Origin of the sequence: Luteimonas endophytica (genome assembly GCF_029887875.1) — a bacterium.
Classification (GTDB): Bacteria; Pseudomonadota; Gammaproteobacteria; order Xanthomonadales; family Xanthomonadaceae; genus Luteimonas; species Luteimonas endophytica.
Map to the genome: position 1 here is coordinate 1 of NZ_JARXRM010000044.1, position 109,874 is coordinate 109,874.

The following is a 109,874-nucleotide window of genomic DNA, read 5'->3' on the forward strand; positions in this document are numbered from 1 at the left end:
GAGGCTCCCCGGCGGAGTCGGGCCATCCATGGCCCGATCCGCCGCCGCAGGCCGTCCATGGCCTGCTGTCCGCCTCCCCCGGCCCGGGCGCCGCGTCGGTGATTCACTTTCGAATGCTTGGTAGCCGGTTCCTCCGAAGCCCATCAACGCGAGAGCGGGAGACGTGCCGGGGGTGTTGCGCAGAGCAGGCCATGGATGGCCTGCGGCCCTGACTCCGGCCATGGATGGCCGGACGGAAGGGCGGAGCAATGCGCCCGGCGCGGCTCACGCCCCGCACTGCAGGCCGAAGGCGCTCTTGAAGAACCCACCCCAGGAGCGGCTATTCGTCGTCGCTGCCCCGGGGCGACGGTGCGAATTCCCCGCCACGGATGGAGCGCCAATCGGCGGCTGGCATCGGCGCGTCCGCCTGTTGGCGATCAACGCGCGAACTTGGTCGACAGCACCAGCGAGGACGTGGTGCGCTCGACGCCGTCGAGCGCGCCGATCCGGTCGGTCAGCACGTCCATCTCGCCGATGGTGGGTACCGCGGCCGCGGCCACCAGGTCCCACGGGCCGCTCACCGACTGCACGCTGCGCACCCCCGACATTCCGTGCAGCGCCTCCACCACCGAGGGCATCCGCTTGGGAAACACCGTGATCATGATCAGCGCGCGGACCCGCTCGCGCTCGTAGTCCTCGTTGAGCCGCACCGTGTAGCCCGCGATGACTCCCTGCCGCTCCAGCCGCTCCAGCCGGCTCTGCACCGTGGTCCGCGACAGCTGCAGCCGGCGCGCCAGCTCGGCGGTGGGCGCGCGGGCGTGCTCGCGCAGCAGCGACAGCAGGGCCTCGTCGGCATCGGTGAGCTTCATTGCGACCTCGTTTCGTCGATCTGCCGATTTCTACATGAATTTCGAGCAGATCGCACCTGTTAATCGACGAAAGCATCGCGATAATAGGGTTTGCCTGCCGCAAACGTGGCGCCGGCCCCATTCCGCAACCGGAGGACCGCATGTCCGTGATCGACACCCTCGCCCCGCTCCGCGCCCGCAAGGGCGAGCGCCGCACCAGCGGCCTGGACGACGCCACCATCGCCAGGTTCGCCGCCGCGCACCCCGAGCTGGTCGCCGCGATCGACGCCGCCGCCGCGGAGTTCTCGCGCCTCGGGGACGATTTCGCCGGGCTGCTCGACCTCGACGAGGCGGCCCAGGTCCAGGCCGCGCAGGCCGACTTCGTCAACTTCTACCCGCAGGACGGGGTGAACCCGTACGTCGCCCTGGCCGCACGCGGCCCCTGGATCGTCACCCTCAAGGGCGCGGTGCTCTACGACACCGGCGGCTACGGCATGCTCGGCTTCGGTCACGCCCCCGAGACGGTGCTCGAAGCGATGGCCAGGCCGCAGGCGATGGCCAACATCATGACTCCCAGCCTGTCGCAGCTGCGGCTGGCGCGCGCGCTGCGCGCCGAGATCGGCCACTCGCGCCCGGGCGGCGACTGTCCCTTCGCCGCCTTCATGTGCCTCAACTCCGGCTCCGAGGCGGTCGGCCTGGCCGCGCGCATCGCCGACACCAACGCCCGGGCGATGACCGACGAGGGCGGCCGGCACGCCGGCCGGGCGATCAAGCGCCTGGTGGTCAAGGGCAGCTTCCACGGCCGCACCGACCGTCCCGCGCTCTATTCCGATTCCACCCGCAAGACCTACATGCAGTACCTCGCCAGCTACCGCGGCGAGGACAGCGTGATCGCCATCGAGCCCTACGACATCGACGCGCTGAAGCAGGCCTTCGCCGACGCCGAGGCCAACGGCTGGTTCATCGAGGCGATGTTCCTCGAGCCGGTGATGGGCGAAGGCGATCCCGGCCGCCGCGTGCCGGTGGCGTTCTACGCCGCCGCGCGGGAACTTACCGCCGCGCACGGCGCGCTGCTGCTGGTCGACTCGATCCAGGCCGGCCTGCGCGCCACCGGCGCGCTGTCGATCGTCGACTATCCCGGCTTCGAAGCACAGGACGCACCCGACCTGGAGACCTACTCCAAGGCGCTCAACGCCGGCCAGTACCCGCTGTCGGTACTGGCGCTCGGCGAGCGCGCCGCCGCCATATACCGACGCGGCACCTACGGCAACACCATGACCGCCAATCCGCGCGCGGCCGACGTCGCCTGCGCGGTGCTCGGCGCGATCACCCCGGCGCTGCGCGCCAACGTGCGCGAGCGCGGCCGCCAGGCGCTGGAGAAGCTGGAGGCGTTGAAGGCCGAGCTGGGCGGGCTGATCACCAAGGTCCAGGGCACCGGCCTGCTGTTCTCCTGCGAGCTGGCGAAGGACTTCAAGGGGTACGGCGCCGGTTCGAGCGAGGAGTGGCTGCGCGAACACGGCCTGGGCGTGATCCACGGCGGCGAGAACTCGCTGCGCTTCACCCCGCGCTTCGACATGCGCGAGGACGAACTGGACCTGCTGGTGGCGATGGTGCGGCGGGTGCTGCTGGAAGGCCCGCGTCAGCGGCAGGCCGAAGCCGCCTGAGGATCGCCGGCCCGGGCGATCGCATCGCGCAGCACGCGCTGCGCGGCGCGGGTGTCGCCCCAGCCGTGCAGCGCCACGGGCTCGCCGCTTTCCGGCAGGTCCTTGTAGACCCGGAAGAAGGCTTCGATCCGCCGGCGCTCCATCGCCGGCAGTTCGTCGAGCGCACGGACATCGGTCCAGGCCGGGTCGATGCCGTCCAGCGGCACGCCGACCAGCTTCTCGTCGGTCTCGCCACCGTCGACCATGCGCAGCACGCCCAGCGGGCGGAAGCGGAGCAGCACCCCGGGATGCAGCGGCGCGCGGGTCAGCACCAGCGCGTCGAGCGGATCGCAGTCCCCGGCCAGGGTGCCGGGTAGCGATCCGTAATTGGCCGGATAGGCCACCGGCATCGACAGGAACCGGTCCACGAACACAAGCCCGTCGGCACCGATCTCGTACTTGATCGCGCCGCCGGCGGGGATCTCGACCACCAGCAGCGCCTCGGCCGGAGCCTGCGCCGGCTGCGCGAGCGCGTAGGGGTGGCGGATGCCGGCCCCTGCGTCGACGGGGCCGCTACCGGCGAGCGTCTGCCCTGCCGCCGCAACTGCCGCGAGCGCCAGCGTGGCCAGGCGGCGCGCCGGCGGGCGGTGTCCGGGGGACGTCATTCCCAGCACCGGTCGGTGCGGCCCTTCAGGGTCGCCGCGCGCGGGCAGTCGCGCTGGCCGATCCGGTCCCCCGTGTGTTCCTCGATCCGGCGCGCGCCGCCGGCCGCGCGGTGCAGCGAGAACGCGTCGTACAGGCGCCCGGTGGCGGTACGCGCTTCGTAGTGCAGCGCGTCGCCGTCGATGCGCAGCACCTGGAACAGCTGGGTGTCCTCGGCCACCGGCGCCATGGTGTCGCGCGCCGCGTCCGACAGCCGGTACTGCTTGGCGCCGGCCACGCTGACCACGTACTGCGGGGTGGCCTGCCCTGCGCGCAGGCCGCCGCGCCGGCCGTAGACATGGTCGTGCCCCTGCAGCACCAGGTCGACGCGGCGCCGCTCCAGCACCGGCAGCAGGTGCTCGCGCAGCAGCGCGTTGTCCCGATCCTGGCGCGGCGAGAACATCGGCTGGTGGATCAGCGCGATGGTCCAGCGCGACGCGGCGCCGGCCAGCACCCCGTCCAACCACGCCGCCTGCGCCCGCGCCGTGCCCATGTCCAGCGCCGAGGTGCCGTCCAGCACCACCACCCGGACATCCTGGAAGTCGAACCACCAGGTGGTCTGCTCCGCCCCGGGCGCGCCGTTGCCCGGCAGCGCGAACGTCGCCGGCCAGTGCGCGCCCAGCACGCGGCGCTCGCGCGGAGTGTCCTCGAACTGCTCGAAATGCTCGTGGTTGCCGGCGGCCGGCGCCACCATCAGCAGGGAGCGCAGCGCGGCGGTGGCATCGAACCACTCGCCCCACTCGTCGTCGTCCTCGCCGTCGCCGCCGCTGACCAGGTCGCCGGCGTACAGCGCCAGCCGCGCATCGGGCGCGTGCCGCAGCGCCTCCAGGGACACCCGGGTGGTCAGGCTGGCGTTCTTGTTCTGGGTGTCGCCGAAGTACAGCAGCGTGAGCGGCGCGTCGGCCGCAGCCGCGGTGCGCAGCTGCCGCCACGGGCTCCAGGTGCCGCCGCCCTGCACGCGCCAGGCGTACAGCGTATCGGCCTCCAGTCCGGCGACGTCGGCGCGATGGTGATGCGCGGCGCCGTTCTCGGTCGTGAGCGCCCGCGTGGTCGCGCGGATGCGTCGCGGCGCGCCCATGTCGGGTGAATCGCCGGCCTCGACGATCTCGAGCCATGGCGTGTCGACGGTCGCACCGGTCCGCCAGGCCACCGCGAAGCCGCTGGAGGGATCCTCGGCCGGCGTGGCGACGATGCGGTCGGGAAAGCCGCTCGGCGCATAGCGCACCGCGCCGGCGGGAACCAGCGTGTTCGGCTCCGGCGCGCGCCGAGGCTCGGCCTCCCGCGCCGGTGCCGGGGCCGGGAGCAGCAACGCCACGAGCAGGCCCGCGGCGCAGATCGCGCCGCGGCGCATCGGCCGCACCCGACCGGCTGCGGCGCCGTTCACCTGGCTTCGCATGCGGGCAGCGACAGCGCCGATGCGACGTCGCGCAGGTCGAACGCGGCCACCGCCTGGTCGTCGTCGACGGCGTAGAACACGCCCTGAGGGAAGCGCGCGTCGCCACTCTGGTCCAGCCAGACCCCATCGGTGTTGGCGGTGCGCTCGCCGGCGAAAGCGCCCAGATGCCCGAGCGACACCCGGTCGAACAGGTGGAACACGGTGCGGTCCTTGAACTGGTCGCTGACGATCCAGTAGCCCGTGCCGCCCGCGCACCGCGCCAGCGCCATGCCCTCGGCCTGGGCGCGGAACACCCCGGCGCCGACGTCGCGGCCGCGGTAGCGCCCGTCGAGCCCGTACTCGCGCAGGCGGGTGCCGGAGGCGACGTCCTCCTCGGCCAGCAGCAGGCGGTCGTGCTCCGGGTCGCCGAACAGCGATTCGGCGATCCGGATCGCGCCTGCCGGGTCGGTGGCGCCGAAGGTGCCCAGCAGCCGCGCGTGCCAGTCCGTGCCGCCGCCGGTCACCCGGTAGCGCTTGAAGCGGCGGTCGAGCTCGGCCAGCGGCGGCGGCACGTCCTCGTCCTGCGGCGACATGTAGTTGTCGCTGACCAGCACCTCGTAGCCGTCCTCGAGCGGGCGCACCCAGAGCCCGTACGGCTGCACCAGCTCCTGCTCGCCGAAGGTCGCCAGCGGCGTGAAGTCCGGCAGCCGCAGCAGCTGTACGCGGCGGTTGTCGCGCTCCACCACCCACAGAAGATCGTCGACGACGGCGATGCCGTTGGGGCGATCGAACTGCCCGGGCCCTGCGCCCGGGCCGCCCACGGTACGCAGCAGGCGGCCGTCGTCGCCGGCGTACACCAGCAGGCGATGGGTGTCCTTGGCGGTGGCGATCAACCAGCGGGTGCCGTCAGGCGCGCGCCAGGCCGTTGGCGAGTCGACGTTCTCCCGCGGCAGGGCCCCGGTCACGAATGTCTCGGCCACCACCACGTGAGGCACCCGTGCCTCGCTCAGCAGCGGGTCCTGTTCGAAGACCTCGTCCGGTTCGTGATCGGTGGGCGTTGGCGTGGCGCACCCGCCGAGCGCGAACGCGGCGAGCAGCAATGGGGCAAACGGCTTCATGGATCTTCCCGGGACTGGATTCGGAATGTTGGCTGTTTACGACACCAATGTGTCGGTGTCGTGTCACCGACGCCGCTTTGCGACAGCCATGTTGCGCAATCGCGTAGCGCACGTGTCCCTGCGACAGCTGTCGCGGAACGGTCATTTGTTCGCCATGTGACCGGCGTACAACGTGCCGCCAACGTCCGCTCTCCGGAAATCTGCCTGATGAAACGCCACCCGCGCGCCTCGAGCCTGTCCCGGGCGCTCGCCCTCGCCCTGCTGCCGGCGATCGCGCCGGTGGCGCTGGCCCAGGACGCCGCACCGGACGGCAGCATCGCAGGCGATCCGAAGCAGCTCGACACGATCGTGGTGCAGGGCGAGATCGCCTATCGCAACCGCACCGACGATACCGCACCGGTGCTGTCCTACGACCTCGAGTACTTCCAGCGCTTCGAACCGAACACCGTCGGCGACATGGTCAAGCGCGTGCCGGGCGCCGCCTTCGTCGGCTCCGACATCATGGAATTCGATGGAGTGCAGCTGCGCGGCCTGGGCGGCGGCTACACCCAGGTGCTGATCAACGGCAAGAAGGTGCCGGGCGCGGGCGACGACCGCTCGTTCTGGGTGGATCGCATCCCGGCGGAAATGGTCGATCGCATCGAGGTGCTGCGCAGCAACAGCGCCAACCGCTCTGGCGACGCCGTGGCCGGCGCGATCAACATCGTCCTGCGCGACGCCTACGAGTTCGACGGCAGCTATCTGCGCCTGGGCGTCAACCGCGCGTTCGACGGCGAGGTGAACCCGACCTTCGGCGCCGTGACCAGCACCGAGGCCCTGGGCGGCCGCATCCTTGCGGGCATCAACGTGCAGGACCGCTATCGCGCCAAGAACAAGCGCTCGGACCGCTTCAGCGACCCGTCGATGGAAGAACTGGTGAGCTGGGAAGACCAGGTCGAAGTGAAGGACGGCCGCGACTACTCCGGCAACCTCTCCTACACCGCCGATGTCGGCGAAACCGGCCGCCTCAGCCTCGACGGCTTCTACGTCAAGACCGACCGCGACGTGACCGAAGTCTCCTTCGAGGAAGAGTACGACGACGACGACGTGATCACCGCCGACGTGCCCGGCATGGCCACCGTCGACCAGGCCAACTGGGGCCTGGGCCTGGAATACAGGTTCGACATGGCCGGCGGCACCACCGAACTCGACGTCGACCACGCCCGCTTCACCGACGAGAGCTGGGAAAGCGAGGAAGAGCACGTCTACGAGAACGGCGAATGGGACGGATCCGAGGGCGAAGCCGAATACATCGACGCCAGGGACGCCGAGACCAGCTTCAAGTTGGCGCACCGGCGCGCCGTCGGCGCCACGGCCGAAATGGAGCTCGGCATCGACTACCGCCGGAAGAAGCGCGACTTCGCCTTCACCACCTACGAGTGGGAAGCCGGCGACGAAGGCGACGCCGTGGCCTATGCGCTGGACGGCACCGTCGCCAGCGTGATCGAGGAAAAGCGCCTGGATCCGTACATCCAGTTCAGCGGCGAGGCCGGGGTCCTGGCCTGGGAGGCCGGCCTGCGCTACGAAACCACCAGGTCCGATATCCGCTACGAAGAGGACGGTGACGAACGGGACGGCGCCGCCAGCAAGGACTACGACGAGCTGCTGCCGTCCGCGCACCTGCGCTGGAACCTGACCGATGCCGACCGCATCAGCCTGTCGCTGGCCAGGAGCATCAAGCGACCGAACTTCAACGAGCTGATCCCGGCCCTGCTGGATGGCGAATTCGGCGACAACGACTACATCGGCAACCCGCAGCTGGCCCCGGAAACCGCCAACGGCGTCGACCTGGGCTGGGAGCACCGCCTCGGCCGCAACGGGGTGGTCGGCATCAACTTCTTCTACCGCGACGTCAAGGACCTGATCGAAGTAGTCAATACCGGCGCGCCGAGCCGGGAAATGCTCGATACCTGGGAGGACATGGTCGACGACGGCGAAGCGGCCAGCATCGAGGAGGCGATGATCGCCGAACCGGCGGACAGCTGGGTGTTCACCTCGGCCAACGTCGGCGACGGCAGCGTCTATGGCGTCGAGTTCGACCTGTCGACCCCGCTGAACATGTTCGGCCTGGACGACACCGGCGTGTTCCTGAACTACTCGTGGGTCGAGTCCGAAGTCGACGACTTCCTGGGCGAGCGCCGCTTCAACAACCAGGCCAGGTCGGTCTACAACGTCGGCTTCATCCAGGACCTGCCGGCGCTGGCCGCCAGCTTCGGCATCTCCTACCGCATGCAGGGCGATGCGCACGAACGCATCCTGGGCGAAGAGGTGACCGTCGAGTACGGCGGGGACCTGGAAGCCTTCGTCGAGAAGCGTTTCGGCAAGAGCGTGGCGGTGCGCCTGTCGGCCGCCAACCTGCTGGATGCGTCGAAGGACGAGTTCTTCCACAAGTTCGACACCCTGGGCGACCAGGTCGACCGCGACTACGACGAATACGAGCTGGAGTCCGAAGAGGCGGGCCCGAGCTATCAGCTGGTCATGCGCTGGGCGTTCTGAGCGCGCGCCATCAAGGCATCGGAGAAGCCGGCGCGAGCCGGCTTCTTCTTTGTGGGGCGGCCGGGTTTGATGCAGACTTCCCGCACGCTCCCCGCCCCGGCCCGCCATGAAGATCGTCGAAGTCCGTCATCCGCTGGTCCAGCACAAGCTGGGTCTGATGCGCCGCGCCGACAACAGCACCAAGAGTTTCCGCGAGCTGTCGGCGGAGGTCGCCACCCTGCTGACCTACGAAGCCACCGCCGACCTGGAGACCGAGGACGCCGAGGTCGCCGGCTGGGCCGGCCGGGTCCACGTGCGCCGGATCAAGGGCCGCAAGATCACCCTGGTGCCGATCCTGCGCGCCGGCCTGGGCATGCTGCCGGGCGTGCTGGAACTGATCCCGGCCGCCAAGGTGAGCGTGGTCGGGATCAGGCGCGACGAGACCTCGCTGCGGGCGGTGCCGTACTACGAGAACCTGGTCGGCGACATGCAGGACCGCACCGCGCTGATCCTCGACCCGATGCTCGCCACCGGCGGCACCCTGGTGGCCACCGTGGAGATGCTCAAGGCCGCCGGCGCTTCGCGGATCAAGGGTCTGTTCCTGGTGGCGGCGCCGGAGGGCCTGCGCGCGCTGGAGGCCGCGCATCCCGACATCGAGATCTACACCGCCGCGATCGACCGGCGGCTCGACGAGAAGGGCTACATCCTTCCCGGCCTGGGCGACGCCGGCGACAAGATCTTCGGCACCCGCCAGGACTGAGCGCGCCGCCGCCGGGCGGCCCGGTCGCGCGGNCGGTCATCGGCCACCGCGCCCCAGGCCCGTCGACGCCCGCGGAGCCGGCCCCCGCCGGTGCTAGGCCAGGGGCAGTCCCGCCTCCACGTCGACCGCCCGGGTCTCGCCCGGCCAGACTCCGAACAGGTCCACGTGCCTGACGCCGCTGATCCACTGGCCGCGGGGATTGGCCCAGTGGAAGGTCTTCTCCTCGGTCGAGAACATGCCCTTGAACCCCAGCCGCAGGCGGATGCCGGTGGCGTCCAGCGGGATGTCGGAGATCGACGCGGTCAGCCCGCCCGAGATCGTCGCCGTCCTGCGCACCGCACCGCGCGGCGTGTCGTACTGCAGCTCCGCGCTGACGATGTAGGTGCCGCCGTGGTTGTTGCGCAGGATCAGCTGGTAGGCGCCGATGTGGGTGATCCAGCGCGGCAGCAGCAGGCGGCCGTCGAACGAGGCGAACGTGTAGGCGATCGGCACCGGATCCCCGGCGACCTGTCCCGACTCGCTCGGCCACAGATGGCTGTCGACGCTGCGCGAGGAGCGTGCCGACACGAACGAGCCCTTGCCTTCGGCCTTGCCGAGCATCGCATTGACCCCCGAGACCGAACCGGCGAGCGAGAAGGTGTTGTCCGCCGACAGCGAGGCCACGTTGAGACCGCTGCGGGCGTACTGCACGCCGGTCACAACGCCGAAGCCCTGGGCGATCCGGCTGCCGTCGCCCATCCCGGACTCGCGCGCGCGCGCGGCCAGCCAGTCGAACCCGGCATCGAGGGTCCGGTCGGCGTCGCGCAGCATCACCTGCGACGCCAGCGCGCACTGCGACACCATCTCGCCCTGGGTGGAGAACTTCCATTCGACGTTGACGCCGGCCTCGATCCTGGTGCCGGTCTCGGGATCGACGGCACTGCCGTCCAGGTCGATCTTGGTCTCGGTGCGGCTGACGTTGCTGGTCATCATGCTCCAGTCCGAACTCACCCGGCTGGTCGCCAGGGAGGCATCGGTGAGGCCCTCGAGGCGGTCGGCGACCAGGGTGAATTCCCCGGTCATCGGGTCGACCACGCCGACCGCGCCGGGCGCGATCTCGCCGCTGAGCGCCCAGTTGCCCCAGTAGCTCGGCCGCGTCTTGCGGATCATCTGCGTGAACTGCGTGTTCCAGTGGTTCATGGCGGTCGCCGGTTGCGATGCACGTGCATCGCCGGCAACGCTGATCCCGGCGCGGCGCCGGGGGAATCGCTCCGAATGCGTATGCGGCAGCGGCCTGCGGCGCACGGTTCACGGAACCCGCCGCCGGGCGTTCGACAGGTGATGCGCTCCCCGTCCAGTCCACACGCCGATGCGTCCGCCGGGCCCGGCCCGGTCGCGCCCAGGGCGACGGCCCCGCTCCGCGGGCCGCGCGGAGCAAGGTCGCCGGCGCTGACGCCGCGCGAGCGGCAGATCGTGCGGATGCTCGCGATACGGCCCCGCTGCCGCCAGATCGCCGCGGCGCTGGGCATTTCGGCGGACACGGTGCGCAAGCACCGCGCCAACATCGTCGCCAAGCTGGGCGTGGGCAGCACCGCTCAGCTGATCGCGCTGGCGGTGGGCACCCACGCAGCGGTGCCGGTGCCGACCCGACCGGGCATGCGGCCGCTCAGCGCGCGCCAGGCCGAGGTCGCCCGGGAGCTGCGCCGCGGCCAGACCAGCAAGGAGATCGCGCGCCGGCTGGGGCTCAGCCCCCGCACCATCGACAAGCATCGCCAGAACGCGATGCGCAGGGCACGGCTGTCCGGGATGGCCGAGCTGATGCGGCTCGAGGCCTGCGCCGGCGCCGCCCGGCCGCGAACGCTATCGGGCGCGGCGCGAACGGCGCCGGTGACGGGCGACGAGCACCGCGGCGACGAGTAGCAACAGGCCGCCGATCCACGGCGCGTAGCTGCGCAGGCTGCCCTCGCCATCGGCACCCGGAAGCTGCTCGGTCGCGGCTACCGGCGCCGGCGCGGCGGTATCCACCGCCACCCATACGCCATCGCGCAGCGCCACCCGTCCGGCGAGCGCCGGCAGCACGCGCTCGAACCAGCGCACCCGCAGATCCAGCGGCGCGGGCTCGGCCAGGTCGGCCGCGGTGGTGAGCAGGTCTCCCTGCACCCGGAAGGTGGCGGCGAGGTTCTCCGGCAGCGCGTCGGGGTCGGGAGCGAGCGGCCGCCAGATGCCCAGGGCCTCGAGCGCTTCGGGCGCCAGCGGCCTGCCGTCCTCCATCCGCACTTCCGGCTCCCAGCGCTCGCTGGCGATGGGAAATCGTGCGGGATTGCGGTACCGCGCCGGGAACCCCGCCGAATCCACGGGCTCGGCGCTCCACTCGAGCGCGTAGCCGTCCCCGCTGCGCCGCCACTGCGCCATCTCGACCTCGCGGCGCAGCCCGAACCGCTGCGTGCCGACGCCGAACTGCTCGTCCACCAGTGCCTGGCTCGGACGCGGCGCAGGGACCGCGCCGGGCGCCGGCCGCGCCGGCGCCGGGGACGCGACCGCGAGCAGCAGCAGCGCGGGCAGCAGTGCGCGGATCACGGGTGCAGCTCCCTCGCCTGCAGCCGCGGCACCTCGCGGGCGGTGCCGAAGCGGCCGCGCGCGTCGCGGACCGGCTGTGCCAGCGCGATTTCCGGATCGTGGGTATAGAACAGGTGAACGTTGCGCGCGGCCTTGTCTTCCAGGAACGCCTGCTTCTCGTCGATCAGCTGTTCGGGGGCGCGGTCGTAGCCCATGGTGATCGGTACGTGGGTCCATGGGCGCCCCGGCACCAGGTCGGCGCAGAACGCGACCCCGCCGTGCGGACGGCCGTCGACGCGTTCCGGCCCGTGGATCTCGGCCAGCATCATCCCGGGGGTGTGGCCATGGCTGTAGTGGAAGGTGACGGCATCGCCGAGCAGCGAGGAGCGCGCGCCGTCGACGAGCTGGAGCCGCCCGCTCGCCTCCAGCAGCCCCGGCAGCTCGGCAATGAAGCTGGCGCGGTCGCGCGGGTGCGGGTTGCGCGCGCGCTCCCAGTGTTCGCGCCCGACCAGGAACGTGGCGTTGGGGAACAGCAGTTCCGGCGCGGCGCCCTCGCGCCACCCGGCCAGCAGCCCGCCAGCGTGATCGAAGTGCAGGTGCGAGAGCACCACCACGTCGATGTCCTCGTGCGCGCAGCCCGCCTCGGCCAGCGAATCGAGCAGGACGTGGCGGTCCTCGACCACGCCGAAGCGCTCGCGCAGCCTCGGCTCGAAGAACGCCCCGACGCCGGTCTCGAACAGCACGGTCCTGCCGTTGATCGGCCTGGCCAGCAGCGCCCGGCAGGCGAGCGGAATGCGGTTCAGTTCGTCGGGGCTCGCCCACTTGGTCCACATCGCCCGCGGCGCGTTGCCGAACATCGCGCCGCCGTCGAGCTTCTGGGTGTTGCCTTCGATCGACCAGAGTTTCATGGCCCGAGTGTAACGCCGTCGGGGCGAGGGCCCCGCGACGGCCGCGGACCGGGCGCGGGTCCGGGGCGGCGGACGTCGACCGGCGCCGCCGGCCGCCCGCGGCGAGCGCGACTACCGTTCCGCCGAGCGCAGCTCCACTTCCGCCCTGCCCACCGGATTGCGCGGGTCGCTGCCGCCCTCGAGGGTGTTGTCGCGCAGGTCCCAGGCGACGGTCTGCAGGTTGCCCCAGACGTGGCTGGAAGCGCGCCCGCCGGCCCGGCGCTCCACCTCCGCCTCGTCCGGCGCGTCCACCTCGTGGCCCATCTCGCGCAGCGCGCGCACCGTGTCCGCGGCCAGCGCCCCGCTCTCGGCGGAGATCCGGTCCGGCATCCACTGGTGGTGGAAGCGCGGCAGCGCCGCCACGGCCTGCGCGTCCAGGCCCGCGTCGTAGCCGAGCATCCCCAGCAGCACCATGGTGATGATGCGGGTGCCGCCCGGGGTGCCGAGCACGGCGACCCGGTCGTCCGAAACCATGAAGGTGGGGGTCATCGAGCTCAACATGCGCTTGCCCGGTTCGGGGGCGTTGGCCTCGAAGCCCATCACCCCGAATGCGTTCGGGGTGCCGGGCTTGAGCGCGAAGTCGTCCATCTCGTTGTTGAGCAGCACGCCGGTGCCGGGGGCGACCAGGCCGGAGCCATAGAGCAGGTTGACGGTCTGGGTGGCGGCGACGCGATTGCCCGCGGCGTCGATGATCGAGAAGTGGGTGGTTTCCTCGTCCTCCAGCGGAGTCGGCTCACCGGACAGCAGGTCGCTCGGCGTGGCGCGGTGCGGGTGGATGGTGGCGCGCAGCCCGGCCGCGTAGTCGCGGCTGGTGAGGGTGCGGATCGGGATATCGGTGAAGTCTGGATCGCCGAGGTAGAAGGTGCGGTCGCGGAACGCGCGGCGCATCGCCTCGACGGTGAGGTGGGTGCGTTGCACCTGGTCCAGCGACTCCAGGTCCCAGCCGGCCAGGATCTGCAGCATCTGCGCCAACGCCACCCCGCCCGACGACGGCGGCGGCGCGGTCACCACCTCCCAGTCGCGGTAGCGGAACCGGAGCGGATCGCGTTCGACCACCCGGTAGGCGGCCAGCTCCTCCGCGGTCCACTGCCCGCCCTCGGCGTTCACGCCCTCGACCAGCAAGCGCCCGGTCTCGCCGCGATAGAAGCCCTGGTGCCCCTGCGCGGCCAGTCGCTCCAGGGTGCGCGCCAGGTCGGGCTGGCGGAAGATGTCGCCTTCCCGCAGCGGCCTGCCCTGCGGCGCGTACAGCGCGCGGCTGCCCGGGTAGCGCTCCATCACCTCGCGCCGGCGCTCGTAGCCGCGCGCCATGCGCGCGTACACCGGGAACCCCTCGCGGGCGATGCGGATCGCCGGCGCCAGCGTCGCCGCCAGCGGCAGCCGGCCGTATTTCTCCGCCACGTGCACCAGCGCCGCCGGCAGCCCGGGAATGCCCGCCGCCCAAGGCCCGTTGGTGGCGCGGTCGCTGTCGAAGCCGCCGTCGGCGTCCAGGTAGCGCGCCATCGTCGCCGCCGCCGGCGCGGTCTCGCGCGCATCGACGAACACCTCGCGGCCGCTGTCGGCCTGGTGCAACAGGAAGAAGCCGCCGCCACCGAGGCCGGAGCTGATCGGCTCCACCACCGACAGGGTCGAAGAGACCGCCACTGCGGCGTCGAACGCATTGCCGCCCTCGCGCATCACCTGCAGCCCGGCCTCGGTCGCCAGCGCATGCGCGGACGCCACCGCCATCCCCGGGGGGCGTGCCGCATCGGCGCGGTCCGCCGGGATCGCTGGCGCCGGCGCCGGCGCGGCGACTTCCTGGCACGACGCCAGCGCGGGCGCGCACGCCAGGGCAAGCAGCAGGATCGATCGGGAGAGGAAGTTCATGCGGGCTCCTGTGGCTGGTTCGCGCCTGGCGGCGTCTGCCCGGTCAACCGGCCTGCAGCCGGCGCAGCTTCGCCAGCAGCTGGGCTTCGGATTCCGGACGTTCCGGATCGGGGTCGATGCACTCCACCGGGCACACCACCACGCACTGCGGCTCGTCGTGATGGCCGACGCACTCGGTGCAGCGCGCCGGATCGATCAGGTAGATGGTCTCGCCCTGCGAGATCGCCTGGTTGGGGCAGGCCGGCTCGCAGACGTCGCAGTTGACGCAGAGTTCGTTGATCTTCAGCGCCAACGTCGGGATCCCCGGGGGAGCGAGTGGGGCGCGCGCAGGGCCGGCAGCGCGCCCGGAGCGGGGGTCCGGCCCCGGCGTGCGCCGGGACCGGAGGCCATCGCCAGCCTACTTCTCGACGAAGACGTATTCGACACCGGCGGGCGCAACGGCCTGTTCCACGCGCTGGCTGTCGGCGGCGTCGCCGATGAACAGCACGCGCACGCCGTCCATGCTGCCCTTGGGCACGTTCTCGAACGCCGCGACCACCATGTCCGCGACACGGTTGGAATCGGCACCGGCATAGGCGAGCAGATTGCCGCGGATGATGCCGCGCGCGACGTCCGTCTGCGCCTTCTCGCTCAGGCGCTCGAACTGGGCGTCGAAATCGGCGACGGCATCGTCCGGCACCAGGTAGATGTAGGGCTGGTTCTGGATGCCCTCCATGTGCCGGGGCACCAGGTCCTGGAGGTAGGCGCGCCACTGCGCCGAATCGCCGTTGGCCGGGGCGGTGAGCGGCGCGCGCTCGACCTGCTCCGGGGCGTCGTCCTTCTGGCAGGCGGCCAGCGGCAGCGCGAGACTGGCCGCGAGCAGCACGCGGGTGATGATCTGCATGGTGTTCCTCCCCGGGTTTGGTGTGGTTGTCATGTCGATTCAAGCATCGGTGCGCCGCCATTCGGCCTGCAGCGCTTCGGCCACCGCCGCCGGCACGAATGCGGACACATCGCCGCCGAGGCGGGAGATCTCGCGGACCAGCGAAGAGGATATGAAGCCGTATTGTTCCGCCGGCGTGAGGAACAGCGTCTCGACCTCGGGGATGAGATGCCGGTTCATGCTCGCCAGCTGGAACTCGTATTCGAAGTCCGACACCGCGCGCAACCCGCGCAACAGCACCCCGGCACCGAGGTCGCGCACGAAATGCGCCAGCAGGGAGTCGAATCCGCGCACCTCGACGTTGCCGTAGCCGGCCAGCGCATCGCACGCCAGGCGTACGCGCAGGTCCAGATCCAGGGTGGGCCCCTTGGCCGGGCTTGCGGCCACGCCGACGATGATCTTCTCGAACAGTGGCGCGGCGCGGTCGACCAGGTCGACATGGCCGTTGGTGATCGGATCGAAGGTACCGGGATAGACCGCGATGCGGGTGCGGGCCACGCTCATGGATGGGTCCGTGGTCGGAAGGGCCGGGACAGCGCCGGCAAGTGTATCAGCGTCATGCCTGCGCCCGCGGTGCGCGCCGGTAGAGCGCGTGATGCGCGTCGCGGCTGCGGCCCTCGCGGTGCGGCACCCAGCCTTCGCCGGCGGCAACGCCGGCCGGACCGGGCGACTCCAGGTACAGCCACGCGCCATCGGCCAGCCAGGGCGCCAGTGCGTCGAGTGCCGGCCGCCACAGCTGCGCCGCGAACGGCGGGTCCAGGAGCGCCAGGTCGAAGCGGCCGTGCAGCGGTGCGCGCAGCAGCGCCAGGGCATCGGCGCGGACGACCCGCGCCTGGTCGCCGGCGTGCAGCCGCGCCACGGTCTCCTCGAGCGCCTGCGCCAGGCGCGGGTCGCGCTCGACCAGCAGCGCCTCGCGCGCGCCGCGCGACAGCGCTTCCAGGCCCAGCGCGCCGGTGCCGGCGAACAGGTCCAGCACGCGCGCGCCCGGCAGCATCGGCTGCAGCCAGTTGAACAGGGTCTCGCGGGCGCGGTCGGAGGTCGGGCGCAGCCCGGGCGCATCCGGCACCGGCAGGCGGGTGCCGCGCCAGCGACCGCCGATGATGCGCACGCGGCCCGGCACGGCGCCCATCAACGGTTCCTCGTGAGAGGCCGCGTCGGCGAAGTCGTCATGGGCTGCGGTGCTAACATGCCGCCATTCTCCCCCATCCGCGATTTCCCGACCGCATGGTCAGCTGGTTCCGACGCGACAAACCCGAACCGGCCCGGCCGGACGACAGCAGGCGGCGCCTGAGCATCGAGGAACTCGCCGCTGCGTTTCCTGACAGTCGTGCCCCCGAGCGTGGCGCACCCGGCAGCGGCGCCCCCGCCAGCACGGCGCGCGCGCCGGCAGCGGAGCCCGACCGCCCCGACGGGTCGCCCGCCGGTACCGCCGCCACCGCACCGGAGCGGCCCACTCCGCCTGAGGATCCGCCGGCGCCCGCCGTCGCTCCCACGGCACCCGTACCGGCACCGCCGATCGAGGACCGCGCGGCCGCGATCGCCGCCGCGGCCGCTGCATCGCGCGCCGCCGCGGCGGAAGCGGCGGCCGCGGCGCCGGGGCGCGCCGGCTGGCGCGAGCGCCTGGGCGGCACCGGCTTCGCCCGCAGCCTCGGCGGGCTGTTCGCGCGCAACCCGAAGCTCGACGACGACCTGCTCGACGAGATCGAGACCGCCCTGCTCACCGCCGACGTCGGCGTCGCCGCCACTACCGGACTGGTCGAAGGCATGCGCAGACGCATGAAGGCGCGCCAGTTCGCCGATGCCGCGGCGCTGCTGGCGGCGCTGCGCGACGAACTGGTCGCGCTGCTGCGGCCGGTGGCGAGGCCGCTGGAGATCGACGCCGGCGCCAGGCCCTTCGTGATTCTCACCGTCGGGGTCAACGGGGTCGGCAAGACCACCACCATCGGCAAGCTCGCCAGGCGCTACCGCGACGAGGGCCGCAGCCTGATGCTGGCCGCCGGCGACACCTTTCGCGCCGCCGCGGTGGCGCAACTGCAGGCCTGGGGCGAGCGCAACGACGTGCCGGTGGTCGCGCAGGGCCAGGACGCCGATGCCGCCTCGGTGGCCTTCGATGCGCTGCAGTCGGCGCGGGCGCGCGGCTGCGAGGTGCTGATCGCCGATACCGCCGGGCGGCTGCACACCCAACAGGGCCTGATGGCCGAGCTGGGGAAGATCAAGCGCGTGCTCGGCAAGATCGATCCTGCCGCGCCGCACGAGGTGCTCATGGTGGTGGACGGCACCACCGGCCAGAACGCGGTTTCGCAGCTGCGCCAGTTCCATGCCGCCGCCGGAGTCACCGGACTGGTGGTGACCAAGCTCGACGGCACCGCCAAGGGCGGCGTGGTGTTCGCGCTGGCGCGCGAGTTCGGTATTCCGATCCGCTTCGCCGGCATCGGCGAGCGCCCCGAGGACCTGCGCGTGTTCGACCCCGAGGCCTTCGTCGACGCCCTGCTGCCCGAGTCGCTGGGCGGGTGAAACGCCGCGGCGCGATCGCGCTGCTGACGGCCGCGGCGCTGCTGCTGGTGGCGCTGCTCGCGCTGCGCCTGGCGCTGCGGCCGGAATTCCTCGGTCCGCACATCCTGGCGCTGGCCGGCGAGGCGCTGGACCTGCGGATCGAGGCCGAATCGTTCGACTACCGGCTGCGCGGCACCCCGCAGCTGGTCGCCCGCGATGTGGTCGCGCGCAGCCGCGACGGCACCGACACCCTGCTGACCGCGGACCGCGTGCTGGTGTCCCTGCCCTGGTCGACGCTGCGCTCGCGCGGCGCCGAGCTGGTGATCGAGCGCATCGAGCTGGATGCTCCGGTCGCCGACCTGGCCGCGCTGCAGCGCTGGTGGGCGGCGCGGCCGCCCGGCGACGGCCGTCTTCCGACCTTGAGCAACGGGTTGTCTGTGGCCGGCGGCAGGCTGCTGGGCGACGGCTGGCTGGTGCGCGATCTCGCGCTCGAGCTGCCCTCGTTCGCGCCCGGCCGCCGCGTGCGCGCGCACCTGCGCGGCCGCTACGTCGCGGGCACCCTGCAGGCGCCGTTCGACCTGCACGCCGCGATGACCCGGCCGGCGGAAGATGCCGGAGTGGGTCTTGCCGGCGCCATATCGCCGGCCGCCGAGGGCTGGCGGCTGCCCTCGGCGCTGGTGCTGTCGACGCGCCTGGCGCCGGCGCACGCCGCGGGCGGCATGCGCCTGCAGCGCCTGCGGCTGTCGATGCGCAGCCGCTACCTGTCGGGCGCGGTGGTCGAGCCGTTCGTGCTCGGGCTGGCGGCCGAGGGCGCGGTGGCCGAGGGCGCCTTGTCGCTGCGGCCCGCGGCGCTGGTGCTGCGCGGCGGGGGGCTGGTGCCCCGCCTGCGCGCGCGCGGCGCGATCGGGCTCGGCACGGCGCTGGCGCTCCAGCTGGAAGGCGAACTGGCGCGCTGGCCGGAGGCGTGGCCGGCGCTGCCGCCGCCGGTCGGCGGCTCGGCTTCGCCGCTGCCGTTCACGCTGGCGTACCGCGGCGGCATGTCGCTGGAGGATCCGCTGGCGCTGCGGCTCGAGCGCGACGACACCCGGTTCGACGCCCGGCTGCGCGTGTCCGAGATCGCCTCCTGGGCCGATTCGTTGGAAACGGGCTCGCCGCTGCCGCCGCTCTCCGGACGGCTGACCGCGCCGCGCCTCGAGATCTCCGGCGCGGTGCTGCACGGGGTCGAGGTGGAGTTCGAGGACGACACGATCCCGGTGCCGGACGAGGTGCCATGACGGGGCCCGGCGATCCCGGCTTCGCGGCGCGCCTGCTGGCGTGGTTCGACACCAACGGCCGCCACGACCTGCCCTGGCAGCACCCGCGCACGCCGTACCGGGTGTGGCTGTCGGAGATCATGCTGCAGCAGACCCAGGTGACGGTCGCCGCACCCTACTTCGAGCGCTTCGTCGCCGCGCTGCCGGACCTGCCGGCGCTGGCGGCGGCGCCGCTGGACCGGGTGCTCGCGCTATGGTCGGGACTCGGCTACTACGCCCGCGCGCGCCACCTGCACGCCGCCGCCCGGGCGTGCGTGGCGCGGCACGGCGGCGAGCTGCCGCGCGACTTCGCCGCGCTCGTCGCCCTGCCCGGCATCGGCCGCAGCACCGCCGGCGCGATCCTTGCCCAGGCCTGGGGCGAGCGTTTCCCGATCCTCGACGGCAACGTCAGACGGGTGTTGTGCCGCTGGCACGGGGTCGCCGGCTGGCCTGGGCTGCCGGCGGTCGAGAAGCGGCTCTGGCAGCTGGCCGAAGCGCACCTGCCGGGGACGCGACTGGCCGACTACACCCAGGCGCAGATGGACTTCGGGGCCACCCTGTGCACCCGCCACGCGCCGGCCTGCCTGCTGTGCCCGGTGCGCGGGGGTTGCGTGGCGCTGCGCGAGGGCCGGGTGGAGGAGCTGCCCACCCCGAAGCCCGGCCGCACGCTGCCCGAGCGCGAGGCGATCGTGCTGCAGCTCCACGACGCGCAGGGGCGCGTGCTGCTGCAGCGGCGCCCGCCCATCGGCATCTGGGCCTCGCTGTGGTCGCTGCCCGAGGCGCCGGACCACGGAGCCGCCCGCGACTGGTTCGAGGGCCATCTCGAGGGCGACTACGCCGGCGGCGAGGCGCTGGATCCGGTGGCGCATGCCTTCACCCATTACCGCCTGCGGATCCTGCCGCGGCGCTGGCGCACGGTCGCGCCGCGGGCCGCAGTGCGCGACAATGACGAACTGCGCTGGGTGGCGCCGGACCAGTTCGGCACCCTCGGCATTCCGGCACCGATCCGCCGGCTGCTGCTCGCTGGAGGCGAACGATGACCCGCACCGTGTTCTGCCAGTACGAACAGCGCGAGGCCGAGGGCCTGGATTTCGTGCCGTGGCCGGGCGAACTCGGCAAGCGCATCCACGCCGGCATCGGCCAGGCTGCGTGGGCCGCCTGGCTCGCGCACCAGACCATGCTGATCAACGAGAACCGGCTCTCTCCGCTCAACCCGGAGCACCGCGCCCTGCTCGAGAAGGAGATGGAGAAGTTCCTGTTCGAGGGCGGCGCCGAGCGGCCGCCGGGTTACGTACCCGAGGGCGCCGGCCCGGGCTGAGCCCGTTCGCCCGCACCCTCCTCGCGGTTCTGGCGCTCGGCTTCGCGGATCGCCCCCACGTCCAACGGGCGGATCTCGCGGATCGTGCAAGGGATCTCGATCGAGCTGCCGCCCAGCGCCACCACCTTGTCGAAGCGCGCGTGCACCCGATTCATGTTGCTGGTCAGCGAGATCGCGTGGGCGAAAGGCAGATCCGGGCACGGCCCGTGCAGTTCCAGCAGCCAGGCTTCGCGCGGCCGGGTCCATACTGCCACCGCGCTGTCGCCCAGCGGCGTCCAACCGTTGATCTGGCCGAAGAACCGGAAATCGGGAACCGGCTCGCCTGCATGGTCCCGGTACATCTCCAGCTTCTCCGCATCGCGCATGCCGGTGCTGGCGCAGGCGGCGAGACCCAGCGCAGCCAGCAGGACCGGAAGCAGCGACTTGAAGGGCGTGATGGATTTCATGGATGGCTCCAGAATGTACCTGCCCCGAGGATGCCCCCCCGGCGGTGCACGGCGTGTCATAGCGCGGATTTCGGTTCAGCCCCTATCCTGCTTGCCGCCCGCCGCCCCGCCCCGTATCATGCCGCCCTCGCACGCGGCCCGGCCGCAGCGCATCACCCGGCCGGGTAGCTCAGTTGGTAGAGCAGGGGATTGAAAATCCCCGTGTCGGCGGTTCGATTCCGTCCCCGGCCACCATGCGGTGAAGAAGCTTCAGCAAAGAGGCCGCGAGCGATCGCGGCCTTTCGCGTTTCCGCCCGCGACGGCTCGCGACAGCCCGTTGCCGGCGCCTCAGCCGCCCTGCTCCGCGATCCACGCGTCCACCGCGCGCTCGACCACCGCCAGCGGCAGCGCGCCATTGCCCAGCACCAGGTCGTGGAACGCGCGGATGTCGAAGTCGTCGCCCAGGCGCCGGCGCGCGCGTTCGCGCAGTTCGACCAGCTTCAGGTGCCCGATCTTGTAGGAGCTGGCCTGGCCCGGCTGCACCAGGTAGCGGTGAACCTCGGTTCGCGCCTCGGCCTCGCCCATCCCGGTCTTGTCGCGCAGGTAGGCGATCGCGCGTTCCGGCGGCCAGCGCTTGCGGTGCAGGCCGGTATCGAGCACCAGCCGCACCGCGCGGAACATCTCCGCCTGCAGCCTTCCGAGGTCGCCCAGCGGATCGTCGCGATAGGCGCCCTGCTCGGCCATCAGCTGCTCGGCATAGAGCGCCCAGCCTTCCGAGAACGCGCTCGGGTTGAGGCTGCGGCGCAGCGTCGGCAGTTCGTCCATGGTCTGCGCCAGGGCGATCTGGAAATGGTGGCCGGGCGCGCCCTCGTGATAGACCAGGGTCGGCAGGCTCCAGCGCGGCATGTCCATGCTGCCGAGGTTGATGAAGAAGGTGCCCGGGCGCGAGCCGTCCATCGCCGGCGGGAAGTAGTAGCCGCCCGGCGAGGCGTCCTGTGCATACTCGGGCACCGGGCGCACCTCCAGCGGCTGGCTGGGGATGCGGCCGAACAGCTCCGGGAACGCGGGTTCGGCGCGGTCCAGGATCGCCCGAACCTCGGCCAGCAGCGCGTCGCGTCCGGCCTGCGAATCCTCGAACCGGTGCGCGGGATCCCCGGCCAGGAGATCCAGCCGTGCGACCAGACTGCCCTGCTCCAGCCCCTGGCCGCGCAGGATCGCGTCCATCTCCGTCTCGATCCGGGCCACCTCGGCCAGGCCGATCCTGTGTACCTGTTCCGGGTCCAGCTCGGTGCTGGTGTACCAGCGCAGCGCCGCGTCGTAGTAGGCATCCCCCTCCGGCACCGCCCACAGCCCGTGGCTGTGCGGCTGCTCCGCCAGCGCCTCCTCGACGCGCGCCAGCAGGCGCGCGTAGCCGGGATTGGTCGATTCGCGCACCGCCTCGGCGGCCGACTCGAGCAGGTGACTCCGCAAGGACGGGTCGATCCCGTCGACGGCGTCGAGCCGGCGCGCCAGCGACCCGACGAAGACGCTGTCGGCCGCCGAGGGCCGCAGCAGCTCGCGCATCTGGCTGGCGGCCCCCTCCAGCGCCACCCGCGGCGGGACCACGCCGTGGGCCGCCTGCATGTCGAAGTTCGCGATCAGCTGGTCGAGCTTGGCGCCCGACGCCCGCAGCCGCGCGATGTACTGGCTGCGCCGGCCTCGTCGGTCACCGCATGGGTGTTGTCCATGAAGCGCGGAAGCATCGTGGCCACGCCGAACAGGTGGTCGACGGCGTACACGCCGGAGGAAAGCTGCAGCCACGCGGGCGCCCAGTCGAACGAGAGCAGTTCGACCTGGCGCAGGTAGAACCAGCGCGCGAAATCGTGGCTCCAGCGTTCCTGGCCTTCCAGGGCGTCGCGGTCCCACCGCTCGATTTCCTCCAGCGATGCCCGCAGCTCGGCGCGCAGCGCCTCGCGCCGGGCCAGCGAGATGTCGGTCAGGCGGGCGTTGCTCGCGGCGTCGCCGGCGCCGAGCATGCTGGCCACTTCGGGATCGGCGGCCACCGCCCTGTCGAACTGCGCTTCCATCGCCGCATGCAGCCCGCCCTCCGCGGCAAGCGCCGGCGGCCCGGCGAGCAGGGCGAGGCCCAGGGCGAGCGTTTTGATCAGCTTTCTGGGCATTCGGGGTTCCATGCGGCGACCTGGGGTGGATTGTCCACACCGCAGCAAACCTTTGCATGGGCCGGATGGCCATCGCGCGCCCGGCACGGGCTTGCCACCTGCCGCGCAGGGCGGGATGCTGCGGGCAACCGACCACAAGGAGCGAAGGGATGGCCAAGTCGACATGGGCCGCGTTTCCGCACGACGCCAGCCGGTTCGCCTATTCGGGCGAGGCGCTGAGAAAGGTCTGGCCGAAGCTGCACGCCGGCGACTGCGAGCCCTGGCCCGACGAGAAGCGCGCCCAGGCGCTGCTGAAGGCGGCGGGCGCCGCGGCTCCGGCCGGGCTGGACGCGAAGGCATTGGCCGGCAGCCTGCAGGAAGCCTGGCGCGCGTTCCATCGGGGCGACTTCCGGGCGGCCTTCGAGGCCGGCGAGCAGCTCGGGCCGGTCGGGGCTTCGGTGGCGGTGAAGGCGCTCGGTATCCACGCGACCCACCTGGTCGCGAACGACGCCGAAAGGCTCAGGCGCTTCGAGCGTGCCGCGCAGATCGCCCAGGCCGCGGTGACGGCGCTGCCCGGCGAGGCCAACAGCCACTACGGCCATGCCTTCGCGCTTGGCCGCCACAGCCAGGGGCTGAGCATCGCCAAGGCGCTCAAGCAGGGGATCGCCGGCAAGGTCCGGGCGGCGCTGGACGCGGCGCTGGAACTGGCGCCCAGGCACGCCGAGGCGCACATCGCCCTGGCGCTGTTCCATGGCGAGATCATCGGCAAGGTCGGCGCCATGATCGGCGGGCTGACCTATGGCGCCAAGGCCGCCGAGGCCGAATCGCACATCGCCACCGCGCTGCGCCTGACCCCGGCCTCGCCGATCGTCCATATCGAGCACGGCAACCTGCTGATGCTGCTGCACGGCGAACGGCAGGAGCACGCCGCCGCCGCGGCCTACGAGAAGGCGGCCGCGATCGAGCCACGCGACGCCATGGAGGCCCTGGACGCGGCCTATGCCCGCGACCAGCTGGAATGACCGGTCCGCCGGGCCGCTTGTCCCGCCCCGGCGGCGCCCGTAAACTACGCGGCCCGGCCAGCGCCCCCAAGCGCCCGGCTCCGGCAACGGGCGGTTAGCTCAGCGGTAGAGCATTGCCTTCACACGGCAAGGGTCGCAGGTTCGATCCCTGCACCGCCCACCAGCGAAATCAAGCACTTAGGCCACCGCGTAGTGGCCTTTGTCGTTTCTGTCCTGCATGCGTCCTGCACGGCACTTTTGCTTTTCGGGAGAACCCCTCACGACTGCAGATTGGCCAATTTGTGCTACTTTGAATTGCACCCCGGTGCCCATATCATCGAGGAAGCCATGAAATCCGTCTCTTCTCGTGCAAGCTACAATGAGCGAGTAATGGATCGCCTATTTTCGTCGTCAGCGCGTGCGCACGACACGGCCTCCAAAGTTCTTACGGCCCGCTCGTCTGCCGGCGGACGCTTTGTGTCCTTCGGACTGACACTGAGTACAGACAAGAGCAAGAGAAAGGAAGCTACGAGCACAGGCCGCAAGCCGCCCAAAGCGCGCTGACGTGTGAACATCACAGGGAACGTGATCCTAGGCCTTCTGTATCTTGTGCCAGGTGTGCTTTTTGTAGCCGGGCTGTCCAGGCTTTATACGACTCGCACACCGTCCTTGTTTGACGGGCAGATCAGCCTTGGCATAGTCGGCTCAGTAGTGGCAGCAATCGCAATGCACAGCTTGTGCATTGCGATTGCAAACGTCATAACTCCCTATCTTGGTATCCCTGCGCCGGATGCTAGCCAAGCCATCTCTTTGCTTCTAAGCGATTCGCGCTCAGATCGCGTCGAACAGCTCATTAACGACGCCGGCAGAACTTGGCGCTATGTAAGCGCCTACTTCATCTTTGCCTCCATTTCCGCATTCATTCTTGGCAAGTGTGCGAATCGCCTGATAAAACTCAATCGTCGCGCGAACTGGTATGACCTGCTAAGGGACGAAGATGCGGATTTTATATGGCTCACCACAGACATCGATGTCGGCGGTGACACATACTTGTACGCTGGCATGGTAAAGGACTTCAAAATAGCAAGTGACGGAGAACTTGAGCGCGTAGTACTGCTTGGTGCTGTTAGGCGCCCGATTAGGCGCCCTAGCCAGAGCGAAATTGACGAACATCGCGAATCGTACAACGAGCGCGGATGGATTGAGATTCCAGGAGAGTACGTCATTCTAAGAATGTCGGAAGCTCGAACTATAAATATAGATTACTGGTACTTGGAACAAGAACGCGAAGACCCCGAATCTGCATCGAACCAACCTAGTAACGACGACGCTCGCAGTTAACTTTTTTCGAGAAGACAACCATGCGAACTGAAGATGCGCAAGCTGTTATTACCTTAGCCACGCACATCTCACGAGGTTGTCCCTTTTATTGCGGAAGGTCGCGGATGATCGGTGGCGAAGAATTTGAAGAAGGAATCAACCACCTGATTTCAGAACATGGGTGCACACTACTCCACGTAGGCACAGACACCACGCATGCGGGGGATGGCAGCTTGTGGCACGCCACACTCGCGGCACTTGCTTCTCCAACTCCATTACCAGAACCGCCTAGAGTTGAGTTCAAAATCCTAGGTGTTGCACCGCCCGGTCGCACGGAGAAATAGCACATGGCGCTGACGACGTACGCAAATATTGCACGTGATATTTTTGTCGCGCTAGCAAGCAAAGGCAAAGCCGACAAACAAACCCTTGACAACCTTGCCGAATACTCATTCAAAGCGGCGCAAGTATTTGTTGATCAAGCTAAATTGATAAATAGCAAAGCACAGCAGCAGGAATAAAATAAAACGCCCCCGGTGCTTGGCAGGCTCACCGGGGGCGCAGTGCCAACTTGGCCCCGGCCAACTTGGACTTGGCGCAGTTTCGCGGGTCTCACGCCGCCTCTGCTGGTGCGGTTTTCTAAGGGGCGGCACTCACACCTGATCCGCCAGCAGCCGGGATGAACACGCGCGCGGCCCGGCTGCCCTCACTCCGCGCTTACTCGTTGCGCACCACCGTCAATTGCGGCGGAACCTTCGTAGCGAACTTGTTGCCACCACGCGCAATGGTGCGGGCCTTGTCCTTCGCCTTTTCTTTCTTGCCCGTCTCGCCCATGCGTGCGTGCTTATAGGGAAGCAGCTGTTTCGCAGCGTCCGCGCGCATCGCAATAGGCAACTCCGCGTGGTTCATCACGTCTTCCAGAAACGCCACCGGGTCGGCGTACTTGGCGCGCGGCATCTTAGGCGTGTTGCTAGGCTTGGCGTCCACGGCGGGCGTGTTCTTGCCAGCAGCCTTCAGCGCCGCACGGATCGCGGGTTCACGCATGAGCCGGTCGCCGGCCTGCGCCGCACCGTTCGGCGAGTACCCAGCAGCCAACGCAGCAGCCTTGTTCGTGCATCCGGCAATCTTGTTTGACACAAACTGCCGTTGTCTTTCGTTGAGTTGCTTCATAGTTGTTGAACCTTCAAGCGGTTTTTAGTCTCTGCGTGAGGGAACGGGCGGTCTAGGCGTCAACCAGCTGCCAGTGATTTCCCGTCAACTGGCATCCGGTACGTTGACGGCTTCAACGCGCCGCTGCGGTAGGTTCTCCAACCGGCGCACTTCCTCCACGTCCAGCCAACCCGCGTCAATGCCGGACTTATAGAACTCGCTGCGTTCCTTGGGCTGCGCGCGTAGAAGGCCGTCCACGGCATGTTCCGCGTAATAGCGTTGACGCGCGATCGGACCCAGCAGTGCGCGGGAAATGCCTTCCTCCCACATGGTCAACCAGCGCTGCAGGCTGAAGCGCACGAACTGCTGGCCCAGCTCGTTGACGTTGTTGTAAGACGCCTGTTCCAGGGTCTGCACAAGGATGGGCGGCACGCGGAACAGCCGGCAAATCTCCGTCACGCTGAAGTTCATGGCGCCGATCCACTCGGCGTCCTCGTTGGACAGGCCAACCGTCTGCCACTTCATGTTGCGCGGAAGAATGAGCGTCTTACCCGCGTTGGCAGGACTCGCGTACTGCGTCAGCCGCGAGTGCATCGAGGCCAGCTGTTCCGTGGTCAGATCGCGCTGGCCTTCGTTGGTGATGATCGATGCAGGCCGCGCGCCACGACCAAACACGCCCGCACCATGCGCACGCAGCGACAGGGACAGGCCCAGGGTTTCGCGAGCAATGGCGATACGGGACTTGCCCACGATGCTGCCGGGGTCCGTACGGTCGCGCAGGTGCAGCACTTCATCTTGCAGCAGCCGGACCAGCTGGCCGTTGTCGTCCGTGTAATCATAGCGATGCCGACCGCTATCCAGTCGCACGATGGATACGCGCTGCGGGTGCAGCGGCTGCAGGCTCACCACTTCCCCCGCCCCGTTGAATTCCTTACGCGCGTAAGCGTTGCCCCACAGCAGCACTGCGGCCGTCTGCGACTCGCGGAACTCCATCCCCGTCTGCTGCTCGTTCGGGCGCTCCAACAGCCGGGACAGCCAATGGCCGTCCGCGCGCTCGCGGTAGCCTTCGTCCGTGCGGCGGTACGTGTGCAGCGGCAGGCAGGCCGTGGACTCGCTCAACGCCTGCACGCACGCGTACACGGTGCTGATGCTCTCCGCCGACTTGGCGTCAACATAGGCGCCGGCCGTGGTGTTGTTGCCGCCGTTCGCCAGCGCGTCCCATGAGGGATCGGCGGCGCGCTGTTCCGTGTGGCCACGTAGCATGTTCCAGATATTCATTGCGTCAACTCCTAGCGGCAGGTGTCGAGCCAGTACCGCATGAGTGCCAGTTGGCTTTGCGGCTGCAGGCTGCGCAGGTGTACTTCGGTGTCCGGGTACGCGGGCCGGCTCTGAACAATCGACACTTCGTCCAGGTCCACATTTCGCAGTTCGCGCGTGTTGCCCGTCCAGTAGTCGCCACCCTTGGGCACGTTGAAGGCGAAGGAACATCCGCCCAGGTCGCCACGCTCGGCCAACGCCGCCAAGTCGCGGCCCGCTTGTGTGTCGGGCAGTTCCAGCGCGAACGCAAGGCCGGTTGCATCCTCTGCCAGCGTGAGCGTCCCGCTACGGGTGCGGCCCAGCACCCGGCTGGTGTCGTGGTCGGACAACGCGAGGATGTCACGCCCCGCGGACAGCGAAGCCGCGAACGCACCGCGCCGGATAACTTCGGTGAAGTCTCCGATTCGCGTGGGGTTGTCAAACTTGGCGATGTAGCCGGCCAGCTTGCGGCCGTTGACGGTAACGCCCGCCGTGGCGCGTTTCTCGATCATGGGGAGGGCTCCAAAGGTGCAGCCCGCCGCGTGGACGGGCTACACGTTGCGGGCTGTTACAGCGTGAGGTCGGACGCGACCACGAACGCCTGCGGATGCCGCACCGCCACGTCCACCGTGGACATGGCGCGCACCAGCACCCCGCCCCGCCCGTAAGCCGGCTGCGCGTAGGGGTTAACGAGAATGTCAATCTCGCTCCACACACCCAGCAGCACCTGCGACCAATCGCCCAGGATCGCCACGCCCGTATCCGGGTCCGCGTCCACGTCTGCCACCTGGTTGGTGCTGTAGGACTGCACGCCAGCAATCTTGCCGTCATCGCCCATGAGGTAGATGCCGGTTCCGTTGGACTTCTCGGTGCCGGCGAACTTGCTGGCAACGGTCGGATTGAACAGCCAGGACGTGGCGTCGGCGTTGGCGATGTCCGCCTTGGCCTTCATCGCCAGCACGTTCGCCCAATTGAGCGTGGCGAGGTTGGCGGTCTGGATGCCGGCCGTGGACAGCACGCCATTCGGTTCGTTCGCGCCGCCGCCCTTGATCAACGCCGAATCAATGGCCTGCGCCAGCACCGCGGCGAAGTCATCGCGCACCAGCTGTTCCACGTCCGGGCTGGACTGCATGATGAGCTGGCGGCTCAACTCGGTGACCCCGCCGGCATGCTTTGGCGACAGCGTGACGCTGGCCGGGTCGATGTTGCTATCCGGCACGGAAGCGTTCTCGGCCACCCAGCCCACGGAGACGCCCGCACCGTGCTTGGGGATGACCACGTTGCCGTGCAGGCCGGACAACACCCGCACGCCCAGGCGCCGGGCCAGCAGACGGTTGCGAAGCGGCTGGATGTACAGGTCGGCCCGGTGATCGGTCGGCACCAGTTCCCCGGCGCTGGTCGTGGTGTTGACGCGACGTTCCAGCGCGGACATGGGGACGAACACGCCCTGCGCCTTGCGGCCGGTGCGGCGCTCTGTCTCCTGCGCGTATTCCAGTTCCGGGCCGGACAGCGAGCGGCCTTCCACCCCGGCCTGCAGCACGCGCAACAGCGAGACGCGGCCTTCCAGCGCGGCGATGGTGTCGCCACCGTTGCCGTTGACCACGGTGGTGCCGGCGGCGCGGCGCTCCTGGTCGTCCACGAACTGTTGCCGGGACTCGGCCGCTTCCAGGTCGGTGATTTCGGCCTTGATGGCGTCGAACTTGGACGCTTCGTCGGCGTTGAGTTGGCGCTTTTCGGTTTCGGCCTTCGCCAGCAGCGCGCGGGCTTCGGCGGTCTTGGCAGCTTTGCGCTGCCGGATTTCTGCGAGGGTCATTGCAATGGCTCCGGGTTGTGTTGGGACAGTCCCGGTTCGCTATTCAATGCGGTTGCGGCTGGATGTAAAGCAAGTTCGGACGTGACTTGCAGCGATTCGTGGCGACGCTCCAACCCATACGCCGCGAGTGTCCAATTGCGCGAAACGTGGCGTTGATGACGTTAACGGCTTCAATGGCGGGAAGGTGCCCACACACTGTGTCCACCCTGTCCAGTGTGTCCAGTAGGTCCAGTTCCTACGCGTTGACGGCTTCAACGAACGTTGGCGCCTTCAAAACTGGACACACTGGACACACTGGACAGGATGGACCGTGTGTGTGTCACAGCGGAAATTCACGCCCCCGGTAGCGGCGGAGTTTTCAGCTGGTGGTCCATCTTGGACAGCAGCGTGTACAACTTCCCAGCCTTGATGATTTCACCAGCGCCCACCATGCGCCCCAGGCGTTTGTAAAGCGTGTCCAGCTTCACCGGGGTGTCCAGTGCGGCGTGGATGTCCCGGGACGTGCCTACGCCTCCCAGGTCCGCCAGGGCCTTCAAAACGTCATTCCGTTCGTCGCTCCGTCTTATGTCGTAGGAATTGCCAACGCATACCCAACCGCCATCCTTCAACGTTCGCAGCGCCAGTTCCTGCGGTTCTTTGATGTCTCGGCCGTTGACGACTAGTTCTGCCTCCATGTTGCCGTTGGCCCGCGAAAGGATCAGGTAATTGTCCACGCCGCCAACTAGCCCCTGCGTGCCGCTGATCTTGTCCATAGGATCACCGGCGGTCATTTTTCGGGTATGGCTAACGATGACGATTGCCACCGGGAACTCACGCACCAATGGCTTCAACATTTCGCCAACGGCGTAATCGGCCATGTATGCGCTGCGGCGGCCGGGGTCCGGATCGCGGAAGCTAGCGAGTGTGTCTATCACGATCATTCGCGCCCGTGGATGCTCCGTTAACCACTCGCGCAGCTTGACAACGCCAGCTTCAGCCCGCGGCCACTCGGTGTCGTAGAAGAAGCCGTTTAGTGAAGTGTCCGCCGGAAAGGTCTTCAGCAGCCCGGCGATTCGCTCCTGCAATCTGCGGTCGGCACCTTCCAGGTCCAGGTATAGCGTATCGCCTTGCTTCTCAGGCTCGCGCCCATGCCAAAGCGGCACGCCCGCAGCCACCGCGATGCAAGCCTGCAGCACTAGCCACGACTTGCCGGACTTGGGGGCAGCGCTTAGGATCGCCGTTCCCTGAGGGATGAGGCCATGCAATGCCCACTGCACAGGTGCGAACGCGCGCTGCATGAGTGCGGCGCCGCTTCGCACGTTGATATCTACAGGCGCAGGCAGGGGCGGCGGCTCCGGCTGCTGGTACACGGTGCTGCATGCCGCACAAGCGTTGGCGACCGTCATGGACAGATAGGTACGATGGTCACGCCACTTGGAACGCACCATGCCGCTGCGCCACAGCAGCCGTTCCATGCGCTCGCTGTCGCAGCCAGTCCAGAACGCCAAGTGCGACGCTAGCGCAGCATCATTGTTACTGTTCTTTTCAGCCTGCCCGTCCCAAAGCTGTTGCGGCGACACCTTGCCGCCAAACGCTACGGCTGCACTGACACGCGCCGCCAGCATGCGACGTATCAGTTCATCGTCATCGGCAGGGCCGCGCCATTCCGGCCTGCGCTCGCCGCTGACCGTCGCCACGGTGCGCGGCGGGAAGAACTCCGTCACCAGCCTGCCAAGATCATGCGCACTGTCCATGCTGCCCGCAGGCTCAGCATCGATGTTCAGCGCAATGCCCCGCTCCGACGTATAGAACTCCAAGTGCATCGCATCATTGCGGCTGCTATGCAGCACCGGCGCGACCAGTCGGCCAACGATGTGCAGCCCCCTGCGGCTGCTACTCCACTCCACGAACGCGCCGGGGAACATCGCCAGCAACTGCTGCGCTCTCGCGTCCGGGGTGTAGTCTGCGGCTAGCGCATCAATGTCGAGAAAGAACAGGCCGCTTTCAGCCGTCAGCCACAGCCCCACGGTCGCCAGCTGACCGCCTGCGCGCAACCGTATTGTTTCGGCATGCGCCTGCGGGTATGTCATGCCTGCAGCTGCGGGCGATCCAACTGGCCGTTTATCGTACTTGCCGCGCTCGGCGTTCCACGTCAATAGATAGACAAAGAAACGACAACTCGCCGCCACGCTGCCAAGCGCGGATTCAAATGCGTTCAAAGGATGCCCCCAAAGTTGATGTGATCGACGCCCCCTGCCAAAGGGTCGATTCGGGGCCTAGGGAAAGATTGCTAGCAACTCGTGCGCGTTAAAAAGGTGCGCAGCCTTTGCTTGCGGGTCACTCTCGCAACAACTGAACATATAGAAGATCACGACCGTTTCAAGCAATGGATGCGGGTTTGGCTCCATATGCACTGCGCCGACCCGCCGGCTCACCCAGCACCACGCGGAACTGTGCAGAAGCTGCAATTCCCGGTGCGTGCGCCCCGGATAGCGCATCCGCATGTGAACGGCCACTAAGGTGCTAAGAGTCGGAATCCGCATTGCTGCAAGCCCTCCCCACGTACAGCAGCGTGTCGATCCCCAGCCGCAGCAACTTTTTGTCGCCAGTGTCCACCATGTAGCAATGGCGGAAGTGCAGCGCGGCCACGCCGAGCCGCACCCAATCCGGCATCCCGCTGGCATAGCGCGTCGCGTATTCGTTCGCCAGTTGCTTCGCGTAGCTCAATGAGCCCTCGCACGTTGGACCGCGGTAGCGCCGACGGAAGGCCGCTTCGTCATGCTCGGTGATGAAATTCATTGCAGGTTTCTCCCTGCACGCCACTTAGCGATTTCCGTACTGCAATCCCGGGCCACCTGTTCCAGGTCGCCGCCGCACATGAGAGCGTCCAGCAGCATCGCGGCCACCTTACGGGCCTCGTCGGGAACTTCGCTGCTATCCGGCTCGCAACCAAACAGCAGGAACACGCGCAGTTCCGCGTTGCCGACTGCGTAGGCCAGGGCCGTAGCGGGATGCGTGCGCAGTTCGTCGCGCAGCTGTTCGACGATGGTTCCGCGCCACAGAGTCATGCGCGTGCCCTCCGCCGTTGGCGTTCCGCCTTCGCCCGCTCGGGGGTGCGGCGCTGCGTGATGTCCCGCGCCATGTAACGCACGGGCCTGCCGGCGTCGCTTTCTGACGCCAGGAACGTCAGCCACTTTTGCGCGGCGGCAGGCGTGGCGAAGCGCTTGCGCCCCACCACGACCGTTGCTAGATCGCCGCATGCGATGGCGCGATCTACGTTGCTAAGCGACTGTCCGGTGATCGCCGGCAGTTCCAGCCGGCTGTACATGAGTTTGTTCATTTGCTATGCCTCGTGACGTGTTGTCGCAAGGTCGCGACGTGGGCACAGCTTGGAACGGAAGAACGAAACTAACGGAGGGCTGTTTCGTTTCTTATTTGGCGCACGTAGGCAGGCGTGCAGCCGAATTTCTTCGCGAGAGTCGAGGCCATCTTGTGGGCCTCACCGTCATACCTACGTATCGCATCCACAATGCGCGGACGCAGTTCCTTACCGGCACTTTCCTGCTTTCTGCGTTCCGCACCTTTCCTGCCGCCCGCCCTCACCTTGCAACGGGCATCGTGAAGCGGCTGAAGTTGCAGCAGTCCGTGCAGCCGGTCTGCAATCTCAAACAGCGTTTGTCCGGCATCCATCACGCGCGCAAACTCTACACTTTCGGAGCCCTTGCCGTAGGCGTCGAGCAACAGCGACAAGCAACGCTCGCGGGCATCGTTCGCGCGCTGCACAAGTTCCGGCGCAACCCTCGCACCGTCACGCGCTGCCTGTATCGTCGCGTCAATCTCGTCCAGTTTGATACCGCGAGCCGCGAACAAGTAGACGCGTAACGTTTTCTCGCATTCTTCGCGCGTGCGCGTCATAGGAACTCCACTGCTGCGAGCTTTTCGCGCGCTGCACCTTGCACCAAATGGCCGTAGTGTTTTTCGATCATCGCCAGCGATGTGCCGGCCAACTTCGCCACGGTCAGCAGGTCCATGCCGCCCACGATGGCATCCGTAATCCAGCAATGCCGCAACGTGTACAGCACAACGGCGTCCGATAGCTCAGCCTTTCGCGCAGCGTCCTTCACCGGCTCGCGCCAATCGTGTGGGCGCCACGGTGCACCGCCGTTGGTGAACAGATGTGCCGCCGGCAACTTGTCCTTCGCCAGCCGATCCAACAGGGTCTGCGCGGCAGGCGACAGCGGGACGGTGCGTGCATGTCCTTTTGTGCGAAACGTCACCGTGCCATGGCGTGCGTCATAGTCACACCGCAGCACCGCCGCGGGATCGCCCGGGCGGCAACCTGTCAATGCGACGCACTCCATGAGGTCGCGCACGTCCGGCGTAGCGTTCGCCAGCAGCGCGCGCCGCTGTTGCCGGTCTATGTACAGGTCGCGGCGACTCCCGACCTTTTCGTATGGCTTGACGTTGGCCCACTCGATCACGCGATCCGGCGTCACCTTGCGGCGCGACACGGCCCGGTTGAGCGCGGCCACCAGCACCGTGCGCATCCGGTTCACGCTGGCCTTGGTCAACGGCTTGGCCTGCGGTGGTCGCCCCTTCTTGGTCGGCAGTTCGGCCAACTCGCCCCGCTCCACCCGGTCCCGCCAGCCCTCCACGTCATCCTGCGTCAGCTTGGACAGCCGGACTTTGCCGATCCGGTCGGCGTACACGGTGCGCTCAAAACGCCGTTCAGCGTCGTCGCCCGTGGCCTTGCGGCCCTCCTTCCGCAGCCCGGCGACGTACTCCCGGCAGGCGTCCGCCACCGTGTCCGGCGCAGCCTTGGGGGTCGGTGCGCCATGCTCTGCCACCTGCGCCAGCAGCATGCGCGATTGCGTCCGGGCCATGTCCAGCGTCATGACCGGGAATGCCCCGATGATTCGCTCTTGACCACGCCCCCAGGTGATCGCCCAGGCTTTGGCCCCCGTGGCGTTCACACGCAGCAGCAGCCCCGGCACCCTGGCATCGCGCAGGCGGTACAGCCTGCCCGTAGCCTTGGCGTCCTTGACGCTCTTTTCCGTCAGCGCTTCCCGTGTGACCCTAGGCAAAGGTCGTCTCCGTCCTGCAACCGTCCTGCAAATTACAGGAAAACGTGACGCGTCGCAAAGAGTAGCCACCTAGCAAATTCAATAAGTTATGTTCAACCCGTTGAATCTGAAGCCATCTTTCGCGCCTTCACACGGCAAGGGTCGCAGGTTCGATCCCTGCACCGCCCACCACGTCGGCCCCTGCCTCCGCAGGGGTTCTTCGTTTCCGGCCCCTGTAGGAGCGTGCCATGCACGCGAAAGCCGGCACGGTTGCCCACCCCCCGGCGCGGCCTACCGGCCTGAGCCTCCCACGGACTCGCGCCACGAGCCGCTGCTGCGGGTCTGCAGGCCGGCCGCACGCCGCCTCAGCGCTCCACCCCCGCCTCCGCCAGCATCGCCTCGATGCGCACCTCCACGTGGGTGGCGTCCTCGGGCAGGACGGCGCCGTCCACGAGCGGGTCGGCCTCTTCGCCGAATGCCGCCCAGAAGTCCTCCTCGTCGGCGTAGTCGTCGAGCAGCGCGGGCAGCTTGCGCTGCAGATCGTCGAGCCGGGCATCGAGTTCCTGCCGGTCCATGTGACCTCCTCGGGTTGTGCGTCGACCGTTAAAGTGTGGGAACGCGGCGTTGCCCCGGCGTGAAGCGGTGTCGCGCCGCCCCGACCCGGCCGCTGCAGCGCTGTCGGCTTTTTCCTACGTCACGACCCCGCCTTTCCCGACTGTGCCGGCACCGCCGGCGGCGCATCCTCTCGCCACGCCCCGGCAGCACGGCCCATGCCACGGCAACGGATGCCGCTCAGCAACGGAACCAGGCCGCGACCATGAGCAAGTCGATCCGCTGGGCTGGGGCGCCTCTTTCCGAGGACAGCGGAATGGAACGCATATTGATCGCCGTGGAACCCGACGAGGGCGGCTGGCGCATCCAGCTCGCCGGCATCGTCATCGCCCGCAACCTGGACAAGGTGGTGGCCATCGACAAGGCGGCGGACCTGGCGCGCGAGCGCCATGCCGCCACCGGCACGCCCACCGGCGTGCACGTGCGGATGACCTGCGGCGACGGCGTGATGGTGGGGCTGAACGGATGAGCCGGCAGCCGCCGCCGCACGGCCATCGCCCCTTCACAGCACGTCCCGACGCAGGAAGTGAACCGGCTATTCCCCCGTCAACCGCAGGCGCAGCTTCTCCAGCCCAGCTCGGTGAGGTCGGCGAAATCACGCAGTCGAGGCGACAAGTCCCGGGCTGCGGAACGCGGCGACGGGTGCGGCCGGGCGTGTACGGCTGAACGTTGCATCACGCGTTGGTGCGGCCGTGGTCGACGGCGGATCGCTCGGCCCCGCGTCAGCGGACCGGCACGTCGAAGGCGAGATCCGGCGAGGGGTCCGGCTCGAACCCGTAGTGCCACCACTCGCGCTCGTAGTTGCGGAAGCCGTGCCGCTCCATGGCGGCGCGCAGGCGATGGCGATTGCGCCGTTGCGCCTCGCTGACCTCCGGGCTGTCGGTATGGGCGAGCGGATCGAAAAAGTCGAAGGCGGTGCCCATGTCCAGCGGCGTGCAGTGCCGCCCGGACGCGTCGCAGCGCAGCAGCGTCAGGTCGAGCGTGGCGCCGCGGCTATGGCCGGAGCGCTCGGCGATGTAGCCGTCATCGACGAGTTCGCCCTTGTCCAGGTTCGGATAGTGTTCCGCCTTGGTGCGCAGGTCGCCCGCGTCCTGCACCCAGCGCATGAAGTGCCGCACCGCGCGCACCGGCCGGTAGCAGTCGTAGATCAGCAGGCGCAATCCCTGCGGGCGCAGATCCGCCTCCACCCGCTGCAGCGCTTCGGCCACCGGCCGCAGCAGATAGCAGCGCGGCGCCTGGTAGCCGTCGACCGGTGCGCCGACGAAATTGTCGCCGCCGGCATAGCGGATGTCCTGGCGGATGTCCGGCACCAGGCGGTCGATCGCGACCAACCCCGCCTCCTCCGCCGTGCGCGCCGGCGACACCGCCGGACCGTCCGCGACGGCCGCGCCCGCCGTCGGCAGCAGGAGCGCGACCAGCGAGATGCGCCAGCGGGACGGCAGCGCCTTCATGGGCAGTCGCCGACGCGCACGAAGGCGAGATCCTCGTAGTCGTAGCTGAAATCCGCCTGCGGATCGACCTTCGCCATGGCCAGTGTCGGCGGCTTGTCCGCAGTGTCCGCCTCGGCGAATGCCAGCCAGGCCTCTGCATCGACGCTCACCTCGTCCCAATCCACCAGCAGGCGCTCGCCAACCCGCATGACCGTGCCGCTCAGCATCGGCGACCTGGCTGCGGCGAAGCGCACGACATCGCCGCGCCGGCAGACCGACGCCTCGCCGAACCACGGATCCTGGTACACGCCGAGCCACGGCTTCATGCCGCCGATGCTCGCGGCCTGCCGCGACGACGTGTCCGGCGCCGAGGTGCTGCCGTCTTTTCTGTCCGCCGCCGCTTCGGCGGCGATGACGCCGGCGTAGTAGTCGACCGTGCGATCCGTCGCCTCCGGCGCGGTGAAGCGCTTCGACAGCGCCTGCACCAGTGCGCTGCGCGCATTCGAACCGCCGCCGTTCATCAGCACGACGAAGCCGACACCGAGTTCCGGCAGCAGGGTGACCGCCGAATACATGCCCGACAGCGTGCCTGTATGCGAGACCTTGAGCCTGCCGTCGGCATCGTTGAGCCGCCAGCCGTATCCGTAGGCGTGGAAGTGGGCGCCGTCCCATTCACGCAGGCGCCGCCCGAGGGGCATCGGCGTGTGCGCGGTCCACAGCGCCTCGCGCTGCTCCCGGGACAGCCACGGCGCCCCATCGACCAGTCCGGACCGCTCCGGCTGCAGCCACATCGTGATCCAGCGCAGCATGTCGTCGAGACTGCAGCGGATCCCGCCCGCCGCCGCCATCGGCACCGCCGCCACCACCTCACCGTCCTCGCGCACCGGCACGTTGCGGCCGTCGATGCGAAGATGCGGCTGCGCCATGTCGCCCACCTCGTCGCGCCGCCACTCGCCGACCCGGCAGCGTTCGAGGCCGAGCGGCTCGAACAGCTCGCTGCGCAGCAGCGCCTCGTACGACTGGGCGCCGGCCGCCGCCGCGGCGACCTCGCCGGCGACGATGTACAGCGTGTTGTCGTAGGCGTAGCGCGAACGGAAGCTGTAGATGGGCTTCAGGTGCGCCATGCCGGCGATCACGTCCTCGCGGGTGAACAGGTTCGGCTCCGGCCACAGCATCAGGTCGCCGGCGCCGGCGCCCAGGCCGCTGTTGTGGATCAGCAGGTCGCGCACCTGGATCTCGCGGGTGACCCACGGGTCGTGCATGCGGAAGTCCGGCAGGTGCTTGATCACCGGATCGTCCCAGGCGAGTTTTCCCTGGTCCACCAACCGCGCCAGCAGCGCGGTGGTCATCGCCTTGCTGTTGGAGGCGATCTTGAACAGCGTTGCCGGCGTGACCGGCTCGCCGCCGCCCGCGCGCAGTTCGCCCGCGGTCCGCACGTAGACGACCTCTCCGTCCTCGACCACCCCAACCGCCAGGCCAGGCAGTTCGAAGCGCGCGACGGCAGCATCGACGTCTGCATCGATCGCCGCCTGGAGCGTCTCTGCGCCCGACGGCCCACGGGCGGCCGCCATGGGCATCGTCTGCGCCAGAAGCAGCGCCGCCATGCACAGGCGGCCGAGGGCCGCGCCCCGCTTCGCTTTTCCGCGGGGCGCGGGGTGCGGCCGCCGCTGGCCTGGCGCGCCTGGGCGCCGTATCGTCGTGTCCAAATCGTCGCCTGTCAGAAGAACTTGTACTCGAGCTGCAGGGTGTAGGCGCGGCCGCGCGGATCGGCGATGCGGGGCTCCCAGCCGGCGCCGGCCGCGAAGTCGTTCTGGTGCGCGGTGAACGGCGGGTCTTCGTCGAGCAGGTTCCTGACGCCGAACACCACCCGCAGCGGATCCAGCCCGGTATACCCGACGCTGTAGTTGTAGGTTGTGTAGCTGTCCACCCGCGGGTCCCACTGCGGCGGCACGTAGCTCCCGTTCCTGACGCTGACCGGCGGTTCGTCGTTGTAGCCGTGGCGGTAGATCTGGGTGAGGCTGTGGGTCCAGTCGCCGCGGCTGTAGCTGAAGTTCAGCGTGTGCTTCCACTTGATCGGCAGGTTGTAGTAGCGCACGTAGTCGCCGACCAGGTTGTCGGTGTACGGAAGCGCTTCGACTCCCTTGGTCCTGAAGGTGTCGATGTAGCTGCCGTTGAGCCCGACGTTCCAGCGCCCGCCGGCCAGATCGCCGGAGAAGTTCGCGTCGAGCTCGATGCCGCGCATCAGACTGCCGCCGGAGTTGATGTAGCGGCGGTCGATGGCGACCACCTCGCCGCTGGCGTCGCGAATCCAGTTGTCCGCGAACAGTTCGTAGTGCTCGATCAGGATCTCGCGCTGCGCCGAGCGGATCGTATTGGTGCGCTCGATCTCCCACCAGTCCAGGCTCATGTTGAACCAGTCGACCGGCGCGATCACCACGCCGAAGCTCTTCTGCTTCGACTCTTCCGGCTTCAGATCCTCCTTCCCGCCGAACAGCTCGTCGGGCTGGATCGCTTCGCATCCGGGCACCTCGGGGTTGGCCACCCCGCCCGGGCAGGTCGCCGGATCCGCCAGGTCCATGCCGGTGTACGGCAAATCGCTGACGCCGTTGAACAGCTGGTTGAACGAGGGCACCTTGAAGCCGGTACTGTAGGCGCCGCGGAACGCCAGCGCCTCGAGCGGCTGGTATTTGAACGACACCTTGGGGTTGGTGGTACTGCCGAACCCGTCGTAGTGGTCGTAGCGGCCGGCCAGGGTGACGTCCAGGCTGTCGAACACCGGCAGGTAGAGTTCGGCGAAGACCGCCTTGATGTCGCGGCTGACGTCCTCGAGGATGTTGGCGTCGTCGAAGGGCGCGTTGAACACCGCCCGCCCATCGACGCGTTCGTCGCCCTTGAACAGGAACTCCTCGCGGCGCAGGTCGATGCCCGCGGCCGCCTGGATCGCACCGCCGGGCAGCGCCAGGCCCACCTCGCCAGAGAGCACCGCATCGACCTGGGTCACCACCGACTCGCCGCCGTACAGCGCCACGCCCCGCGCCGAGCCGGCCTCCAGCGCAGCCAGCGCCTCCGCCGACTGCGCCTGCCCCGGCGGCAGGAACGGGTCGAGCAGGCCGCTGCCCAGGACCTCCTGCAGCGCGTCGGTGTAGTGGTATCCGCTGCCGAGGGTGGAGGTGGACTCGCTCGACGCCCGCGACAGGCCGACCGCATAGTCCCAGTTCCCGACCAGCCCCTCGACGCCCGCCAACAGCCGGTAGGCGCGGGTATTGGTGGAGATCTGGCGCGGGCCGCAGGCCATGCAGCGCCAACGGTAGGCGATGCGGTCGCCGTAGCTGAGCTGGTCGGCGCCGAAATAGTCCGCCAGCGCGTCGAAGACCCTGTCGTAGTTCGCGCCGGTGCTGGGGTACCAGGTATCGGGGTTGAAGGCCGCCGTCGCCGAGGTGCTCGACGAGATCTGGTTCGGTTCGAAGGTCTTCTCGACGTCGACCTCGGAGCCGACGAACTCCACGAAGGCCTCATGCCGGTCGGACAGCTTGAAGGTCGCGCGGCCGATGAAATCCACGCTCTCCTGCGGCTGCTGGATCACCGCCGCGGCGGGATAGTCCCAGGCGCAGGCGTAGCGCGAGGAAGCGACGTTCCACAGGCGGTGATCGTACGGCCCCATCAGCTCGCCGCCGCTCTCGCAGCCGGCCGCGCCCGGCAGGTCCAGGATGTTGACGGCGGTCTGCAACGATCCGTCGCCGGGGTCGAGCACGCCTCCCGCCATCAGCGATCCGTCCTGGGCGAACACCGTGGCGAACGGCGGGCCCCGGGTGTCCGGGGACAGCCCGCGCTCGGGCTGGAAGGCGTTGGAGAAGTCGCGGTCGGTGCCGCGCAGGATCTCGTTGTTCCGGAAGCTGAGGCTGCCGAACGCGTTCCAGCGGTCGGTATCCAGGTCGCCCCCGCCCACCAGCAGGTTGGCGCGATGGATGTTGCCGCCGCCCGCCTCGGTCACGTCGACGAACGCCGAGGCCTCGGCGCCGGTGTAGTCGCGCCGGGTGATGAAGTTGATCACCCCGCCGATCGCATCGGTGCCGTACACCGCCGAGGCGCCGTCGCGCAGCACCTCGACCCGGTCGATGGCGGCGAACGGAATGGAGTTGAGGTCGACCGCCCGGCCTTTCAGCCCGTGCGTGGCCACGCGCCGGCCGTTGAGCAGCACCAGGGTGGCGTCCGCGCCCTGCCCGCGCAGGTTGGCGCCGGACACGCCGTTGTTGCCGCGCTGCTCCTCGTGGACGATGCCGGCGTTGCTCGACAGGTTGTCGGAGCCGTTGCCGGCGATGTTCATGTACATCAGCAGCTGTTCGGCCGAACTGATGCCCTGCGCCTCGATCTCGGCCTTCTGGAACACCGTGATCGGCAGCTGGCCTTCCACCTCGGTGCGCCGGATGTTCGAACCGGTGACGCGAACGGTGTCGAGGGTGCGGGTTTCGTCGGGTTCCGCCGAGGGCGGTGGATCCGAGGGGTCCTGCACCTGCGCAATGGCGATGCCGGGACATGCCAGGGCGGCAACGATGGCGACGGCGAGGCGGCGCAGCGGAGCACGGTACGATCTGGCAGACATATGCGTCTCTCCCGGGTGATCGGAGCACAGCGGTACCGGCAGCATCGCTTCCTGCGGTGCATGCGCCAACGTTATCGCCTTGGACCAGACGCGCGCCATGTCCGTCCGCGCACGGATGCGCCGCTGGCCCTAACCGGTCGCTTTCCCCTTCGAGGCTATGTAGCACGCAGCCCCCAGGGGGTCAATCGTCGTCCGCCCCGTCGCTACGGCTGGAGCCATCGCCCCGGGCGGCACCGTCGCCGATGCGAACCGGGCAAAAAAACGCGGCCGACCGTGCGACCGCGAGGAGGGCGACAAGATGCATCTTTGCCACATGGTGCCAGCCGGGCGGGGCGTGAGGGACGCCCCACCCGCAGCGTTCAGAACGCCAGCGCCAGGGTCAGCTGGCCGTAGCGCGGCCCCTGCAGGAACCGTTCCTTTCCGAAGTAGGGGTCGCGGTCGCCGACGCCGGGCTCCAGGTCCTGGTACACCCACACCGGCTTCTGGTTGTTGAGCAGGTTGTAGACCGCGAGCTTGGCCGAGAAGTCGGCAGCCCCGAAGCTGCGTTCGTAGGCCAGGCTCAGGCCGATGTCGACGATCCACGGCATCCGGCCGGCGCCGCCGCGCGGCGAGTGTTCGAACACCCGATCGGCCGTGCTCCAGGTGTCGCCCTCCTCCGGGTTGGGGAAGGCCTGTTCGGCGGTGCAGTTCTCTACGCACAGGTAGTAGCTGTGGTAGCTCTTCCAGTTGTACGGGTTGCCGACGCCCATGGCGGTGATCGGTCCACCGGATCGCGCATCGACCGTCGCGCCCACACGCCAGTTGTCGTTGAGCGCATAGCTGCCGCGCAGCTTGATCTGGTGCCGGTGGTCGTTGGCCAGCGGTCCGTCGCCGCGGTAGTTGACGAAGGGATCGTCGAAGTTCTCGGTGCGGCCGGTATCGCCGAAGTTGGTGTCGGTATTGACCGGCCCTTCGGCGTTGCCCTCGCTCCACGAGAGCGTATAGGAGGCGTTGAAGGCCCATTTTCCGTCCCATGCGCGATCGAGCTGGAGCTCCAGCGCCTTGTAGTCGCGCTTCGGCTTCACCCAGCCCCGCTGGCCGGTGGGGGTGGAATCGACGTAGGTCCACTCGCCGTCGATGAACTCGTAGTTGTCCGCCTCGGTCCAGTATCCGGCCTGCGAAGTGTCGATGGTGAGATAGCCGTCGGCCTCGCCGTCGCAGTCGGTGTCGCCCCAGATGGTCAGCTCCTCGCCGGGGTTGGCCATGACCCAGGAACTGGCGACCCGTCCGCAATGGGTGGCGGTGATGTTGATGTCGTCGATCGCGTTCTCGAGTCGGCGGTAGATGCCGCGCGCGCCCCACGACCAGGCCTCGTTGAGCGCCTGCTGGAAGCCGAGGATCAGCTCGTCCTGATAGACCGGATCCATGTCGGCGTCCACCTCCGCGCGCAGGTCTCCGACGGTACCGTCGCCCTGATCGTTGCTGAATCCGAACTGGGGCCCCAGGATCGGCGTCGCGTACTGCACTCCGTCGCGCTCGCTGATCTCCCAGCCGTCGAAGCCGTAGAAGGTGCGTTCGTCCAGCAGCGCGCCGCCCTGCTTGATGTTGATGACGTTGGCAACCGGTAGGTAGTAGCGGCCGGCGTTGCCGAACAGCTTGGTGGTTCCATCGCCGCGGAGGTCCCAGGAGAACCCAACTCGCGGCGCGATCATGTCGCTCATCTCGATGTAGGTATTGCCTTCGGCATCCTTGTTGTCGAACTCCTCGTAACGCAGGCCTAGGTTGAGCAGGAAGTTGGGGGTGATCGACCAGTTGTCCTCGATGTACATGGCCTGGTTGTTGGACTCGAACTCGCCGAAGATCTCGTAGCGCCGGGCGCGCACGTATTCGGTGTAACCCGGCGGCACGATCCCGGCATCGGGGATCTGCGCGCCCGGCGTGGTGGTGCTGACAAGGTAGGACACGCCGCCCGGGCCGGAATAGCCCTGGCTGAGATCCGAGGTGTTGACCTCGCGGTCGTAGCCGAAGCGCAGCAGGTGGTCGCCCAGCGACCACTCGAAGTCGGCGCGGGTCTGCTCGCGCTCGTCGTTGCGGTCGTAGATGCTCAAGTTGTTGGTGCAGCCCAGCGGCACGCCGGGGTCCGGAACACCGCTGCCGGCGCTGACATAGTTGCAGTCGGCATCGTTCGGCGAGCCGGTGATGCTATTGCGCTCCATGCTGCCGTGCATCACCTTCATCGACAGGGAGTTGGTGAGGTAGGAGCTCCAGGTGAGCGCCCAGTTGGTACCACCGGTCTCCGAGTACGAATCGGAAAGCGCATCGCCGACCGTATCGGTGTCGAAGTCGTAGGCGTACGTGGTGGTGTCGGTGCGATTGTCGTTGGAGAACGCCATCAGATTGAGCAGATTGTTCTCGGTGATCTGCCAGTCGAGCGTGGTCCCCCAGAAGCCGTCGTTCGATTCGCCGCGGTCGAAGCTGGTGCCGACGTTGTTGGTGCTTTCCGGCTCTACCTGGCGCCCCTCGTACATCGCAAAGAAGAACAGCCGGTCCCTGATGATCGGGCCGGACGCCCAGGCGTTGAGGCGGGTAGCGTCGGTGGTGTCCTTGCTGCGGGTGAGGTAGCGCTCGCCGTCGAGATAGCTGTCGCGTCGCGAAGCCTCCCAGTCGCTCGGCCCCCAGACCAGTTTTGCGCCGTAGTGGAACTCATTGGTACCGGACTTGGCCAGGGCATTGACCACGCCACCGGTGGTGCGGCCGAACTCAACCGAGTAGCCACCGGTCTTGACCTGGAACTCGTTGTAGAAGTCGAACGGCGCCTCGGAGAACCCGACCCGATTGTAGAAGTCGGTGACGTTCAAACCGTTGAGATAGAACGCGTTCTCCGCCACCGACGAGCCGCCGAAAGAGATGCCGCCGAAACCGGCGCTGCCCTGCGCCACGCCCGGAGCCAACAGGGCCACCGAGGAGACGCTGCGCTCGACCGGCATGCGCTCGATCTCCTGCGCGGTGATGTTGGTGGCCGATTCGGTCGAGGTCACGTCGACGGCATTGACGATCCGCGACCCGACCACCTGCACGGTAGCCAGATCGGTGGTCCCGGCGCTCGCCAGGTTGACCGTGGTGGCGTTGCCCAGGGTCACCGTCACTCCAACCGGCTGCCCGCCTTCCGCCTGCAGGGTGTACTCACCGGGGGGAAGCAGCGGAAGCCGATAGCGGCCATCGGCGCCCGCGGTGACGCCGCGGGTGAAGCCGGTGTCCGGATTGGTGATGGTCACTCGCGCACCGGCTTCGGCACGGCCGGTCACCGCGCCGGTGGCGCTCTGCGCCATCACCGGCGTGGTGGCGGACAAGCACGCCCCCAGGGCGAGACAGAGCGCGGCGCGGCGGAATTTGGTTTGGCTGGCCTTCATTGCAGTTCTCCCCAGAACAGGTGCGTGATGGTTGGCGATGGTCAGTTGCGCTCGTCCGTGGCCGGCGGCAGGATCCGCCACTCGAAGTCGTAGTCCCATTGGTCGAAATACAGGTTGCCGCCGTCCCACTCGGCCTCGCCGCGCTGCGAGTCGACGGTTTCGGAGCGGAAATGCCGCTTTGGCGGTACGAACGGCTGCGACCAGTCGTCGTTGAAGGCGACGCGGTAGGCGTCGAGCCCGCCGAGATAGAACCAGCGCAGGCCGGCATCGTCGCTCTCCAGCCGGCCGCTGGTGACGTCCATCGGCACCCAGCCGTAGGGCGCCAGGTAGAGCCAGCCCCAGTCGTGCATGCTGTCGTAGCCGACCTCCTCGTCGGAGAAGGTCCAGCCCGACTGCCAGCGCGCCGGAATGCCGTTCAAGCGCAACAGGGTGATCAGCAGCAGGGTGACCTGGCCGCAGTCGGCGTGGTCGGCGTGCAGGGCGTGGGCGCCGATGTTGCTCAAGGTCGAATACTCGCGCGCGCCGCCCCACGGAATCTCGTCCACCGCCGCAAACAGCTTCCGGGCGATGCGGTACGGGTTGGTCTCGTCGCCGACCACCCGGCGCGAGTACTCCCGCATGGCCTCGGTGAACACCACGTGCGGGGCGCGCTCGGCCACGTACGGGGCCAGCGCTTCGTCGATCTCGGGCGCGACCACCCGCTCCGGATCGATCCCGAAGTAGCGCGCGTGGATCGTCAACTCGTAGCCCACCGAGAACCGGGTCGGCTCTCCGGCCACCGCCGGGCGTTCCAGGTAGGCGGTCCGTTGCAGCGCGTCCTCCGGGGCGATCCGCGCACCGGCGGGCAGGCTGTCGACCAGCAGGATGTCCTCCTGCTGCCCCGGGATCGCCCGCGGATACGGGATCCAGGCACGCACCGTCTCGCCGGCCGGCACCGCGTCCGCCTCGACCACCAGCGATTGGGTGATGCGCACGCGGCGCGGCGCCACGCTGTTCGCGCCGCTTTCACCGGCCGCGGACAGCACTTCGCGGTGATGCGGGTGCAGCGTCTCGTACGGGCCCTGGCCGAAGGGGCGGACCGGTGGCGCGCGGCGCGCGGCCGCGCGCGGCTGGAGCCGGAACAGGTTCGAGATCGAGCGGTTGAAGTAGCGCGTCTGGCCGTCGATGGTCATGCGCTCGATCAGGCCCTCGCGATCCCAGGCCGCGAACTCGGCGTCGCTCACGTCCGGCGCCTGCCGGCGCACCGCGGCCAGCGCCGCGGCGCGGTCGAGACCGAAGTCGAGGCGGATCCTGCGCATGCGCTCGCGCTGGAATTCCAGCGCGCGGCGGGTCGGCACTGCGGTGGCCGGGGCCTCGAGCAGCGCCGCGATCCGCGCCTCGGCTTCGGCGAAGCGGCCCTGGTCTACCATCTCCACCACGTCGGCCGGCGCCGGCGGCGGGAGGCCCGACGCGGCAGCGGCCGAACAGGCGACCAGCGCGGCCAGGACGAGGGCACGGAGGCCCGCGGGCAGTGCCATCGCCCGCCGTGCCGGCCTGCCGGTCCCTGCTGCTGCGGGCGTGTTCGGGTGCGCTTCGCGCCGCACGCTCATGTCCCCTTCCGGTGTGGCCCCTGTCACGGCTATGTAACATCGTCCCAGGGGCGCGTCAATAAATTATTCCTTCGAAGTTGATTTTGAGAAAAATGTATTCCATAACTGTCGCCGGCCCGCACTGCGGCGCCCAGCGAGGGGATCCCATGACGTCCATCAGACCGTTCCATCTGCTGCTCGCGCTGGCCCTGGGCGCGTGCGTGCTGCCGCTGCCGGCCGCCGCGCGGGGGCCGGCAGCTGCGGCGGCCCTGCCCGCCCACGGCGTGGTCGCCGTGGAGGAGCGCCAGCTCGAGCCCGGCTACTGGATCGGGCGCCTCGGCGACGCCGCCGGGCGCCTCTATCTCGATGACGCCGCGATCGCCCGCCAGAACGCCGCGCTGGTCGAACGCGACGACTCGATGCGCGACATCGCGGCGCTGCCTCGGGCGCTGCCGGGCAGCGAGGTGCGCGGGTGGATCACGGCCCTGTCCTCGCCCCCGGAGGGCGAGCGCTACGGCGCGGACGGCGCGGCGCTGCCGGCGGCGTTCTTCGACGCGCTGGAAGCGAACCTGGCGCTGGACGGAGTGCCGCGTTCCCAGCCCACCCGCTACGGCCTGGTGGTGCGCCGCGCCGCCTTGCGCACCTTCCCCGACGATACCCGTGTCTTCAGCAGGCCCGGCGACACCGACATCGACCGCTTCCAGGAAAGCGCGCTGTTTCCGGGCGACGCGGTGGTGGTGGCCCATGCCAGCCGCGACGGCGCGTGGCTGTTCGTGGTCAGCGCCCGCTACTCGGCCTGGATCGAGCGCGACGCCGTCGCGGTGGGCACGCGCGACACGGTGCTCGGCTACCGCGACAGGTCGCCGGCGCTGGTGGTGACGGCCGCCACCGTGCGCACCGTCTTCAACCCGGAACGTCCCGAAGTGTCCGAACTGCAGCTGGACATGGGCGTGCGCGTACCGCTGCTGGCGGACTGGCCGCCGGACCGCGCGGTGCATGGCCAGCACCCGCTGTTCGGACACGTGATCGAACTGCCGGTGCGCACCGCCGACGGCTCGCTGGCACTGGTACCGGCGCTGCTGCCGCGCACCGCCGAGGTCGCGGCGGAACCGCTGCCGCTCACCCCGGCCAACATCATCGCCCAGGGCTTCAAGTTCCTCGGCGAGCGCTACGGCTGGGGCCACTCCTACAACGCCCGCGACTGCAGCGGCTTCGTCTCCGAGGTCTATCGCAGCATGGGTGTGCAGGTGCCGCGCAACACCAGCGACCAGAGCGTCAGCCCGGCGCTCGACAGGACCGCGTTCGACGGGTCGGAGAGCCACGAGGAACGACTGGCCGAGGTGGCGAAGCTGCAGGTGGGCGACCTGGTCTATATCCCGGGCCACGTGATGATGGTCATCGGCCGCGAGCACGGCACCACCTACACCATCCACGACACCACCGGCATCGGCTACCTGGGCGCCGGCGGCGAACTGGTGCGGATGCCGCTCAACGGCGTGGTGGTCACGCCGCTGGAACCGCTGATGGCCGGCGCGGACACCCCCACCATCGACCGCATCACCTCCATCGTCCGCATCCGCTGAGCGCAACCCTCCGGGACCGAGCCGAATGAAAATCACCCAGATCCGCCTGGACATGCTCCGGGTGCCGCTGAAGACCCCGTTCAAGACCGCGCTGCGCACGGTCGAGGCGGTCGAGGACATCATCGTCAGCGTCCATACCGACAGCGGCCACGTCGGCTACGGCGAGGCCGCCGCCACCGCGGTGATCACCGGCGACACCCACGGCTCGATCGTCGAGGCGATCGACAAGCTGATCGCGCCGCGGCTGGTCGGCATGGAGATCGCCGACCTCAACCGCATCGTGCAGCGCATCCAGGGCGCCGCCGAGCGCAACACCAGCGCCAAGGCGGCGGTCGAGATCGCGGTCTACGACCTGTGGGCTCAGCTGTACGGCGCGCCGCTGTACCGGATGCTCGGCGGCGGCGACCCGGTGATCACCACCGACATCACCATCAGCGTCGACTACATCGACAAGATGGTCGCCGACTCGCTGGACGCGGTGGCGCGCGGCTTCGAATCGCTGAAGATCAAGGTGGGCAAGGAGATCGGCGTCGACCTGGAGCGGGTCAAGGCGATCTACGCCGCGGTCGAGGGCCGCGCGCTGCTGCGCCTGGACGCCAACCAGGGCTGGACCGCCAAGCAGGCGGTCTACGCCATCCGCACCCTGGAGGACGCCGGAGTGCAGCTGGAACTGGTGGAGCAGCCGGTGAAGGCGCGCGACCTGGCCGGCCTGAAATACGTCACCGAACGCGTGCACACCCCGATCATGGCCGACGAGAGCGTGTTCGGCCCGGCCGAGGTGATCGACCTGCTGCGCATGCACGCGGCGGATATCATCAACATCAAGCTGATGAAGACCGGAGGCATCTCCAATGCGATCCGCATCGCCGACATCGCCTCGGTCTATGGTGTGGAATGCATGATCGGCTGCATGATCGAGTCCAGCATCAGCGTGGCCGCGGCGGTGCACGTGGCGGTGGCCAAGGCCGACACGATCCGCAAGATCGACCTGGACGGGCCGTCGCTGTGCGCTTTCAACCCCGTGGAGGGCGGCGTGCGCTTCAACGAATCGGAGATCACCATCGACGAATCGCCCGGCCTCGGCATCCGCGGCATCCGCGGGCTCGAGCCGCTGGCGGCCTGAGGCGCGCCGGCGATGTCCTCGCTGCTCCGGATCCGCTCGCAGCGCGACCAGATGTCGGCGATCGAGCGGCGCATCGCCGACTTCATCCTCGACAACGCCCACCTGCTGCGCGACTACTCCTCGCAGCAGCTGGCCAACGCGCTGGAGGTCAGCCAGTCCAGCGTGGTCAAGTTCAGCCAGAAGCTCGGCTACAAGGGCTACCCCGACCTGAAGTACGCGATCGGCGAGGACATGGCGCGCAGCGACGGCCAGGGCGAAACCGGCGGCCGCGCGGCCGGCGACGGCGACCGCCATGACGCCATGGCCGAGGCGCTGTGGCAGGCGAAATCCAACGCCGAGCGGGAGACGCGGCTGCTCAATCCGCCCGAGACGCTGGACGCCATCGCCGACGCCATCCACCGCGCACGCACCGTGTTCGTGATCGGGCTGGGCCACGACAGCATCGCCGCGCGCGGCTTCACCTTGCGGCTGTCGGAGGCCGGGATCCTGGCGGTATTCCACTTCGATCCGGTGCTGATGCCGACCAGCCTGGCCAACGCCGGCCGCGACGACGTGCTGGTGGTGTTCTCGGAGCACGGCAAGCGCACCGCGCTATGCGAGCTGAGCCGGCTGTTCCGCGAGCGCATCGGCACGGTGGTCAGCGTGACCCGCCACAGCGCCAATCCCCTGCGCGCGCAGGCCGACCAGGCGCTGCTGGTGTCCGGCCACGACGAGCGCTCGCACATCGAACAGCTGCTTTACCAGTCGGCGCTGCAGCACCTGCTGGACCTGGTGTTCATGCTGCTGTGCGAGCACGCGGAGGAACGCATGCAGCTGCTCGACCGCAACGCCGCGCGCATGCGCCAGCTGTTGGAAACCTGACCGTGTCCGGCCGACCGGGCGGCTTGCCCGCGCCAACCGCCCGCCGTTGCGCGCGGTCGCCCCGGACCCGGACCCGGACCCGCACTCGCGCGCGCGCCATGGCAAGCTTGCCCTTCACTCCCGACCGATGCCGCCGATGACCGATCCGAACGCCAAGCCCTCCCGCCTGTCCACGCCCGCGCGGGTGCTGCTCGCACTGGCCGCCGGCGCCGTCCTGGGGCTCGCGCTCGCGGCCTGGGACCAGCCACTGGCGCTGCGGATCGCCGACATCGTGCAGCCGATCGGCCGGCTGTGGCTCAACGCGCTGCAGATGACGGTGGTGCCGCTGGTGGCGGCGCTGGTGGTGGTCGGCATCAACGCCGCCAGCGACGCGGCGGCATCGGGCCGCACCGCGCGGGTGGCGATGGCGGTGTTCGCGATCCTGCTCACCGTGTGCGGCGCGTTCGCCGCCCTCGCCTCCCCGGCGTTCCTGTCGCTGATGCCGCGCGACGATTCGCTGGTGACCGCGTTCCGCGCCGCGATCCAGGCGCCGGAAACGCTGCCCGACGCCCCCGGGTTCGGCGAATGGCTGGTCACCGTGATCCCCAGCAACGCCATCGCCGCCGCAGCTGCCAGCGCGATGCTGCCGCTGGTGGTGTTCTCGATGTTCTTCGGCTTCGCCCTCACCCGGCTGGAGCCCGAGCGCCGCACCCGCATGCTCGAACTGGTGCGCAGCATCGGCGACACCATGATCGTGATCGTGCGCTGGGTGCTGTGGGCGGCGCCGCTGGGGGTGTTCGCGCTGGTGTTCGCGGTGTGCGCCCGGGTCGGGCTGGGTATGCTCAGCGCGCTGGCCTACTACATCCTGCTGCAGTGCGCGCTGTACGTCGCCATCACCCTGCTGATGTACCTGGTGGCGGTGCTGTTCGCGGGCGAGCGGCTCGGCCGCTTCGCCGCGGCGCTGCTGCCGGTGCAGGCGATCGCCGCCAGCTCGCAGTCGTCGCTGGCGTCGCTGCCGGTGATGATCGACAGCGCCCGGGTCCGGCTCGGCTACCCGCTGGCGGTGACCTCGCTGGTGTTGCCGATGGCGGTCTCGCTGTTCCGTATCGCCAGCCCGGTGCAGTACCTCAGCGTCGCGGTGTTCATCGCCTGGATGTACGGGATCGACCTGACCGCGGCGCAGCTCGCGGTGGCGGTGGGGCTGAGCGTGGTGATCAGCATGGGCTCGGTGGGGCTTCCCGGGCAGGTCAGCTTCATGACCACCAACATGCCGGTGACCCAGGCCATGGGGCTGCCGGTGGAGCCGCTGGGCGTACTGCTGGCGGTCGACACGATCCCCGACGTGTTCGCCACCGTCGCCAACACCACCGCCGACGTCGCGGCCACCGGGGTGGTGGCGCGGCGCACCGGTCACGTCCCCGGCGCGGCCGAGGAGGCGGCGCCGTGACAGCGGCGGTCTTCTGGCACAACCCGCGCTGCTCCAAGTCGCGCGCGGCCCTGGAGCTGCTGCGGAAGCGCGGCATCGAACCGCGGATCGTGCGCTACCTGGACGACCCACCGGATGCCGCCGAGCTACGCGAAATGCTGCGCCGGCTCGGCAGCCCGGCGCGCGGGCTGCTGCGCCCCGGCGAGGCGGAATACGCCGAGCTGGGGCTTGCCGATCCCGCGCTGGGCGAAGATGCGATCGTGGCGGCAATGGTGGCGCACCCCCGCCTGATCGAGCGTCCGCTGTTCGTCCACGGCGGTCGGGCTGTGATCGGCCGCCCGCCTGAGCGGGTACTCGAGCTGCTCGGCTGAGGCGCGCCGCGGTCGGGCCCGGCCTCGGCGGCGATCGCGGGCGCGTCCGGCGGCGCCGGTCTTCGCTTGCATGGCACGCTCCTACGAGGGCGCCACGCTTCGGCGGGGCGGCCCATGGCCGCGAAGACCGCGGAAGCATCCACGGCAGCGGCTGATGATTCGGACCTGGTGGAAATGGCGGGCTCGCCGGTCGCGGCGATTCGCGGCCATGGGCCGCTCCTATCGGGACTTGGTGTCGCGCAGGCGGCGGATGCGCTCGGGCGGGGCGAAGGAGTCGCTGCGGGCCTCGGCCCAGAATGCCTTGAACACGGCGTGTTCCGGTGCGCCGTGCAGCAGCTCGCCCGGCTCGAGGAAGCGGTAGAGCGCGGCCAGCGAACGGATCTCGGTCGGCGTGACCCGCCGCAGGATGTGTTCGGGACCGAGCTGCTGCGGGTGCTCCAGCCCCGCGGCGGCGAGCAGATCGCGCAGCGCCCGCAGGGTGTTGTCGTGGTAGCGCCGCACCCGCTCGCCCTTGTCGGCCACATCGAGGTGCCGCCAGCGCGACGGGTCCTGGGTGGCCACGCCGGTCGGGCACTGGTCGTTGTGGCAGCTCTGGGCCTGGATGCAGCCGGTCGCGAACATGAAACCGCGCCCGGAATTGCACCAGTCCGCGCCCATCGCCATGGTGCGGGCGATGTCGAAGGCGCTGGTGATGCGCCCTGCCGCCCCCAGCCGCACCCGCTCGCGCAGGTTCAGGCCCACCAGGGTGTTGTGCACCAGCATCAGCGCCTCGTGCATCGGCAGGCCGACGTGGTCGATGAACTCCGCCGGCGCCGCCCCGGTGCCGCCCTCGGCGCCGTCGACGACGATGAAGTCCGGCAGCACGCCGGTCTCGAGCATGCCGCGGGCGATGCCGAACCATTCCCAGGGATGGCCGATGGCGAGCTTGAAGCCGGCGGGCTTGCCGCCGGAGAGTTCGCGCATCCGCGCCACGAAGCGCAGCAGGCCGGTCGGGGTCGAGAACGCCGAATGCCGCGCCGGCGAGATGCAGTCCACGCCCACCGGCACCCCGCGCGCGGCGGCGATCTCGGCGGTCACCTTCGCCCCCGGCAGCATCCCGCCCTTGCCCGGCTTGGCGCCCTGCGAGAGCTTGAGCTCCACCATCTTCACCTGCGGCGCGGTGGCGTTGGCGGCGAAGACCTCCTCGCTGAACCGGCCGTTGGCGTCGCGGCAGCCGAAGTAGCCGGAGCCGATCTCCCAGACCAGATCGCCGCCGTGCTCGCGGTGGTAGCTGGAGATCGAGCCCTCGCCGGTGTCGTGGTAGAAGCCGCCGGCCTTGGCCCCGGCGTTGAGCGCGCGGATCGCGTTGGGCGAGAGCGAGCCGAAGCTCATCGCCGAGATGCTGAACACGCTGGCATCGTAGGGCTGCGCGCTGCCGCCGCCGATCATGATGCGGAAGTCGTGCGACTCGATCGCGCTTGGCGCCATCGAGTGGTTGAGCCACTCGTAGTCGACGTCGTACACGCCCTGCTGGCTGCCGAACGGGCGCACGTCGCTGACCGACTTGGCGCGCTGGTAGACCAGCGCGCGCTGCTGGCGCGAGAACGGCACCTCGGCGGTATCGCCCTCGATGAAGTACTGGCGCATCTCCGGGCCGATCGATTCCAGCCCGTAGCGGAAGTGCGCCAGCAGCGGATAGTTGCGCCGCAAGGTGCTGTGCCTCTGCAGCAGGTCCCGGGTACCGACCGCCACCAGCACCGCCGCCACCGCCGCCACCCAGGCCCAACCCGGCCAGCGCAGCGCCAGCAGCAGCGAAGCCAGCAGCAGCGCGATGCTGCTCCAGTAGGCGAGGTAGCGGCTCACCGCGGGCCGGGGTCGTTCCGATCCATGCGCCGCAGTCTACAGCCGCGCGGCCACGGCTTCTCGCGGCCACGCCGACTTCACGTCGTAGACAACCGCCCCCGGCCGGCCGAGCGCCCGGATCTGCGCGACCGTCATTTCGCGGAAGGCCCGGTGCGCCACCGCGAGCACCACCGCATCGTAGGCCCCGGCCTCGGGCGATGCGACCGGATCGATACCGAGCATGCGCCGCGCCGCGTCCGGCTCGGCCCACGGATCGTGTGCATCCACCCGTGCCCCGGCCAGCTTCAGGCCGTCGATCACGTCGACGACGCGGCTGTTACGCAGGTCCGGGCAGTTCTCCTTGAAGGTCAGCCCCAGCACCAGCACCCGCGCGCCGGCCACCGGCACGCCGCGCTCGCCCAGCAGACCGGCCACGCGCAGCGCGACGTGGGCGCCGACGCGGTTGTTGATCGCGCGCGCGGCGAGGATCAGCTCCGGGTGGTAGCCCACCGATTCCGACTTGTGGGTGAGGTAGTAGGGATCCACGCCGATGCAGTGGCCGCCGACCAGACCCGGCCGGAACGGCAGGAAGTTCCACTTGGTGCCGGCGGCCTCCAGCACCTCCAGCGTGTCGATTCCGAGCCGGTCGAACATCATCGCCAGCTCGTTGATCAAGCCGATGTTGACGTCGCGCTGGATGTTCTCGACCACCTTGGCCGCCTCGGCCACCCGGATCGACGATGCGCGGTGGGTGCCGGCGCCGATGATCCGCGCGTACAGGGCATCCACCGCGTCTGCGGCTTCGGCGGTCGAACCGGAGGTGATCTTGGGGATGTCGGCCAGGCGCCTGTGGCGGTCGCCCGGATTGATCCTTTCCGGGCTGTAGCCGCAGAAGAAATCGCGGTTGAACGCCAACCCGGAACCGCGCTCCAGGATCGGCACGCAGATCTCCTCGGTGGTGCCGGGGTACACCGTGGACTCGTAGATCACCAGGTCGCCGGGCGCCAGCAGACCAGCGAGCAGCTCGCTGGCCTGCTGCAGCGGGCGAAGGTCTGGCCGCTGCTGCGCGTCGATCGGAGTGGGCACGGTGACGACGTAGACGTTGCGGTCGCGCAGGTCGGATGGGTCCGCGCTGCATCGCAGGCGCCTGGCCTCGGCCAGCTCGCCCGGCTCGATTTCGCAGGTACGGTCGCGCCCGGCACGCAGCTCGTCTACGCGCGTCGCGTCGATGTCGTAGCCGACGGTGTCGTGGCCGCGGCCGAACTCCACCGCCAGCGGCAACCCGACGTAACCCAAGCCGATGATGCCGATGCGTGCGGCTGTGGGATCGAGCATGCGGGCTCCGGGGCGGGTGGCGGGTGGCGCGCGCCGCGCGCCGGGAGCGGGCATTCGACAACCTACGCCAGGTGAAGTCAAACCCTCCACGCCCGCCGTGCCATGCTTCCGGCCATGCTCCAGCTCAATCTGCTGACCGCCAACATCCACATGGGCTTCACTGCGGGCAGGAGGCGCTTCGTGTTGCCGGAATTGCGCCAGGCGATTCGCGCCGTGGCGGCGGACATCGTGTTCCTGCAGGAAGTCATGGGGGCGCACAGCGGCCATGCCGGCCGCCAGCCGCGCTGGCCGGAGGTCCCGCACTACGAGTTCCTGGCCGACCAACTGTGGCCGCAGTTCGCCTATGGCCGCAACGCCGCCTATCCGGAGGGCCACCACGGCAACGCCCTGCTCTCCAAGTTCCCGATCGTGTCCGAGGTCAACCGCGACGTCTCGATCACTGGCGCGGAGGGGCGTGGCCTGCTGCACTGCGTGCTTCAGGTGCCCGGCACGGCCACCGCCGTGCACGCCATCTGCACCCACCTCGGTCTGCGCGAAGGCCACCGGCGGCGCCAGCTCGGACTGCTGTGCGAGGTGCTCGAGAGCGAGGTGCCGGCCGGCGCGCCGCTGCTGGTCGCCGGCGACTTCAACGACTGGCGGGCGCGCGGCCACGCGCTGCTCGAACGCTGCGGCCTGCGCGAGGCGCACCTGGAAACCCGCGGGCGACTGGCCCGCACCTTTCCGGTGCGCTGGCCGCTGCTGCCGCTCGACCGCATCTACGTGCGCAACGTGCAGGTGCACGAGGCCGTGGTGCTGGCCAAGCCCCCGTGGGCGCACCTGTCCGACCACGCCACCCTGGCGGCGAGCGTCGGCGTAGCGACGGACCCACGGAGCGGCGCGGAGCCCGGCCCGTGAGGCTCGGACGGGCGCGCGAACCATGGCGGCCCGGCAACCGCGTGCGGCTGCTCGAGAACGGCGAGGAGTTCTTCCCGCGCGCGTTCGAGGCGATCGCCGCGGCGCGGCGCGAGGTGCTGCTGGAGACGTTCATCCTGTTCGAGGACCGGGTCGGCCTGGAGCTGCGCGACCACCTCCTGGCCGCGGCGCGGCGCGGGGTGGTCATCGAGATGACCCTCGACGGCTACGGTTCGTACGGCCTTTCCGGGTCCTTCCTGGCGGAACTGGCCGCGGCCGGGGTGAAGTGCCGGCTGTTCGACCCGCGCCGCACCCTGTTCGGCATGCGCCTGAACGTGTTCCACAGGATGCACCGCAAGCTGCTGGTGGTCGACGGCGAGCGCGCGCTGGTCGGCGGCATCAACTACGGCTGCGATCACCTGGCGGACTCGGGGCCCGAGTCGAAGCAGGACTACGCGCTGGAGATCGAGGGTCCGCTGGTGGCCGACATCCACGACTTCGTGGCCGGGGCGATGCACGGCCGCGATCGCGGCGATTCCTGGCGTCATCCGCCGGCGGCCGGCCGGGCCGCGGCGGGCGATGCCGAAGCCATGTTCCTGGTCCGCGACAATGCCGGCAACTCGACCGCGATCGAGGACGCCTACCGCGCCGCGATCCGCGCCGCCGAACGCGACCTGATCATCGCCAACGCGTACTTCTTCCCCGGCTACGGCTTCATGCGCGACCTGCGCGACGCCGCGCGGCGCGGCGTACGGGTCTCGCTGATCGTCCAGGGCGAACCCGACATGCCCATCGCGCTGTCGGCCGCGCGCATGCTGTATCCGGACCTGGTCGGCGCCGGGGTCGAGATCTACGAGTACTGCAGGCGGCCGTTCCACGGCAAGGTGGCGCTGGTCGACGACGAATGGACGACGATCGGCTCGAGCAACCTCGACCCGCTGAGCCTGTCGCTGAACCTGGAGGCGAACGTGTTCGTTCGCGATCGCGGACTGGCCCGGGACCTGCGCCGTCGCCTGGACGCGCTGCGCCGGCAGGACTGCCGGCGGGTCGAGGCGCGGTCGCTGCCGCGAAGCCGTCTCTGGCGCACCCTGATGGCACCGGTGCTCTACCACGCGCAGCGTCGGTTCCCGACATGGGCCGGGCTGCTGCCGGCGCACACGCCCCGGGTGGTGCTGGTGGCCGCGGACCCGGCGAGCGAAGCGTGAGCAGGACCGACGCGGCCGGTGCCTGGTCCCGGGTGCGCGGTGGCCTGGGCCGGGGATTCGCCCTGCTGCTGCTGGCGGCGGTGGCGTTCGCGCTGATCCGCTACGCCGGGGCGGTGGACTGGCGCGAGGTCGGCACCGCCGTGGCCGGCTACCCGCCCTCGCGGCTGGCGGCGGCAGCGGGGCTGGCGGTGGCGAGCTACCTGCTGTACGGCGCTTACGACCTGGCCGCACGCCGCTATGCCGGCCACGACCTCTCCACCGGTCGGGTGTTGCGGGCGGCGTTGATCAGCTACGCGTTCAATCTCAACCTCGGCGCCCTGATCGGCGGTATCGGCTTCAGGGTCCGGATGTACCTGCGCGCGGGGGTCGATGGCGCCGTCATCGCCCGCGTCGTCGCCTTCAGCATCGTCTCCAACTGGCTCGGCTACGCGGCGCTCGCCGGGGCGCTGCTGGCGTTCCAGCCCGGAGCGCTGGCCGAGGCCGCCGGGGTGCCCGCGGCCTGGCTGCGCGCGGCGGGCGCGGCCGCCTTGGCGCTGGTGGCGGGGTATCTGGCGGCGTGTGCCGGCGCACGGCAGCGGGTGCTGCGGCTGCGCGGACACGCGTACCGGCTGCCGTCGCTTCCGCTGGCGCTGGCGCAGCTGGGGCTGTCCTCGCTCAACTGGCTGGCGATCTCCGCGATCGTGTTCGTGCTGCTGGGCGCCGAGGTGGCCTATCCCGTGGTGCTCGGCACGCTGCTGGCCGGTGCCGTGTTCGCCGCCCTGGTCCACGTCCCCGCCGGCCTGGGCGCGCTGGAAGCGACATTCCTCGCGCTGCTCGGCGCCCGCATCGGGCAGGAGCAGCTGATCGCCGCGCTGCTGGTCTATCGGGCCATCTACTACCTCGCACCGCTGCTGTTCGCGGTGGTCGCCTACCTGGGGATCGAGGCCGGCGGCCTGCGTCTCGCCCGTGGACGCCAGGGCGGCGGCCGGGCACCGCCGGTCGGCCGGGCAGGCAACGGCCTCTAGCGCCAGCGGCGATCGGCCGGTCCAGCCGCGGGCGGCAGCGGCTTGGTGCCCGGGGTCGGGATCGAACCGACACGGCCTTGCGGCCGAGGGATTTTAAGTCCCTTGCGTCTACCAGTTTCGCCACCCGGGCGGGTGCTGCGCTAGCGTGCCCGAGCGCGGCGGCGGGTGGAACCCCGCCTGGCCCGCCCGCGTCCGCGGGGTCGGCCGCCCGCGCATGCCGTCAGGGGGCGCGAGAAGGCCCGCAAGGGGCCTTCGGCGCTGATCCGGTGGAGGCCTGGGTCGGAATCGAACCGGCGTACACGGCTTTGCAGGCCGCTGCATGACCACTCTGCCACCAGGCCGGTGACGTCCAAACAGTCTATCGGAAATCGCCCGGCGGGCGCCGACAAAACAAAACCCCGCGAGCGGGGTTCTGTTGCGAAACCTGGAGCGGGAAACGAGACTCGAACTCGCGACCCCGACCTTGGCAAGGTCGTGCTCTACCAACTGAGCTATTCCCGCGGAGGAGGCGGAATTTTACCTTCCGCCGGCGGCGTGTCAACTGCGGCGCCCTCGCCGGCGCGCAGGACCGGCCACGCCGCGCGCAGGTAGAGGAGCCCCGACCACAGCGTCAGCAGCGCGGCGGCGGCCAACAGCCAGTCGCCGATATGGAAGATCGGCTCGCCCAGCCACGGGGTGGGCCGCGGCGGCCGCTCCGGGGTCACCGAGTACAGCAGGCACAGCAGCGCCAGCATCTGCACCACCGTCTTGACCTTGCCGATCGAGGCCACCCGCACGGTGGCGCGCTGGCCCAGTTCGGCCATCCACTCGCGCAGCGCCGAGACCGCGATCTCGCGGCCGACGATCACCGCCGCCCAGAACGCCATCCACGGCGTTGGGTGGCCCTGCACGATCAGGAACAGCGCCACCGCCACCATCAGCTTGTCCGCCACAGGGTCCAGGAAGGCGCCGAATGCCGAATATTGGTGGTAGCGCCGGGCGATCCAGCCGTCCAGCCAGTCGGTGATGGCGGCCAGCCCGAAGATCACGGCCGAGGCGAAGTTGGTCCAGCCGAACGGCAGGTAGAACACCACCACGAGCAGCGGGATCATCAGGATCCGCAGCAGGGTCAGCCAGGTGGGTATGGTCAGCTTCATCCGGGGCTCGTCTTGCGCCTGCGAACCCGCGCCACCGGCCGCCTGGACTGGCGGACGCGCGCGCGCCGCAGCGGCACCGCCATTCTACGGCGCGTGCGCGGGGCCTGCAGGAACGCTCCTCGCGGATGCGGAGGCGCTCACGCCGCGCGTTCCCTACCGGGCGGGCCGTCAACGGCCCGGGCCACGCGGATCCGGCGCGCGGCTGCTCCGTACGAGCGGCCGACGGCCGCGAAGGCCGCGGGCATGCCCGATGGTATCGGCGGGGAGCGCCGGTGCCCGCCAACCGCGCCGGCCTTCGCGTGCATGGCACGCTCCTACGGAAATGGGCGGCGCAGGTCGTCTCAGTCCGCGGCGTCGAGGCCGTGCAGGCTGGCATAGATGCGGCCGGCGAGCGCCGCGTTGATGCCCTCCACCTGGGCGATCTGCTCGGCGCTGGCGGCCTTGAGCCCGCCGAGGCCGCCGAAATGCCGCAGCAGGCTGCCACGCCGGCGCGGGCCGATCCCGGCGATGTCCTCCAGCCGGCTCACGGTGCGCGCCTTCTGGCGCCGCCCCCGGTGCCCGGTGATGGCGAAGCGGTGGGCCTCGTCGCGCACCTGCTGGACCAGCTGCAGCCCGGGCGCGTCCGGGCCCGGACGGAGCTCGCGGCCGTCCGGCAGCAGCAGGGCCTCGTGGCCGGCGCGGCGCGCCTCACCCTTGGCCACGCCGACCAGGGTCACCCCGCCGATCCCCAGCTCGCCCAGCACCGCGCGCGCCTGCGCCACCTGACCCGCGCCGCCGTCGATCAGCAGCAGGTCCGGCAGCACACCGCCCTGCTCCGCGGCGCGCCGGAAGCGCCGGGTCAGCGCCTGGTGCATGGCGGCGTAGTCGTCGCCGGGCGCCACGCCCGCGATGTTGTAGCGCCGGTACTGGGAACGCACCGGCCCCTCCGGGCCGAACACCACGCACGAGGCCACGGTGGCTTCGCCCATGGTATGGCTGATGTCGAAGCACTCGATGCGCTGCGGGGCCTCCCCCAGCTCGAGCAGCGCCCGCAGCGCCTCCAGCCGTGCCGCCTGCGCCGACTGGCTGTCGATCCGGCTGGCCAGGGCCGCGGCGGCGTTGCGCCGCGCCAGGTCGACGTAGCTGGCACGCTCGCCGCGCACGCTGGCCCGCACCTGGACCCGCCGCCCGGCGGTCTGGGAGAGCGCCTGCTCGAGCAGGGCGGCGTCGTCGATGGCGCGGTCGAGGACGATCTCGCGCGGCGGCGGCTGCTCGGCGTAGTACTGCGAGACGAACGCCGAGAGCACCTCGGCGGGGTCCTCGCTGCCGCTGGTGCGCGGGAAGAAGGCGCGGGTGCCGAGGTTGCGGCCGTCGCGGAACGCCAGCAGCAGGACGCAGGCACTGCTGCCCTGCATCGCGCAGGCCAGTACGTCCAGGTCGGCGACCCGGCCGTCGACGTACTGGCGCGCCTGCAGGCCGCGGATCGAGGCGACCAGGTCGCGCAGCCGCGCCGCCTCCTCGAACTCCAGCCCGGCGCTGGCGCGCTCCATGGCGGCGTTGAGCTCGTCGGTCAGCTCGTCGCTGCGGCCGTCCAGGAACAGCGCCACGCGGTGAACCGAGGCGGCGTAGTCCGGGCCGGACACCAGCCCCACACACGGCGCGCTGCAGCGGCCGATCTGGTATTGCAGGCACGGCCGCGAACGGTTGCGGAACACGCTGTCCTCGCAGCTGCGCAGCCGGAACAGCTTGTGCATGACGTTGAGCGTCTCGCGCACGGTGCTGGCGCTGGGATAGGGACCGAAATAGCGCCCCGGGATGCCGCGCGCACCGCGGTGGAACGCGAGCCGGGGCCAGTCCTCCTGGGTCAGCAGCACGTAGGGATAGCTCTTGTCGTCGCGCAGCATCACGTTGTAGCGCGGCTTGAGCGACTTGATCAGCTGATTCTCGAGCAGCAGCGCCTCGACCTCGTTGCGGGTGACCGTCACCTCCATCGCCGCCACCTGCGCCAGCATCGCCATGATCCGGGTGGGCTTGGGCGAAGCGCTGAAGTAGTTGGCCACGCGCTTGCGCAGCGAGGCGGCCTTGCCCACGTAGAGCACCGCGCCGTCGGCCGCGAGCATCCGGTACACCCCCGGGGCGTTGCTCAGGCTGGCGACGAAGGCCTTGCCGTCGAACCCCTCCGGCGGCGGCATGCCATCGGTGGACGCGCTCATGCGCCGGCACGCCGCAACGCGATGGCGGCCGCGACCGGCCGGCAATGCCGCCCGCGACGGCACCGCTGCCGGTGCTGGCGCGTCGCGCCCGGGCCCATCATTCGCCGATCGGGATGTGGTGCAGGTCGCCGGTGGCCGTTTCCAGGCGCAGCACCGCGTGGGCGTCGGTGTCGGCGATCCACACCACCCCGCCGGACACCACCAGCCCCGAGGGCGCGTGCAGCGGCCGCGGCAGCTCGAAACGGCTCAGCTCGCCGCCGCCCAGGCGCAGGACCCGCAGGCTGTCGTTGCCGCTGTCGGCGATCCACAGCCGCGGCGCGTCGGGATCCAGGGCGATCGCCTGCGGCTGCTGCAGCCGCGCGTCGATGCGCTTGCCGTCGGCGTGGCCGAATTCCCAGGCGCCCTGCCCGAGCAGGGTCTGCACCTGGCCGGTGCGGGCATTGACGCTGCGGATCGCCGACCCGGCGGCATCGCAGACGTAGACCATCTGCTGCACCGCGGCCAGCGCCACCGGCTCGGCGAAGGCCGCCTCGGCGCCCTTGCCGTCGACCAGATCGAGCGCCCCGGAGCCGGCCAGGCAGTGCAGTTGGTGGTTGCCCAGGTCGTAGCACCAGATGCGGTTGTCGCCGCTGGTGGCGACGAACAGCCGCCCGCCCGCCATCGCCACCGCGCGCGGCTGGTCCATCACCACCGCGCGGGGATCGCCCACGGTGCAATCGCCTGCGGTGCCGCGGCGGCCGGCGCCGAACACCGTATCGATGTCGCCGGTGCGCAGCTGGATCCTGCGCACCGCATGGTTGCCGCCGTCGGCCACGTACAGCAGGTCGCGCTCCACCGCGATGCCCTGGGGGCGGTTGAACGCAGCCAGTTCCATCGGGCCGTCGATGAAACCCGGACCGCCGCTGCCGAACTGGCGCAGCACCCTGCCGCCTTGGTCGCACTCGAGAATGCGGTGGTGATTGCTGTCGGCGACGTAGAGGTAGTTTCCCGAAAGCGCCAGGCCCACCGGAAAGCGCAGCGGCAGCGCCGGCTCGCCGGCGCGGCGCAGGACGATGGGGCGCGGGTTGCGCGACTGCGGCACCAGGTCGGCCACCAGCGCACCGACCCGGGCGTCCAGCTCTCGCACCGGCCCGTCGCCGACCACCCGCTCGCGGACCCGGCCCTCGCCGTCGATCAGCACCACGGTGGGCCACGCCTCGATGCCGTAGTGCTGCCACATCGCCCAATCCGGATCGTGGGCGATGGGAAAATCGATCTTCTGCCGTCGCAGCCGCTTTGCCACCCGGCGCGGGTCGCGCTCGTGCTCGAACTTGGGCAGGTGCACCGCCACCACGTTCAGGCGCTCGCCGTGGCGCGCGTGCAGATGGGCGAGGTCGTTCAGGCGCTGGCTGGACCAGGCCGAGCCGGCGTTGACGAAGGCGAGCGCGCAGACCTTGCCGCGCAGCTGCGCCATGCGCAGCGGCTCGGTCAGGTTCAGCCAGTCCAGCGAGTCCGGAAACTCCGGGGCGATCTGCGCATCCATCGATTGGTCAGCCAGCGTCCTCTCCGGCCCGATTATGCGTCAATCCCGCCCCCGGGATACGGCGGCGCCCCGCAGCCGCCGGACCGCCGCCCCGGCCGCGGCGTCCACCACCGACCAGACGTGCTCGAAATGCTCCTCGCCGCCGGTGTAGGGGTCGGGGATCGCCCCGTCGCCTCCACCGAGATCGTGCCCCGACCAGCGCGTGAACAGATCGATCCGGGCGCCGCCGCCGTCCGGGCGCCGTGCCTGGACGTCGCGCAGGTTCTGCAGGTCGGCGCAGAGCAGCCAGTCGAAACGGCGGTAGTCGGCCGCCTGGAGCTGGCGGGCGCGCAGCCCGGCGATGTCCACGCCGTGGCGCGCCGCGGTGGCGATGGCGCGCCGATCGGGCGGCTCGCCCACGTGCCAGTCGCCGGTCCCCGCCGAATCGACCTGCACGTGCTCCAGGCCGGCACGCTGGAGACGCGCGCGCAGCGCGCCTTCGGCCATCGGCGAACGGCAGATGTTGCCCAGGCAGACCACCAGCAGCTGCAGCGGCTCAGCCACCGGACCGTTCCAGCCTGGCCGCGGCGCGCTGCAGATCCTCGGGCGTGTCGACGCCGGGCGGGAACGGTTCCGGGGTCGGCGCCACCGCGATGCGGTGGCCGGCCTCGAGCGCGCGCAGCTGCTCCAGCGCCTCCAGTTGCTCGAGCCGCCCCGGCGGCAGCGCCGCGAACCGGCGCAGGAAGCCGGCGCGGTAGCCGTAGATGCCGATGTGGCGCCACCACTGCCCCTCGGCCGGCAGGCGGTCGCGGTCGGCGGCGAAGGCGTCGCGCGGCCACGGCACCGGCGCGCGGCTGAAGTAGATGGCGTCGCCGCTGGCGGCGCGTACCAGCTTCACGGTGTTGGGGTCGAACAGCTCCGCCGCATCCTCGATGGCGGCCGCCAGCGTGCTCATCGGCGCGCCGCTGCCCGCCACCAGCGCGGCCGCGGCGCGAATGCCCGCGGCCGGGGCGAACGGCTCGTCGCCCTGCAGGTTGACCACGATCGTGTCCGCGTCCCAGCCGGCGATGTCGGCGCATTCGGCCAGCCGGTCGGTGCCGGAACGGTGGCCGGTGCCGGTCATCGCCACCCGCACCGGCGCCGTCTCGAGCGCGGCGGCCACGCGCGCGTCGTCCGTGGCCACCCAGACCTCGCGCGCGCCGGCGGCCAGCGCGCGCCGCGCCACGTGCAGCACCAGCGGCTCGCCGCCCAGCGGACGCAACGGCTTGCCCGGCAGCCGGGTGGCGTCATGCCGGGCGGGGATGGCGACGACGAAATCGGGAACCGCGCTCATGCGCCGAATTCTCGCATGGCGCCGAAGGATGCGCGGGCGGCGCGGCGTCGCGTCTTCGTGGGGTGGATCAAGGGCGGGCGAGGCGGTCGAGCAGCGCCACCCAGAACGCCTCGGGCAACCGCGCGCTCACCGGCACGCTGAAATGCCGCGCAGTGGCGAACGGAAGGCATTTCACGGCGTCCTTCTCGGTCATCAGCACCGGCAGGTCGCTGCCGAAACTCAGGTCCGCGGCGGTGTAGCGGTGATGGTCGGGGAAGGCATGCGGCACCACCGCGATGCCTTCCCCGCGCAGGGTCGCGAAGAAGCGCTCGGGATCGCCGATCCCCGCCACCGCGTGCACCCGTTGGCCGGCGAAGGCCGCCAGTGCGCAGGCGCGGCCCCCCAGCAGCGGCCGCGCACCGGCCACCGCGAGCCGCATCGGCCATTCCCCGAACCCGGCCTCGCCGGCGCCTTCGGCGCCGAGGTTGACCACGCGGTAGCGGTCCTTGCCGCCACGTCCGGCGGGTTCGCGCAGTGGCCCGGCCGGCAGCAGCAGCCCGTTGCCGTAGCGGCGGCGGCCGTCGACCACCTCGATCTCGATCTCGCGGCACAGGCGCAGATGCTGCAGGCCGTCGTCGCAGACCACCACGTCGCAGCCCGCCTGCGCCAGCGCCCGCGCGGCTGCGACCCGGTCGCGGTCGACGCGGACGGGGGCGCCGGTGCGGTGGGCGATCAGCACCGGCTCGTCGCCGCCCGTGGCCGGCTCGGTCTCCGCCTGGACCCAGAGCGCTCGCGACGCACCGGTCCGCCCGTAGCCACGACTGGCCACGCCGGGCCGGCGGCCGGCCTCGCGCAGGCGTTCCACCAGCTCGATCACCAGCGGCGTCTTCCCGCTCCCGCCGGCGATCAGGTTGCCGACCACGATCACGGGGCAGGCCGCCCCACGCCGGCGAAGCACGCCGCGGCGGTAGAGCCAGGCGCGCGCGGCCACCGCGCCGCCATACACGCCCGAGAGCATCCGCGCCGCCAGCGGCGGCGCGCCGCCGTCGAACCAGTACCCCGGCGGCTGCATCGGTTTGCGGCTCATGCCGGCCCGCCGCCGATGGCGGGCCGGCAGCCGGCTCGCGCCGGGGCCGCGATGTCGCCGCCGCGGCCGACCGTGCGGATCATGCGGCCGACGGCTCGCGGAACTGCATCTGGTGCAGGTGCGCGTACAGGCCGCCACGGGCCAGCAGCTCGGCGTGGGTGCCCTGCTCCACCAGGCGGCCCTGGTCGAGCACCAGCACCTGGTCGGCATGCTCGATGGTCGAGAGCCGGTGCGCGATCACCAGGGTGGTGCGATCCGGCATCAGCCGATTGAGCGCGTCCTGCACCAGGCGCTCGGACTCGGTGTCGAGCGCGGCGGTGGCCTCGTCGAGGATCAGGAGCGGGGCGTCGCGCAGGATCGCGCGGGCGATCGCCAGGCGCTGGCGCTGGCCGCCCGACAGCAGCGAGCCGTTCTCGCCGATCGGCGTGTCCATGCCCTGCGGCAGGCGCTCGATGAACTCCCAGGCGTTGGCGTCCTCGGCGGCCCGCCGCAGCGCCTCGGGCGTGGCGTCGGCGGCGTAGGCGATGTTGGCCGCGACGCTGTCGTCGAACAGCATCACCCGCTGCCCCACCAGCGCGATCTGGCGGCGCAGATCGGCCAGGCGGTAGTCGTCCAGCGGCACGCCGTCCAGGGTGATGGTGCCGCCGCTGGGCTGGTAGAAGCGCGGCACCAGCCGCACCAGGCTGGTCTTGCCGCTGCCGGACCGGCCGACGATCGCGGTCACCGTGCCCGGGCGCGCGCTGAAGCTGATGTCCCGCAGCGCCATGCCCTCCGCGTCGCCGGCGCGGGAGTAGCGCAGGTCCACGCCCTCGAACACCAGCTCGCCGCGGGCGCGCTGCAGCGGCACCTTGCCGCTGTCTCGCTCCTCCTCGTCGTCGAGCACCGCGAACAGGCGCTCGGCGGCGGCCACGCCGCGCCCGATCACGCTCTGCACGTTGGTGATCCGCCGCAGCGAGGGGATGATGCCCATCATCGCGGTCATCAGCTTGACGAATTCGCCGGGATTGAGCTGGCCCACCAGCGCCTCGCGCGTGGCGACCCAGACGATCGCAGCCAGCGCCAGCGCCGCCAGGATCTGCACCAGCCCCGAGGCGGTGGCACGGGTGGCCTCGACCTTCAGGTTCAGGCGCAGCACCCGGTTGGTGAGCGCGGAGTAGCGCGACCGCTCGAAACCCTGCGCGCCGTAGACCTTGACGTCCTGCTGCGCCGCCAGCGACTGCTCGGCGCTTTGCGCCAGTTCGCCCATGCCGGTCTGGATGCCGCCGCTGATGCGCCGGTAGCGCTTGCCCACCACCCACACCAGCACCCCGATCGCGGGCGCCACGATCACCATCGCCAGGGTCACCTTGACGCTGGTCGTGAACATGATCGCCAGCAGCAGGGCGATGGTGAGGCCGTCGGCCACCAGCACCTTGAGCGCGTCGGCGCTGGCCTGGGCGACCTGCTCGGTGTCGAAGTTGAGCCGGCTGACCATCACCGGCACCGACTCGCGGTCGAAGGTCGCGCTGGGCAGGCGCAGGTACTTGCCGAGCACCAGCTCGCGCAGGTCGCGCACCACGCTGCGTCCGGCGCGGGCCATGCCGTAGTCGGTGGCGAAGGTGGCGATACCGCGAAGCACGAACAGCGCCACGATCGCCAGCGGCAGGAACACCGCGGCCGAGGGCTTCGGATCGACGAATCCGTCGTTGACCAGCGGATCCATCAGCTGCACGAAGGCGGCGCCGGCCGCGGCCTCGATGATCATGCCCACCAGCGCGACCGCCAGCAGCGGCCAGTAGCGCATCGCATGGCCGAGCAGGCGGCGGTAGATCGGCCAGGCGGCGGTCGGCGCCGGAGCGGTCGCTTCTGCCATCAACCGGTCACTGCGCGCCCGCGGGCGCGGACCCTTGCGGCGCGGTGGCGATCGAGATCTGCCTGAAACCCAGCTGTCCCAGCGCGTCCATCGCCGTGACCACCGCCTGGTGCGGGGTGCGGGCATCGGCGCGCAGCAGCACCGGGCGCTTGCGGTCGTCGCCCGCCACCTCGGCGATGGTGCGCTTGAGCGACTCGACGTCGGTGCGCAGCGCCTCGCGGTCGTCGACGAAGTAGCGACCGTCGGCGTTGACCAGCACGCTCAGGGACCGGGTCTGCTGTTCGGTCTGGTCGGCGTCGGCGCGGGGCAGCTCCAGCTTCAGCACCGAGCGCGCGTCGAAGGTGGTGGTGATCACGAAGAAGATGATCAACACCAGGATCACGTCGATCAGCGGCACGAGATTGATCTCGGGCTCGTCCTCGGCGCGGCGGTCGCGGATGCGCACGGCTCAGCCCTGCGCCGGCAGCGCATCTTCGGCCACCGCCGGCGTTGCGCCGGGGGCGGTCGCGGCGGCGGCGCGGCGGTTGCGCGGGTCGATCACGTCCATCAGCTGGATCGCCTCGTGCTCCATCTGCACGATGTAGCCGTCGATGCGGGCGCGGAAATGGCGGTGGAACATCAGCGCCGGCACCGCCACGATCATCCCGGTGGCCGCGCACACCAGCGCCTTGCCGATGCCGCCGGCGAGCTGGTTGACGTCGCCCACGCCGTAGTCCATCACCCCGAGGAACATCTGGATCATGCCCACCACGGTGCCGAACAACCCCAGCAGCGGCCCGGCCGCGGCGATGGTCCCGAGCGCGTTGAGGTAGCGCTCCATGCGGTGGGCGATGTGGCGGCCGACGTCCTCGACCCGCTCGCGGATCTCCTCGCGCGGGCGATTGCGGGTATCCAGCGCGGCCGCCAGCAGCGCCCCCAGCGGCGAGGTATTGCGCAGCGAGTCGATATGCGCGGGATCCAGCCGGCCGCGGGCCGCCCAGGCGCGTACCTCCGCGCCCAGCCCCGGCGGCAGCACCGCGGCGCGGCGCAGCGCCCAGAAGCGTTCGACGACGATCGCCAGCCCCGCCGCCGACAGCATCAACAGCGGGATCATCGGCCAGCCGCCGGCCTTGACCAGTTCCAGCACGCGCGTGTCCCCCGGCCCCCTGGGGCCGCATCCAAACCGGCCGATAGGATAGCCCAGCCGCCGCCGGCGGCAGCGGCGGCCTCGCGTTCAGCGGTGGCGGCGGCGGTCGGCCGCGTCCGGGGGCCGCCGCGATTCGTCCAGCACGCAGTCGCGCCCCGCGGGAAACCCGCACCGGCCTTGGGCGAGGCGGCGGGCGGCGTCCCAGAGCCGCGGATGGCTCTCGCGCCGCGGCACCGCCGCAACGCCGTCCTCGCCGATCCGCACCCGCAGGGCGCCGCCCGGGGCCGTGTCGAGGATCCGGGCTCCGGCATGGCGCCATCGCCGCAGGACTATCTCGCGCGGGAAGCCGAAGCGATTGCCGTGCCCGGTGGCCAGCAGCGCGTACGCGGCGCCGGTGGCGGCGACGAAGCCGGCGTCGGACGAGCCATCGCTGCCGTGGTGAGCCACCGTCACCACGTCGGCGCGTACCGCTGCCGGATCCTCGCGCAGCAGCCCGCGCTCGATCACCTCGCCGATGTCGCCGACCAGCAGCGCCGCCCCGTGGGCGCCCTCCACCCGCAGCACGCAGCTGGCCTCGTTGCCTAGATAGGGAAAATGCAGTCCGGGATGGAGGAAGCGGAAGCGCACGCCGTCGACTTCCCAACCGTGCCCGGCCAGGCAGGGCGCCGCACCGTCGATTCCCGCGCCGTGCGGCGCGAACAGCGCGGCCTCGGCGTGGCGCCGCCGCACCGCGCCCAGCCCGCCGGCGTGGTCGGCATCGCCATGGCTCACCACCAGCGCGTCCAGCCGCTGCACCCCCAGGGCCTGCAGCGCAGGCAGCACCACCCGTTCGCCGGCGTCGTAGCCATCGGGCACGGCGGGGCCCATGTCGTACAGCAGGCTGTGCCGGGCCGTACGGACCAGCACCGACAGGCCCTGCCCCACGTCCAGCATCACCAGTTCGACCTCGCCGGACCGCGGCAGGTGGCGATCGGGCCAGAGCAGCGGCAGCCACAGCAGCGCGGCCAAGGCCTTGCCCGGCACCGCCCGCGGCAGCAGCAGCCAGAACGCGCCCAGCAGCGCCAGCGGCAGTGCGTACCAGCGCGCCTCCGGCAGCCACCACAGCGCGAAGCGCCCCGCCGCGAGCCACTCGAACAGCGGCCAGGCCAGGTCGAAACACCATGCCGCCCACCGCCACGCCCACCCCCCGGCGCCGCCATGCAGCGCCTCCAGCCCGGTGCCGAGCAGCGACAGCGGCACCACCACCAGGCTCCACCAGGGAATCGCGACCAGGTTCGCCAGCGGCCCGGCCAGCGACGCCTGGCCGAACAGCACCGCGCTCAGCGGCAGCAGCCCGAGGGTCGCCACCCACTGCGCCGACAGGAAGCCGCGCAGCAGCGGCTGGCCGCGCGCGTCCGGCAGGCACCACGCCAGCCAGGCCACCCCGGCGAAGCTGAGCCAGAATCCGGCCGCGAGCACCGACAGCGGGTCGGCCAGCAGCACCGCCACCGCCGCCAGCGCCAGCGAATCGGCCACCCGCAGCGGCCGCCGCCACAGCCGCGCCGCCACCAGGACCGCGATCATCAGCACCGTGCGCACCGTGGGCAGCGCCCATCCCGCGACCGCGGCGTACAGCAACGCGCCGGCGAGCGCGATGCAGGCCGCCGCCTGCGGCCGGGGCAGCCGGCGCCCCAGCCCCGGCAGCAGCCGCCACAGTCCCGCCGCCAGCAGCGCGAAGAACCCGGCCACCAGGCCGACGTGGAAGCCGGAGATGGCGATCAGATGGGTCAGGCCGGTGGCGCGCAGGATCTCCCAGTCCGCATCGCCCAGCCGCCGCGTATCGCCGAGCGCCAGCGCGCGCACGTAGCGCGACGACGCGCTGGGCACCGAGCCGTCGATGCGCCGTGCGATGCCGTCGCGCCAGGCGTCCACCCCGGCCGGTGGCGACAATTGCGCCACCGGCTGCGCGTCGCGCACGTAGCCCACCGCCGCCAGGCGCCGCGCCAGGGCGTGTTTCTCGCTGTCGAACCAGCCGGGATTGCGCAGCCCGCGCGGCGCGCGCAGGCGCACGGTGAAGCGCCAGCGGCTGCCCGGGGCGATGTGGAACCGGCGCGGGTCCACTCCATCCCATCCGTCGTACCAGGACAGCCGCACCAGCCGGCCGCGCAGGAACGGCGGGGCGGCGCCGCGCTCGACCCGCAACAGGAACCGGCTTTGCCCATCGCCGTGCTCCGGCAGTTGCACCACCCGTCCCTCGACCTCGAAGTCCCCGCGTTCGTGCGTGGGCGGCAGCTGCAACGCCAGCGCCAACCACGCATGCAGCCCGCACAGCGCGAATCCCGCCAGCGCCGCCGCGGCGGGACGCAGCGCCCACCGGGCCCACCACCCCGCCAACCCTAGGGCGAGCGCCGGCAACAGCCACGGCCACGGCGGCAGCGCCGGCAGGCACAGGCAGCCGGCCACGCCGCCCGCCAACGCCAGCGCGACGGCGATCCCGAAAGGCGCGGGCGCGGATGTGTCGTTCTGGTCGTTCTGGCCGTCCATGGCTGCTCCGATCGATGTCGCCGGCACCGCCGCACGGAAACCAGGATGCCTGCCCGGCGTCTGCAGTCGGGCGCACGACGATCGCCGCCATCCTCCCCCGGTGCCCCGGCGCCTTCCATCGGGACCGGTCGGTCACGGCGGTAGGAATATCCCGATCGACGCCGTCCGTGAACGGCAGGCGGTGCAGGACCCACCGGGCGGGTCGCGAGGAGGGTCGCGCGACGACCCCGCTGGGTGGCATACCGACAGGGCCGGTGCGCCCCCTCACGATGCTGTTGCCGACGCCGGGCGCCGGCATCGAACGCCGCCCGGTCGAGACGTGACTTCCGCCAGGACGCCTCCCCCGTGACGACCACCGGCGTTCTTCTCCGAGCCTTCCTGCCTGGCCGCGCTCCTCGGTTCGGCCGACGCTGCGGCACGTCGGGCGCGCCCCGTTTCCGTCCCGGGCCGGCCGCCGTGACCTGCGGCACTGGAAGCCGGCGGACGCCGATCGCAGGATGCCGCAACCGCCAGCCGACCCGGAGCACGGCCATGGATCGTTCACCCCGCGTCGTCCAGCGCATCGGCCCGGAAGGGCTGGCGAGGATGGATGCGCTGCTGACGATGTTCGGCGTAGCCTTCGACGAAGCGAAAACCTACGGCGCGAAGCGGCCCTCCCCGGCCTACCTGCGGCGGCTGCTGGGCAACGACGGTTTCATCGCGCTGGTGGCGGTGAAGGACGGCGAGGTGGTCGGCGGCCTGGCCGCCTACGAGCTGGTGAAATTCGAGCAGGAGCGTAGCGAGATCTACATCTACGACCTGGCGGTGGCCGCCGGACACCGGCGCCAGGGCATCGCCACGGCGCTGATCGGCGAACTGCGGACGATCGCCGCCGCGCGCGGGGCCTGGGTGGTCTTCGTACAGGCCGACTACGGCGACGAACCGGCGATCGCGCTGTACACGAAACTGGGCCGCCGCGAGGAAGTGCTGCACTTCGACATCCCGGTCGGCGCCGCCCCGCGCTGACGCGCGGGGAGGAACGGGGGCCGCCCGCCCGGCCGGGCGGCGGCGTACCGCTGCCGCCCTCAGACCTCGGCGCCCGGTACCTCGCGCAGCCTGCCCTCGTGCAGCTCCATCACCCGGTCCAGCCGCCGCGCCAGGCGACGGTCGTGGGTGACCAGCACCAGACTGGTGCGTTGGGCGCGGTTGAGCTCGAGCATCAGCTCGAAGACGGAGGCGGCGGTGCGTTCGTCCAGGTTGCCGGTAGGCTCGTCGCCGAGCACGCAAGCGGGGCGATTGACCAGCGCGCGTGCGACCGCGGCGCGCTGGCGCTCGCCGCCGGACAGTTCGCCCGGCTTGTGCTCCAGGCGCGGGCCCAGCCCCACCGACTCCAGCAGCGCGCGGGCGCGGCCGGCGGCATCGGCGACGGCGGCGCCGCCGAGCAGGACCGGCAGCATCACGTTCTCCAGCGCGGTGAACTCGGGCAGCAGGTGATGGAACTGGTAGACGAATCCGAGCGCACGGTTGCGCAGCTGGCCGCGCGCGGCGTCGGACAGCGCACTCATCCTGTGGCCGTCGACGTAGACCTCCCCCTCGCTGGGGGTATCGAGCCCGCCGAGCAGGTGCAGCAGGGTGCTCTTGCCGGCACCGGAGGCACCGAGAATGGCCACGGTTTCGCCGGCGCCCACTTCGAAGTCGAGACCGCTGAACACCGGCGTGACCAGCTTTCCCTCGCTGTAGGTCTTGCCCAGGCCCTCGGCGCGCACCGTCGCTTCGTCGCCGTGCCCCTGCATGCGCCCTCCCGGCTCGCTGTTCCGGATTCCCGACTGCAGGCTACTCATAGCGCAGCGCCTCCGCCGGGGCCGTGCGCGCCGCGCGCCAGGCCGGGTAGATGGTGGCCACCAGCGCCATCGCCAGGGCCACCAGGGCGATGATGGTGACGTCGTCTGGGTTGAGCTCGGTGGGCAGGCCGGTGATGTAGTACACGTCGGGCGGGATCAGCACCACGCCGAACGCGCCCTCGATCGCGCGCAGGATGTGCTCGAGGTTGAGGGTCAGCAGCACCCCGCCGAGCACCCCGAGCACGGTGCCGATGACCCCGATCAGCGTGCCCTGTACCACGAACACCTGCATCACCCCGCGTGGGGTCAGGCCGAGCGTGCGCAGGATGGCGATGTCGGCCTGCTTGTCGGTGACCAGCATCACCTGCGACGAGACCAGGTTGAAGGCGCCCATGGCGATGATCAGCGACAGCAGGATCGCGATCATGGTCTTCTCCAGGCGCAGCGCGCGGAACATGTTGGCGTTCTCCTGCGACCAGTCGCTCACCCGGTACGGGCCCTGCAGGCGCAGGGCGAGGTCGCGCGCGACCTCCCAGGCCAGGTTCATGTCGTGCAGGCGCAGGCGCACCCCGGTGACGCCCTCGCCGAGCCGCAGCACGCGCTGGACGTCGTGCATGTTGGCGACGGCCAGGCCCTTGTCGAACTGCTGGTGGCCGGCTTCGAAGATGCCGCTGACCGTATAGCGCTTGAGCTGCGGCACGCCGCCCATCGGCGTGGTCTGGAAATCGGTGGTGACGATCACCTTGTCGCCCACCTGCACGCCCAGCCACAGCGCCAGCTCGCGCCCGAGCACGATGTTGAAGCTGCCCGGCTGCAGGTCGTCCAGGCTGCCCTCCACCATCTTCTCGGCGATCACCGAGACATTGCGCTCGTGGGCCGGCAGTACACCCTGCAGGAAGGCCGGCTGCGGCTCGGAGCTGTTGCCGTTGATCATCGACGGACGCTCGACGTAGGGAGCGGCGCCGGCGACGCGTTCATCGCGCAGCGCCTCCTCCACCGCCTGTTCCCAGCCCAGCATGGTCGCGCCTTCCGCGCTGACGGTCGCGTGCGCGGCCATCTGCAGCAGGCGGTCGCGGATCTCGCGCTGGAAGCCGCTCATCACCGCCAACGTGGTGATCAGCGCGGTCACGCCGATGGCGATGCCGAGGATCGAGGCCAGCGAGATGAAGGAAATGAAGCCATTGCGGCGCTTGGCGCGCAGGTAGCGCAGGCCGATGGCGACGGGCAGGGGTTTGAACATCGGTACTCGCAGGCTCGGGGCGGCGCCGGCCGGCGGGCCGCGACACGAAGCCGCTATGGTGCCATCGAACTCCCCCGCCGCGCAGCCCGCGGGCCGGGAGCTGCCAGCCGCAGTTCACGGCGCCGCGCGGGCGGCAGGGTGTCGGGCCACCACGCCAGCCGCCGCACCCTGCCCCGGCCATCGCGACATTCCAGGAACGCGAGCGGGCCGCGCCAGCGCAGCCAGGCCCGGTCCACCGCCGCGCCGTCCAGCCACACCCGGCCATCCCCGCCGAAGACGCAGACGCAGCCGGGCCGGCGCGCCTCGCGCCGCAGCAGCAGGATGCCGTGGGCCAGGGCCGCGAGCGCCAGCGGCCAGGCGGCGGTAGGCGGGAGCTCCGACGCGAGCACGGCCAGCGGCGCCAGCAGCGCCATTGCCGCCAGCATCGCCATGGGCCAGCGCGACGGCCGCCATTCGATCTCGGCCCGTGGCGGGGCCGGGCGGATCGGCGCCGGCAGCGAAGGCTCAGGACAGTTCGCGGATCCGCCGGACCAGCGCGTCGAGTTCGGCATCGGGAGCAGCCTCGTAGCCCATGAACCAGCGCCAGAGCCTATCGTCCTCGCCGTCCAGAAGCTGTAGGAAAAGCCCGCGTTCGCCGTCGGATGCCGCCGCCCAGCGCTGGTCCAGGTAGCGGGTGAACAGCACGTCGAGCTCGCGCATGCCGCGGCGGCAGCGCCAGCGCAGCCGCCCCATGTCGTCGGCGCCGCTCATGCGGCCAGCAGGCCCCAGGCCAGGCGCAGCCACAGCACCAGCAGCACCAGAGCGCCGAGCGCGTAGACCCGGAAGCGGTGCATGACCTTGTTGTAACCGCAGTGGATCGCGCTGTGGGCGATACGCAGCGCGACGAAGGACCAGGCCAGCGCCTGCACCGTCGCCGTGGCCTGCCCGGTCAGCGCGGCGGTGAGCAGTGCGAAGTAGAACAGCACCGGGAGCTCGAACAGGTTGCGGAAGTTGTCGGCGGCGGTGCAGTCGGTGAGCCGCGCCGCGGCCTGGGTCGAAGTCGCGACCGCCTGCGGATGGATCCGCTCGCGCAGCATCTGCGCGACCCGGCGCCGGTACATCACCGCCATCACCACGAAGGTGAGCGCGACCATCGCCAGGCCGGGCAGCAGGATCGGCTGGATGTCCATCGTCTCCCCCGGTGGGCGCCGGCGCCCGGTTGGCGGTGCCGCCGCCAGCACCTGTTCGTGGAACGCGCGCGCTACGCCCGCGCTGCGCTCAGCCGCGCCGGGCCAGCATCATCTGCTTGATCTCGCCGATCGCCTTGGCCGGGTTCAGGCCCTTGGGACAGGTGCGGGTGCAGTTCATGATGGTGTGGCAGCGGTAGAGCCGGAACGGATCCTCGAGGTCGTCGAGCCGCGCACCGGTGTCCTCGTCGCGGCTGTCGATGATCCAGCGGTACGCCTGCAGCAGGATCGCCGGGCCGAGGTAGCGGTCGCCGTTCCACCAGTAGCTCGGACAGCTGGTGCTGCAGCAGGCGCACAGGATGCACTCGTACAGCCCGTCGAGCTTGGCCCGGTCCTCGCGCGACTGCAGCCGCTCGCGGTCCGGCGGCGGCGCGCTCTGGGTGCGCAGCCAGGGCTTGATGGCGGCGTACTGGGCGTAGAAGTGGGTCAGATCGGGGACCAGGTCCTTGACCACGTCCATGTGCGGCAGCGGGTAGATCGGCACCTCGCCGCTGCCCTTGCCGCAATCGTCGATCGCGCGCGTGCACGCAAGGGTGTTGGTGCCGTCGATGTTCATCGCGCAGCTGCCGCAGATGCCCTCGCGGCAGGAGCGGCGGAAGGTCAGCGTGGGGTCGATCTCGTTCTTGATCTTGATCAGCGCGTCCAGGACCATCGGCCCGCATTGGTCGAGATCGATCTCGTAGGTGTCGGTACTGGGGTTGCGGCCCTCGTCGGGACTCCAGCGGTACACCTTGAAGCTGCGCACGCGCTTGGCGCCGGCCGGCGCCGGATAGTGGCGGCCCTTCTGGATCTTCGAGTTCTTCGGGAGCGTGAATTCGGCCATGTGGGATCCGTGATTCGTGATGGGTGATTGGTGGTTCGAAAAGGCGGATTCGCGCGGCTCTGGCGCCTACGAATCACCCATCACGAATCACCAATCCCGGCTCTCAGTACACCCGCGCCTTGGGAGGCACCACGTCGACCTCGTCGTCGAGGGTGTACATGTGCACGGGACGGTAGCCGATGACGGTCTCGCCCTTGTCGCCGACCCAGCACAGGCTGTGCTTGTGCCAGTTGTCGTCGTCCCGGTCGCCGTAGTCCTCGCGCGCGTGGGCGCCGCGCGACTCGGTGCGGTTCTCCGCCGAGACGATGGTGGCCAGCGCCTGGCCGAGCAGGTTCTGCAGCTCCAGGGTCTCGACCAGGTCGGAGTTCCACACCATCGAACGGTCGGTGACCCGGACGTCGGCGAACGAGGCGTGGATCTCGCGGATCTTCTTCACCCCGGCGGAGAGCGTCTCGCCGGTGCGGAACACCGCGGCATCCTCCTGCATGGTGCGCTGCATGTTGTCGCGGATCACCGCGGTGGGGGTGTCGCCGGCGGCGTGGCGCACCTTGTCGAGGTTGGCCAGGGCCCGGTCGCAGGCGTCGTCGGCCAGCCGCGGGTGCGACTGGCCGGTGCGGATGGTCGCGGCGCAGCGTTCGGCCACGGCGCGGCCGAAGACCACCAGGTCGAGCAGCGAGTTGGAACCCAGGCGGTTGGCGCCGTGCACCGAGACGCAGGCGGCCTCGCCGATGGCGTACAGGCCGGGCACCACCGCATCGGGATCGCCGTCGCGCAGCTGTACCACTTCGCCGTGGTAGTTGGTGGGGATGCCGCCCATGTTGTAGTGCACCGTCGGCAGCACCGGGATCGGCTGGCGGGTGACGTCGACGCCGGCGAAGATCTTGGCGGTCTCGGCGATGCCCGGCAGCTTCTCGTGGATGTCGTTGGGGTCGAGGTGGGTCAGGTCGAGGTGGATGTGGTCCTTGCGGTCGCCCACCCCGCGACCCTCGCGGATCTCGATGGTCATCGAGCGGCTGACCACGTCGCGGCTGGCCAGGTCCTTGGCGTTGGGCGCGTAGCGCTCCATGAAGCGCTCGCCCTCGGCATTGCGCAGGATCCCGCCCTCGCCGCGCACGCCCTCGGTGATCAGGCAGCCGGCGCCGTAGATGCCGGTCGGGTGGAACTGCACGAACTCCATGTCCTGCAGGCCGAGCCCGGCGCGCAGCGCCATGCCGCCGCCGTCGCCGGTGCAGGTGTGCGCCGAGGTGCAGCTGAAGTAGGCGCGGCCGTAGCCGCCGGTGGCCAGCACCGTGCCGTGGGCGCGGAACAGGTGCAGCGTGCCCTCGGCCATGTCCAGCGCCAGCACCCCGCGACAGGCACCCTCCTCGTCCATGATCAGGTCGAGCGCGAAAAACTCGACGAAGAAGCGCGCATCGTGCGCCAGCGACTGCTGGTACAGGGTATGCAGCATCGCGTGGCCGGTGCGGTCGGCCGCGGCGCAGGTGCGCTGCGCGGTGCCCTTGCCGTAGTGCGTGGTCATGCCGCCGAACGGGCGCTGGTAGATCTTGCCGTCCTCGGTGCGCGAGAACGGCACGCCCTGGTGCTCGAGCTCGATGATCGCCGGGATCGCCTCGCGGCACATGTACTGGATCGCGTCCTGGTCGCCCAGCCAGTCGGAGCCCTTGATGGTGTCGTAGAAGTGATAGCGCCAGTCGTCCTCGCCCATGTTGCCGAGCGCGGCGGAAATGCCCCCTTGCGCCGCCACCGTGTGCGAACGGGTCGGGAATACCTTGGTGATGCAGGCGGTCTGCAGGCCCTTGGCGGCCAGGCCGAAGGTGGCGCGCAGCCCGGCGCCGCCGGCGCCCACCACGATCATGTCGTACTTGTGTTCGGTGATCTTGTACGCGGAAGTCATCGGGACCCTTTGTGCAGGCGTCAGGCCAGGAACGCGATGCGGCCGATCGCGTACAGCGCGGCGAGCGAGGCCACCACGCAGAGGAAGGTGACCAGCAACTGCAGTGCGACCTCGACCGCGCGCGCGTGCACGTAGTCCTCGATCACCACCTGCAGCCCCATCTGGGTATGCCAGAACATCGACAGCACGAAGACCGCCAGCAGGGTGGCGTTCCAGGGCCGCGCCAGCACCCCGCGCACGGTCTCCAGGTCGGCGCCGATCAGCGAGACCAGGGTCCCGACCAGCCACGGCACCAGCAGCGCGAGCACCACCGCGGTCACCCGCTGCCACCAGAAATGCCCGGTTCCGGACTTGGCCGAGCCCATGCCGCGGGCGCGGCCGATCGGGCTGCGGAAATCGCGCCGGGCCGGCGCGCGCTCCAGCTTCGCCTCGTTCATGCCCCACCCCGCAGCGCGACTATCCAGATCAGCGCGGTCAGCACCGCGGTCAGCGCGAACACCGCGTAGCCGGAGCGATACACCTCCGGTAGCTCGAAGCCCCAGCCCGAATCCCACAGCAGGTGACGGATGCCGTTGAGCAGGTGGTAGACCAGCGCCAGCGAGAAGCCGAACGCGGCGACCATGCCCAGCGGCGAGGCCAGGCAGTCGGCCGCGCTGGCGTACGCGTCGCCGCCACGGGCCACGGCCAGCAGCCACCACACCAGTCCGAACGCGCCGAGCGAGAGCGCGATGCCGGTGGCACGATGCAGGATCGACATCGTCATGGTGATCTGCCAGCGATACACCTGCAGATGCGGCGACAGGGGGCGTTCGCGGTTCCTCATCGTCGTGCAGGACTCCTCGCTGGGCGGCGCTGGCCGCGTGGCTGGACTGGCATGGTCGAGTCTACGGCCTAGAAGTCGACGCAGCGGCCGTTCTTTTCCCAGTCGCCGTAGCGGGTCGGCTCCAGCCCGTCCCGGCCACCGAACTCCGGCGCCGGTTCCGGCCGCGCAACGGGCTTTTCCGCCTGCGCGCGCTCCGTGGCGGGTGCGCTTTCACCTATCATGGCCGGGTCGTTCACGCCGCGAAGTTTAAGTCCCGCCCCCATGTCCCACAAGTCGACGCCCGCAGGAGGCGATCTTTTCGCCATTCCCGACCACGCCGTGCTGGCGCTGGAAGGGCCGGGCGCGGCGAAGTTCGCGCAGGCGCAGTTCATGAACGACGTCGCTGCGCTGGCGCCCGGGCACTGGCAGTGGAGCGGCTGGCTGACGCCCAAGGGCCGCGCGATCGCGCTGTTCGCCCTGCTCAAGCGGGACGAGGAACGACTGTGGCTGCTGCTGGCCGATGCCGCGCCGGCCGGATTCGTGGAGGCGCTGGGCCGGTTCGTGTTCCGCAGCAAGGTGCGGATCCGGATCGCCACGGAACTTAGGGTCTCCGGAACCTTCTCCGCGCCCGCGCAGGCGCACGGCGCGACGTTCGCCCGCAATGGAGACGGTTTCGAACTCGATTTCGGCACCGCCACCGGCGCGCGCACCCTGGCAGTCGGGGAGACGCCCGCAGTGGCGGACGCGGAGGCGCTCGCCCGCTGGAACGCCTTCGACCTCGCCCACGGCCGCCCGCGCCTGGACGCGACCCAGGCAGGGCAATGGACCCCGCAGCAGCTCTCGCTGGAGCGGCTGCGCGGGTACAGCGTCAGCAAGGGCTGCTATCCCGGCCAGGAAATCGTGGCGCGCACCCATTTCCTCGGCCAGGCCAAGCGCGGCCTGGCGCGGCTGGCCTGCGCCGCGGAAGTCGCGGCCGGCAGTGCGGTCATGGCGGACGGCAGGGAACTGGGCCGGGTGGTCTGCAGCCAGGCCGGTGAGCTGCTCGCCGTGCTCCCGGTCGAGCGCGCCGAGGCCGCGCTGGCCGTCGACGGCGCCCCGTGCGAGCCGCGGCCGCTGCTCGACGGCCTGGCGCGCTGAGCCGCATCCCGGCAGGGGGGACGGACCCGCGCTTGATCGCACGGCATGCTCCGCTGCTATGCTCGCGGGCCAGGGGGAAGCCGCCGCAGCGGCCGTCTCCGCGTCGCCCCGCGAGGCACCGAGCCGGCGGCCGCGACGCGCAGGGAGGGCGACGCGGAGGCGATCGGGCAACAACTGCCATCGCATCCAGAGGAAGGGGAAATGAAAAGCAATCTCGCACTCACGGCCGTCGCCACGGCCGCACTCGCGCTGTCCGCCTGCACCACCACGCCACCGCCGCCGCCGGAACCCGCCGCACCGCCGCCGGCGCCTTCGTCGTTCCTCGAGAAGCTGGGCGCCGACGGGCTGTTCGCCTTCGGCAAGTCCAGCCTCGACGACTTCAGCCCCGAAGGCCAGCGGGCGCTGGACGAGCTGGCCACGCGCCTCACCTCGGGGCGTCCCCTCGAGATCGTGCACGTGATCGGGCACAGCGATCGCATCGGCAGCGACCAGGGCAACCTGCGCCTGTCCACGCAGCGGGCCGAGGCGGTTCGTGAGTACCTGATCGACCGTGGCGTCCCCGAGGACCGCATCACCGCGGTCGGGCGGGGCAGCGTCGAGCCGATGGTCGAATGCGAGGGGGATCGCGGCCAGGAAGTGATCGACTGCCTGGCGCCGAACCGTCGCGTCGAGGTACGGGTGCATTTCGCCGACTGAAGCGGCGCGCGCCTCCCCGGGGATCGGCGCGCCTCCTTGGCTGCCCGGGTGTCAGCCGCTCCCGGGCGCCACCGCGGCGGAGCCTGCCAGCTCCGCCGCGGCGGCGACGATGTCCTGCTCCGACGGAATCACCAGGAACGCCGCGCCCGCCAGCGGGGTGAAGGTATCCGCACCCACCACCCGCCGCAGCGGCCTGTCGCCCAGCCCCGCCTCGACGATCGCGGCGAGGATGCCCTCCCCCACCCCGGCGCTGCGCCGGCCCTCGTCGACCACGATCGTGCGCGCGCACTCGCCGGCGTGGCGGGCGATGGCCGCGTCGTTGAGCGGCAGCAGCCAGCGCAGATCCACCACCCGCACCCGCCAGCCGTGCGCGGCTTCGATGGCGCGCGCCGCGCGCAGGCTCATCGGCACGCCGTTGCCGAAGGTCAGGATCGCCAGATCGGCGGCTTCCGGGGCGTAGACGCGCTCCTCGCCGAACGCCAGCGCCCGGTCGGGCTCCGGGTACGGCGTCAGCCACCGCCCGTCGCCGGGCTCGTACAGGTCCTTGGTCATGTACAGCGCGATCGGCTCGAGCAAGGCGCAGACGCGCCCGTCGACCTTGGCCAGCGCCGCCAGCGTGCGCAGCATCATCGCCGCGTCGTCGCCGCGCGAGGGGCAGCCCACCACCAGCCCCGGAATATCGCGCAGCGCGGTGATCGAGTTGTCGTTGTGGAAATGGCCGCCGAAGCCCCGCTGGTAGCCGAGCGAGGCGATCCGCATCACCATCGGATTGCGGTACTGGCCGTTGCTGAAGAACTGCAGGCTGGCGGCCTCGCCGCGGATCTGGTCGCAGGCGTTGTGGAAATAGGCCAGGTACTGGATTTCCGGGAACGGCAGCATGCCCATGTTGGCGTAGCCCTGCGCCAGGCCGAGGATGGTGGTCTCGTCGAGCAGGGTGTTGAACACCCGGCGCGCGCCGAAGGCCTTCTGCAGGCCCTTGGTGACGGTGTACACCCCGCCCTTCTGGGCCACGTCCTCGCCGAACAGCAGCGCCTCCGGGTACTTGGCGAACAGGTCGTGCAGCGCGTTGTTGATCTGGATCGCCAGGTGCCGCGGCGCCAGCTTCTCCGGCAGCTTGTCCTCGCCGCCGAACACCGCCGCGCGCGCCACCGCGTGGTCGAAGCGCTCGGCTTCCCCCCGGACCAGTTCGGGGGTGTACGGCGCCAGCGGCGCGACCACTTCCTCGAGGGTCGCCAGGCGCGGACGCCGGTCGGCATCCTCGACAGCGGCGAAGCAGCGGGCGCGGGTCTGTTCGTACAGCGCCAGCAGCGCATCCTTCGACAGCAGTCCGGACTCCAGGGCGATGGTGGCCGAACGCAGCAGCGGATCGGTCGCCTCGACCGCGCACAGCTCGGCGATGGCGCGCCACTCGATCTCGAAATCGGTACCGGCGTGCCCCATCAGCCGTGTGGTGCGCAGGTGCAGGAAGGTCGGCCGCCGGGTGCGCCGGCAGTGCTCCACCGCCTCGCGCACCTGGGCGTAGCCCGCGGCCAGGTCCAGCCCGTCGGCGGCGAAATAGTCCAGGCCCGGGCGCCCGGAAAAACTGCGCGCGATCCAGCCGTCCGGGGTCTTGACCGAGATGCCGATGCCGTTGTCCTCGCACACGAACAGCACCGGCGCCGGCAGGCGCTGGTAGGCGGTCCAGGCCGCGGCGTTGAACGCGGCCTGCGCGGTGGCGTGGTTGGCGCTGGCGTCGCCGAACGAACACACCACGATGCTGTCGTCCGGGACCGGCAGCGCGTGGCCGATCCGCCGCCCCTGCTCGACGGCGATCGCCGTCCCCAGCGCCTTGGGCAGGTGCGAAGCGATGGTGGAGGTCTGCGGCAGCACCCAGAGCGGCTTGCTTCCCCACACCTTGTGCCGTCCGCCGCTGGCCGGATCGTCCTTGCTGGCGGCGAACGACAGCGCCGAGTCCATCACCGGGTCCATGCCCGGCAGCTTGCGGAAGCGCTCGGCCATGAACCCGCCGCTGCGATAGTGCAGGAACGCCGGGTCGGTGTGGCGGGTCAGGCGCGCGACCATCGCGTTGCCCTCGTGACCGCTCGAGCCGATGGTGTAGAAGACCTTGTTCTGCACCCGCAGCACCCGCGCCATCAGGTCGAGATGACGGCTGATCAGCTGCGACTCGAGCAGCTCCACGAAGCCCCGCGCGTCCAGCGCGCTGCCGGGCAGCACCGGCGCATCATCCGCCGGGGCCGCGCCCACCGGGCGCTGCCAGTCGCGCACGAACTCGCTGAAATTGACGTCGCAGATCTCGGCGCGGTTGAGGCCGCGCATCCGCGCGGGGATGGGATCGGGCACGGGGCGGAAGGTCATCGTGTGCATGGGCGGCGGTCGAAGCCGCCTATTCTCCTATACCCGGCGCACCGGTGCCGCCACCCGGCCGGTGCCGCGGGAGCGTTCCATGCACGCGAAAGTCCGCGGCGGGACCTGCCCGGAATCTCCGCCGAGCCCACCGGGGCCACCCGCGGCCTTCGCGGCCATGGGCCGCTCCCACGAGCGGTCCCTCCCCGCCCTTCGAGGATCCGGATCGTGGCTCCGAATTGCAGCCGTAGGACCGCACGAGAGAGCAGTCGGCGCTCCCTCGGAGCGCCCGCTCCGATGCGCCGCACTCCCTGCGCGGTGTCCAGCGGCGGTCCGGTGGGATTTCGACCAAGCGAGTATCGGGGAGCGACTCGAAATCCCGCCGGACTGCCGCCCCGCGTCCTCCGTTCCGCAACCGAAAGCACAGCGACCCATCCAACTGCTCAACCAAGCGGCAGCCACCCGCACGGTATCCAGCGGCGGTCCGGTGGGATTTCGACCAAGCGAGTATCGGGGAGCGACTCGAAATCCCGCCGGACTGCCGCCCCGGGCCCCGGACCCCGGCTCTCAGCCCGAGCAGAGGCCCGCACCCGCCCACCGCGCCGCCAGCGTCACCAGCACCACCGCGACGATGTTGAGCGCGATCCCGGCGCGCGCCATCTGTCCCGTCGTGACGTGCCCGGAACCGAACACGATCGCGTTGGGCGGCGTCGCCACCGGCAGCATGAACGCGTAGCTCGCCCCCAGCCCGATCGCCACCAGCAGCGGCATCGCCGGCACCCCCAGCCCCAGTGCCGCCGCTGCCAGCACCGGCGTCAACGCGGTCGCGATCGCCGTATTGCTGGTCAGCTCGGTAGCGAAGACCACCAGGACCGTCACCGCGAACACCACCAGCAGCATCGGCGCCCCGGCCAGCCCGTAGAGCCCGCTGGCGATGAAGCCATCGACCCCGTGCGCGCCGATCGCCGCCGCCAGCGCCAGGCCGCCGCCGAACAACACCAGCACCCCCCACGGCAGCCGCACCGCCGTCTCCCAGTCGAGCGCCGCCCGCCCGCCGCCCACCGGGATCAGGAACAGCGAGAGCGCCCCGGCCATCCCGATCACCGCATCGGTCAGCCCGGGTACACCCAGCCACGCCGCCAGTTGCGGCCGCAGCACCCACGCCGCCGCGGTCAGCGAGAACACCCCCAGCACCACGCGCTCGCCCCGCGCCATCGCCCCCAGCTCGCCGAGCATCGCGCGCACCTGCGCTTCTCCCTGCGGCAGCCGCCGGATCCGCACCGGAAACGCCAGCCGCGTCAGATAGAGCCAGGCCAGCGCCAGGAACGCCAGCATCACCGGGACCCCGAAGCGCATCCACGACAGCATGGTGACGTCGCAGTCCAGGCGCTCGCGCGCGTAGCTGGCCACCACCAGGTTCGGCGGCGAACCGATCAGCGTCGCCGAACCGCCGATCGAGGCCGAATAGGCGATCGCCAGCATCAGCCCGGTGGCGAACACGCGCGCTTCGCGCTCCGGCACCTCCGCCCCCTCGCGCAACAGCATCGCCACCACCGACAGCCCCACCGGCAGCAGGATGATCGCGGCCGCGGTGTTGGAGATCCACATGCTCAGCAACGCCGTGGCGACCATGAAACCCGCCACCAGCCGCCGCGGCGAGGTCCCCACCAGCAGCAGGATGCGCAACGCGATGCGTCGGTGCAGGCCCCAGCGTTCCATCGCCAGGCCCAGCATGAAGCCGCCCATGAACAGGAAGATGATGTCGCTGGCGTAGGGCCGCGCGGCCTCGGCCGGCGACAGCACGCCGAGCAGCGGGAACACCACCACCGGCAGCAGCGCGGTCGCCGCCAGCGGCAGCGCCTCGCCGAGCCACCAGACCGCCATCCAGACCGCGACCGCAGCGGTCGCGCGGCCGGCTGGATCGAGGCCGGCAGTTTCCGCTCCTGGGATCAGCGCCCAGGTCGCCAGGCCCAGCAGCGGCCCCAGCCAGCGCGCCGCCCGACCCAGGCGGCCGGGCCTTCGCTCCGATTCCGCGCTGGGCTGCATCCGCACTCTCCGCCGGGTTCGCGCACCATAGCAGCGCGCCCGAACCCGGTCATGCTGCGCGGCGTCCGCGGCCGCTGCGGCTCAGCGCGGCCGCGCGCGCCATGCGGCGCGGTCCTGGCCCCAGATCTCGGTCGGCTCCGCATCGTAGGGCGCGGGCAGCCGGCCGCTGCGCAGCAGCCCCGACCCCAGTCGTGCGGCCAGCCGCTTCGAGGCCGCATTGGCCGGTGCGATGCAGTGGATCACGTCCTCCCAGCCGAGCCGGTCGAACGCCCAGTCCATCGCCGCCACGCCCGCTTCGGTCGCGTAGCCGGCTCCCCACGCATCGGGATGGAACGCCCAACCGACCTCGTTGCCGGGCCAGCCGTCCGGCTTCCATGGGCCGAGCTGGCCCAGCCAGCGGCCGCCGGCGCGCTCGATCACCGAGAACATCGCGAACCCCTGGATCGACCACGCGCCGGCCATGGTCAGGAACTTGCGCCAGGCGATCGCCCGCGGCACGTGGCCACCGACGTGGCGCGCCGCTTCCTCGTCGGCGTACAGCTCGGCATAGCGCTCGAAGTCCTGCTGCAGCGGCGGCCGCAGCAGCAGGCGTTCGGTTTCGATGCGGACGTCGGTCATCAGAACGCGTTGATGCCGGTCAATTCGCGCCCGACCACCAGCTGGTGCACCGTCTCGGTGCCCTCGTAGGTGATCACCGACTCCATGTTGAGCGCGTGGCGGATCGGGCAGTGTTCGGTGGTGATCCCGGCGCCACCCAGCAGGTCGCGCGCTTCGCGGGCGATGTCGATCGCCATGCGGCAGTTGTTCCACTTGGCCAGCGAGACCTGGGTCGGCTGCATCTTCCCGGCGTCCTTCAGCCGGCCGAGCTGCAGCGACAGCAGCTGCGCCGAGGTGATGCGGCGCGCCCAGTCGGCCAGCTTCAGCTGCGCGCTCTGGGTCGCGGCCACCGGGCGATCGAACAGGATCCGCTCCTTCGAATAGTTCAACGCCTCGTCCAGGCAGGCGATGGCCGCGCCGACCGGCCCCCAGGTGATGCCGTAGCGGGCCTGGGTCAGGCAGCCAAGCGGCCCCCTCAGACCCTTCACGTTGGGCAGCCGGCTGGCATCGGGAACCCGCACGTTGTCGAAGTACAGCGCACTGGTCACCGAGGCGCGCAGGCTCATCTTGTGCTTGATCTCCTGCGCGCTGAACCCGGCGAAGTCCTTCTCGAGCACGAAGCCCTGGATCCCGTCGTCGGTCTGCGCCCAGACGATGGCGATGTCGGCCAGGTTGCCGTTGGTGATCCACATCTTCGAGCCGTTGACCACCCAGTCGCCGCCGTCGCGTTTCGCGTGGGTCTTCATGTTGGCCGGGTCGGAGCCGCCCTGCGGCTCGGTCAGGCCGAAGCAGCCGATCACCTTGCCCGCGGCCATGTCCGGCAGCCAGCGCCGCCGCTGCTCCTCGCTGCCGTACGCGAAGATCGGGTACATGCACAGCGAGGACTGCACGCTGGCGAAGCTGCGGATGCCGGAATCGCCGCGCTCCAGTTCCTGGCAGATCAGCCCGTAGCTGACCGAATTCAGGCCCGCGCAGCCGTACTCCTCCGGCAGGGTCGCGCCCAGCAGGCCGAGGCCGGCGAGCTCCGGGATCAGCTCCTTCGGAAACCGTCCCTGGTCGAAGCAGTCGCCGATGATCGGCAGCACGCGCTCGTCCACCAGCCGCGCCACGCTGTCCTGGACCGCGCGTTCCTCGTCGCTGAGCAGGGAACGGACATCGTAGAGATCGTAGGGATGCAGGGCCATGGGCGCGGGATCGGTCGGGGAAACCGCCATTGTATCGCCCTGCGCGCGGCTGGCCGCATCCCGCAAAAGGAACGGGGCCGGATCGCTCCGGCCCCGTGGGGGTTCCACATGCCCGGCCGCGCCGGACCGCTACTGGCGCGATGGAGCGTCGTCGAGCGCCGCGGTCTGGGTCACGACCTGCCCATCGAGCACCGGCAACCGGTCGCCCGGCTCCTGGGCCATGCGCACGGTGCGCTCGCGGCCATCGTAGCGATAGGTCACGTCCCAGGCCACCGGCACCTCCTCGGTGCCGAGCTTGATCTTCTCGGCCGGCTTGCTGTCGGTGCGCAGGGTCCCGGTGCTGCCGTCGGGATTGCGGTAAGTGACGTTGTACGCGACCACACGCGAGGACTGCGACGTGTCCTGCACCGTGCGGCACTGGCGGTCGACGCGCTCGACTACCCGGCCGCCGACGTGGTTGCGATCGACGCGGTTGCCGATGAAGCCCCCGGCGGTGGCGCCGGCCGCCGTGGCCAGCTTGCGGCCGTTGCCGCCGCCGACCTGGTTGCCGACGAGGCCGCCGATCACCGCGCCGGCGACGGTGCCGCCGACGTTGCCGTCGCGCTCCGGCAGGCGCTCCTGCACCACCACGTCCTCGCAGACCTGCCGCGGCGAACTGCTGGTGGTGGTTTCGCTCACCGGCTCGCTGCCGATCACGGTGGCGTAGAGGTCCTGCTGCTCGGTCACGGCGACAGCATTCAACACGTCCGCGTACTCGAGCCGGCCGGCCTCTTCGAAGCCCGCTTCGCCCGCCGCCGCCTCGCCGGAGAGCGCGGTCTCCGCCTCGGCGGTTTCGCGGCCGTTGTTCTGGAACGCGGCGACGGCGACGCCGCCGACCAGGAGAGACGCAAGTGCGATTGCCAGGGTGTTGTTCTTCATCTTCGCGCTCCTCGGGGCGATCCCCCCTTATCGTCGACGCGATTCGAACATTTCCAACCTGAACAGAGGGCAGCCCACGCCTAGCCAGACTGAGTCGGCCATGAACACGGCGGCCACCGGCGGCGTGCTAGCGTGACCGCCATCCAACTGCGGAGCCCGTCATGCGCACTCTTCTGCTCGCCCCGCTGATGCGCTGGTTCGCCAGGTTGAGCTACCCGCGATTGTTCGCCGTCACCGGAGGGCTGTTCCTGCTGACCGTGCTGGTCCCCGATCCGATCCCCCTGGTCGACGAACTGCTGCTGGGCCTGGGCACCCTGTTGCTCGCCAACTGGAAGGATCGCGGCCGCAGCGCCGGCGCGCCCAGGCCACCGATCGACGGTCAGGCCACGCGCCGCCGCTGAGCACCGTGACGCCCGCGCTCGTCGACACCCATTGCCACCTGGATGCCGGCGAATTCGACGGCGACCGCGCTGCCGTGGTCGCGCGCGCGGTGCAGGCGGGCGTCACCCGCCAGGTGGTGCCCGCCACGCACGCCGCCGCCTGGCCGCGGTTGCGCGAAGTCTGCAACTCGGCGCCCGGCCTGTCTCCCGCCTACGGGCTGCACCCCACCTTTCTCGAACACCATCGCCCGGAGCACCTGGACGAGCTGCGCGACTGGCTCGGCCGCGAACGCCCGGTGGCGGTGGGCGAATGCGGGCTGGACCACTACATCGAAGGGCTCGACCGCGCCGCGCAGCAGCGCTACTTCGAAGGCCAGCTGGAGCTGGCGCGCGAGTTCGACCTGCCGTTGATCGTCCACGCCCGCCGCGCGGTGGAGGCGGTGATCATGGCGATCCGGCGGGTCGGCGGCCTGCGCGGCGTGGTGCACAGCTTCGCCGGCAGCGAAGAGCAGGCCCGGCAGCTGTGGCGGCTGGACTTCCTGATCGGCCTCGGCGGTCCGCTCACCTACCATCGCGCCAAGCGCCTGCACCGGATCGTGGCCGGGATGCCGCTCGAACGGCTGCTGCTCGAGACCGACGCCCCGGACCAGCCGGATGCGTCGATCCGCGGCCAGCGCAACGAACCCGCGCGGCTGCGGCGGGTACTGGAGACCGTCGCCGAACTGCGCGGCGAAGACCCCGACCGGATCGCCACGGTCACCAGCGCCAATGCCGCCGGGCTGTTCGGGCTGGCGGATGCCCCGCAGCCCTAGGCGTTCCCCGCCGGCCTTTCGGGCAGGGCATCGATCCGCGCCCCTTTTCGCAACAGCAGTTCCAGTGCCTTGCCGGCAGCGGCGAACCCGAACGCACCGGTGATGTGGGTGGCCGCGCCGAGCCCCGCGCCGCAGTCGAGCTTGAGCGCCGCATCCGGATCCAGCCGGGGCCGCAGCCCGCAGACGCTGCCGTCGGCCTGGGGATAGCGCACGTTCTCCAGCGAGTACACGGCGGCCACGCCGAAGTAGCGCTTCGGGCCCCGCGGGAAGCCGAACTCGGCGCGCAGCTTCTTGCGCACCAGCGCCAGCATCGCGTCGTGCTCGGTGCGCGAGAGATCGCGCACCCGCACCAGTGCAGGATCGATCCTGCCGCCGGCGGAGCCGACCGTGATCACCGGCTGCTTGCGCCGGCGGCACCATGCGATCGCCTCGACCTTGCTGCGGAAACTGTCGCAGGCGTCGACCACCAGGTCGAAGCCGCGGTCGAGCAGCACATCGAGATTCGACGGGGTCAGGAACGCCGCAACCGGCTCCACCTGCATGCGCGGGCTGATCGCCAGGCAGCGTTCCGCCATCGCCTCGGCTTTGCCGCGCCCGTACTGGCCGAGCAGCGCCGGCAGCTGCCTGTTGGTGTTGGACAGGCACAGGTCGTCGGCGTCGACCAGGGTGAGGTGTCCCAGGCCGCTCCTGGCCAGCGCTTCGACCAGCCACGAACCGACCCCGCCGAGCCCGATCACCGCCACCCGTGCGCCCGCCAGCCGCGCCACCGTACCGCGCCCGTAAAGCCGGTCGATGCCGGAAAAGCGATCGCTCCAGTCCTGATCCATGCACATAGTCTAGCGGCGGCGCCTCGCGCTCGGCGGCGCCTGGCCGCCGCGCCGGCGTGCTATGTTCGCCCTGGCGGCAGCACGCCGAACGCACGGAGCCAGCCATGTCGACCTCACCCGACGACACCACCACCCGCAGGCCGTCCGCAGCCGGCCGCTACCTGTTCCTGTTCCTGCTCGGCCTGGCGGTCGGCGTGGTCGCCACGGTCATGGTGGTTCGCGCGCTCGAAGCCCGGGCCGATCACTTCCCCGACAGCGTGATGCACGTCCAGCAGTGGCACCTGGAGCAGCTGCGCAGCCGCGTCGACGAAAACCGCTGCGGCGCGACCGACATCCTGCCGCACTTGCGCGCGCTGCGGACCATGAGCGACAACCTCGAGCCGGCGTTTCCCGATCTGCGCGAGGACCGCCGCTTCGCCCAGCATGCCAGCGGCATGCGCGCCACCCTGGACGATGCCCTGGCGTCCCCGCCGCTCAACTGCGCCGGGCTGGGCACCACGGCCAAGGAGATCGGCGAATCCTGCAGCAGCTGCCACCGCGATTTCCGCGGCTGACGGCACCGGGCCCGGCGCGCTGAACCCCGGCTGCACCGGGCCTGCCGGCCCGTGCCGGCAGGCCGCGAATTGTCGGGGTGTTCACGAAGACACTCCTAGGCTCGCCTCGTGGAGCACTGGCCGCTGGCCGGCTCCCTTTCCCGATATCCAATCCGGAGACAGACGCGATGAAGACCCGACTGATCGGCACCGCCGCGATCGCAGCCGCCCTGGCCTTGGCCGGCTGCGCCAGCACCTCCCCGGGCTACGGCAGCGGATACGGGAGCGCCCCGCAATCCGGCTACGGCAGTTCCTGCTACGACTGCGGCACCGTGACCCGCATCGAACGCACCAACGACGGAAAGCCGAACATCGCCGGCCCGCTGCTGGGCGGCGTGGTGGGCGCGGTCGCCGGCAAGGAGCTCGCGCGTCGCAACACCGACAGCGAGGGCCGGCGCAATGTCGCCACGGCCGGCGGCGCGATCGCCGGTGCGGTCGCGGGCAATGCGATCCAGAACCGGGTCGAGGGCAGCGGCACCTACAACGTGCACGTGCGGATGGACGACGGCCGCACGATGGTGCTGTCCCAGGCCGAGATCGGCGGCCTGCGCGAGGGCAGCTACGTGCGGGTGCAGAACGGCCGGGCCTACGCGCGCTGACTCTCGCCGCCGGCCACATGAAAAACCCGGCCTCGCGGCCGGGTTTTTTCGTTGCCGGCCCTCCGGCCGGCCGGTGGCTCAGGCAGATTCGACCGCGTCGGCCTGCAGGCCCTTCTGCCCCTGGACGACCACGAAGCTCACCTTCTGCCCTTCCTTGAGGCTCTTGAACCCTTCCATCTGGATCGCGCGGAAATGCACGAACACGTCCTCGCCGCTCTCGCGGCTGATGAAGCCGAAACCCTTCGCGTCGTTGAACCACTTCACGGTACCGATCTCGCGGTTTGACATGCATCACTCCCTGGAACTGATCGCTGCTCTGTAGGATCGACCGGCACCGATGCCGGCGGCTGGTTGCAAGGAGGAAGCGGGAACCGCGATGTGGCTGGCCGGAGACCGGGAGCGCGGATCGACTGCACCCAGGCCACGTTTCAGGTGACCTTGACAAACACAGCGCGAGCAAATTACCCCGGCATTTGCCAGAATGCAATCGCGTCCCACGGCCTTTCCCGGCCACCCTCCGCGATCATCCCGCCCCTTCCGGAAAGCCATGGAACCGCAGTCAATCTGGTATGCGATCGCGCTGGTCCTGGTGCTTGCCGGGCTCGCCGGGACCGTGCTGCCGGCCCTGCCGGGCCTGCCGCTGGTGTTCGCCGGCATGGTGCTCGCCGCCTGGGCAGGCGGGTTCGCCGAGGTCGGCGCGGCGGCCCTGGTCGCGCTGGGCGTCCTGACCCTGCTTTCGGTGCTGGTCGACTTCTGGGCCACGGCGATGGGCGCCAAGCGCGTCGGCGCCAGCCGTACGGCACTGGTCGGCGCGGTGGTGGGTACCTTCGCCGGACTGTTCTTCGGCATCGTCGGGGTGTTCGTCGGGCCGTTTCTGGGGGCGATGGCCGGCGAGCTGCTGCACCGGCGGCGGGTCGACCCGCGCGGCTTCGGCCATGCCACCCGGGTCGGCGCTGGCACCTGGATCGGCATCGTCGTGGCCGTGGCGCTGAAGCTCATGCTCGCCTGCGCGATGATCGGCATCTTCGCCCTGGCCTGGTTCACCTGAGGATTCGCAATGACCCGCAACTCCGCCGCGCTCGCCGCCGCCATCGCCCTCTCCTTGGCATCCTGGACCGCCCGCGCCGCCGACCCGGCGGCGGCGCTCGAGGCCTGCCTCGCCATCGAGAACGATCCGATGCGCCTGGCCTGCTACGACGAGGCGATGCAGCGCACCGCCCTAGATCCCGCCACCGCCGACGCCGCCGCCGAACAGGCCAGGCAGGTGCAGGATTCGGTGCCGGCGGCGGGCCCGGGTGGCGACACCGCCGTTGCCGGCTCCGAACAGGCAGCCGCCAACCGGCTGTCCGAGCTGTTCGCACACGACGACAGCGACCCGATCCGCGCCGCCATCGCCAACGTCGGCAAGGGTTCGCTGCTCGACACCCGCTGGGAGCTGGCGCGCGACTCGAAGCTCGGACTGTTCAACTTTCGCGCCTACAAGCCGGTCTACCTGCTGCCCGCCTTCTGGACCACCGACACCAATCCCGCACCGCGCTCTCCCAACCCGGACAACACCGTCACCGAACCCGCCCAGATCGACAACCTCGAGGCCAAGTTCCAGCTCAGCTTCAAGACCAAGGCGCTGGAGAACCTGTTCGGCGACAACGGCGACCTGTGGATGGGCTACACCCAGAGCTCGCGCTGGCAGATCTACAACAGCGAGTCCTCGCGCCCGTTCCGCGAGACCAACTACGAGCCGGAGATCCTGCTGGTGTTCCGCAACGGCTACAGCCTGCCGGGCGGCTGGCACGGGCGGATGTCGGCGATCGGCATCAACCACCAGTCGAACGGTCGCGAGGACCCGCTGTCGCGCAGCTGGAACCGGGTGATGTTCAACTTCGGCTTCGATCGCGAGGACTGGGCGCTCATGGTCCGTCCCTGGGTGCGGATCTCGGACGGCAGCGACGACGACAATCCCGACATCGAGGACTACATGGGCCGCGGCGACCTCACCCTGGTCCATGTGCGCGGCGGCCACCAGTTCTCGCTGATGGCGCGCCACTCGCTGCGCGGCGGCGACCGCTCGCACGGAGCGCTGCAGTTCGACTGGGGCTTCCCCATCCACCGCGCGTTCCGCGGCCACGTGCAGCTGTTCGACGGCTACGGCGAGAGCCTGATCGACTACAACCACCGCGCCACCTACATCGGCCTGGGCATCTCCCTGCAGGAATGGTTCTAGCGGCTACCGGCGCTCCAGCAGCGTCGATGGACGCTAGTAGCCGGTCTCGCGCAACGAAGCCCGGACCTGCTCGTGGGTCGCCTGGATGTCCTGCGGCGGTTCACGACCGAGCAGGCTGACCACGATGATCGCGGCGGTCGCCGCCGCGAAGCCGGGCACCATCTCGTAGAGCTCGAAGCCGAAACGTCCGATCGCGACCTGCTTCCACAAGATCACGGTCGCGGCCCCGGTCACCATGCCGGCCAGCGCACCGTTGCGGGTCATGCGGCCCCAGAACAGCGCCAGCAGCACCACCGGGCCGAACGCGGCGCCGAAACCGGCCCAGGCGTAGGACACCAGCCCCAGCACCCGGCTGTCAGGATCGCGCGCCAGCCACAGCGACAGCAGCGCGACCAGCAGCACGCTGGCACGGCCGACCCAGACCAGCTCGTACTGTCCCGCCTGCTTGCGGAGGAAGCCGCGATAGAAATCTTCCGACAGCACGCTCGAGCACACCAGCAGCTGGCTGGACAACGTGCTCATCACCGCCGCCAGGATCGCCGAGAGGATGATGCCGGCGACCCATGGGTTGAACAACTGCTCGACCAGGCTGATGAAGACGCGTTCGGCATTGGCCTCGACCGGCCCGGCGGCGCCGGGGTTGGCGGCGTAGTAGGCGATGCCCAGGAAGCCCACGGTCAGCGAACCCGCCAGGCACAGGGTCATCCAGCCCATGCCGATCCGCCGCGCCACCGGGATGGTGGCGATGCTGTCGGCGGCCATGAAGCGCGCCAGGATGTGCGGCTGGCCGAAATAGCCCAGCCCCCACGCCAGCAGCGACACGATCCCGACCCAGCCGAGCTGGCCGCCGCGGAACCAGTCCAGCCGCGATGGATCGACGCCGCGGATCGCCCCCATGGCGGCCTCGAACCCGCCGACGTGCATCATCACGATCACCGGCGTGAGCAGCAGCGCGAAGAACATCAGGGTGCCCTGCGCGGTATCGGTCCAGCTGACCGCCAGGAATCCGCCGACCAGGGTGTAGAGGATGGTCACCGCGGCGCCCCACCAGATCGCCTGCGCATAGGGCATGCCGAACACGCTCTCGAACAGGCGCGCGCCGGCGACCACGCCGGAAGCGCAGTAGACCGCGAAGAACACCAGGATCACCGTCGCCGAGAGCACCCGCAGGGCGCGGCCGCGGTCCTGGAAACGGCTGGTGAAGAAGTCCGGCAGGGTCAGCGCGTTGCTGGTTCGCTCGGTATAGACCCGCAGCGGGCCGGCGACGTATTTCCAGTTGAGCCAGGCGCCGCCGACCAGGCCGATGGCGATCCAGGCCTCGGACAGGCCGCCGAGGTACATCGCGCCGGGCAGCCCCATCAGCAGCCAGCCGCTCATGTCCGAGGCGCCGGCCGACAGCGCCGTCACCCCAGGCCCCAGCCGCCGCCCGCCGAGAATGTAGTCGTCGAAGTTCTTGGTCGAGCGCCAGGCAATGAAGCCGATCAGCACCATCGCCGCGAGGTAGACGGTGAACATGACGATGAGCGGCGTGCTTGCTGCCAGCATGGGCGGAGGCTCCTCGGGTAGGCATGGGCGGCGGCCGATCGCGCCGCGAATAGACCAGCCTAACGCAGGCGGCCGTCGAGTTCAGCCCGAACCATCCACAGCGACTGTGGACAACTGCGCGTACGAAGCTGTGGACAAGTGGCGCCGGCCGCGGCGTGGCGCGGCCGCGGCCCGGTCTGGCGAGATTCTCGCCAGCGCCTCAGGCGTCGCCCGGCCAGACCGGCGCGGCTGCCGCGGCGCGCGGCTCCGGCTGTGCCGCCACCGCCTCCCAGACCCGCAATGCGTCCACCGTGGCGGCGACATCGTGGGCCCGTACGATCCGGGCGCCGCGCTGCACCGCGATCAGGTGCGCCGCGACCGAACCGTGGACGCGCGCGGCCGGCTCCGACCGGTCGGTCAGTTCGCCGATGGTGCGCTTGCGCGAGAGCCCGGCCAGCAGCGGCGCCCCGAGTTCGCAAAGCCGCCGCAGCTGCGCGAGCAGCAGCAGGTTGTGGCCGGCATGCTTGCCGAAGCCGAAACCGGGATCGACCACGATCCTCGCCCGCGCTATTCCGGCCATCTCCGCGGCGAGGATGCGCTCGGCGAGGAATCGATGCACGTCCGCCACGACATCGTCGTAGACGGGCGCATCCTGCATCGAGCCCGGCTCGCCGAGCATGTGCATCAGCACCACCGGCACACCCAGCGAGGCGGCGGCCTCCAGCGCGCCGGCGCGGCGCAGCGCGTACACGTCGTTGATCATTCCCGCGCCGGCCTCGACCGCCGCCCGCATCACCTCCGGCTTGGAGGTGTCGATGCTGATCGGCAGCGCCGTCTCCCCGGCCAGGCGCCGGATCACCGGGACCACGCGGCGCAGCTCCTCCTCCAGCGGCACCTCGGTCGCGCCGGGGCGGGTCGACTCGCCGCCGACATCGAGCAGGTCCGCGCCTTCCGCCGCCAGCCGCAGCCCGTGGGCGACCGCGGCCTCCGCGTCCGGGTAGGCGCCGCCGTCGGAGAACGAATCCGGGGTGACGTTGACGATCCCCATCACCCGGGGGCGGTCCAGCTTCAGCGCCCGGCCGCCGCAGTCGAGGCGGGGAGTGACGTCGAACATCAGACCTTCCCGCCGCCGCGGCGGCACATCGCCGGGCCGGGCGCGATCCCGATGCCGACCGCCGGATTGTCCATCGCCGTGCCGGGGGCGACACCGATCGCCACGCCGATGGCGACGCCGGCGCCCAGCGGCAGGGCATGCGGCTCGCCGTTTCGGGCTTCCGTCATCGTGACGTCCTCCACGCAAAAGGCCAGAGCGGACTCTGGCCTTGGATGTCCCGGCTTGCAACCCGGGACCGCGGACCGCGCGGGGCCGGTCAGGTCTGCTCCGCCGGACCGCCGATCGGCGGCAGCGGCCGGTTGCCGCCCTTGTCGCTGTCGTCCTTGCCGGAACGGTTCCAGCCGATCGGCGGCGGCGGCTCGCGGCCTTCCATGACGGCGTCGATCTGCGGCACGTCGATGGTCTCGTACTCGAGCAGCAACTTGGCCATCACGTGCAGTTTTTCGATGTTCTCGGTGAGGATCTTGGTGGTGCGGCCGTAGGCCTTGTCCAGGATCCCGCGCACCACCTCGTCGATCCGGCGCGCGGTGTCGTCGGAGACCGACTTGTGCTGGGTGACCGAACGCCCGAGGAACACCTCGTCCTCGTCCTCGCTGTAGGCGATCGGCCCCATCTCGTCCGACAGTCCCCACTTGGTGACCATGTTGCGCGCCATCTTGGTGGCGCGCTCGATGTCGTTGGAGGCGCCGGTGGTGACCTTGTCCTCGCCGAAGATCAGCTCCTCGGCGACGCGGCCGCCGTACAGCGAGCACAGCTGAGACTCGATCGCGGTGCGGTTGAAGCTGTACTTGTCGCCTTCCGGCAGGTACATGGTCACGCCCAGCGCCCTGCCCCGGGGAATGATCGTGACCTTGTAGACCGGATCGTGCTCGGGCACCAGCCGGCCGACGATGGCATGCCCGGCCTCGTGGTAGGCGGTGAGGGTCTTCTCGTCCTCGCTCATCGCCATCGAGCGGCGCTCGGCGCCCATCAGGATCTTGTCGCGGGCGCGGTCGAAGTGGTCCATGCGGACCTCCTTCGCGTTCTCGCGCGCGGCGAACAACGCCGCCTCGTTCACCAGGTTGGCCAGGTCCGCACCGGAGAAGCCCGGCGTGCCGCGCGCGACCACCAGCGGCTGCACGTCGTCGTCCAGCGGCACCTTGCGCATGTGCACCTTGAGGATCTGCTCGCGTCCCTTGACGTCGGGCAGCCCCACCACGACCTGGCGGTCGAAGCGGCCGGGCCGCAGCAGCGCCGGGTCGAGGACGTCGGGGCGGTTGGTCGCGGCGATCACGATGACGCCCTCGCCGCCCTCGAAGCCGTCCATCTCCACCAGCAGCTGGTTCAGGGTCTGCTCGCGCTCGTCGTGGCCGCCGCCGAGGCCGGCGCCGCGGTGGCGGCCGACCGCGTCGATCTCGTCGATGAAGATGATGCACGGCGCGTGTTTCTTGGCCTGCTCGAACATGTCGCGCACGCGGCTGGCGCCGACGCCGACGAACATCTCCACGAAATCGGAGCCGGAGATCGAGAAGAACGGCACCTTGGCCTCGCCGGCGATCGCCTTGGCCAGCAGGGTCTTGCCGGTGCCGGGGGGGCCGACCATCAGCACGCCGCGCGGGATCTTGCCGCCCAGCTTCTGGAACCTGGAAGGGTCGCGCAGGAACTCGACCAGCTCCTCCACCTCTTCCTTGGCCTCGTCGCAGCCGGCGACGTCGGCGAAGGTGACCTTGACCTGGTCGTCGCTGAGCAACTTGGCGCGGGAGCGGCCGAACGACATCGCCCCCTTGCCGCCGCCCTGCTGCATCTGCCGCATCATGAAGAAGAAGAAGCCGATGATCAGCAGGACCGGCAGGAAGTTGATCAGGATGTAGAGAAACGACGGGCCGGTGGACGGCGGCGCCTGATTGATCTCGACATCGTGGTTGATCAGGTCGTCGACCATGCGTTCGTCGCGGCGCGGCGCGATCACGGTCCCGGTGGCGCCGTCCTTGCGGTGGAAGGTGATGGTGCGCTCGTCCTCGGCGATGTCGACCTTCTGGATGCGGTCGGACCGCACCTCCTCCATGAACTGGGAGTACATCACCTCCTCGGTGCCGGCGGTGCGCGGGCTGAAGCTCTGGAACACCACCATCAGCACGACGGCGACGATCACCCACAGCATCAGATTCTTGACCAGATCGTTCATGGATTCCTTCTCGGGCGCTTCGGCGCCATGCTACTTCATCTGTGCCCGCTTGCCCTGCGCCAGCGCATAGACTTCCGGCGAACGCTGGCGCGACGCCGAGGGCTTGCGGATCGACACCCTGTCGTAGCGGCGGCGCAGTTCGCGGACGTAGTCGTCGAATCCGACGCCCTGGAACAGCTTGACCAGAAAGGCTCCGCCGGGGCGGAGTTGGCGGCCGGAAAAGTCCATCGCCAGTTCCGCCAGGTGCATCGCCCGCGGCTGATCCACCGCGTCCATGCCACTCTTGTTGGGGGCCATGTCCGACAACACAAGGTCGACCCGGTCCCCGCCCAGCAGCGTCTCAAGGGACGATAAGACAGCATCCTCCCTGAAGTCGCCATGAAGAAACTCCACCCCCGCCAGCGTCGGCATCTCGAGGATGTCCAGCGCGACCACCCGGCCCCGCTCTCCCATCGCCTGCCTTACCCATTGCGACCAGCCCCCGGGCGCCGCGCCCAGGTCCACCACCGTCATGCCCGGCTTGAGCAGGCCGTCGCGGGCCACCAGCTCCTCCAGCTTGTACGCGGCGCGCGAGCGCATGCCTTCGGCCTGGGCCCGTTTCACGTACGGGTCGGAGAAATGTTCCTTCAGCCAGCGCTGGCTGCTCTTGCTGCGCGGCGGCACGGTCAGCTCTGCCCGGAACCGGACCTGGAACCGGCCCCGCCGCCCACCTGCCGGGACTGGCGCGGGGAAGAGCGAGGGACCGGCGAATGGGCGCGAGGAGGCATCGGCAGGGGCGGCGGCCGCCGCTGGGGCGTCGGGGCGCCATGATACCCTGCAGATCCTTCCGCTCCCGTCGCACCGCATGAGTATCGCCCTGACCGCCGCCCAGTCCAGATTTCTCCGCGGTCAGGCCCACGGGCTCAAGGCGATCCTGCAGGTGGGCGGCAAGGGACTGACCGGTGCGGTGGTGACCGAGGTGGATGGCGCCCTGGAGCACCACGAGCTGATCAAGGTGAAGGTGGCGGCCGGCGACCGCGAGGCGCGCGACGCGATGGTGGCGGACCTCGCCGCCCGCTGCGGCGCGGCGCTGGTGCAGCGCATCGGCAACGTGGCGGTGCTCTACCGCCCCTCCAGGGACAAGCGCCAGATCGTGCTGCCCAGGCCCTAGTTTCACGGCCACGGCGCGCGCTGCCGGCCCGGGGCCGGCCCATGCACGGGCGGGCGTCCCGCCGCTACCATCCATCCACGCAAGGCCTCCGCCGGGTCGCCACCCTCGCCCTCCATGCAGCTCACCCTCGAAAAGCCCGATTTCGAATTCTTCCTCCGCGCCGCCGATGGCCGTTCGGCGCTGGTCAACGACCGCGCGCTGCGCGCGAGCTTCATCGTCGCCCCGGACGCGCTGATCGAGGCATGGCCGGTGCGCGACGCGGCGGCCATGGTCCCGGCCGACCTGGATCCGCTGCTGGCGCTGGCGCCGGAACTGGTATTGCTCGGCACCGGCGCAAACCAGGCCTTTCCGCCGCCCGCAGTGATGGCCGCATGCCTGTCCCGGGGCATCGGCCTTGAAAGCATGACCAACGCGGCCGCGGCGCGCACCTATCAGGTGCTGGCCGGCGAGGGCCGCAGGGTGGTCGCCGGATTCGTGCTGGCGCCCGCGCCCGGCGCGCCCCGGCGGGATCCTTCCTGATCCGGCGATCCCGGGCGAGCCGGGCTCAACGCCGCGGCAGGTGCGCCATGGGGTCGACCGGCTTGCCGTCGTGGCGGATCTCGAAGTGCAGCATGTCGCGGGCGGCGCCGCTGCGGCCCATCTCCGCGATCTGCTGGCCGGCGCGCACCCGTTCGCCCTCGTTGACCAGCCGTGCGCGGTTGTGGCCGTACGCCGACAGCCAGCGCTCGTCGTGCTTGACGATGATCAGTTCGCCGTACCCCACCAGCCCGGAGCCGGAATACACCACCACCCCGTCGCCCGCTGCGCGCACCGGCTGGCCGCCGTTGCCGGCGATGCCGATGCCCTGCCGGGTGGGATCGCCGGCGGCGAACCTGGCCACGATCTGGCCGTCGGCGGGCCAGCGCCAGGTCACCGTGCTCCGTGCCGCGGACGGCACTGCCGGCGTCGTGGCCGGAGGCGTCGAGCCGCCGGCCCTCGAAGGCGTCCGCGACGCGCCCGGACGCGTCGCCACCGGCGGCGTGGCGCGGCGCCCGGAACCCGGATACAGCCGCAGGCGCTGGCCTGGGTAGATCGTGTAGGGGGGAGAGATGCTGTTCCAGGTCGCCAGGTCGAGCGCACTGATGCCGTTGTTCACGGCGATGCGGTAGAGGGTGTCTCCGCGCTTCACCGTGGCGACCTGTCCGGGCCTGGGCGTGGAGGCCCGGGTCGATCCGCCGCCTTCGCGCACCACCCGGCTGGACCCGCAGGCGACGAGCCCGGCCGCGACGGCGGCGAGACAGGCCTGGGCGAGGAGTCGGAACACGATGCGGTTGCTGCTCATGCGGTCTCTGGGCTCCCGGTTCGATGGTCGCGTCGGCGCTTCAGCCCGCGAACCGCTGCAGCAGTTCGCGCACCGCCAGGCCACCGCCACCGATCAATGCGCTGAAATAGACCAGCGTGCAGAGGTTGGCGAGGTGCCCGAGCAGGACCGCGCCCCCGTCGCGCTGGATGAAGCCCACAGCGTAGAACAACAGGGCCAGCGCCGGGAGCGTGTTGCTGAACGGAACGAAGCCGAACGGCGCCATCAGCAGCAGCGCCGCGAGAATGAAAGCGAGGTCGTTGACGATGCCCTGCAGGCGCCCCTCGACCAGCCCGCGCAGGCGGTAGGGACGGCTGACCCGCTCCAGGCGGCGGACCCAGACCAGGCCCGCGAGCAGTCCGGGACGCAGGCGCGAGGCCGGCAACGCCTTCCCGGCCAGTCGCGCCGGCACCCAGAGCGGTCGCCCCGACAGCCGGCTCACGCCGATCAGCAGGATCGCGGCCCCGAACACCGTGCTCACGCCGGGGATCGACACCGGGATCAGGAACACCAGGGTCAGCAGGAGCGCCACCACCAGCAGGCCTTCGTCGCCTAGCTGCGCCAGCAGGTCGGACAGGGTCAGCGTCCCGTCCTCGGGCAGGCGCGCGACGATCGCGGCGAGCTGTTCGCCCAGCGATCCTTCGGCCTCCATTCCGCCGGCCCGGGATGGTGGTGCCGTGCCCACGTTCAGTCGATGGTTCCGGACAGCAACGGCACGAACACCACCGGCGCCAGCTCGGTGCGCTCGATGCCGCCGTCCTCGCCCTTGCGCAGCCGCATCAGCACCTGGCCGCCGCCGCCGCCGACCGGCGCGACCAGCACTCCGCCGGGAGCGAGCTGGTCGGTCAGCGCATCGACCAGCGCGGGCGCCGCGGCGGTCACGACGATGCCGTGGAACGGCCCGTTCTCCGCCCAGCCCACGCGACCGTCGTCGTGCTTGCTGCGCACCCGCAGCCCGAGCGTGCGAAAACGCTTGCGCGCGACCCGCAGCAGTTCGCCGATCCGCTCGACGGTGTGGACCTCGAGCCCCAGCGCGGCGAGGATCGCGGCCTGGTAACCCGAACCGGTGCCGATCTCGAGCACCTTCGGCGGCGCCTCGCCCGGCTGCCGCGAGGGCAGCCCCTCCAGCACGGTCTCGGTCATCTTCGCCACGACCCAGGGCTGGGAGATGGTCTGGCCGTGGCCTATGGGCAACGCGCTGTCCTCGTAGGCGCGGGTGGCCAGCGCCTCGTCGACGAACAGGTGGCGCGGCACCGTGCGGATCGCGTTGAGCACGCGTTCGTCGGCGATGCCGTGGCCGCGCAGCCGCTCGATCAGGCGGTCGCGGACCCGCTGCGAGGTCATGCCGACGCCGATGGCCTCGGGTTGCAGCCGCAGCCGCGGCGTCATGCCCGCGCCTCCTGCAGCTCCGCCGCCAGGCCGCCGACCCAGCTGGCGACCTGCTCGAGCGCCTGGTAGCGGGTGAGGTCGACTTGGATCGGGGTGATGGCGATGTGGCCGCGACGGATCGCGTTGAAGTCGGTGCCGGGGCCGGCGTCCTGCTCCGGACCGGCCGGGCCGATCCACCACCAGGTGCGCCCGCGCGGGTCCTCCAGCGGCACGCAGGGCTCGGCGCGATGGCGGTTGCCGAGCCGCACCACCTCGAACCCGGCGATCTCCTCCCATGGCAGATCGGGGACGTTGACGTTGAGGATGGTGTCGGCGGGCAGCGGGTCCGCCTTCAGCCGTTCCACGATCTCGACCGCCGCGCGCGCCGCGGTCTCGTAGTGCCGGCCGACGTGCGCGGCGGTGACCAGCGACATCGCCACGGCGGGCAGGCCGAGGAACCGACCCTCCATGGCCGCTGCCACGGTACCGGAATAGATGACATCGTCGCCGAGATTGGCGGTGTTGTTGATGCCCGAGACGACGATGTCCGGCTCGGCGTCGAGCATTCCGGTGATCGCCACGTGCACGCAGTCGGTCGGAGTGCCGTGCACGCGCCAGGTGCTGTCGTCGACCTGCACCACGCGCAGGGGCATGTCGAGGGTCAACGAGTTGCTGGCACCGGAACGGTCCCGGTCCGGGGCCACGACCAGCACCTCGTGCCCGGCCCTGCGCAGGCCCTCGGCGAGGATCCGGATGCCGGGCGCGTCCACGCCGTCGTCGTTGCTGACCAGTATGCGCATGGAAAAAGGGCGGCGAAACGGTGTCCATCATAGCCGAAGCGGCACCCGCGGTCCCGCCCCTTGCGGCGGCGCAGCGGTGCGATCGCCGTCATCGCGCGAAGTTCCGCTTGCACGACCGGGGCCCGCATCCGGCGGACCGGACACCGCACCCGTCTGGCCTACGCCGGCGCTTCGGCCATGGAGCGCGCCGGCGGTCTTGTATGCTCTCGCCATGACCGGGCGCAGGCCGCCACCAGCCGAGGACGAGGAGGATGGCGCCGCGCTGTTCCGCGAGGCGATCGGCACGGTGCGCAGACTGCCCGAAAAGCGGGAACCGGTACCCAGACCCAAGCCGGAGCCGGTGCCGCGCATGGCCGAACGCGACGAACGCGAAGCGCGCGGCGAGTTCCAGCGGCTGCTCGAGGAAGGACCGCTGGAGGCGGCCGACAGCTTGCGCTACCGTCGCGACGAGATCTCGCCGCGGGTGCTGCGCCGGCTCGCGCGCGGCCAGTACGCGACCCAGGACGAGCTGGACCTGCATCAGGCCGGCGCCGCCCAGGCCGAGGCATGGCTGCGCCGATTCATCGCCGAAGCGCGCGCCGCCGGACACGGCTGCGTGCGCATCGTGCACGGAAAAGGCCTGCACGCCGACGGCGCACCGGCGCTGAAGAATCTGGTCGACCGGCTGCTGCGCCAGCGCGCGGACGTGCTGGCCTTCCACTCCGCGCCGGCCGCACAGGGCGGCACCGGCGCGGTCCTGGTGCTGCTCAGGCCGCGCTAGAAGCGGCGCCCTGCGCGGCCGCGGCGGCGGCTATTGGACTTCGGGCTCGCCGGCGGCCGCCCGCCTGACCGGCGGATTGACCCAGCGCACGTCGATCCCGCGCATCCGCGCGACGCGCTCGACCGAGGCGATGTAGGCGACGTCGCGCTCGAAGGCCGGGGATCCCGGCTGCGCGGGTTCGGGCATGGTGCGGTAGCCGGCGCTGCCCTGGGTGCTGGTGCAGCCGGCCAGGACGAGGAGCGCCAGAGCGGCGAAGGTGCAACGAAGCAGTCTGTTCATGACAGTCCCTCCCGTGCGTTGCGGCGGCACCCGCAGCGCGCGGGTGCCTGATCCGGTTATACGCCCCGGCGAACGGCGCTCCAGTGCCCCGCTTCGCTTTCCGACGAACGGTCAGGCGTGGGGATCGGCCGCGTTCCGGAGCGTTCCCAGCTCCGCCAATACCGCGGTGGCGTAGGCGCCCGCGGGCAACTCGAACGCCAGCCGCAGCGCAGCCGCCTCCGGCCGCTCCCAGCGCATCGAGACGGGCCGCAACCGGGTGGCGCGGCGCTCCTGGCGCAGGCCGGCGCGCTCCAGGCCGTCCCGCAACGCCACCGCATCGGCGGCTGCCAGCGCCGCGCATTCGAGACACCGCGCCTGCTCGCGGCTGCGCAGCTCGCCGGCCCCCCACAGCGGCGCGCTGGGGTGGATATCGAAATCGCGCAGCCGCCCCTCCAGCAGCGCGCTCCACGGTTCCGGACCGAACACGCTGCGGCTGCCGTCCAGGATCCAGACTTCGCCCTCCAGGCCGCGGTTCCACGAGCCGTCGCGAACCCGCGCCGCCAGCACCCGGTTGAACAGCTCGGAGCGCGCCGCCGACAGCAGGTGGCTGCGCTGGTCGCGCCGCACCCGCCGCCCGGCGAACATCGCCATCGCGGCCGCGACGTTGCCGCCGCCGCGGCCGAATCGCTGCTCCCCGAAGTAGTTCGGAACCCCGGAGGCGGCGATCGTCGCCAGGCGCGCGTCGATCGCCGCAGGGTCACCCAGCACCCCGCGCAGGGTCAGCACGAAACGGTTGCCGGCCAGCGCGCCGCGCGGCAGCTTGCGCGCGTGCCGGGTCCGCTCCAGCACCCTGAGCGCCGGCCCTCCCCCGGCGTCGCGCGCGCCATGCTCCAGCGTTTCCACCGGCGGCGCATCGCGCCCGGGAAGATGCACGCTGAAGCGTTGGCGGGTGAGCGCATGGCGATCCTTGAGCCCCGCGTAGCCCACCGCGGACACCGGTACGCCCGCCCAGTCCGCGATCCGCGCGGCGGCGAAGGCGGTGTTCATGCCGCGCTTCTCGACCGTCAGCAGCAGGTGCTCGCCGCTGCCGCTGGCCTCGAATCCGGCAAGCTCCTCGACCTGGAAATCCTCCGGCGCGGCGCGGATCGTCGCCTCAAGGACGGCGTCGCCCGAGGCGGCGGGCAGGCCCCCGCTGGCCGGCGCGTCCATCGCTCCGCTCACGATCCGAACAGCAGGCACACCGCCTGCGCGGCGAGGCCCTCGCCGCGGCCGGTGAAGCCGAGCCGCTCGCTGGTGGTGGCCTTGACGCTGACCGCGTCGATGGCGACGCCGAGGTCGGCGGCCAGCCTTTCGCGCATCGCCGCGGCGTGCGGGCCGATCTTCGGCCGCTCGCAGATCACCGTGATGTCGGCATTGCCCAGGCACCAGCCGCGTGCCGCCGCCAGCGCGCCGCAGTGGCGCAGCAGCGCGCGGCTGTCGGCGCCCTTCCATTGCGGATCCGACGGCGGGAAGTGCACGCCGATGTCGCCGAGCGCCAGCGCGCCCAGTATCGCGTCGCAGAGCGCGTGGATCGCCACGTCGCCGTCGCTGTGCGCCAGCACGCCGCGCTCATGGGCGATACGAACCCCGCCGATGATGACGTGATCGCCTTCGCCGAAGGCGTGGACGTCGTACCCGTGGCCGATCCGGATGTTCATGTCTTCCCATGCGCGCGAGATGGCGGATTTCCCGTTCCCGACCGCCCGCCTTCGACCGCCGGGTGGCCGGTCTCTCCGCCCGCCCGCCTCCGCAGCAGGAACTCGAACAGCGCCAGGTCGGCGGCGGTGGTCACCTTGAGGTTGTCCTCGGCGCCCTCGACCAGCAGCGGGCGCAGCCCCTGGCGCTCCATCGCCATCGCCTCGTCGGTGACCTCCGCGCCGGCCGCGGCGGCCGCGGCCAGCGCGCGCTCGAGCTGCAGCCGGCGGAACAGCTGCGGGGTCAGCGCGCGCCACAGCCGCTCGCGCGGCTCGGTCCCGTCGATGCCGCCGTCGTCGCCGGCGCGCTTGAGCGTGTCGCGCACCGGCGCGGCCAGGATCGCGCCGACCGGGTCCTCGCGGCCGCGCTCGAGCAGCGCCGCCAGGTCCGCCGGCCGCAGGTTGGGGCGCGCCGCATCGTGCACCAGCACGAAGTCGTCGGCGCGCACCCCCGCCGGCAGCGCCGCCAGCCCGGCCAGCACCGATGCGGCACGCGTCGCGCCGCCGCTGCACGCGCGCACCGGCCTGCCTTCGAACGCGGTCCAGCCGGGCCAGTGCGGATCGTCCGGCGCGATCGCCACCACCACCCCCTCGAGACCGGGGTGGGCGAACAGCGCGCGCAGCGTATGCGCGAGCAGCGGCTCGCCCGCCACCGGCAGGTACTGTTTGGGCAGGGCGCCGCCGAAGCGCGCGCCGCGCCCGGCGGCCGGCACCACCGCCCAGAGTCCGCCCCGCAGCCGATCGCGGCTCATGGCGAGGACCGGGCGCCCTCGTCCGGCGCCTCCGGCAGCGGCGCGGCGGCGGGCGTTTCGACCACCCGGTAGAACACCTCGCCGGGCCGGATCATGCCCAGTTCGCTGCGCGCGCGTTCTTCCACCGCGGCCTCGCCGGTGGGCGACTTCAGATCGGCGACCTCGGCCGCCAGCGCGGCGTTGCGCGCGCGGAGCCCCTCGTTCTGGTGCGCCTGCTGGGCGACCTGGGCCTCCAGGCGGGAGACCTCCGCGGCCCCGCCCGTGCCGAACCACAGGCGGTACTGCAGCCAGCCCAGCAGCAGCACGAGCAGCACCAGCACGATCCGCAGCCCGCGCACGGCTGTCGCGCCCCGCTACCGGCCCAGCGACACGAACGCGGCGCGGCCTGCGTAGCGCGCGGCGGCGCCGAGCGACTCCTCGATCCGCAGCAGCTGGTTGTACTTGGCCACGCGGTCGCTGCGGCACAGCGACCCGGTCTTGATCTGGGTGGCGGTGGTGGCCACGGCGATGTCGGCGATGGTGGTGTCCTCGGTCTCGCCGGAACGGTGCGAGACCACCGCCGCGTAGTTCGCCGCGTCCGCCATCGCGATCGCTTCCAGGGTCTCGGTGAGGGTGCCGATCTGGTTGACCTTGATCAGGATCGCGTTGGCGGTGCCGGTCTCGATGCCCTGGCCGAAGATCTTCGGATTGGTCACGAACAGGTCGTCGCCGACCAGCTGCACCTTGTCGCCGATGCGCTCGGTCAGCAGTTTCCAGCCGTCCCAGTCGTCCTCGGCCATCCCGTCCTCGACGCTGACGATCGGATACTGCGCGCACCAGTCCGCCAGGAAGTCGACGAACTGCTCGCCGGTCAGGCGCCGGCCCTCGCCGACCAGGTGATACTTGCCGTTCTCGTGGAACTCGCTCGATGCCACGTCCAGGCCCAGCAGCACGTCCTCGCCGGCGCTGTAGCCGGCCTTGCCGATGGCCTCGAGAATGGTGTCCAGCGCTTCCACGTTGCTGCGGAAGTCGGGCGCGAAGCCGCCCTCGTCGCCGACCGCGGTCGACAGGCCGTGGCCCTTCAGCACCGCCTTGAGCGCGTGGAAGATCTCGGTACCGGCGCGCAGCGACTCGGAGAACGAATCGAACCCCACCGGCAGCACCATGAACTCCTGGAAGTCGACGTTGTTGTCGGCGTGCGCGCCGCCGTTGATGATGTTCATCATCGGCACCGGCAGCACCGGCGCACGGTCCCCGGCCAGCGACTTCCACAGCGGCAACTTGCGCGAGGCGGCCAGCGCGTGGGCATTGGCCAGCGACACCGCGAGCAGCGCGTTGGCACCCAGGCGTCCCTTGTTCTCGGTGCCGTCCAGATCGATCAGGCGCTTGTCGAGGCCGGCCTGGTCGGCGGCGTCGAAGCCGCTGAGCGTCTCGGCGATGGTGCCGTTGACGTTGCCGACCGCCTTCTGCACGCCCTTGCCGAGATAGCGGGTGCGGTCACCGTCGCGCAGTTCCACCGCCTCGCGCGCGCCGGTGGACGCGCCCGAGGGCACGGCGGCCCGTCCGAAAGATCCATCGGCGAGCGTGACTTCGGCTTCGAGCGTGGGGTTGCCGCGGGAGTCGAGGATTTCTCGTGCGTGGATCTTTGCGATCGTCGTCATGGGCTCTCTTCAAACGTCCGGTAGAGGCGCAGGCGCTGCAGTTGCTGCCGGGAGCCTGCTTGGGAGGGATCGTGCTGGGTCGATTGTGCGTTGATGAAGTACGGATAGCGACCGTCGCCCTTGCGCGCGAAGACGACGGCGACCTGTTCCCCGCTTCCAGCAGACAGCAGCCAGCCGGTGCAACTGTTGGGCGGGACGCCATGCCTGCCGGCGCGTTGCCGGTTTTCGGTCGCAACGGAGCCACGCGCCGGCAGCGTGCCACGAAAGGCTTCGATCAGCTCGTAATCCGCCACCAGCATGGCGAACTCGTGCCCATCATCGTACGGAACTTCGCGCGGCGCCTGTAACCGCGCAAGGAACACCGCGTCCGCGTTGTAATAGGAGGTGATTTCCTGCTGGAGCTTGCGATCGGGGATCCCCAACGAGCATGCGTTCGCGGCGCCAGCGGCCAGAATCGCCGCCAGCGCCACGCACCAAGCCAGCGCAGCCCGGCTCACGATGCAACCGACGCCTCGAGGAAACCGCTCTTCTTGGCGACGCGGTCGAGCTCGAGCAGCGTCTCCAGCAGCGCGCGCATCTTCGGCAGCGGCCAGGCGTTGGGGCCATCGCTGAGCGCCTTCTCCGGCTCCGGGTGGGTCTCCATGAAAAGCCCGGAGATGCCCACCGCGACCGCCGCGCGCGCCAGCACCGGCACGAACTCGCGCTGGCCGCCGCTGGAGCTGCCCTGGCCGCCCGGCAGCTGCACCGAGTGGGTGGCATCGAACACCACCGGGCAGCCGGTGTCGCGCATCACCGCGAGGCTGCGCATGTCGCTGACCAGGTTGTTGTAGCCGAAGCTGGCGCCGCGCTCGCACACCATGATCTCCCGGTTGCCGGTGGACCTGGCCTTTTCCACTACCGGCTTCATGTCCCAGGGCGAGAGAAACTGGCCCTTCTTGATGTTGACCGGCTTGCCGGCGCTGCAGACCTTGCGGATGAAGTCGGTCTGGCGGACCAGGAAGGCAGGCGTCTGCAGCACGTCGACCACGCTGGCCACTTCGTCCATCGGGGTGTATTCGTGTACGTCGGTCAGCACCGGCACGCCGAGCTGGCGCTTCACCTCGCCCAGCACCCGCAGCCCTTCCTCCATGCCGGGGCCGCGAAAGCTGGTGCCGGAGGTGCGGTTGGCCTTGTCGAAGCTGGACTTGAAGATGAAGGGGACGCCGAGCGCGGAGGTGATCTCCTTCAGCCGGCCGGCGACGTCGAGCTGGAGCTGTTCGGATTCGACCACGCAGGGGCCGGCGATCAGGAAGAACGGGCGGTCCAGGCCGACCTCGAAGCCGCAGAGGTTCACGCGCTGGCCTCCTTGAGCAGCTTGCCGCCGGCCCGCTTCTCGCGCGCGGCGCGGATGAAGCCCACGAACAGCGGATGGCCGGTACGCGGGGTGGAGAGGAATTCCGGATGCGCCTGGCAGGCGATGAACCATGGATGGTCCTGCAGCTCGATCATCTCCACCAGCAGGTCGTCCATCGACTTGGCGGCGATCACCAGCCCGGCTTCCTCGAGCTGGGTGCGGTAGCGGTTGTTGAATTCGTAGCGGTGGCGGTGGCGCTCGCTGATCACGTCCTTGCCGTACAGCTCGCGGGTGCGGGTACCGGGCTTCAGGCGCGCCTCCTGCAGGCCCAGGCGCATGGTGCCGCCGAGGTCGCTGTCCTCGCTGCGGCGCTCCACCTCGCCGGTGCGGGTGCGCCACTCGGTGATCAGGCCGATCACCGGGTGCGGGGTCTGGCGATCGTTCTCGGTGCTGTTCGCGCCCTCCAGCCCGGCGAGGTGGCGGGCCACGTCGACCACCGCCGCCTGCATGCCGTAGCAGATGCCGAAATACGGCAGGCGCCGCTCCCGTGCGTGCTTCGAGGCCAGCACCTTGCCCTCGAAACCGCGGTCGCCGAAGCCGCCGGGCACCAGCACGCCATCGACCCCGGCGAGCATCCGCTCGGCGCCGTGGCGCTCGATGTCCTGCGACTCGATCCACTTCAGCGCCACCCTGGTGCGCTGGCGGATGCCGCCGTGCTTGAGCGCCTCGCCGACCGATTTGTAGGCGTCCTTGTGATCGACGTACTTGCCGACCACGGCGATGGTGACGCCGTCGATCGGATGCTCGGTGGCGTCGACCACCGCCTGCCACTCGGACAGGTCGGCCGTTTCGGCGGCGCGCTCGCCGAGCCCCAGCCGCTCCACCACCAGCTGGTCGAGGTCCTGGTCGTGCAGCCACATGGGGATCTTGTGGATGTCGTCCAGGTCCACCGCGGAGATCACCGCCTTTTCTGGCACGTTGGTGAACGAGGCGATCTTGCGCCGCTCGCCGTCCGGCAGCGGCCGCTCGCTGCGGCAGACCAGCACGTCGGGCTGGATGCCGATCGAGCGCAGTTCCTTGACCGAATGCTGGGTGGGCTTGGTCTTGAGTTCGCCGGCCGCGGCGATCCAGGGCACCAGGGTCAGGTGCATGAACATGGCCTTCTCGGCGCCCCGGTCGGTGCGGATCTGGCGGATCGCCTCCAGGAAAGGCAGCGACTCTATGTCGCCGACGGTACCGCCGATCTCCACCAGCGCCACGTCGTAGCCCTGGGTGGCCGCATCGATGCTGCGCTTGATCTCGTCGGTGATGTGCGGGATCACCTGCACGGTGGCGCCGAGGTAGTCGCCGCGGCGCTCCTT

General features: G+C 70.5%; 110 protein-coding genes and 5 tRNA genes (1 of these 115 running past the window's edge). 34 read left to right on the top strand and 81 right to left on the bottom strand.

The features are described from left to right. Positions 1 to 416 precede the first annotated feature (416 nt). Entirely contained in the window at positions 417 to 848 is a 432-nt protein-coding gene (locus QFW77_RS15065) for an Lrp/AsnC family transcriptional regulator (RefSeq protein WP_180679873.1), read from the bottom strand. Between the two features lie 140 nt (positions 849 to 988). Between QFW77_RS15065 and QFW77_RS15070 the strand changes: the two genes are divergently transcribed. Then, a complete protein-coding gene (locus QFW77_RS15070) occupies positions 989 to 2,491 on the top strand; it encodes an aminotransferase class III-fold pyridoxal phosphate-dependent enzyme (protein ID WP_280575609.1) in 1,503 nt (500 codons plus the stop codon). Here the strand turns inward: QFW77_RS15070 and QFW77_RS15075 are convergent. The 3 genes from QFW77_RS15075 to QFW77_RS15085 are packed head-to-tail and all read right to left on the bottom strand — an operon-like array spanning position 2,467 to position 5,665. After that, positions 2,467 to 3,135, bottom strand: coding sequence for an inorganic diphosphatase (locus QFW77_RS15075; protein WP_280575610.1), 669 nt, complete (start codon positions 3,133 to 3,135; stop codon positions 2,467 to 2,469). The two genes, QFW77_RS15070 and QFW77_RS15075, sit on opposite strands and share 25 nt — an antisense overlap. Further along, complete coding sequence (locus QFW77_RS15080; protein ID WP_280575790.1) at positions 3,132 to 4,523, bottom strand: purple acid phosphatase family protein; 1,392 nt, start codon at positions 4,521 to 4,523, stop codon at positions 3,132 to 3,134. The genes QFW77_RS15075 and QFW77_RS15080 overlap by 4 nt, the downstream gene beginning before the upstream one ends. A gap of 29 nt (positions 4,524 to 4,552) precedes the next feature. Then, positions 4,553 to 5,665, bottom strand: a complete 1,113-nt coding sequence (locus QFW77_RS15085; RefSeq protein ID WP_280575611.1) for a phytase — start codon at positions 5,663 to 5,665, stop codon at positions 4,553 to 4,555. Positions 5,666 to 5,872: 207 nt separating this feature from the next. On the opposite strand from QFW77_RS15085, the gene QFW77_RS15090 reads away from it, so the two are divergent. Further along, entirely contained in the window at positions 5,873 to 8,200 is a 2,328-nt protein-coding gene (locus QFW77_RS15090; RefSeq protein ID WP_280575612.1) for a TonB-dependent receptor plug domain-containing protein, read from the top strand. Positions 8,201 to 8,306: 106 nt separating this feature from the next. Next, positions 8,307 to 8,939 carry a uracil phosphoribosyltransferase gene (upp, locus tag QFW77_RS15095; protein ID WP_280575613.1) on the top strand — a complete coding sequence of 211 codons (633 nt, stop codon included), beginning with the start codon at positions 8,307 to 8,309 and terminating at the stop codon, positions 8,937 to 8,939. 93 nt (positions 8,940 to 9,032) lie between these two features. Here upp and QFW77_RS15100 read toward each other — a convergent pair whose 3' ends face one another. Then, on the bottom strand, positions 9,033 to 10,118 hold the full coding sequence (locus tag QFW77_RS15100; RefSeq protein ID WP_280575614.1) for a hypothetical protein: 1,086 nt from the start codon (positions 10,116 to 10,118) through the stop codon (positions 9,033 to 9,035). A gap of 141 nt (positions 10,119 to 10,259) precedes the next feature. On the opposite strand from QFW77_RS15100, the gene QFW77_RS15105 reads away from it, so the two are divergent. After that, positions 10,260 to 10,838, top strand: a complete 579-nt coding sequence (locus QFW77_RS15105; RefSeq protein WP_280575615.1) for a LuxR C-terminal-related transcriptional regulator — start codon at positions 10,260 to 10,262, stop codon at positions 10,836 to 10,838. Here QFW77_RS15105 and QFW77_RS15110 read toward each other — a convergent pair. The 7 genes from QFW77_RS15110 to rsmD form a co-directional block, all read right to left on the bottom strand. Beyond that, positions 10,779 to 11,495 (bottom strand): hypothetical protein, encoded by a 717-nt coding sequence (locus QFW77_RS15110; RefSeq protein WP_280575616.1) that lies wholly within the window; start codon positions 11,493 to 11,495, stop codon positions 10,779 to 10,781. The two genes, QFW77_RS15105 and QFW77_RS15110, sit on opposite strands and share 60 nt — an antisense overlap. Further along, complete coding sequence (locus QFW77_RS15115) at positions 11,492 to 12,382, bottom strand: MBL fold metallo-hydrolase (RefSeq protein WP_280575617.1); 891 nt, start codon at positions 12,380 to 12,382, stop codon at positions 11,492 to 11,494. Before QFW77_RS15115 ends, QFW77_RS15110 begins: the two co-directional genes overlap by 4 nt. 111 nt (positions 12,383 to 12,493) lie before the next feature. After that, complete coding sequence (gene ggt, locus QFW77_RS15120) at positions 12,494 to 14,284, bottom strand: gamma-glutamyltransferase (RefSeq protein WP_280575618.1); 1,791 nt, start codon at positions 14,282 to 14,284, stop codon at positions 12,494 to 12,496. A gap of 43 nt (positions 14,285 to 14,327) precedes the next feature. Further along, positions 14,328 to 14,576 carry a YfhL family 4Fe-4S dicluster ferredoxin gene (locus tag QFW77_RS15125; RefSeq protein WP_280575619.1) on the bottom strand — a complete coding sequence of 83 codons (249 nt, stop codon included), beginning with the start codon at positions 14,574 to 14,576 and terminating at the stop codon, positions 14,328 to 14,330. 105 nt (positions 14,577 to 14,681) lie between these two features. Next, on the bottom strand, positions 14,682 to 15,167 hold the full coding sequence (locus tag QFW77_RS15130; RefSeq protein ID WP_280575620.1) for a hypothetical protein: 486 nt from the start codon (positions 15,165 to 15,167) through the stop codon (positions 14,682 to 14,684). A gap of 39 nt (positions 15,168 to 15,206) precedes the next feature. Then, entirely contained in the window at positions 15,207 to 15,710 is a 504-nt protein-coding gene (gene coaD / locus QFW77_RS15135; RefSeq protein WP_280575621.1) for a pantetheine-phosphate adenylyltransferase, read from the bottom strand. Positions 15,711 to 15,762: 52 nt separating this feature from the next. Next, entirely contained in the window at positions 15,763 to 16,335 is a 573-nt protein-coding gene (gene rsmD / locus QFW77_RS15140; protein ID WP_280575622.1) for a 16S rRNA (guanine(966)-N(2))-methyltransferase RsmD, read from the bottom strand. A 95-nt stretch (positions 16,336 to 16,430) separates the two neighbouring features. Here rsmD and ftsY point away from each other — a divergent pair, with 95 nt between their 5' ends. Genes ftsY through QFW77_RS15160 form a run of 4 tightly spaced genes read left to right on the top strand, consistent with a single transcriptional unit; the run spans position 16,431 to position 20,309 of the window. Further along, the gene (gene ftsY / locus QFW77_RS15145; RefSeq protein WP_280575623.1) at positions 16,431 to 17,720 is read left to right on the top strand and encodes a signal recognition particle-docking protein FtsY; all 1,290 of its coding nucleotides are present in this window, start codon (positions 16,431 to 16,433) and stop codon (positions 17,718 to 17,720) included. After that, a complete protein-coding gene (locus tag QFW77_RS15150; protein WP_280575624.1) occupies positions 17,717 to 18,973 on the top strand; it encodes an AsmA family protein in 1,257 nt (418 codons plus the stop codon). Before ftsY ends, QFW77_RS15150 begins: the two co-directional genes overlap by 4 nt. Next, positions 18,970 to 20,031 carry an A/G-specific adenine glycosylase gene (gene mutY, locus QFW77_RS15155; RefSeq protein WP_280575625.1) on the top strand — a complete coding sequence of 354 codons (1,062 nt, stop codon included), beginning with the start codon at positions 18,970 to 18,972 and terminating at the stop codon, positions 20,029 to 20,031. Before QFW77_RS15150 ends, mutY begins: the two co-directional genes overlap by 4 nt. Then, positions 20,028 to 20,309, top strand: a complete 282-nt coding sequence (locus tag QFW77_RS15160; protein ID WP_280575626.1) for an oxidative damage protection protein — start codon at positions 20,028 to 20,030, stop codon at positions 20,307 to 20,309. Before mutY ends, QFW77_RS15160 begins: the two co-directional genes overlap by 4 nt. On the opposite strand, the gene QFW77_RS15165 is transcribed toward QFW77_RS15160, so the two are convergent. Further along, complete coding sequence (locus QFW77_RS15165) at positions 20,279 to 20,755, bottom strand: DUF6491 family protein (RefSeq protein ID WP_280575627.1); 477 nt, start codon at positions 20,753 to 20,755, stop codon at positions 20,279 to 20,281. The two genes, QFW77_RS15160 and QFW77_RS15165, sit on opposite strands and share 31 nt — an antisense overlap. A 158-nt stretch (positions 20,756 to 20,913) precedes the next feature. Here QFW77_RS15165 and QFW77_RS15170 point away from each other — a divergent pair. Beyond that, positions 20,914 to 20,989: transfer RNA gene (locus tag QFW77_RS15170), tRNA-Phe, on the top strand. A gap of 93 nt (positions 20,990 to 21,082) precedes the next feature. On the opposite strand, the gene QFW77_RS15175 is transcribed toward QFW77_RS15170, so the two are convergent. After that, a complete protein-coding gene (locus tag QFW77_RS15175; RefSeq protein ID WP_280575791.1) occupies positions 21,083 to 22,414 on the bottom strand; it encodes a DUF885 domain-containing protein in 1,332 nt (443 codons plus the stop codon). Further along, entirely contained in the window at positions 22,372 to 22,893 is a 522-nt protein-coding gene (locus QFW77_RS15180) for a hypothetical protein (RefSeq protein ID WP_280575628.1), read from the bottom strand. The genes QFW77_RS15175 and QFW77_RS15180 overlap by 43 nt, the downstream gene beginning before the upstream one ends. A gap of 149 nt (positions 22,894 to 23,042) precedes the next feature. Here QFW77_RS15180 and QFW77_RS15185 point away from each other — a divergent pair, with 149 nt between their 5' ends. The 4 genes from QFW77_RS15185 (at position 23,043) to QFW77_RS15200 (ending at position 25,714) form a co-directional block, all read left to right on the top strand. Continuing rightward, entirely contained in the window at positions 23,043 to 23,894 is an 852-nt protein-coding gene (locus QFW77_RS15185) for a hypothetical protein (RefSeq protein WP_280575629.1), read from the top strand. A gap of 88 nt (positions 23,895 to 23,982) precedes the next feature. Further along, positions 23,983 to 24,057: transfer RNA gene (locus QFW77_RS15190), tRNA-Val, on the top strand. A 383-nt stretch (positions 24,058 to 24,440) separates the two neighbouring features. Then, a complete protein-coding gene (locus QFW77_RS15195) occupies positions 24,441 to 25,214 on the top strand; it encodes a hypothetical protein (RefSeq protein ID WP_280575630.1) in 774 nt (257 codons plus the stop codon). Between the two features lie 326 nt (positions 25,215 to 25,540). After that, on the top strand, positions 25,541 to 25,714 hold the full coding sequence (locus QFW77_RS15200) for a hypothetical protein (protein ID WP_280575631.1): 174 nt from the start codon (positions 25,541 to 25,543) through the stop codon (positions 25,712 to 25,714). A gap of 196 nt (positions 25,715 to 25,910) precedes the next feature. On the opposite strand, the gene QFW77_RS15205 is transcribed toward QFW77_RS15200, so the two are convergent. From QFW77_RS15205 to QFW77_RS15255, 11 genes are all read right to left on the bottom strand, one after another. After that, on the bottom strand, positions 25,911 to 26,363 hold the full coding sequence (locus tag QFW77_RS15205; RefSeq protein WP_280575632.1) for a terminase small subunit: 453 nt from the start codon (positions 26,361 to 26,363) through the stop codon (positions 25,911 to 25,913). A gap of 84 nt (positions 26,364 to 26,447) precedes the next feature. After that, positions 26,448 to 27,620, bottom strand: coding sequence for a phage portal protein (locus QFW77_RS15210; RefSeq protein ID WP_280575633.1), 1,173 nt, complete (start codon positions 27,618 to 27,620; stop codon positions 26,448 to 26,450). Positions 27,621 to 27,631: 11 nt separating this feature from the next. Further along, a complete protein-coding gene (locus QFW77_RS15215) occupies positions 27,632 to 28,150 on the bottom strand; it encodes an HK97 family phage prohead protease (RefSeq protein ID WP_280575634.1) in 519 nt (172 codons plus the stop codon). A gap of 56 nt (positions 28,151 to 28,206) precedes the next feature. After that, the gene (locus QFW77_RS15220) at positions 28,207 to 29,451 is read right to left on the bottom strand and encodes a phage major capsid protein (protein ID WP_280575635.1); all 1,245 of its coding nucleotides are present in this window, start codon (positions 29,449 to 29,451) and stop codon (positions 28,207 to 28,209) included. Positions 29,452 to 29,783: 332 nt separating this feature from the next. After that, positions 29,784 to 31,649 (bottom strand): AAA family ATPase, encoded by a 1,866-nt coding sequence (locus tag QFW77_RS15225; protein ID WP_280575637.1) that lies wholly within the window; start codon positions 31,647 to 31,649, stop codon positions 29,784 to 29,786. A gap of 304 nt (positions 31,650 to 31,953) precedes the next feature. Then, positions 31,954 to 32,229, bottom strand: a complete 276-nt coding sequence (locus tag QFW77_RS15230) for a hypothetical protein (RefSeq protein ID WP_280575638.1) — start codon at positions 32,227 to 32,229, stop codon at positions 31,954 to 31,956. Then, positions 32,226 to 32,498, bottom strand: coding sequence for a hypothetical protein (locus QFW77_RS15235; protein WP_280575639.1), 273 nt, complete (start codon positions 32,496 to 32,498; stop codon positions 32,226 to 32,228). Before QFW77_RS15235 ends, QFW77_RS15230 begins: the two co-directional genes overlap by 4 nt. Then, a complete protein-coding gene (locus QFW77_RS15240; RefSeq protein ID WP_280575640.1) occupies positions 32,495 to 32,770 on the bottom strand; it encodes a hypothetical protein in 276 nt (91 codons plus the stop codon). The genes QFW77_RS15235 and QFW77_RS15240 overlap by 4 nt, the downstream gene beginning before the upstream one ends. 68 nt (positions 32,771 to 32,838) lie before the next feature. Then, positions 32,839 to 33,345: a hypothetical protein gene (locus QFW77_RS15245; RefSeq protein ID WP_280575641.1), complete on the bottom strand. Its 507-nt coding sequence runs from the start codon at positions 33,343 to 33,345 to the stop codon at positions 32,839 to 32,841. Further along, a complete protein-coding gene (locus QFW77_RS15250) occupies positions 33,342 to 34,514 on the bottom strand; it encodes a site-specific integrase (RefSeq protein WP_280575642.1) in 1,173 nt (390 codons plus the stop codon). Before QFW77_RS15250 ends, QFW77_RS15245 begins: the two co-directional genes overlap by 4 nt. A gap of 344 nt (positions 34,515 to 34,858) precedes the next feature. After that, positions 34,859 to 35,068 carry a hypothetical protein gene (locus QFW77_RS15255; protein ID WP_280575643.1) on the bottom strand — a complete coding sequence of 70 codons (210 nt, stop codon included), beginning with the start codon at positions 35,066 to 35,068 and terminating at the stop codon, positions 34,859 to 34,861. A 293-nt stretch (positions 35,069 to 35,361) separates the two neighbouring features. On the opposite strand from QFW77_RS15255, the gene QFW77_RS15260 reads away from it, so the two are divergent. After that, positions 35,362 to 35,574, top strand: coding sequence for a hypothetical protein (locus QFW77_RS15260; RefSeq protein WP_280575644.1), 213 nt, complete (start codon positions 35,362 to 35,364; stop codon positions 35,572 to 35,574). Between the two features lie 253 nt (positions 35,575 to 35,827). Here the strand turns inward: QFW77_RS15260 and QFW77_RS15265 are convergent, their stop codons facing one another. From QFW77_RS15265 to QFW77_RS15285, 5 genes are all read right to left on the bottom strand, one after another. Next, positions 35,828 to 36,556: a M15 family metallopeptidase gene (locus QFW77_RS15265; RefSeq protein WP_280575645.1), complete on the bottom strand. Its 729-nt coding sequence runs from the start codon at positions 36,554 to 36,556 to the stop codon at positions 35,828 to 35,830. Further along, the gene (locus QFW77_RS15270) at positions 36,553 to 38,139 is read right to left on the bottom strand and encodes a serine hydrolase domain-containing protein (RefSeq protein ID WP_280575646.1); all 1,587 of its coding nucleotides are present in this window, start codon (positions 38,137 to 38,139) and stop codon (positions 36,553 to 36,555) included. Before QFW77_RS15270 ends, QFW77_RS15265 begins: the two co-directional genes overlap by 4 nt. A 113-nt stretch (positions 38,140 to 38,252) precedes the next feature. Then, complete coding sequence (locus QFW77_RS15275) at positions 38,253 to 41,135, bottom strand: TonB-dependent receptor (protein WP_280575647.1); 2,883 nt, start codon at positions 41,133 to 41,135, stop codon at positions 38,253 to 38,255. Positions 41,136 to 41,494: 359 nt separating this feature from the next. Continuing rightward, a complete protein-coding gene (locus QFW77_RS15280) occupies positions 41,495 to 44,524 on the bottom strand; it encodes a TonB-dependent receptor (RefSeq protein WP_280575648.1) in 3,030 nt (1,009 codons plus the stop codon). 41 nt (positions 44,525 to 44,565) lie between these two features. Next, the gene (locus QFW77_RS15285) at positions 44,566 to 46,041 is read right to left on the bottom strand and encodes a transglutaminase-like domain-containing protein (protein ID WP_280575649.1); all 1,476 of its coding nucleotides are present in this window, start codon (positions 46,039 to 46,041) and stop codon (positions 44,566 to 44,568) included. A gap of 218 nt (positions 46,042 to 46,259) precedes the next feature. Between QFW77_RS15285 and QFW77_RS15290 the strand changes: the two genes are divergently transcribed. From QFW77_RS15290 to arsC, 5 genes are all read left to right on the top strand, one after another. Then, positions 46,260 to 47,675: a C40 family peptidase gene (locus QFW77_RS15290; RefSeq protein WP_280575650.1), complete on the top strand. Its 1,416-nt coding sequence runs from the start codon at positions 46,260 to 46,262 to the stop codon at positions 47,673 to 47,675. Between the two features lie 25 nt (positions 47,676 to 47,700). After that, positions 47,701 to 48,798, top strand: a complete 1,098-nt coding sequence (locus QFW77_RS15295) for a dipeptide epimerase (protein ID WP_280575651.1) — start codon at positions 47,701 to 47,703, stop codon at positions 48,796 to 48,798. 12 nt (positions 48,799 to 48,810) lie between these two features. Further along, complete coding sequence (locus tag QFW77_RS15300) at positions 48,811 to 49,659, top strand: MurR/RpiR family transcriptional regulator (protein ID WP_280575652.1); 849 nt, start codon at positions 48,811 to 48,813, stop codon at positions 49,657 to 49,659. A 136-nt stretch (positions 49,660 to 49,795) separates the two neighbouring features. Next, positions 49,796 to 51,085, top strand: coding sequence for a dicarboxylate/amino acid:cation symporter (locus QFW77_RS15305; protein WP_331487964.1), 1,290 nt, complete (start codon positions 49,796 to 49,798; stop codon positions 51,083 to 51,085). Beyond that, complete coding sequence (gene arsC, locus QFW77_RS15310; protein WP_280575653.1) at positions 51,082 to 51,435, top strand: arsenate reductase (glutaredoxin); 354 nt, start codon at positions 51,082 to 51,084, stop codon at positions 51,433 to 51,435. Before QFW77_RS15305 ends, arsC begins: the two co-directional genes overlap by 4 nt. A gap of 219 nt (positions 51,436 to 51,654) precedes the next feature. On the opposite strand, the gene QFW77_RS15315 is transcribed toward arsC, so the two are convergent. Both QFW77_RS15315 and QFW77_RS15320 read right to left on the bottom strand, forming a co-directional pair. Next, positions 51,655 to 53,277: an FMN-binding glutamate synthase family protein gene (locus tag QFW77_RS15315; RefSeq protein ID WP_280575654.1), complete on the bottom strand. Its 1,623-nt coding sequence runs from the start codon at positions 53,275 to 53,277 to the stop codon at positions 51,655 to 51,657. Positions 53,278 to 53,313: 36 nt separating this feature from the next. Next, positions 53,314 to 54,591 carry a nucleotide sugar dehydrogenase gene (locus QFW77_RS15320; RefSeq protein WP_280575655.1) on the bottom strand — a complete coding sequence of 426 codons (1,278 nt, stop codon included), beginning with the start codon at positions 54,589 to 54,591 and terminating at the stop codon, positions 53,314 to 53,316. A gap of 114 nt (positions 54,592 to 54,705) precedes the next feature. Between QFW77_RS15320 and QFW77_RS15325 the strand changes: the two genes are divergently transcribed. Genes QFW77_RS15325 through QFW77_RS15335 form a run of 3 tightly spaced genes read left to right on the top strand, consistent with a single transcriptional unit; the run spans position 54,706 to position 57,691 of the window. Then, positions 54,706 to 55,485: an endonuclease/exonuclease/phosphatase family protein gene (locus QFW77_RS15325; protein WP_280575656.1), complete on the top strand. Its 780-nt coding sequence runs from the start codon at positions 54,706 to 54,708 to the stop codon at positions 55,483 to 55,485. Next, positions 55,482 to 56,687 (top strand): cardiolipin synthase ClsB, encoded by a 1,206-nt coding sequence (gene clsB, locus QFW77_RS15330; RefSeq protein ID WP_280575657.1) that lies wholly within the window; start codon positions 55,482 to 55,484, stop codon positions 56,685 to 56,687. Before QFW77_RS15325 ends, clsB begins: the two co-directional genes overlap by 4 nt. Continuing rightward, positions 56,684 to 57,691 (top strand): lysylphosphatidylglycerol synthase domain-containing protein, encoded by a 1,008-nt coding sequence (locus tag QFW77_RS15335; RefSeq protein WP_280575658.1) that lies wholly within the window; start codon positions 56,684 to 56,686, stop codon positions 57,689 to 57,691. Before clsB ends, QFW77_RS15335 begins: the two co-directional genes overlap by 4 nt. A 43-nt stretch (positions 57,692 to 57,734) precedes the next feature. Here the strand turns inward: QFW77_RS15335 and QFW77_RS15340 are convergent. The 13 genes from QFW77_RS15340 to QFW77_RS15400 form a co-directional block, all read right to left on the bottom strand. Continuing rightward, positions 57,735 to 57,821 (bottom strand) — tRNA-Leu (locus QFW77_RS15340). Positions 57,822 to 57,958: 137 nt separating this feature from the next. After that, a tRNA-Cys gene (locus QFW77_RS15345) sits at positions 57,959 to 58,032 on the bottom strand. 84 nt (positions 58,033 to 58,116) lie between these two features. Continuing rightward, positions 58,117 to 58,192 (bottom strand) — tRNA-Gly (locus QFW77_RS15350). After that, on the bottom strand, positions 58,183 to 58,827 hold the full coding sequence (gene pgsA, locus QFW77_RS15355; RefSeq protein WP_280575659.1) for a CDP-diacylglycerol--glycerol-3-phosphate 3-phosphatidyltransferase: 645 nt from the start codon (positions 58,825 to 58,827) through the stop codon (positions 58,183 to 58,185). Before pgsA ends, QFW77_RS15350 begins: the two co-directional genes overlap by 10 nt. Before the next feature lie 341 nt (positions 58,828 to 59,168). Beyond that, a complete protein-coding gene (gene uvrC / locus QFW77_RS15360; RefSeq protein WP_425603359.1) occupies positions 59,169 to 60,998 on the bottom strand; it encodes an excinuclease ABC subunit UvrC in 1,830 nt (609 codons plus the stop codon). Positions 60,999 to 61,116: 118 nt separating this feature from the next. Beyond that, positions 61,117 to 62,541 carry a thioredoxin-like domain-containing protein gene (locus QFW77_RS15365; RefSeq protein WP_280575661.1) on the bottom strand — a complete coding sequence of 475 codons (1,425 nt, stop codon included), beginning with the start codon at positions 62,539 to 62,541 and terminating at the stop codon, positions 61,117 to 61,119. Positions 62,542 to 62,580: 39 nt separating this feature from the next. Beyond that, positions 62,581 to 63,072 (bottom strand): low molecular weight protein-tyrosine-phosphatase, encoded by a 492-nt coding sequence (locus tag QFW77_RS15370; RefSeq protein WP_280575793.1) that lies wholly within the window; start codon positions 63,070 to 63,072, stop codon positions 62,581 to 62,583. 4 nt (positions 63,073 to 63,076) lie between these two features. Continuing rightward, on the bottom strand, positions 63,077 to 63,853 hold the full coding sequence (gene kdsB, locus QFW77_RS15375; RefSeq protein ID WP_280575662.1) for a 3-deoxy-manno-octulosonate cytidylyltransferase: 777 nt from the start codon (positions 63,851 to 63,853) through the stop codon (positions 63,077 to 63,079). 67 nt (positions 63,854 to 63,920) lie between these two features. Next, the gene (gene lpxK / locus QFW77_RS15380; protein ID WP_280575663.1) at positions 63,921 to 64,919 is read right to left on the bottom strand and encodes a tetraacyldisaccharide 4'-kinase; all 999 of its coding nucleotides are present in this window, start codon (positions 64,917 to 64,919) and stop codon (positions 63,921 to 63,923) included. Positions 64,920 to 64,998: 79 nt separating this feature from the next. Next, positions 64,999 to 66,771 (bottom strand): lipid A export permease/ATP-binding protein MsbA, encoded by a 1,773-nt coding sequence (msbA, locus tag QFW77_RS15385; RefSeq protein ID WP_280575664.1) that lies wholly within the window; start codon positions 66,769 to 66,771, stop codon positions 64,999 to 65,001. Positions 66,772 to 66,778: 7 nt separating this feature from the next. Continuing rightward, positions 66,779 to 67,216 (bottom strand): ExbD/TolR family protein, encoded by a 438-nt coding sequence (locus QFW77_RS15390; protein WP_280575665.1) that lies wholly within the window; start codon positions 67,214 to 67,216, stop codon positions 66,779 to 66,781. A 3-nt stretch (positions 67,217 to 67,219) separates the two neighbouring features. Continuing rightward, positions 67,220 to 67,897 (bottom strand): MotA/TolQ/ExbB proton channel family protein, encoded by a 678-nt coding sequence (locus tag QFW77_RS15395; RefSeq protein ID WP_280575666.1) that lies wholly within the window; start codon positions 67,895 to 67,897, stop codon positions 67,220 to 67,222. Positions 67,898 to 67,984: 87 nt separating this feature from the next. Next, entirely contained in the window at positions 67,985 to 70,420 is a 2,436-nt protein-coding gene (locus tag QFW77_RS15400) for a DNA internalization-related competence protein ComEC/Rec2 (RefSeq protein ID WP_280575667.1), read from the bottom strand. A gap of 531 nt (positions 70,421 to 70,951) precedes the next feature. On the opposite strand from QFW77_RS15400, the gene QFW77_RS15405 reads away from it, so the two are divergent. After that, the gene (locus tag QFW77_RS15405; protein WP_280575668.1) at positions 70,952 to 71,425 is read left to right on the top strand and encodes an AAC(3)-I family aminoglycoside N-acetyltransferase; all 474 of its coding nucleotides are present in this window, start codon (positions 70,952 to 70,954) and stop codon (positions 71,423 to 71,425) included. A 59-nt stretch (positions 71,426 to 71,484) separates the two neighbouring features. Here the strand turns inward: QFW77_RS15405 and lolD are convergent, their stop codons facing one another. From lolD to QFW77_RS15455, 10 genes are all read right to left on the bottom strand, one after another. Continuing rightward, on the bottom strand, positions 71,485 to 72,192 hold the full coding sequence (lolD, locus tag QFW77_RS15410) for a lipoprotein-releasing ABC transporter ATP-binding protein LolD (protein WP_280575794.1): 708 nt from the start codon (positions 72,190 to 72,192) through the stop codon (positions 71,485 to 71,487). A gap of 40 nt (positions 72,193 to 72,232) precedes the next feature. Continuing rightward, the gene (locus QFW77_RS15415) at positions 72,233 to 73,480 is read right to left on the bottom strand and encodes a lipoprotein-releasing ABC transporter permease subunit (protein ID WP_280575669.1); all 1,248 of its coding nucleotides are present in this window, start codon (positions 73,478 to 73,480) and stop codon (positions 72,233 to 72,235) included. Between the two features lie 53 nt (positions 73,481 to 73,533). Then, complete coding sequence (locus QFW77_RS15420) at positions 73,534 to 73,911, bottom strand: hypothetical protein (RefSeq protein ID WP_280575670.1); 378 nt, start codon at positions 73,909 to 73,911, stop codon at positions 73,534 to 73,536. A 73-nt stretch (positions 73,912 to 73,984) separates the two neighbouring features. After that, positions 73,985 to 74,230: an FAD assembly factor SdhE gene (locus tag QFW77_RS15425; protein WP_280575671.1), complete on the bottom strand. Its 246-nt coding sequence runs from the start codon at positions 74,228 to 74,230 to the stop codon at positions 73,985 to 73,987. After that, entirely contained in the window at positions 74,227 to 74,649 is a 423-nt protein-coding gene (locus tag QFW77_RS15430; protein WP_280575672.1) for an MAPEG family protein, read from the bottom strand. Before QFW77_RS15430 ends, QFW77_RS15425 begins: the two co-directional genes overlap by 4 nt. An 88-nt stretch (positions 74,650 to 74,737) precedes the next feature. After that, positions 74,738 to 75,529, bottom strand: a complete 792-nt coding sequence (locus QFW77_RS15435; protein ID WP_280575673.1) for a succinate dehydrogenase iron-sulfur subunit — start codon at positions 75,527 to 75,529, stop codon at positions 74,738 to 74,740. Between the two features lie 103 nt (positions 75,530 to 75,632). Then, entirely contained in the window at positions 75,633 to 77,423 is a 1,791-nt protein-coding gene (gene sdhA / locus QFW77_RS15440) for a succinate dehydrogenase flavoprotein subunit (RefSeq protein WP_280575674.1), read from the bottom strand. A 20-nt stretch (positions 77,424 to 77,443) separates the two neighbouring features. Further along, a complete protein-coding gene (gene sdhD / locus QFW77_RS15445) occupies positions 77,444 to 77,860 on the bottom strand; it encodes a succinate dehydrogenase, hydrophobic membrane anchor protein (protein WP_280575675.1) in 417 nt (138 codons plus the stop codon). Then, the gene (gene sdhC / locus QFW77_RS15450) at positions 77,857 to 78,246 is read right to left on the bottom strand and encodes a succinate dehydrogenase, cytochrome b556 subunit (RefSeq protein WP_280575677.1); all 390 of its coding nucleotides are present in this window, start codon (positions 78,244 to 78,246) and stop codon (positions 77,857 to 77,859) included. Before sdhC ends, sdhD begins: the two co-directional genes overlap by 4 nt. 68 nt (positions 78,247 to 78,314) lie before the next feature. Continuing rightward, on the bottom strand, positions 78,315 to 78,482 hold the full coding sequence (locus tag QFW77_RS15455) for a DUF1674 domain-containing protein (protein WP_280575678.1): 168 nt from the start codon (positions 78,480 to 78,482) through the stop codon (positions 78,315 to 78,317). A 25-nt stretch (positions 78,483 to 78,507) separates the two neighbouring features. Between QFW77_RS15455 and ygfZ the strand changes: the two genes are divergently transcribed. Then, positions 78,508 to 79,362, top strand: coding sequence for a CAF17-like 4Fe-4S cluster assembly/insertion protein YgfZ (gene ygfZ / locus QFW77_RS15460; RefSeq protein WP_280575679.1), 855 nt, complete (start codon positions 78,508 to 78,510; stop codon positions 79,360 to 79,362). Between the two features lie 201 nt (positions 79,363 to 79,563). Beyond that, on the top strand, positions 79,564 to 80,058 hold the full coding sequence (locus QFW77_RS15465; RefSeq protein ID WP_280575680.1) for an OmpA family protein: 495 nt from the start codon (positions 79,564 to 79,566) through the stop codon (positions 80,056 to 80,058). 51 nt (positions 80,059 to 80,109) lie between these two features. On the opposite strand, the gene QFW77_RS15470 is transcribed toward QFW77_RS15465, so the two are convergent. From QFW77_RS15470 to QFW77_RS15490, 5 genes are all read right to left on the bottom strand, one after another. Continuing rightward, a complete protein-coding gene (locus QFW77_RS15470; protein ID WP_280575681.1) occupies positions 80,110 to 82,413 on the bottom strand; it encodes a thiamine pyrophosphate-dependent enzyme in 2,304 nt (767 codons plus the stop codon). Positions 82,414 to 82,968: 555 nt separating this feature from the next. Continuing rightward, complete coding sequence (locus QFW77_RS15475) at positions 82,969 to 84,447, bottom strand: SLC13 family permease (protein ID WP_280575682.1); 1,479 nt, start codon at positions 84,445 to 84,447, stop codon at positions 82,969 to 82,971. A gap of 81 nt (positions 84,448 to 84,528) precedes the next feature. Continuing rightward, positions 84,529 to 85,065: a GNAT family N-acetyltransferase gene (locus QFW77_RS15480; protein ID WP_280575683.1), complete on the bottom strand. Its 537-nt coding sequence runs from the start codon at positions 85,063 to 85,065 to the stop codon at positions 84,529 to 84,531. Then, positions 85,065 to 86,228, bottom strand: coding sequence for an acyl-CoA dehydrogenase family protein (locus QFW77_RS15485; protein ID WP_280575684.1), 1,164 nt, complete (start codon positions 86,226 to 86,228; stop codon positions 85,065 to 85,067). Before QFW77_RS15485 ends, QFW77_RS15480 begins: the two co-directional genes overlap by 1 nt. Positions 86,229 to 86,357: 129 nt before the next feature. Next, positions 86,358 to 87,146 carry a glycine zipper 2TM domain-containing protein gene (locus QFW77_RS15490; protein WP_280575685.1) on the bottom strand — a complete coding sequence of 263 codons (789 nt, stop codon included), beginning with the start codon at positions 87,144 to 87,146 and terminating at the stop codon, positions 86,358 to 86,360. A 161-nt stretch (positions 87,147 to 87,307) separates the two neighbouring features. Between QFW77_RS15490 and QFW77_RS15495 the strand changes: the two genes are divergently transcribed. Together QFW77_RS15495 and QFW77_RS15500 are read left to right on the top strand one after the other, a co-directional pair. Next, complete coding sequence (locus QFW77_RS15495; RefSeq protein WP_280575686.1) at positions 87,308 to 87,547, top strand: DUF6116 family protein; 240 nt, start codon at positions 87,308 to 87,310, stop codon at positions 87,545 to 87,547. 5 nt (positions 87,548 to 87,552) lie between these two features. Continuing rightward, entirely contained in the window at positions 87,553 to 88,338 is a 786-nt protein-coding gene (locus QFW77_RS15500; RefSeq protein ID WP_280575687.1) for a TatD family hydrolase, read from the top strand. On the opposite strand, the gene QFW77_RS15505 is transcribed toward QFW77_RS15500, so the two are convergent. After that, positions 88,335 to 89,165 (bottom strand): tRNA threonylcarbamoyladenosine dehydratase, encoded by an 831-nt coding sequence (locus tag QFW77_RS15505; protein ID WP_280575688.1) that lies wholly within the window; start codon positions 89,163 to 89,165, stop codon positions 88,335 to 88,337. The genes QFW77_RS15500 and QFW77_RS15505 overlap by 4 nt on opposite strands. 104 nt (positions 89,166 to 89,269) lie before the next feature. On the opposite strand from QFW77_RS15505, the gene QFW77_RS15510 reads away from it, so the two are divergent. Continuing rightward, positions 89,270 to 89,719 (top strand): hypothetical protein, encoded by a 450-nt coding sequence (locus QFW77_RS15510; protein WP_280575689.1) that lies wholly within the window; start codon positions 89,270 to 89,272, stop codon positions 89,717 to 89,719. Positions 89,720 to 89,886: 167 nt separating this feature from the next. Further along, on the top strand, positions 89,887 to 90,357 hold the full coding sequence (locus tag QFW77_RS15515) for a glycine zipper 2TM domain-containing protein (protein WP_280575690.1): 471 nt from the start codon (positions 89,887 to 89,889) through the stop codon (positions 90,355 to 90,357). A gap of 78 nt (positions 90,358 to 90,435) precedes the next feature. On the opposite strand, the gene QFW77_RS15520 is transcribed toward QFW77_RS15515, so the two are convergent. After that, positions 90,436 to 90,645, bottom strand: a complete 210-nt coding sequence (locus QFW77_RS15520) for a cold-shock protein (RefSeq protein ID WP_280575691.1) — start codon at positions 90,643 to 90,645, stop codon at positions 90,436 to 90,438. Between the two features lie 259 nt (positions 90,646 to 90,904). On the opposite strand from QFW77_RS15520, the gene QFW77_RS15525 reads away from it, so the two are divergent. Beyond that, a complete protein-coding gene (locus QFW77_RS15525) occupies positions 90,905 to 91,405 on the top strand; it encodes a DUF456 domain-containing protein (protein ID WP_280575692.1) in 501 nt (166 codons plus the stop codon). A 9-nt stretch (positions 91,406 to 91,414) separates the two neighbouring features. After that, entirely contained in the window at positions 91,415 to 92,578 is a 1,164-nt protein-coding gene (locus tag QFW77_RS15530; protein ID WP_425603357.1) for a phospholipase A, read from the top strand. A gap of 33 nt (positions 92,579 to 92,611) precedes the next feature. On the opposite strand, the gene putP is transcribed toward QFW77_RS15530, so the two are convergent. The 5 genes from putP to rlmE all read right to left on the bottom strand — a co-directional run bounded on the left by putP (position 92,612) and on the right by rlmE (position 98,043). Further along, positions 92,612 to 94,123 carry a sodium/proline symporter PutP gene (putP, locus tag QFW77_RS15535; protein ID WP_280575693.1) on the bottom strand — a complete coding sequence of 504 codons (1,512 nt, stop codon included), beginning with the start codon at positions 94,121 to 94,123 and terminating at the stop codon, positions 92,612 to 92,614. A 199-nt stretch (positions 94,124 to 94,322) separates the two neighbouring features. Next, positions 94,323 to 95,216, bottom strand: a complete 894-nt coding sequence (gene folP / locus QFW77_RS15540; RefSeq protein WP_280575694.1) for a dihydropteroate synthase — start codon at positions 95,214 to 95,216, stop codon at positions 94,323 to 94,325. Beyond that, on the bottom strand, positions 95,216 to 95,383 hold the full coding sequence (locus tag QFW77_RS15545) for a glycine zipper domain-containing protein (RefSeq protein ID WP_280575695.1): 168 nt from the start codon (positions 95,381 to 95,383) through the stop codon (positions 95,216 to 95,218). The genes folP and QFW77_RS15545 overlap by 1 nt, the downstream gene beginning before the upstream one ends. Positions 95,384 to 95,472: 89 nt before the next feature. Continuing rightward, a complete protein-coding gene (gene ftsH, locus QFW77_RS15550; RefSeq protein WP_280575696.1) occupies positions 95,473 to 97,380 on the bottom strand; it encodes an ATP-dependent zinc metalloprotease FtsH in 1,908 nt (635 codons plus the stop codon). A 30-nt stretch (positions 97,381 to 97,410) separates the two neighbouring features. Further along, positions 97,411 to 98,043, bottom strand: coding sequence for a 23S rRNA (uridine(2552)-2'-O)-methyltransferase RlmE (gene rlmE / locus QFW77_RS15555; RefSeq protein ID WP_280575697.1), 633 nt, complete (start codon positions 98,041 to 98,043; stop codon positions 97,411 to 97,413). Between the two features lie 181 nt (positions 98,044 to 98,224). On the opposite strand from rlmE, the gene yhbY reads away from it, so the two are divergent. Continuing rightward, positions 98,225 to 98,530, top strand: coding sequence for a ribosome assembly RNA-binding protein YhbY (gene yhbY / locus QFW77_RS15560; RefSeq protein WP_280575699.1), 306 nt, complete (start codon positions 98,225 to 98,227; stop codon positions 98,528 to 98,530). Between the two features lie 114 nt (positions 98,531 to 98,644). Continuing rightward, entirely contained in the window at positions 98,645 to 99,049 is a 405-nt protein-coding gene (locus tag QFW77_RS15565; protein WP_280575700.1) for an Mth938-like domain-containing protein, read from the top strand. 25 nt (positions 99,050 to 99,074) lie between these two features. Here QFW77_RS15565 and QFW77_RS15570 read toward each other — a convergent pair whose 3' ends face one another. Genes QFW77_RS15570 through surE form a run of 4 tightly spaced genes read right to left on the bottom strand, consistent with a single transcriptional unit; the run spans position 99,075 to position 102,037 of the window. Next, complete coding sequence (locus tag QFW77_RS15570) at positions 99,075 to 99,851, bottom strand: peptidoglycan DD-metalloendopeptidase family protein (protein ID WP_280575701.1); 777 nt, start codon at positions 99,849 to 99,851, stop codon at positions 99,075 to 99,077. A gap of 40 nt (positions 99,852 to 99,891) precedes the next feature. Beyond that, positions 99,892 to 100,521 carry an exopolysaccharide biosynthesis protein gene (locus tag QFW77_RS15575; protein WP_280575702.1) on the bottom strand — a complete coding sequence of 210 codons (630 nt, stop codon included), beginning with the start codon at positions 100,519 to 100,521 and terminating at the stop codon, positions 99,892 to 99,894. A 35-nt stretch (positions 100,522 to 100,556) separates the two neighbouring features. After that, a complete protein-coding gene (locus QFW77_RS15580) occupies positions 100,557 to 101,258 on the bottom strand; it encodes a protein-L-isoaspartate(D-aspartate) O-methyltransferase (protein ID WP_280575703.1) in 702 nt (233 codons plus the stop codon). Continuing rightward, entirely contained in the window at positions 101,255 to 102,037 is a 783-nt protein-coding gene (gene surE, locus QFW77_RS15585; protein WP_280575705.1) for a 5'/3'-nucleotidase SurE, read from the bottom strand. Before surE ends, QFW77_RS15580 begins: the two co-directional genes overlap by 4 nt. A gap of 211 nt (positions 102,038 to 102,248) precedes the next feature. Here surE and QFW77_RS15590 point away from each other — a divergent pair, with 211 nt between their 5' ends. Continuing rightward, on the top strand, positions 102,249 to 102,797 hold the full coding sequence (locus QFW77_RS15590; protein ID WP_280575706.1) for a Smr/MutS family protein: 549 nt from the start codon (positions 102,249 to 102,251) through the stop codon (positions 102,795 to 102,797). 30 nt (positions 102,798 to 102,827) lie between these two features. Here the strand turns inward: QFW77_RS15590 and QFW77_RS15595 are convergent, their stop codons facing one another. The 9 genes from QFW77_RS15595 to pyrG all read right to left on the bottom strand — a co-directional run. Beyond that, positions 102,828 to 103,076 carry a hypothetical protein gene (locus tag QFW77_RS15595; RefSeq protein ID WP_280575707.1) on the bottom strand — a complete coding sequence of 83 codons (249 nt, stop codon included), beginning with the start codon at positions 103,074 to 103,076 and terminating at the stop codon, positions 102,828 to 102,830. 111 nt (positions 103,077 to 103,187) lie between these two features. Beyond that, positions 103,188 to 104,264, bottom strand: coding sequence for a tRNA pseudouridine(13) synthase TruD (gene truD / locus QFW77_RS15600; RefSeq protein WP_280575796.1), 1,077 nt, complete (start codon positions 104,262 to 104,264; stop codon positions 103,188 to 103,190). An 8-nt stretch (positions 104,265 to 104,272) separates the two neighbouring features. Then, a complete protein-coding gene (gene ispF / locus QFW77_RS15605; RefSeq protein WP_280575708.1) occupies positions 104,273 to 104,752 on the bottom strand; it encodes a 2-C-methyl-D-erythritol 2,4-cyclodiphosphate synthase in 480 nt (159 codons plus the stop codon). Further along, positions 104,749 to 105,525 carry a 2-C-methyl-D-erythritol 4-phosphate cytidylyltransferase gene (ispD, locus tag QFW77_RS15610; RefSeq protein ID WP_280575797.1) on the bottom strand — a complete coding sequence of 259 codons (777 nt, stop codon included), beginning with the start codon at positions 105,523 to 105,525 and terminating at the stop codon, positions 104,749 to 104,751. Before ispD ends, ispF begins: the two co-directional genes overlap by 4 nt. Positions 105,526 to 105,536: 11 nt before the next feature. Further along, positions 105,537 to 105,878: a cell division protein FtsB gene (ftsB, locus tag QFW77_RS15615; RefSeq protein WP_280575709.1), complete on the bottom strand. Its 342-nt coding sequence runs from the start codon at positions 105,876 to 105,878 to the stop codon at positions 105,537 to 105,539. A gap of 15 nt (positions 105,879 to 105,893) precedes the next feature. Next, positions 105,894 to 107,180: a phosphopyruvate hydratase gene (eno, locus tag QFW77_RS15620; RefSeq protein WP_280575710.1), complete on the bottom strand. Its 1,287-nt coding sequence runs from the start codon at positions 107,178 to 107,180 to the stop codon at positions 105,894 to 105,896. Then, positions 107,177 to 107,650: a hypothetical protein gene (locus QFW77_RS15625; RefSeq protein ID WP_280575711.1), complete on the bottom strand. Its 474-nt coding sequence runs from the start codon at positions 107,648 to 107,650 to the stop codon at positions 107,177 to 107,179. Before QFW77_RS15625 ends, eno begins: the two co-directional genes overlap by 4 nt. 23 nt (positions 107,651 to 107,673) lie before the next feature. Further along, positions 107,674 to 108,513, bottom strand: a complete 840-nt coding sequence (gene kdsA, locus QFW77_RS15630; protein WP_280575712.1) for a 3-deoxy-8-phosphooctulonate synthase — start codon at positions 108,511 to 108,513, stop codon at positions 107,674 to 107,676. Beyond that, a protein-coding gene (gene pyrG / locus QFW77_RS15635; RefSeq protein ID WP_280575713.1) for a CTP synthase crosses the window boundary here: on the bottom strand, positions 108,510 to 109,874 show its 3' portion. Its footprint extends 318 nt past the window's final position; only the last 1,365 of its 1,683 coding nucleotides appear in the window; the start codon falls outside the window, past its right edge; its stop codon occupies positions 108,510 to 108,512. The genes kdsA and pyrG overlap by 4 nt, the downstream gene beginning before the upstream one ends.

What these genes read in the sequence shown, in the direction of transcription:
- QFW77_RS15065 (WP_180679873.1), bottom strand. Translation starts at nt 848, where the DNA reads ATGAAGCTCACCGATGCCGACGAGGCCCTGCTGTCGCTGCTGCGCGAG.
- QFW77_RS15070 (WP_280575609.1), top strand. Translation starts at nt 989, where the DNA reads ATGTCCGTGATCGACACCCTCGCCCCGCTCCGCGCCCGCAAGGGCGAG.
- QFW77_RS15075 (WP_280575610.1), bottom strand. Translation starts at nt 3,135, where the DNA reads ATGACGTCCCCCGGACACCGCCCGCCGGCGCGCCGCCTGGCCACGCTG.
- QFW77_RS15080 (WP_280575790.1), bottom strand. Translation starts at nt 4,523, where the DNA reads ATGCGCCGCGGCGCGATCTGCGCCGCGGGCCTGCTCGTGGCGTTGCTG.
- QFW77_RS15085 (WP_280575611.1), bottom strand. Translation starts at nt 5,665, where the DNA reads ATGAAGCCGTTTGCCCCATTGCTGCTCGCCGCGTTCGCGCTCGGCGGG.
- QFW77_RS15090 (WP_280575612.1), top strand. Translation starts at nt 5,873, where the DNA reads ATGAAACGCCACCCGCGCGCCTCGAGCCTGTCCCGGGCGCTCGCCCTC.
- upp (WP_280575613.1), top strand. Translation starts at nt 8,307, where the DNA reads ATGAAGATCGTCGAAGTCCGTCATCCGCTGGTCCAGCACAAGCTGGGT.
- QFW77_RS15100 (WP_280575614.1), bottom strand. Translation starts at nt 10,118, where the DNA reads ATGAACCACTGGAACACGCAGTTCACGCAGATGATCCGCAAGACGCGG.
- QFW77_RS15105 (WP_280575615.1), top strand. Translation starts at nt 10,260, where the DNA reads ATGCGCTCCCCGTCCAGTCCACACGCCGATGCGTCCGCCGGGCCCGGC.
- QFW77_RS15115 (WP_280575617.1), bottom strand. Translation starts at nt 12,382, where the DNA reads ATGAAACTCTGGTCGATCGAAGGCAACACCCAGAAGCTCGACGGCGGC.
- ggt (WP_280575618.1), bottom strand. Translation starts at nt 14,284, where the DNA reads ATGAACTTCCTCTCCCGATCGATCCTGCTGCTTGCCCTGGCGTGCGCG.
- QFW77_RS15130 (WP_280575620.1), bottom strand. Translation starts at nt 15,167, where the DNA reads ATGCAGATCATCACCCGCGTGCTGCTCGCGGCCAGTCTCGCGCTGCCG.
- coaD (WP_280575621.1), bottom strand. Translation starts at nt 15,710, where the DNA reads ATGAGCGTGGCCCGCACCCGCATCGCGGTCTATCCCGGTACCTTCGAT.
- rsmD (WP_280575622.1), bottom strand. Translation starts at nt 16,335, where the DNA reads ATGGGCGCCGTGCCGGGCCGCGTGCGCATCATCGGCGGTCGCTGGCGC.
- ftsY (WP_280575623.1), top strand. Translation starts at nt 16,431, where the DNA reads ATGGTCAGCTGGTTCCGACGCGACAAACCCGAACCGGCCCGGCCGGAC.
- mutY (WP_280575625.1), top strand. Translation starts at nt 18,970, where the DNA reads ATGACGGGGCCCGGCGATCCCGGCTTCGCGGCGCGCCTGCTGGCGTGG.
- QFW77_RS15160 (WP_280575626.1), top strand. Translation starts at nt 20,028, where the DNA reads ATGACCCGCACCGTGTTCTGCCAGTACGAACAGCGCGAGGCCGAGGGC.
- QFW77_RS15165 (WP_280575627.1), bottom strand. Translation starts at nt 20,755, where the DNA reads ATGAAATCCATCACGCCCTTCAAGTCGCTGCTTCCGGTCCTGCTGGCT.
- QFW77_RS15180 (WP_280575628.1), bottom strand. Translation starts at nt 22,893, where the DNA reads ATGCCCAGAAAGCTGATCAAAACGCTCGCCCTGGGCCTCGCCCTGCTC.
- QFW77_RS15185 (WP_280575629.1), top strand. Translation starts at nt 23,043, where the DNA reads ATGGCCAAGTCGACATGGGCCGCGTTTCCGCACGACGCCAGCCGGTTC.
- QFW77_RS15200 (WP_280575631.1), top strand. Translation starts at nt 25,541, where the DNA reads ATGGCGCTGACGACGTACGCAAATATTGCACGTGATATTTTTGTCGCG.
- QFW77_RS15205 (WP_280575632.1), bottom strand. Translation starts at nt 26,363, where the DNA reads ATGAAGCAACTCAACGAAAGACAACGGCAGTTTGTGTCAAACAAGATT.
- QFW77_RS15210 (WP_280575633.1), bottom strand. Translation starts at nt 27,620, where the DNA reads ATGAATATCTGGAACATGCTACGTGGCCACACGGAACAGCGCGCCGCC.
- QFW77_RS15215 (WP_280575634.1), bottom strand. Translation starts at nt 28,150, where the DNA reads ATGATCGAGAAACGCGCCACGGCGGGCGTTACCGTCAACGGCCGCAAG.
- QFW77_RS15220 (WP_280575635.1), bottom strand. Translation starts at nt 29,451, where the DNA reads ATGACCCTCGCAGAAATCCGGCAGCGCAAAGCTGCCAAGACCGCCGAA.
- QFW77_RS15230 (WP_280575638.1), bottom strand. Translation starts at nt 32,229, where the DNA reads ATGAATTTCATCACCGAGCATGACGAAGCGGCCTTCCGTCGGCGCTAC.
- QFW77_RS15235 (WP_280575639.1), bottom strand. Translation starts at nt 32,498, where the DNA reads ATGACTCTGTGGCGCGGAACCATCGTCGAACAGCTGCGCGACGAACTG.
- QFW77_RS15240 (WP_280575640.1), bottom strand. Translation starts at nt 32,770, where the DNA reads ATGAACAAACTCATGTACAGCCGGCTGGAACTGCCGGCGATCACCGGA.
- QFW77_RS15245 (WP_280575641.1), bottom strand. Translation starts at nt 33,345, where the DNA reads ATGACGCGCACGCGCGAAGAATGCGAGAAAACGTTACGCGTCTACTTG.
- QFW77_RS15255 (WP_280575643.1), bottom strand. Translation starts at nt 35,068, where the DNA reads ATGGACCGGCAGGAACTCGATGCCCGGCTCGACGATCTGCAGCGCAAG.
- QFW77_RS15260 (WP_280575644.1), top strand. Translation starts at nt 35,362, where the DNA reads ATGGAACGCATATTGATCGCCGTGGAACCCGACGAGGGCGGCTGGCGC.
- QFW77_RS15265 (WP_280575645.1), bottom strand. Translation starts at nt 36,556, where the DNA reads ATGAAGGCGCTGCCGTCCCGCTGGCGCATCTCGCTGGTCGCGCTCCTG.
- QFW77_RS15270 (WP_280575646.1), bottom strand. Translation starts at nt 38,139, where the DNA reads ATGGCGGCGCTGCTTCTGGCGCAGACGATGCCCATGGCGGCCGCCCGT.
- QFW77_RS15275 (WP_280575647.1), bottom strand. Translation starts at nt 41,135, where the DNA reads ATGTCTGCCAGATCGTACCGTGCTCCGCTGCGCCGCCTCGCCGTCGCC.
- QFW77_RS15280 (WP_280575648.1), bottom strand. Translation starts at nt 44,524, where the DNA reads ATGAAGGCCAGCCAAACCAAATTCCGCCGCGCCGCGCTCTGTCTCGCC.
- QFW77_RS15285 (WP_280575649.1), bottom strand. Translation starts at nt 46,041, where the DNA reads ATGGCACTGCCCGCGGGCCTCCGTGCCCTCGTCCTGGCCGCGCTGGTC.
- QFW77_RS15290 (WP_280575650.1), top strand. Translation starts at nt 46,260, where the DNA reads ATGACGTCCATCAGACCGTTCCATCTGCTGCTCGCGCTGGCCCTGGGC.
- QFW77_RS15295 (WP_280575651.1), top strand. Translation starts at nt 47,701, where the DNA reads ATGAAAATCACCCAGATCCGCCTGGACATGCTCCGGGTGCCGCTGAAG.
- QFW77_RS15300 (WP_280575652.1), top strand. Translation starts at nt 48,811, where the DNA reads ATGTCCTCGCTGCTCCGGATCCGCTCGCAGCGCGACCAGATGTCGGCG.
- QFW77_RS15305 (WP_331487964.1), top strand. Translation starts at nt 49,796, where the DNA reads ATGACCGATCCGAACGCCAAGCCCTCCCGCCTGTCCACGCCCGCGCGG.
- QFW77_RS15320 (WP_280575655.1), bottom strand. Translation starts at nt 54,591, where the DNA reads ATGCTCGATCCCACAGCCGCACGCATCGGCATCATCGGCTTGGGTTAC.
- QFW77_RS15325 (WP_280575656.1), top strand. Translation starts at nt 54,706, where the DNA reads ATGCTCCAGCTCAATCTGCTGACCGCCAACATCCACATGGGCTTCACT.
- pgsA (WP_280575659.1), bottom strand. Translation starts at nt 58,827, where the DNA reads ATGAAGCTGACCATACCCACCTGGCTGACCCTGCTGCGGATCCTGATG.
- uvrC (WP_425603359.1), bottom strand. Translation starts at nt 60,998, where the DNA reads ATGCCGCCGCCGGAGGGGTTCGACGGCAAGGCCTTCGTCGCCAGCCTG.
- QFW77_RS15365 (WP_280575661.1), bottom strand. Translation starts at nt 62,541, where the DNA reads ATGGATGCGCAGATCGCCCCGGAGTTTCCGGACTCGCTGGACTGGCTG.
- kdsB (WP_280575662.1), bottom strand. Translation starts at nt 63,853, where the DNA reads ATGAGCGCGGTTCCCGATTTCGTCGTCGCCATCCCCGCCCGGCATGAC.
- lpxK (WP_280575663.1), bottom strand. Translation starts at nt 64,919, where the DNA reads ATGAGCCGCAAACCGATGCAGCCGCCGGGGTACTGGTTCGACGGCGGC.
- msbA (WP_280575664.1), bottom strand. Translation starts at nt 66,771, where the DNA reads ATGGCAGAAGCGACCGCTCCGGCGCCGACCGCCGCCTGGCCGATCTAC.
- QFW77_RS15400 (WP_280575667.1), bottom strand. Translation starts at nt 70,420, where the DNA reads ATGGACGGCCAGAACGACCAGAACGACACATCCGCGCCCGCGCCTTTC.
- QFW77_RS15405 (WP_280575668.1), top strand. Translation starts at nt 70,952, where the DNA reads ATGGATCGTTCACCCCGCGTCGTCCAGCGCATCGGCCCGGAAGGGCTG.
- lolD (WP_280575794.1), bottom strand. Translation starts at nt 72,192, where the DNA reads ATGCAGGGGCACGGCGACGAAGCGACGGTGCGCGCCGAGGGCCTGGGC.
- QFW77_RS15415 (WP_280575669.1), bottom strand. Translation starts at nt 73,480, where the DNA reads ATGTTCAAACCCCTGCCCGTCGCCATCGGCCTGCGCTACCTGCGCGCC.
- QFW77_RS15420 (WP_280575670.1), bottom strand. Translation starts at nt 73,911, where the DNA reads ATGGCGATGCTGGCGGCAATGGCGCTGCTGGCGCCGCTGGCCGTGCTC.
- QFW77_RS15425 (WP_280575671.1), bottom strand. Translation starts at nt 74,230, where the DNA reads ATGAGCGGCGCCGACGACATGGGGCGGCTGCGCTGGCGCTGCCGCCGC.
- QFW77_RS15430 (WP_280575672.1), bottom strand. Translation starts at nt 74,649, where the DNA reads ATGGACATCCAGCCGATCCTGCTGCCCGGCCTGGCGATGGTCGCGCTC.
- QFW77_RS15435 (WP_280575673.1), bottom strand. Translation starts at nt 75,529, where the DNA reads ATGGCCGAATTCACGCTCCCGAAGAACTCGAAGATCCAGAAGGGCCGC.
- sdhA (WP_280575674.1), bottom strand. Translation starts at nt 77,423, where the DNA reads ATGACTTCCGCGTACAAGATCACCGAACACAAGTACGACATGATCGTG.
- sdhD (WP_280575675.1), bottom strand. Translation starts at nt 77,860, where the DNA reads ATGAACGAGGCGAAGCTGGAGCGCGCGCCGGCCCGGCGCGATTTCCGC.
- sdhC (WP_280575677.1), bottom strand. Translation starts at nt 78,246, where the DNA reads ATGAGGAACCGCGAACGCCCCCTGTCGCCGCATCTGCAGGTGTATCGC.
- ygfZ (WP_280575679.1), top strand. Translation starts at nt 78,508, where the DNA reads ATGTCCCACAAGTCGACGCCCGCAGGAGGCGATCTTTTCGCCATTCCC.
- QFW77_RS15465 (WP_280575680.1), top strand. Translation starts at nt 79,564, where the DNA reads ATGAAAAGCAATCTCGCACTCACGGCCGTCGCCACGGCCGCACTCGCG.
- QFW77_RS15470 (WP_280575681.1), bottom strand. Translation starts at nt 82,413, where the DNA reads ATGACCTTCCGCCCCGTGCCCGATCCCATCCCCGCGCGGATGCGCGGC.
- QFW77_RS15475 (WP_280575682.1), bottom strand. Translation starts at nt 84,447, where the DNA reads ATGCAGCCCAGCGCGGAATCGGAGCGAAGGCCCGGCCGCCTGGGTCGG.
- QFW77_RS15480 (WP_280575683.1), bottom strand. Translation starts at nt 85,065, where the DNA reads ATGACCGACGTCCGCATCGAAACCGAACGCCTGCTGCTGCGGCCGCCG.
- QFW77_RS15485 (WP_280575684.1), bottom strand. Translation starts at nt 86,228, where the DNA reads ATGGCCCTGCATCCCTACGATCTCTACGATGTCCGTTCCCTGCTCAGC.
- QFW77_RS15490 (WP_280575685.1), bottom strand. Translation starts at nt 87,146, where the DNA reads ATGAAGAACAACACCCTGGCAATCGCACTTGCGTCTCTCCTGGTCGGC.
- QFW77_RS15495 (WP_280575686.1), top strand. Translation starts at nt 87,308, where the DNA reads ATGCGCACTCTTCTGCTCGCCCCGCTGATGCGCTGGTTCGCCAGGTTG.
- QFW77_RS15505 (WP_280575688.1), bottom strand. Translation starts at nt 89,165, where the DNA reads ATGGATCAGGACTGGAGCGATCGCTTTTCCGGCATCGACCGGCTTTAC.
- QFW77_RS15510 (WP_280575689.1), top strand. Translation starts at nt 89,270, where the DNA reads ATGTCGACCTCACCCGACGACACCACCACCCGCAGGCCGTCCGCAGCC.
- QFW77_RS15515 (WP_280575690.1), top strand. Translation starts at nt 89,887, where the DNA reads ATGAAGACCCGACTGATCGGCACCGCCGCGATCGCAGCCGCCCTGGCC.
- QFW77_RS15520 (WP_280575691.1), bottom strand. Translation starts at nt 90,645, where the DNA reads ATGTCAAACCGCGAGATCGGTACCGTGAAGTGGTTCAACGACGCGAAG.
- QFW77_RS15525 (WP_280575692.1), top strand. Translation starts at nt 90,905, where the DNA reads ATGGAACCGCAGTCAATCTGGTATGCGATCGCGCTGGTCCTGGTGCTT.
- QFW77_RS15530 (WP_425603357.1), top strand. Translation starts at nt 91,415, where the DNA reads ATGACCCGCAACTCCGCCGCGCTCGCCGCCGCCATCGCCCTCTCCTTG.
- putP (WP_280575693.1), bottom strand. Translation starts at nt 94,123, where the DNA reads ATGCTGGCAGCAAGCACGCCGCTCATCGTCATGTTCACCGTCTACCTC.
- folP (WP_280575694.1), bottom strand. Translation starts at nt 95,216, where the DNA reads ATGTTCGACGTCACTCCCCGCCTCGACTGCGGCGGCCGGGCGCTGAAG.
- QFW77_RS15545 (WP_280575695.1), bottom strand. Translation starts at nt 95,383, where the DNA reads ATGACGGAAGCCCGAAACGGCGAGCCGCATGCCCTGCCGCTGGGCGCC.
- ftsH (WP_280575696.1), bottom strand. Translation starts at nt 97,380, where the DNA reads ATGAACGATCTGGTCAAGAATCTGATGCTGTGGGTGATCGTCGCCGTC.
- yhbY (WP_280575699.1), top strand. Translation starts at nt 98,225, where the DNA reads ATGAGTATCGCCCTGACCGCCGCCCAGTCCAGATTTCTCCGCGGTCAG.
- QFW77_RS15565 (WP_280575700.1), top strand. Translation starts at nt 98,645, where the DNA reads ATGCAGCTCACCCTCGAAAAGCCCGATTTCGAATTCTTCCTCCGCGCC.
- QFW77_RS15570 (WP_280575701.1), bottom strand. Translation starts at nt 99,851, where the DNA reads ATGAGCAGCAACCGCATCGTGTTCCGACTCCTCGCCCAGGCCTGTCTC.
- QFW77_RS15575 (WP_280575702.1), bottom strand. Translation starts at nt 100,521, where the DNA reads ATGGAGGCCGAAGGATCGCTGGGCGAACAGCTCGCCGCGATCGTCGCG.
- QFW77_RS15580 (WP_280575703.1), bottom strand. Translation starts at nt 101,258, where the DNA reads ATGACGCCGCGGCTGCGGCTGCAACCCGAGGCCATCGGCGTCGGCATG.
- surE (WP_280575705.1), bottom strand. Translation starts at nt 102,037, where the DNA reads ATGCGCATACTGGTCAGCAACGACGACGGCGTGGACGCGCCCGGCATC.
- QFW77_RS15590 (WP_280575706.1), top strand. Translation starts at nt 102,249, where the DNA reads ATGACCGGGCGCAGGCCGCCACCAGCCGAGGACGAGGAGGATGGCGCC.
- QFW77_RS15595 (WP_280575707.1), bottom strand. Translation starts at nt 103,076, where the DNA reads ATGAACAGACTGCTTCGTTGCACCTTCGCCGCTCTGGCGCTCCTCGTC.
- truD (WP_280575796.1), bottom strand. Translation starts at nt 104,264, where the DNA reads ATGGACGCGCCGGCCAGCGGGGGCCTGCCCGCCGCCTCGGGCGACGCC.
- ispF (WP_280575708.1), bottom strand. Translation starts at nt 104,752, where the DNA reads ATGAACATCCGGATCGGCCACGGGTACGACGTCCACGCCTTCGGCGAA.
- eno (WP_280575710.1), bottom strand. Translation starts at nt 107,180, where the DNA reads ATGACGACGATCGCAAAGATCCACGCACGAGAAATCCTCGACTCCCGC.